Origin of the sequence: Caldimonas sp., from assembly GCF_046291045.1 — a bacterium.
Classification (GTDB): Bacteria; Pseudomonadota; Gammaproteobacteria; order Burkholderiales; family Burkholderiaceae_C; genus Caldimonas.
This window is the reverse complement of the sequence record NZ_JBKBSL010000010.1, coordinates 1-96,351: the sequence shown is the minus strand read 5'-3', so window position 1 is coordinate 96,351 and position 96,351 is coordinate 1. Positions and strand designations below refer to the sequence as shown.

The following is a 96,351-nucleotide window of genomic DNA, read 5'->3' as shown; positions in this document are numbered from 1 at the left end:
GAACATCGCCCCCTGGAAATCTTGACTGCCTCTCATCGTCTGGCTATGGGTTGTTCTTGGACCGCTTCAGATCGTACTGGCATACGCAGACGCCAGTGGGGGATTTTTCAACGGCCTGCTATACGTGTCGCGCGGCCGACATCCCTGAGGCCCATGGTGCGCTAGAGTCCGCTACCAAGGAAAGAATCGAACGATCGTTCGATTTTCTGCGACGAGTCGATAGAATCGAGGCAGTTCGGGGCGGCAGCATCGGCGTCGGCCCCAGGCGATCCCATCCATTCGAAGAGGAAGACACGATGACTGCGCAAGAGATCCTGGAGCAGTACGGCCCGCGCGAATCCATGGAATACGACGTCGTGATCGTCGGCGCCGGCCCGGCCGGGCTGGCCACGGCCATCCGGCTCAAGCAGCTCGCCGCCGAGAAAAACCAGGAGATCTCGGTGGTGGTGTTGGAAAAGGGTTCTGAACCCGGGGCCCACATTCTGTCGGGCGCGGTCATGGACCCGCGCGCGATGAACGAGCTCTTCCCCAACTGGAAGGAACTGGGGGCGCCGCTGAACCAGCCGGTCACCGGGGATGATGTGCTCACGCTCACCGAGACCGGCAGCACACGCATTCCCGACTTCTTCGTGCCGCGCAACTTCCACAACGAAGGGTGCTATGTCATCTCGCTGGGCAACGTGGTCAAGTGGATGGCCGAGCAGGCCGAGGGCCTGGGCGTGGAGATCTTTCCGGGTTTCGCCGCCGCCGAAGTGCTCTACGACGAGCAGGGCCGCGTGCGCGGCGTGGCCACCGGCAACATGGGCGTGGGCAAGGATGGCAAGCCCACGGATCATTTCCAGCTCGGCATGGAGTTGCTGGGCAAGTACACCGTCTTTGCCGAGGGCGCGCGTGGGCACCTGGGCAAGCAGCTCATCGCCCGCTACAAGCTCGACGCGGGCAAGGATCCGCAGACCTATGCGATCGGCATCAAGGAGCTGTGGGAGATCGACCCGGCCAAGGCCAAGCCGGGCCTGGTGGTGCATACCGCCGGCTGGCCGATGGACGATCAGACCTTCGGGGGCGGCTTCCTCTATCACCTCGAGGGCAACAAGGTCACTCTGGGCTTCGTGATCGGCCTGGACTATCAGAATCCCTGGCTCAGCCCCTTCGAGGAGATGCAGCGCTGGAAGACGCACCCGGCCATCCGGGCGCACATCGAGGGCGGCAAGCGTCTGAGTTATGGCGCCCGCGCCATCAACAACGGCACACCCCAGGCCCTGCCCAAGACGGTGTTCCCGGGCGGCGCCCTGGTGGGCTGCGATGCCGGCTACCTCAATGCGGCGCGCATCAAGGGCAGCCACGCCGCCATCAAGAGCGGCATGCTGTGCGCCGAAGCCGTCTTCGACGCCGTGGCGGCCGGACGGTCGGCCGACGAGCTGACCGCCTACCCCGAAGCCTTCGAGAAGAGCTGGCTGTACGAGGAACTGCAGCAGTCGCGCAATTTCAAGCACTGGTTCAAGAAGGGCCCGCTGGTGGGCAAGCTGATGACCGGGGTCGAGCAGTGGCTGCTGCCCAAGATCGGCATCCACAGCCCGCCGTGGACCCTGCACCGCGACCAGCCCGACCACGTCTATCTCAAGCCGGCCGACCAGTGCGAGAAGATCGTCTACCCCAAACCCGACGGGACGCTGACCTTCGACCGCCTGTCCTCGGTGTTCGTGAGCAACACCAATCACGAGGAAAACCAGCCGGCCCACCTGACGCTCAAGGACGCCAGCGTGCCCGTGGCGGTCAACCTGAGCCGGTTTGCCGGGCCCGAGAGCCGCTACTGCCCGGCGGGTGTGTACGAATTCGTCAAGGACGAAGACGGCAGCGACCGCCTGCAGATCAACGCGCAGAACTGCGTGCACTGCAAGACCTGCGACATCAAGGATCCGACGCAGAACATCGTCTGGGTCACGCCCGAAGGCGGCGGCGGGCCCAACTACGCGGGCATGTGACCCCCCCGCCCGGGCAGTGCCTCGGGAGAAATTTGGCGGCCCCGGGGCCGCCATTTTCGTGGCCGGTGAATTACACTGGCACCTGTCAGGAGAGAGCCCCTGCGGGGGCCGCCGAAGGCGCAGGGCGCAAGCCCGAACGCTCAGGCACCCAGGACTGACAAGCGCCTTGTGGACAAGGCGTTCCTCACTGGAGAGAGGCCGGGCGACCACGGTCACCCAGCCCACCGAAGGGGCAAGCCGCTGCGGCTGAAACAGTCAGGCGGCCAATCTCTCAGGTAAAGCGGACAGCGAGGGCAGCACGTGCCGGACCGGCTTTCGGGACGGCACGCTCGCATGACAGCCCCAGGAGAATGCCATGTCCGCCCAAGTCTCGACGTCCGCGCTGTTGCGCACCCCCTTGTACGCCCTGCACCTGGAGCACGGTGCCCGCATGGTGTCCTTTGCCGGCTACGAAATGCCCGTGCAGTACGAAGGAATCATCGCCGAGCACCGGCAGTGCCGCGAGAGCGCGGCCTTGTTCGACGTCTCCCACATGGGCCAGATCCGCCTGGCCGGTGAGGACGCCGCCCGCGCCCTGGAATCACTGGTGCCGGTGGATGTGCTCGACTTGCCCGTGGGCAAGCAGCGCTACGGCTTCTTCACCAATGCCAGCGGCGGCATCCTCGATGACTTGATGATCACGCGTCGGGAGAACGATCTGCTGTTGGTGGTCAATGCAGCCAACAAGCAAGCCGACTTGGCGCACCTGAACACCCACATCGGCCACCGCTGCACGGTGCAGTCTCTGCCCGACCGGGCGCTGCTGGCCCTGCAGGGCCCGCTGGCCGTGCAGGCTCTGGCTCGCGTGAACGCCGACGTGCAGCGTCTGAGCTTCATGACGGGCGATCATTTCACGCTGGCGGGCAAGGCCTGTTTCGTGACCCGCTCGGGCTACACCGGCGAGGACGGATTCGAAATCTCGGTCGCGGCTGAGGACGCCGATGCCCTGGCCCGCGTGCTGCTGATGCAGCCCGAGGTGAAGCTGGCCGGCCTGGGCGCGCGCGACACCTTGCGCCTGGAAGCCGGTCTGTGTCTGCACGGTCACGACATCGACGCCCAGACCACGCCGGTGCAAGCCGCGCTGGCCTGGGCGATCCAGAAGGTGCGCCGCCCCGGTGGCGCCCGTGCCGGCGGTTATCCCGGCGCCCAGACGATCGAACTGCAACTGACCCATGGGGCCCTGGTCAAGCGCGTGGGCCTGGTCGGCCTGGAGCGGGCGCCGGTGCGCGAGGGGGCCAAGCTCCTCGACGCCGCCCGCCACAACGCCGGCCACGTCACCAGCGGCACCGTGAGCCCCGCGCTGGGCGTGCCCATTGCGATGGGCTACCTGCCGGTGAACCATGCGGCCACCGGCTCCATCGTGCACGCCGTGGTGCGCGAGAAGACCCACCCGATGCGCGTGACGGCCCTGCCCTTCGTGCCGCACCGTTATCACCGTTGATCGCCCTGTTTTCTATTTCACCCCATCCAGCCAGGAGTCCTGCATGACCGTCAAGTACACCCCCGACCACGAGTGGATCGAACTCGATGGCGACGAAGGCGTCGCCACCATCGGCATCACGCCTCATGCCCAGGACGCGTTGGGCGACGTGGTTTTCGTCGACCTGCCTGCCGTGGGGGCCGAATTCAGGAAGGGTGACGTGGCCGGCGTGGTCGAATCGGTCAAGGCCGCCGCCGACGTTTATGCGCCGGTCAGTGGGCACGTCCTCGAAGTGAACGAGGCGCTGCGCGCCGACCCCTCGCTGGCCAATTCCGACCCCTTGGGCAAGGGCTGGTTCTTCAAGGTCAAGATGGACGACCTGGCCGAGTTCGATGCCCTGCTCGACGCCCCGGCCTACGACGCACTCGTCAAGAACGCCTGAATCGTGGGCGCCGGCTGCGGCCTGCCTGGGCAGGTGCAGTCGTCGCATGACCTTCTTTGCCCCAACGCCATGCTCATGTCTGCCCTCACCCCCTTGAGCGACCTCGAAGCCCACGATGAATTCGTGGCCCGTCACATCGGCATCGATGCTGCCGATGAACGTGTGATGCTCTCGGCCATCGGCGCGGCCTCCCGCGCCGCCCTGATGGACGCCATCGTGCCGCGCAGCATCGTGCGCAGCGCCCCGATGGAGTTGCCCGCACCGGTGCCTGAGGCCCGTGCCCTCGAGGAACTCAAGGCCATCGCGGCGCGCAACCGGGTGCTGCGCAGTCATATCGGTCAGGGCTACTACGGCACCCACACGCCTGCCGTCATCCTGCGCAATGTGCTGGAAAACCCCGCTTGGTACACCGCCTACACGCCCTACCAAGCCGAGATCTCGCAAGGGCGCATGGAAGCTCTGGTGAACTTCCAGACCATGGTGTGCGACCTCACGGGCATGGCGATCGCCAATGCCTCGATGCTGGACGAGGCGACGGCCGCTGCCGAGGCCATGACCCTGGCCGCCCGAGTCGGCAAGAGCAGGAGCACGACCTTCTTCGTGGCCGACGATGTGCTGCCCCAGACCCTGGAGGTGGTGCGCACCCGCGCGCGGCCCCTCGGGCTGACGGTCGTGACCGGCCCGGCGGAGCAGGCCTCACAGACGGACTGCTTCGCCGCCTTGTTCCAGTATCCCGGCGTCACCGGTCGCATTCTGGACCTGCGGCCGCAGATCGAGGCCGTGCACGCCCGTGGCGCCCTGGCCGTGGTGGCCGCGGACCTGCTGGCGCTGACCCTGCTGGTGCCACCGGGCGAGCAAGGTGCCGACATCGTGGTGGGCACGACCCAGCGCTTCGGCATGCCCATGGGCAACGGCGGGCCGCACGCGGCCTACATGGCCACCCGCGAGGAGTTCAAGCGCTCACTGCCCGGCCGCCTGGTGGGCGTGAGCGTAGACGCCCATGGCGCCCCGGCCTACCGGCTGGCACTGCAAACGCGCGAGCAGCACATCCGCCGCGAGAAGGCCACGTCCAACATCTGCACCGCGCAGGTGCTGCCGGCCGTGGTGGCAAGCATGTACGCCGTCTACCACGGCCCGCAGGGCCTCAAGCGCATCGCGCAGCGTGTGGCCGGCTTCACCGCCGTGCTGGCCCAGGGCCTGGCCAGTCTGGGCTGGGCCCCCACGCACGACACCGCCTTCGACACACTGGAGCTGCGCACTGGCGAGCACACCGAGGCCTTGCTGGCCGCCGCCGTGGCCGCGGGCATGAATCTGCGCCGCGCCAGCGCGACGACCGTGGGCATCTCGCTGGACGAGACGACCACGCGCGAGCATGTGGAAGCGCTGTGGAGGGTGTTCGCCCGGGGCCGCGCCCTGCCCTCGTGGGAGGCAGCCGAGAAGGGCGTCGCACCGCTCATTCCTGAGCGGCTGCGCCGCACCAGCCCCTACCTCACCCACCCGGTCTTCAACTCCCATCACTCTGAAACGGAGATGCTGCGCTACCTGCGCAGCCTGTCGGACAAGGATTTGGCGCTGGACCGCACGATGATCCCGCTGGGCTCGTGCACGATGAAGCTCAACGCCACCAGCGAGATGATCCCCATCACCTGGCCGGAGTTTGCGCACATCCACCCCTTCGCGCCGAAGGACCAGTTGCAGGGCTATGCGCAGCTCAACGAGCAGCTGTGCGACTGGCTGAGCCAGGCCACGGGCTATGCCGGCATCAGCCTGCAGCCCAACGCCGGCTCTCAGGGTGAGTATGCCGGGCTGCTGATCATCCAGGCCTATCATGAGGCGCGCGGTCAGGGGCATCGCAACATCTGCCTGATCCCCGAATCGGCCCACGGCACCAACCCGGCCTCGGCCCAGATGGCGGGCATGCAAGTGGTGGTGACCAAATGCGATGCCGACGGCAATGTGGATCTTGACGACCTGCGCGCCAAGTGCGAGCAGCACAGCGAGCGCCTGGCCTGCGTGATGATCACCTACCCGTCCACCTATGGTGTCTTCGAGACGCGGGTGAAGGAGCTGTGCGAGCTGGTGCATGCCCACGGCGGACGTGTCTATGTGGACGGCGCCAACATGAACGCCCTGGTGGGCGTGGCCGCCCCGGGCGAGTTCGGCGGCGACGTGAGCCATCTGAACCTGCACAAGACCTTCTGCATCCCGCACGGCGGCGGCGGCCCTGGCGTGGGCCCGGTGTGCGTGGTGTCCGACCTGGTGCCCTTCCTGCCGGCGCACCGCAGCGCGGGCCTGGGCCACGAGTCGCAGGTGGGCGCGGTGAGCGCCGCGCCGCTGGGCAACGCCGCCGTGCTGCCGATCTCGTGGATGTACATGCGCATGATGGGTGCGGCAGGCCTGAAGGCCGCCACCGAGACGGCCATCCTGAGCGCCAACTACATCGCCGCACGCCTGGACGGCCCGTACGAGCTGCATTTCAGCAGCAACGTGCCGGGCATCAAGGGCGGTGGCGTCGCCCATGAGTGCATCCTGGACCTGCGCCCGCTGAAAGAGACCAGCGGCATCACGGCCGAGGACGTGGCCAAGCGCCTGATCGACTACGGCTTCCATGCGCCCACGCTGAGCTTCCCGGTGGCCGGCACGCTGATGGTGGAGCCCACCGAGAGTGAGTCACTGGCCGAGCTGGACCGCTTCGTCGAGGCGATGCTCGCGATCCGCGAGGAGATCGCCAAGGTCGAGCGCGGCGAATGGCCGCGCGAGGACAACCCGCTGAAGAATGCACCGCACACGGCTGAGAGCCTGCTCAAGGCCGAGTGGAACCACGCCTACACCCGCGAGGAGGCCGCCTACCCGCTGGCCCGCCTGCGCCGACAGAAGTACTGGTCGCCGGTGGGCCGGGTGGACAACGTCTACGGCGACCGCAACCTGTTCTGCAGTTGCGTGCCCTTGAGCGAGTACCAATAAAGCCGTCATGAAGCAGCATTTCGCCAGCGACAACTACGCGGGGATGTGTCCGGAGGCCACGCATTGGTTCATGCAGGCCAATGCCAGCGGCCACCAGCCCGGCTACGGGGAGGACATCTGGACCCAGCGCTCCACCGACAAGATCCGCGAGCTCTTCCAGACGGATTGCGACGTCTACTTCGTCTTCAACGGCACGGCGGCCAATTCGCTGGCGCTGGCCGCGATGTGCCAGAGCTACCACTCGGTGATCTGCACGCCGGTGGCCCACATCGAGACCGACGAGTGCGGCGGGCCGGAGTTCTTCTCGAACGGTTCCAAGCTGCTCGTGGCCGAAGCCGAAAGCCCGGCCGCCCGGCTGGGCAAGCTCACGCCCGATGCGGTGGAGCAGCTCGTCACCAAGCGCAGCGACATCCACTACCCCAAGCCCAAGGTGGTGAGCCTCACCCAGGCCACCGAACTCGGCACGGTCTACACCGTGGAGGAAGTGCGCGCGATCTCGGCGATTGCCAAGCGGCGCAAGCTCAAGCTGCACATGGACGGCGCACGCTTTGCCAACGCGGTGGCCGCCCTGGGGTGCCACCCCAGCGAGATCACCTGGCGCGCCGGCGTGGACGTGTTGTGCTTCGGTGGGACCAAGAACGGCCTGCCCGTCGGTGAGGCGGTGGTCTTCTTCGACCGGGCGCTGTCGGACGACTTTGCCTACCGCGTGAAACAGGCCGGCCAGCTGGCCTCGAAGATGCGCTTCATCTCGGCGCCCTGGGTGGGCCTGCTGGAGAACGACGTGTGGTTGCGCAACGCCCGCCATGCCAATGCAATGGCGCAGCGCCTGTATGAGGCGATCCGCGACATCCCCGGAGTGCAGGTGCTGCACCCACCGCAGGTGAACTCGGTGTTTGCCCAGCTCCCGGCCCCGATCATCGACGGCCTGTATGCGAAAGGCTGGAAGTTCTACCAGTTCATCGCCGGTGGCGGCTGCCGCCTGATGTGCGCCTGGGACACCACGGCCGAGGCGGTGGATGCCTTTGCCACCGACCTGCGGCAGCTCTGCCAGGCCTGAACCTCACCCCTCCTGGAGCCCGCCCATGGCCGTCTCGGTCTTCGACCTCTTCAAGGTGGGCATCGGCCCGTCGAGCTCGCACACCGTGGGCCCGATGCGGGCTGCACGGATGTTCATCGAACGGCTGCGCCACGAGGGTGGGCTCGATGCCGTGCGGCGCGTGCGCTGCGAGCTGTACGGCTCGCTGGGCGCCACCGGCAAGGGCCACGGCAGCGACAAGGCCGTGCTGCTGGGTCTGGCCGGCCACGAGCCCGACACGGTGGATGTGGACCAGGTGCCGGCGATGCTGGAGGCGATCCGCCAGGAGCGCGCGCTCGTGCTGGGCGGTACCCACCGCATCGCGCTGGACGAGGCCGAGGACCTGGTCTTCCTGCGCCGTCAGAGCCTGCCCTTCCATGCGAACGGCATGCGCTTCCTTGCGTTCGGTGCCGATAGCGCTGAGCTGGCCGCGCGCATCTACTACTCGGTGGGCGGCGGCTTCGTCGTCAGCGAGGAGGTGGCCGCCGATGGGAGCCGGCAACGACGCATCGCGCCCGACACCACCGTGCTGCCCCTGCCCTTCCACAGCGGGGCCGAACTGCTGACGCTCACCCGCCGTGAAGGCTTGTCCATCGCCGGCGTGATGCGCGTGAACGAGCGTCACTGGCGCAGCGACGCCGAGATCGACGCGGGGCTCTTGCACATCTGGCGCGTGATGCAGGAGTGCGTGAACCGCGGCTGCCGTGCCGAGGGCACCCTGCCGGGAGGCTACAAGGTGCGCCGGCGCGCCGCAGCGCTGTACCGCTCGCTCACCGCCCATCCCGAGGCGGCCTTGAAGGACCCGCTGCAGGTGATGGACTGGGTGAATCTCTACGCCCTGGCCGTCAATGAGGAGAACGCCGCCGGGGGCCGCGTGGTGACCGCCCCCACCAATGGGGCCGCCGGCATCGTGCCGGCCGTGCTGCACTACTACACCCGCTTCGTGCCGGGCGCCACCGAGGCCGGCGTGATCGACTTCCTGCTCACGGCCGGGGCGATCGGGATCCTCTACAAGGAGAACGCCTCGATCAGCGGTGCCGAGGTGGGCTGCCAGGGCGAGGTGGGCGTGGCCTGCTCGATGGCCGCCGGCGCCCTGTGTGCCGTGCTGGGCGGTACGCCCGAGCAGGTGGAAAACGCCGCCGAAATCGGCATGGAGCACCACCTGGGCCTGACCTGCGATCCGGTGGGTGGACTGGTGCAGATCCCCTGCATCGAGCGCAACGCGATCGCCTCGGTGAAAGCCATCAACGCCGCGCGCATGGCCCTGCGCGGTGACGGCGTGCACCATGTGAGCCTGGACCAGGTCATCAAGACCATGCGAGAGACCGGGGCCGACATGAAGACCAAGTACAAGGAAACCGCCCGCGGCGGGCTGGCCGTCAACATCGTCGAGTGCTGACGCCCGAGCGATCCTGCTCCAGGGGCAAGCCCCAGTCTCCGGCGATGTAATTTCACGTTAAGCTTTCGGCATGCGACTTCTGCTTGCCGAAGACGACGCCATCCTTGCCGACGCCCTGGTGGCCAACCTCGAACACGCCGGCTTCGAGGTGGAGACCGCCGAGAACGGCGCGGTGGCCGAGTACCTGCTCAACCGCCAGCATTTCGATGCCGCCATCCTCGATATCGGCCTGCCGCTGGTCGATGGGCTGACCGTGCTCAAGCGCGTGCGTGCCAGCAAGCCGGCACAGCCCATCTTGGTGCTGACCGCGCTGTGCGATCTGGAGCACCGCGTGGAGGGGCTCAACGCTGGGGCCGACGACTACCTCACCAAGCCCTTCGAATTCCCCGAGCTCGAAGCCCGCGTGAGGGCGCTGCTGCGACGTGCCCAGCCGGGCAGCAACTCTTTGCTACAAGCCGGCCAACTGCAGATGGACCGTGACGCGCGGCGAGCCACCATCGCGGGTGAACCAGTGGACCTGTCGCCGCGGGAATGGTCGTTGCTGGAGTTGCTGCTGAGCCAGCGCGACAAGGTGGTCACCAAGGAACAGATCACCCAGTCCTGGAGCGGCGAGGCCGGGGCCAAGGGCGAGCCGGCTGGCTCGATCGAGGTCTACATCCATCGCCTGCGTCGCAAGCTGGAGCCGTCCGGCCTGTCGATCCGCACGGTACGCGGGCTGGGCTACCTGCTCGAAGCGGACACGAAGGCGTGAACCCCTCGCGCTGGAGCGCCCTTCAAGCGCGGCTGGGTCTGGCCCCGGGGCGGCGTTCGCTGCATCGCCATCTGATGTGGTGGCTGCTCATCCCGCAGCTCGTGCTGTGGATTGCCGCGGCCTTCGTTACCTACAGCGTGGCGGCGCGCCATGCCAACCTGGCGATCGACCGCAGCCTGTACCAGTCCTCGCGCGCCCTGGCGCAGCAGGTCAAACCCATCGACAACGGGCTGCTGATCGACTTCCCCAAAGCCGCTCAGGCCATCCTGGAAACCGATCCGGACGACCGCGTCTACTACATGGTGAGCACACCGCCAGGGCAGTTCATCCTGGGCAACAACACGCTGCCGCCCCCGCCGCCCATTCCCGACCTGCAGCTCGACCGGCCCTACTTTTACGACGGGCTGGTAGATGGCGTCCCGGTGCGCGTGGCGGCGCTCTACCTGGCCTATGGCGAGACGACCTCGCCTCAGCGCATGCTGGTCCAACTGGCCAAGAGTCGGGCCAGCCGCGAGGAACTGGCCCGGCAGATCCTGATCGACACTGCCTTGCCCCTGTCGGGCTTGATCCTGCTGATGTCGCTGATCGTCTGGGGGGGCATCCGCACCGGCCTGGCCCCACTGGCGCGGCTGCAGGCGGTGGTGGAAGATCGCGCCCCCAACGACCTGGCCCCCATTGAACTGGAGGCCGCGCCCGAAGAAGTGCGCGCGCTGGCCCAGGCCGTCAACAGCCTGCTGGCCCAGGTGCACGAGAACGTGAGCACCCAGCGCCGCTTCATCAGCAACGCCGCCCACCAGTTGCGCACCCCGTTGGCCGGGCTGAAGTCGCAGGTCGAGCTGGCCCTGGCCGAGGCCCAAGACCCGGCGCTGCAGGGGCGGCTGCAGCGTGTCCACGAGAGCGCCACCCGCGCCGCCCACTTGGTGGGGCAGTTGCTGGTGCTGGCGCGGGCCGAGCCCGAATCGGCTGCGACCCTCGGGCGCCGACACTTCGACCTGGCCCGGCTGGTGCGCGAGGTGACGGCCGAACAGGTGCCTCGCGCCCTGCAGGCCGGGGTGGACCTCGGGGTCGAGGACCGTGACGTCGAGCCTCTGCCCATCCTGGGCAACAGCCTGCTGATCCGCGAAGTGCTGCTCAACCTGATCGACAACGCAGTGCGCTACGCCGGGCGCGGCGCCAGCGTCACCGTACACAGCCGCGCGGTGCAGGGGCAGGCCGAGGTGGTGGTCGAAGACGACGGACCGGGCTTGCCCCCCGAGGCCGGCCCCGACGCCCACCGGCGAGTCTTCGAGCGTTTCGTGCGCGCCAGCCGCGACGGCCAAGGATGCGGCCTGGGGCTAGCGATCGTCAAGGAGATCGTCGAGCGCCACGCCGGCCAGGTGCACCTGGAGCCGGTGCAGCCTCATGGCCTGCGGGCCGTGGTGCGCCTACCGTTGGCGACGCCTTGACCCGGCTTTCCACAGCGCAGGCAGCACGAGCAGCAGCGCTGCGATCAGCAGCAGGGTGGCCGAGATCGGCCGGGTCACGAAGGTGCTCCACTGGCCCTGGCTGATCGTGAGCGCCTGGCGCATCGACTGCTCCATCATCGGTCCGAGGATGAGCCCTACCACCAGCGGCGCGACAGGGAAATCGAAGCGCCGCATCGCATAACCGATCACGCCAAAGACGTACAGCAGGGCCACGTCGAACAGCGAGTTACCGGCGCCATAGACCCCGACGGTGGAGATCAGAATGATGCCCGCATAGAGCAGCGGCACCGGAATCGACAGCAGCTTCACCCACAGCCCCACCAGCGGCAGGTTGAGCATCAGCAGGATCACGTTGCCGATGTACAGGCTGGCGATCAAGGTCCACACCAGGCCGGACTGCGAAGTGAAGAGCGTCGGGCCGGGCTGCAGGCCGTAGCTCTCGAAGGCCGACAGGATGACCGCGGCCGTCGCCGAGGTGGGAATGCCCAGCGTCAGCAGCGGCATCAGCACGCCCGCGGCCGAAGCATTGTTGGCCGCTTCCGGGCCCGCCACGCCTTCGATGGCCCCGTGGCCGAACTCCTCCTTGTGCCTGGAGAGCTTCTTCTCGGTGTAATACGACAGCAGCGTGGGCAGCTCGGCGCCGCCGGCGGGCAAGGCACCGATCGGAAACCCGAAGCCTGCCCCCCTCACCCAAGGCCAGAAGCTGCGCCGCCAGTCCTCGCGCGTGAGCCACACCCGCCCCTGCACCTTGAGCACCTCTCCCTTGCCGGCCCGGCCCTGCCAGGCCAGATACAGCGCCTCGCCCACCGCGAACAAGCCCACCGCCACGGCCGTGAACTCCACGCCGTCGAGCAACTCGGCCCGACCGAAGGTGAAACGCGGCTGGCCGGTCTGCAGGTCGATGCCCACCAGGCCGACCAGCAGGCCCAACCCCAGGGCGATCAGGCCGCGCAGCACCGAACGGCCGAGTACGGCCGAGACGGCCACCAGCGACAGCAGCATCAGGCTGAAGTACTCGGCCGGCCCGAAGCGCAAAGCCACCTCCACCACCCAGGGCGCCACGAAGGTCAGTGCCAACGTCGCCAGCGTGCCGGCAACGAAGCTGCCGATGGCCGCCGTGGCCAAGGCCGGCCCGGCGCGACCCCGCTTTGCCATGCGGTAGCCCTCCAGTGCCGTCACCACCGTGGCCGATTCGCCCGGCGTGTTGATCAGGATCGAGGTGGTCGAGCCGCCGTACATGGCCCCGTAGTACACGCCGGCGAACATCACGAACATCGCCGCAGCCGGCACCTTGTAGGTCAGCGGCAGCAGCAGGGCGATCGTCAACGCCGGCCCGATGCCGGGCAGCACGCCCACCATCGTGCCCAGCAGGCAGCCCAGGAAGCCGTAGAGCAGGATCTCGGGCTGCAGGGCAGCGGCAAAGCCGCCCATCAGGGCTGCGAAGGTGTCCATGAGAAGGCAGGAGAGGGGAAAGGCATGGGCACAGGGCGGACGCTCGCGCTCAGGGCCAGGGCAGGAAGCTCGCGAAGCGGCCGAGCTGGACACCCAGCAGCCGGTCGAACAAACCCCACACCGCGAAGGAGACGATCGCCCCGACGAGGAGGTCACGGCCCCAGCGCCCGCTGTCGAAGGCCCGTGCGATGCTCACGAAGGCGATCACCCCTGCCAGCCCGATGCCCAGCACCGGTGTCAGGCCCAGCAGGGCCGCCAGGCCGGTAATCATCCAGGCGACTCGCCCTTGCCGGCCCGGCAGGGGCGATTCGTGCTCGTCCAGCCTCGCATCGCTGCTGCGGCCCAGCACGCTCATGGCGAGGTACAGGACCGACAGCCCCGCCAGCGCCGCCACCAGGATCCGCGGCATCACTGCGGGGCCCACCGCCGCAAACACGGGCGGCTCGGGGATCAACCCGACCTGCCAGGCCGCCAGCGCCACCAGGGCCAACAGCGCCAGGCCCATGCACACCGGGCCGGCACGCCGGCGCAGCGGCCCCGTCATGCCAGGCCCAGGTCCTTCATCACCGCCTCGGTGGCCGCGATGTCCGCTGCCAGCATCTGCGCAAACGCATCACCGGCAAGGAAGACATCGGTCCATTTGCGCTGCTCGAGCACCTCCTTCCAGGCCGGCGAGGCGTGCATGCGTGTGAGCAGGTCGATCAGCGCCTGGCGCTGGGCCGTTGAGATGCCGGGGGCCCCGAACACGCCGCGCCAGTTGGCGGCCGTCACATCCAGGCCCTGCTCCTTCAGCGTGGGCACGTCCACGCCCGGGATGCGGGTGCTGCCCGACACCGCCAGGGCTCGCAGGCGTCCGCTGCGGATGTGCTCGGCGAACTCGGAATAGCCCGAGATCCCGGCCACCACCTGGGCCCCCAGCACCGCCGCCGTGGCCGGGCCGCCGCCGGCGAAGGCCACATAGGCCGCCTCGCGCGGGTTCTTGCCCAGGGCGCGCAGGATGAGCCCCAGCAGCAGGTGGTCCGTCCCGCCCGAGGAACCGCCGGCCACGCTCACGGCCTTCGGGTCCGCGCGCAGGGCGTTTTCCAGATCCTTCCAGGTCCTGTGCGGGCTGCTGGCGGGCACCACGATGACGCCGGCCTCCTCCGTTAGCCTTGCCAACGGCGTGACATCCTTGATCGTGACCGGACTCTTGTTGGCGATGCCCCCTCCCACCATCACCGAGCCACCGACCATCATCGCGTTGCCCTGCCCCCGGCGCTGGTTCACGAAGCGCGGCAAGCCCACCATGCCGGCGGCACCGCCGACGTTCTCGAACTGGAAGCTGCCCACCAGGCCGGCCGCCTTGCAGGCCGCCTCGATGGCCCGGGCCGTGCCGTCCCAGCCGCCCCCGGGCGCGGCCGGCACGAACATCAGGATCGATTCGAAGGCCTGCTGCGCCCAGGCCAGCGGCGCCAACCCCCCCAGGGCCGGCGCCAGACCGGCGGCCAGGATCACTCGACGGCGATTCGGATTCATGGGCATCTCCGGAAGACTGTGGATGAAACGTCACGGCGGCGATCCGCCAGTACCCGCCGAGCGTAAGCGCAGGCCCGCATGGCGGCATCAGCGTTTCTGCGGGGGTGCGATCCGCGGCCAACCCGGGTAATCCCTCATTAATGTTGTATGGATGTTTCTTTAATTTTTTCTTAACATCGCTCTGCCATCCCTCTCCCTGAGCGGAACGTGCAAATCCATCATTTGAGGAGCAAGGACATGACCCTGACCCGTCCCACCCCCCGCCGCCTCGTGCGCCGCCCCTTGCAGGCCCTGGTGGCCAGTGCCGCCCTGGGCCTGGGCGCGACCGCCACCGCGGGCGAAGTGGAAGTGCTGCATTGGTGGACTTCTGGCGGCGAAGCCAAGGCTGCCACCGCCCTGAAAGGCCAGATGCTCAAGCTGGGGCACACCTGGCGCGATTTCGCCGTGGCCGGCGGTGGCGGCGACTCGGCGATGACCGTGCTGAAGTCGCGCGTCGTCTCGGGCAATGCGCCGGCCGCCGCCCAGATCAAAGGCCCGTCCATCCAGGAATGGGCGCGCGAGGGCGTGCTGGCCAACATCGACGACGTGGCCAAGGCCCACAACTGGGACGCCCTGCTGCCCAAGCCCATCGCCGATGGCTTGAAGTACAAGGGCAGCTACGTGGCCGCACCTGTGAACGTGCACCGCGTGAACTGGATCTGGGCCAACCCGGCCGTGCTGGCCAAGGCCGGCGTGAAGCTGCCCAGCACCTGGGACGAGTTCTTCACCGCCGCCGAGGCCCTCAAGAAGGCCGGCGTGATCCCGGTGGCCCATGGCGGTCAGAACTGGCAGGACTTCACCACCTTCGAATCGGTGGCGCTGGGTGTGGGCGGGGTGGACTTCTACAAGAAGGCCCTGGTGCAGCTCGACCAGGCCACGCTCAAGAGCCCGACGATGGAGAAGGTGCTCACCACCTTCAAGCGCATCAAGGACTACACCGATCGCAACGCCCCAGGGCGCGACTGGAACCTGGCCACCGCGATGGTCATCAACGGCCAGGCCGGCATGCAGCTGATGGGCGACTGGGCCAAGGGCGAGTTCATCGCCGCCGGCAAGGTACCGGGCAAGGACTTCGTCTGCGCGGCCGCCCCCGGCACCGCCCAGGCCTTCACCTACAACGTCGACAGCTTCGCGATGTTCAAGATCAAGAACGAAGCCAACGTCAAGGCACAGAAGGATCTGGCCGCCGCCCTCGTTTCCGCCGAGTTCCAGGAGGTGTTCAACCTCAATAAGGGTTCCATCCCGGTGCGCCTGAACATGGACCTCTCCAAGTTCGACGACTGTGCCAAGCTCTCGGCCCGTGACTTCGTCGCCTCGGCCAAGGCCGGCTCCCTGGTGCCGTCCATCGCCCACGGCATGGCCGTGCCCTCGGCCGCCGAAGGCGCGATCAAGGACGCGGTCTCGCAGTTCTGGAACAGCGACCGCATGAGCGCCAAGGACGCAATGGAGCGCATCGCCGCGGCCGCCCGCGCCCAGTGACCCTGCCCCGGCGCCTGGAGCGCCGGCTGCCGCGGCCCCTCAGCCGCGGCAGCCCCCTGATGTTCCCGACGGACCCCGCATGACCTCCTCCCCCACCTTGCGGCCGCGCCAGCCCTGGCTGCCGCGGCTGGTGCTCGCACCGTCCTTCGTGCTGTCGATGGTCTTCATCTACGGCTTCATCGCCTGGAACGGCTACCTCTCGCTGTCGGCCTCGCGGCTGCTGCCCAACTACGAGTTCGTCGGCCTGGAGCAGTACGCCACGCTCTTCGCCAGCGAACGCTGGTGGGTGGCCATGCGCAATCTCGGCATCTTCGGAGTCCTCTTCATTGGACTGTCGATGGCCCTGGGCCTGCTGCTGGCCATCTTGCTCGATCAGAAGGTGCGTGCCGAAGGCGCGTTGCGCACCGTCTTCCTCTACCCGATGGCGCTGAGCTTCATCGTCACCGGCACGGCCTGGAAGTGGATCCTCAACCCGGGCCTGGGCCTGGAACATCTCATGCACCAGTGGGGCTTCGAGGGCTTCCGGTTCGACTGGCTCATCAACCCCGACCGAGCCATCTACACAGTGGTGATCGCCGGCGTGTGGCAGTCGGCCGGCTTCGTGATGGCACTCTTCCTCGCCGGTCTGCGCGGCATCGACGACAGCATCGTCAAGGCCGCCCAGCTCGACGGCGCCAGCCTGCCGCGCATCTACTGGCGTATCCTCATCCCCAGCCTGCGGCCGGTCTTCTTCAGCACGCTGCTGGTGCTCTCGCACATCGCCATCAAGAGCTTCGACCTGGTGATGGCGCTCACCGCCGGCGGCCCCGGCTTCGCCAGCGACGTGCCCGCCACCTTCATGTACACGATGGCCTTCACCCGCGGCCAGATCGGCCTCGGGGCCGCATCGGCCACCATGATGCTGGCCACTGTCGCGGCCATCGTCGTTCCCTATCTCTACAGCGAGCTGCGCACGAGGAAGCCGGCATGAAGCACCTGCACCGTTTCCTCCTCCTGGGCGCGCTGGCCGTTTTCGCCGCCCTCTTCCTCGCGCCGCTGTACGTGATGGTGGTCACCTCGCTGAAGGACATGGACCAGATCCGCGCCGGCGGCCTGCTCGATCTGCCATCCGACCCCAGCCTGGCCGCCTGGTCTAAGGCCTGGTCGAGCGCCTGCACGGGCACCGACTGCGGCGGGCTCCGGCCCTTCTTCATGAACTCCATCGCCATGGTGGTGCCTGCCGTGCTCATCTCCACCGTGCTGGGCGCGCTCAACGGCTACGTGCTGAGCAAGTGGCGCTTCCGCGGCAGCGAGCTCGTCTTCGGGCTGATGCTCTTCGGCGTGTTCATGCCCATGCAGGTGGTGCTGCTGCCGATGTCGCAGGTGCTGGGCTGGCTGGGCCTGTCCACCTCGGTGTGGGGCCTGGTGCTGGTGCATGTGCTGGCCGGCCTGCCCTCCACCACCCTCTTCTTCCGCAACTACTACGTCGGCCTGCCCGACGAGCTGGTAAAGGCCGCCATGATCGACGGGGCCGGCTTCTGGCGCATCTTCTGGCGCATCGTGCTGCCGCTGTCCACGCCCATTCTGGTCGTCACGCTGATTTGGCAGTTCACCCAGATCTGGAACGACTTCCTCTATGGCGTGGTGTTCACCGGCGCCGAAGCCAAGCCCGTCACGGTGGGCCTGAACAATCTGGCCAACACCACCGCCAACGTCAAGGAATACAACGTTGACATGGCTGCGGCCATGATCGCTGCTCTGCCCACGCTGGCCGTCTACATCATTGCCGGCAAGTACTTCGTGCGCGGCCTCACCGCCGGCGCCGTGAAAGGTTGAATCCCATGGGAGCCCTCTCCATCCGTCAGGTCCGCAAGGCTTACCACTCTGTGGAAATCCTCAAAGGCATCGACCTCGAGGTCGATGCCGGCGAATTCCTCATCCTCGTCGGCCCCTCGGGCTGTGGCAAGTCCACGTTGCTGGCCATGATCGCCGGCCTGGACCATCCCACCTTGGGCAGCATCCACATCGGTGACCACGACGTCACGCATGCCCTGCCCAAGGACCGCGACATCGCGATGGTGTTCCAGAGCTATGCGCTCTATCCCAACATGACGGTGGCCGAGAACATCGGCTTTGCGCTGGAAATGCGCAAGGTGCCCAAGGCCGAGCGCGAAGCCGCCATTGCGCGTGTGGCCAAGATGCTGCAGATCGAGCACCTGCTCGAGCGCAAGCCGGCTGCGCTTTCGGGCGGCCAGCGCCAGCGTGTGGCCATGGGCCGGGCCCTGGCGCGCAACCCCAAGCTCTTCCTCTTCGACGAGCCGCTGTCGAACCTGGACGCCAAGCTGCGCGTGGAGATGCGCGCCGAGATCAAGCTGCTGCACCAGCGCACCCGCACCACCACGGTCTACGTCACGCACGACCAGGTCGAGGCCATGACGCTGGGCGACCGCATCGCGGTGATGAAGGACGGACAGGTCCAGCAGTTCGGCACCCCGGACGACATCTACAGCCGCCCGGCCAACCGCTTCGTCGCCGAGTTCATCGGCTCGCCGGCGATGAACTTCATCGAGTGCTCGCGTGAGGGCATCGACCAGCTCCAAGCCCATGGTGTGCGCTTGTCTCTGACGCCCGCACATCGCCAATCCCTTCAGTCTTTCAGCGGTCATGCGTTGGTCTACGGCCTGCGCCCCGAGGCGCTACGGTTTGCCGATCAGGGCCTGCCTGGAGAACTTTGGATGGTCGAGCCCACGGGCCCAGAAACCTATGCCTTGGTCGACACCCCCTTGGGTCGCCTGACCGTCCGCGTGCCTGGTCAGGTTCATCAACGCATCGGCGAGCGTGTCCACCTGGATTGGTCTGCCGAACAATGCCATCTCTTTGACGGGATGACACAGCAGCGCATTGCCTGATACCCTCATTCCATGCATGTCTTCCCGCACTACCGCTCCCCAGCTTTTCTGAAAGAGCACATCTTTCACACCATGGCCTTCTACCACCCGCGCTGCATTGACCGGCGAGGTGGCTTTTTCCATTTCTTCCTCGACGACGGTACGGCTTACGACACCCAACACCGCCACCTCGTCAACAGCACCCGGCTGATCTACAACTATGCCCAGGCTCACCGGCATTTCCGCGCGCCCACTTACCTCGACGCCGTGCGCCATGGTCTGGCCTTTTTGCGCGAAGCCCACCTCGACCCAGCCACCGGCCGCTACGCCTGGATGCTGCGTGTCGAGGACCGCCCCGACGGCAGCCGTGAACACGTGGTGGAAGATGCCGCCCAGTACGCCTACGGCTTGGGCTTCGTGATGCTGGCCTACGCGCACGCACTCAAGGCCGGCGTGACCGAGGCCCGGCAGTGGCTCACCGAAACCTGGCAGACGCTGAACACCCTCTTCTGGGACGAGTCCCAGGGCCTGTATGCCGACGAACTGGCCGAAGGGGGCTGGGGGCCCTATCGCGGCCAGAATGCCAACATGCATGTTTTCGAGGCTCTGCTGGGGGCCTTCGAGGCCACTGGGGAGACCCTTTATCTCGACCGTGCAGAGCGGATCGCGCGCCGCGTCACGGTGGACCTGGCCGACCAAACCGACGGTCACATCTGGGAGCACTACCACGCAGACTGGACGCCCGACTGGACCTACCACCGGGACCGGCCCGACGAGATCTTTCGTCCCTGGGGCTACCAGTTCGGCCACCAGGCCGAGTGGGCCAAGCTGCTGCTCGTCCTCGACCGACTGCGCCCCGCCCCCTGGCTGCTGCCTCGCGCCCAGGCCTTGTTCGACTTCACCGTCGCCCATGGCTGGGACGAAGAGGCCCGCGGCCTCTTCAATCGCATGGCGCCCGATGGCACGGTGTGCGACGACCGCAAGGCCTTTTGGGTGCAGTCCGAGACGGCCACCGCGGCGGCCCTGCTCGGACACCGCACCGGGCTGGAGACCTACTGGCGGTGGTACGACCGGCTATGGTCCTACTGCTGGGACTACTTCATCGACCACGAGCACGGTGCCTGGTACCACACGCTCACCCGCGACAACCGCCGTCTGGGCGAGGAGAAGACCCCCGTGGGCCGGCTGGACTACCACACCCTGGGCAACTGCTACGAGATGCTGCGGGTGGTGACCCCCTGACGGAGTCGCCCCCGCGGCTGCCCGGCTATTGCCAGGGGCCACCGGTGCTCACCGAGCCCCCCCCCGAGGGTGTGGTCACGATGCGATTGCTGCCGCCCTCCCACACCACGTTGCCGGCCCCGTCCTTCTTGATGAACTTGTACTGGTAGATGGTGTTGGCCGGCAGGTTCAGCACCGTGCGCCAGTTGCCGCGCGTGCCCGAGCCGGAGATCCAGGTCATGGGCTTGGCCGCGGCCGGCGACCAACTGCCCAAGGCACTGTGGTGGCCCACGACGAACAGGTTTTGTCCCCACACGGTATCGGCCGTCACGTTGAACGTGACCGAAGCCGTCTGCGGCGGCTGAGCACTGCCTCCCACGCGAGCCCCCACATGGATGGCCGCGGCTCCATTCGGAGCGGCCGTCAGCGTCACGTAGCCACCGGCATCCACCGTCACCACGTTGCCTGAGCACTGACCATTGCTGAAGTCGCCCGAGATGACATCGCAATACTGGCCGGCCGGCAGGCTGGTCTTGAAGTTGCGCGTCAGCGCCGCGCCTTCGCGATTGATGACCACGAAACCCTTGTCGCCGCGGCCGAAGGCGATCTGGTTGTTGCCGTTGTCCCACCAGTCGGTCACGGTCCAGCTCGACAGCGTGGCGTTGCGGAAGGCCACCATGTTGGCGATGCCGCGCCAGCGATGCTCGCACACCCAGCCACCGATGCTCTGGTTGAAGCAGGCCGGCTGGCTCACGCCGCCGTCCCAGGGGCCACGGGTGGCCCCGCCGCTGTAATGCGGCGGGCCGAAGCTCGTGTCGTAGGCCGTGCTGCGGTTGAAGGCATAGCTCGACATCAGCGCCGGGTAGCCATAGGGCCAGGCCAGCATGAAGATGTTGGCCAGGTCGTAGGTCGAGCCATGGTGGTAGGTGAGATAGTTGCCGCCGCCGCCATGACCCCGCTGCTTGTCGTGGTTGTCGATGAAAGCAATCGCTTTGCTGCTGGGCATCAGGCCCCAGGTTTCGCCGAAGCTGCGCAGCTCGGCCAGGCGGCCCCCGCCGGCGAACTTCCCGAAGATCTGCTTACCATAGTTGAACTCGGTCACGGTGACCTGGCCGCCGCCGAGCGAAAAATACTGGTTCGGCTGCACGGCCTCGCCGGCCGCGCCGATCACCTCCAGGAACCAGAAGGGCCGGTTCGTGCCGGTGCGGCTGTTGACCGCATCGATGATCGCGCCCAGATCGGTCGGGCTGATGTGCTTGGCCGCATCCACACGGAAGCCCTTGACCCCCATGTTGACCAGGCCCACCAGGTAGTCGGCGATCTTGCCGCGCACGTAGGTGCTGCCGGTGTTCAGGTCTTGCAGGCCCGAAAGCTCGCAACGCTGCACGTTGTTCGCATCCCCGTAGTTGGTGATGGAGCACACCGGCTGGTGGAAGTCATTGGGACCATAGAGCCCGGGGTAGTTGTGATAGCTCCAGCTGCGCCCAGCGCTCGAGGTGCCACCCGTGCCGCCGGACATGTGGTTGATCACGGCGTCCACATAAATGCTCACGCCCACGGCGTTGCAGCGGTTGACCATGTCCTGGAACTCGGCGCGCGTGCCGCTGCGGCTGCGGTCCAGGCTGTAGCTCACCGGCTGGTAGCGCATCCACCACGGATAGGGCGCACCGTCACCGCTGGTCACCCAGTTGTGCTCGTTCGGGGGCGACACCTGCACCGCCGCGAACCCCTTGGGCCCGAGGAAGGTCTCGCACTCGCGCGCGATGTCGGTCCACTTCCATTCGAACAGATGCACGAAAGCCGTGCGTGGGGTGCTCTGGGCCTGGGCGGTCGAGGGGCCCAGGGCCGTGGCGGCCAACGCCAGGGCGGCCAGGCCCTGCCGGGCCGCGCGCCGCCAGCGCGGCGGCCATGGGAAAAGCTGCAGCATCGATGTCTCCTGCGGTGCTGGATGGGGTGTCGGCCGGTGCCGCCGGCCTCGGTTGGGGAACGGGCCGCAGCATAGGAAGCCCGGCCCGTGTGTGCCAGAGGTCGAGCCCTGGTACGCCAGCGTTACATCGGACTTTTTTGTAAGAACTACGCGCACTACACGGCCGTGCCGTCACCGGCAGCATGTCGTGCGCCGAAGCTTCACGAATTGCCAGCAGTGCCGCGTGCGGCTCAAGCCTCGATCCGTGCCACCCGCCAGGCCGCCAAAGCGGCCAGCAAGGCTGCAAGCGCGGCCGCCCAGAACACCGAGGCCCAGCCCCAGGCACCTCCCAGCGCCCCGCCCGCAACGCCGCCCAGCACGCCCGGCAGCCCGTAGCCCAGCACCGAGTACAGCGCCTGGCCGCGCCCGCGCAGGCGGTCGGCGAAGTGCCGGTTGATGAAGGCGACGCACACCGTGTGATGGGTCGCAAACGTGAGCGCATGGCTGACCTGCGCCAGCACGAGCACGACCAGGCTGGTTCCGAACGCTGCGGTGGCACCGAAGCGCAGCGCCGCCACCACGCACACCAGGACCATCCAGGCCGACAGCGGCCAGCGTGCCAGCCAGCGCCCCTGCAGCAGGAACCAGGCGATCTCCACTGCCACTGACACGGCCCACAGCACCCCCACCACGCGCTTGCTGTGACCCAGGGCGTCCAGGTACAGCGAGAAGAAGGCGTACAGCGCGACGTGCGCCAGGATCATGAAGAAGACCGAGACGAAGAACCAGCGCACCGCCGGCCTCGCCAGCACGGGCGCCAACGCCGGAGCCGGGCTGTCGACCGACGCTGCGTCGTCGCCGGCTGGCAGCCGCCAGCACACGGCCACCAGGGCCGCAAGCAGCGCCACCGTGCCCGCCGCAAACCACGACAGGCCGAAGCGATCGAAGACGACACCGAAGACCAGTACCGTGACGATGAAACCCACCGACCCCCACACCCGCACGCGGCCGTAGCGGTTGACGTCCAGTCCGGCCTGGGACGTCACCCGCTGGGCCAGGGCCGCTTCGGCCATCGGCATCATCGCACTGGTGTTGAAGAACATCAGGAAGAGCACCACCCCGACGACCCCGACGGTGGGCGACACCCATTGGGGCATCAGCAGCAGGCCCAGGCTGCTGGTCAGGCCCAGGCTGGCGGCCCAACGCATCAGCCCGGTGCGTCGGCCGGTGTGGTCGGACAGCCAACCCCAGCTGTAGGGAGCGATCACGCGGGTGAGACTCTGTACTGCAGTGAGCGCGCCGATCGCCAGCGAGCCAAAGCCCAGCTCCTTCAGCCACAGCGGCAGGTAAGGGTTGAAGTAGCCGATGAAGCCGAAATACACCGCCGCCAGTGCGGCAAAGCTCCACAGGCCCTGCGCAGGCGCGGGGACACCGGCGGGAGCCGCCACGGGCGCCCTCAGTCCTGCGGTGCGCGGGCCGGGATCTTCGGCGTGGACACCGCCACGTCGCCGCACTGAGCTCGGTGGCGCAGTGCATGATCCATCACCACCAGGGCCAGCATGGCCTCGGCAATCGGCGTGGCACGGATGCCCACGCAGGGGTCATGCCGGCCGAAGGTTTCCACCGTGGCCGGCTGGCCCGCCAGGTCGATCGATTGGCGCGGCGTGCGGATCGAACTGGTGGGCTTGATCGCGAGATGCACCACCAGATCCTGCCCGGTGCTGATGCCGCCCAGCACGCCGCCGGCATTGTTGCTGCGAAAGCCCTCGGGCGTGAGTTCATCGCCGTGCTCGGTGCCCTTCTGGGCCACGCAGCCAAAGCCCGCACCGATCTCCACGCCCTTGACGGCGTTGATCCCCATCATCGCGTGGGCGATGTCGGCGTCGAGCTTGTCGAACAGCGGCTCGCCCAGCCCCACCGGCACGCCGCTGGCCTCCACGCGCAGGCGGGCGCCCACCGAATCGCCCGCCTTGCGCAACGCATCCATGTACGCCTCCAGCCGCTCGATCACGCTGGCATTGGCGGCGAAGAACGGGTTGCGGGGCACGTGGTCCCAGGATTCGAACGGGATCTCGATCTCGCCGAGCTGGGTCATGCAGCCGCGGAAGGTGGTGCCGTATTGCTGATGCAGCCACTTTTTGGCCACAGCCCCGGCAGCCACCATCGGAGCCGTCAGCCGGGCCGACGAACGCCCACCGCCGCGCGGGTCGCGGATGCCGTACTTGTGCCAGTAGGTGTAGTCGGCATGCCCCGGGCGAAAAGTTTGCAGGAGGTTGCCGTAGTCCTTGCTGCGATGGTCGGTGTTGCGGATGAGCAGGCAGATCGGCGTGCCGGTGGTCCGCCCTTCGTACACACCCGAGAGGATCTCCACCGCATCGGGTTCGTTGCGCTGGGTCACGTGGCGCGAAGTGCCGGGGCGACGGCGATCCAGGTCGGGCTGAATGTCCGCCTCGGACAAGGCCAGCCCCGGTGGGCAACCGTCGATCACACAGCCGATGGCCGGACCATGGGACTCGCCGAAGTTGGTGACGCGAAAGAGCTGGCCGAAAGTGCTGCCGGACATGAAACCCAAGCGTGGAAAGAACCCGAGCCGCGCCGACCTGGCCGGCTCCGGGTGTGGAAGATGGGCGGATTTTACGCGCCGCCTGCGCGAAACACAGGGCCGGCCTGGCCGGCTTCAGGACGCCTGGGCCGGCTCGTCGCCCACTGGCCAGTCGCGGATGTAAGCCTTGAGCATGCGGTTTTCGAAGTCCTGGCTCTCCACCACTGCCTTGGCCACGTCGTAGAAAGAGATCACGCCCATCAGCGTGCGCTGGTTCATCACCGGCATGTAGCGCGCATGCCGGCCCAGCATCATCCGCCGGACCTCGTCGATCTCGGTTTCCAGCGTGCAGGTCAGAGGAGCCGGATCCATCACCGTGCGCACGATCGTGCGGCCCACACTGCCGCCGTTGGCGACCACCGCCTGGATGCATTCGCGGAACGTGAGCATGCCCACCAATTCGCCATGCTCCATCACCACCAGCGAACCGATGTCGTGCTCGGCCATGGTCTTCATCGCCTCGCCCAGGGGTTGGTCCGGCGATACCGTGAACAGCGTGCCCCCCTTGACGCGCAGGATGTCACTGACTTTCATGGCGGGCCTCCTTGAAGCGATGGCTGGGTCGAAGCATGGGGATCGGCCGCCCCACCCCGGAGAACCCGGGCAGGACGAGGCTTCAATATAGCCCACAATCCAGGACCACCGCAGGTCACACCCCCCTGGACAACCCCGGGTGCGCAACGACAACTTTTGGAGAGACCATGCCAGGATATTCCGACCCCGGATTCGACACGCTGGCCTTGCACGCCGGCAGTGCGCCAGACCCGGCCACCGGCGCGCGCGCGGTGCCGATCTACCTCAGCACCTCCTTCGTCTTCGACGACAGCGACCACGCCGCTGCGCTCTTCAACATGGAACGTGCCGGCCATGTGTACTCGCGCATCTCCAACCCCACCACAGCCGTGCTGGAGGAACGCATCGCTGCGCTCGAAGGCGGTGTGGGCGCGATCGCCACGGCCAGTGGGCAGGCCGCCTTGCACCTGGCAGTGGCCACGCTGATGGGGGCCGGTTCGCACATCGTCGCCAGCACGGCTCTGTATGGCGGCTCGCACAACCTGCTGCACTACACACTCGCACGCTTTGGCATCGAGACCACCTTCGTGCCCCCGGGCGACCTGGACGCCTGGCGCGACGCCATCCGCCCCACCACCCGGTTGTTCTTCGGTGAGACCCTGGGCAACCCCGGCCTGGACGTGCTGGACATTCCCGCCGTCAGCGCCCTGGCCCATGACCACGGCATCCCGCTGCTGGTGGACTCCACCTTCACCACCCCGGTGCTGATGCGCCCCATCGACCACGGCGCCGACCTCGTCTACCACTCGGCGACCAAGTTCTTGGGCGGCCACGGCACGGTGATTGGCGGTGTGCTGGTCGACAGCGGCCGTTTCGACTGGGAAGCCTCCGGGCGCTTCCCCGAACTCACCCAGCCCTATGAAGGCTTCCATCAGATGGTGTTCACCGAGGAAAGCAGCGTCGGAGCCTTCCTGCTGCGCGCACGCCGCGAGGGCCTGCGCGACTTCGGCGCCTGCCTGAGCCCGCACTCGGCCTGGCTCATCCTGCAAGGCATCGAGACCTTGTCGATGCGCATGGAGCGCCACGTCGCCAACACCCGCCAGGTGGTGAAGTTCCTGGCCGAGCACCCCATGGTGGAATCGGTGGGCTACCCCGAGTTGCCCGGCCACCCCAGCCATGCACTGGCCCAGCGCCTGCTGCCCAAGGGCTGCGGCGCCGTCTTCAGCTTCAACCTGCGTGGCAGCCGCGAGCAGGGCCGCCGCTTCATCGAAAGCCTGCGCCTGTTCTCGCACCTGGCCAACGTGGGTGACTGCCGCTCGCTGGTCATCCACCCGGCGTCCACCACCCATTTCCGCATGGACGACGCGGCGCTGGCACGCGCTGGCATCACGCCGGGCACCATCCGCCTGTCCATCGGCCTGGAAGACCCGGCCGACCTCATCGACGACCTGAGCCGCGCCCTGAAGGCCGCCGAAAAAGCCGGGAGGGCCGCATGAAACTGCTGGTCCTCGGCCGCGAGGCCTATGCCTACACCGGCGGCAAGCCCTTCGACCCCGCCCTGCCCTGCGTCGTGTTCATTCACGGCGCCCTGCACGACCACAGCGTGTTCGCCTTGCAAACTCGCTACCTCGCTCACCACGGCCATGCCGTGCTCGCGGTGGACCTGCCTGGTCATGGCCGCAGTGCGGGCCCGGCCCTGGACAGCGTCGAGGCGCTCGCCGACTGGCTCGTCGCCCTGCTCGATGCCGCCGGCGTGACGCGCGCGGCCCTGGTCGGCCACAGCATGGGCTCGCTCGTCGCGCTGGAAGCCGCCGCCCGCCTGGGCGAACGCGCCACTCACCTCGCGCTGGTGGCCACCGCCTACCCGATGAAGGTCTCGCCGGCGCTGCTGGAGACCTCGCTCAAGGATCCGCACAAGGCCATGCGCATGGTCAACAGCTTTTCCATCAGCACGATGGCTGCCAAGCCCTCGGCACCTGGTCCCGGCACCTGGCTGCACGGTGGCAACTTGGCGCTGATGCAGCAGTTGCAGGCCCGCCATGCGCGGCAGCATGCCGGTGCCAACCTTTTCCACATCGACTTCTCCATCTGCGACCGCTATGCCGCCGGCCTGGAAGCAGCCCGGCGCATCCGGTGCCCTGCCCTGCTGCTGCTCGGGGCCCAAGACCAGATGACGCCGCCGGCAGCGACGAAAGAGCTGGCTGCGGCGCTGCGCGCGCGCGTCCAGACCCTGCGCGCCGGGCATTCCCTGATGACGGAAAACCCCGATGGGGTGTTGAATGCCCTCAAAGGCTTTCTTTCCTCGCCCGGGATTCCGTCATGAGCACCCCCTTGCCAGCGCAGGGTGTCGACCCGCGCAGCTTCAAGAGCTTCGCCGAGTTCTACCCCTTCTATCTCAGCGAACACAGCAACCGGACCTGCCGCCGGCTGCACTTCGTCGGCTCCACGCTGGCGCTGATCTGCCTGGCAGCGCTGCTGGCCACCGGCCAGCCACAGTACCTGCTCTACGGCCTGCTGGCGGGTTACGGCTTCGCCTGGATCGGCCACTTCGGCTTCGAGAAGAACAAGCCCGCCTCGTTCAAGCGCCCGCTCTACAGCTTCATGGGCGACTGGGTCATGTACAAGGACATCTGGATCGGCAGGATCAAGTTCTGACCGCGCTCATGCCAGCAAGTCCTTGAGCGTCATCCGGCCAAAGCCGGCCTTGTCCCAGAAGCCGCGCAGGTCGGGGGCTGGATCGAGCAGCAGCTCGGCCACCAGGGGTTGAGCGAGGGTGTGTTCGGGCTCGGCCAGCAGCACATGGCGTGCGCCCCCCTCCTCGTCCAGCCGCCCCACCCAGTCCAGCGCGCGCAGCTTTTCCAGCAAAGGCTCGATCTGCAGCGGGTCGGTGCGCAGTCGCTCCGACAACGCTTCCAGGCTCAGCCCATGGGCCGGCTGCAGCCGGCTGGCCTGCAATTCGCGCAGCACCATCAGCGCCAGGTGGAAGCGATGCCCCGGCGTGGCCGGGCGACGCACCACCTTCATCCGCAGGCTGGGCGCATAGGCCGCGATCACCCCCCCCAGCAGCACCACGACCCAGCCCAGGTAAAGCCAGACCAGGAAGATGGGCACCGTGGCGAAGGTGCCATACAAGGCCGAGTAAGTCGGCACGCTGCGCAAGTACCAGGCCAGCAGCGTCTTGGCCAGTTCCAACCCCGTGGCCACGAAGAAGCCGCCTGCCAAGGCATCAGACCAGCGCACATGGGTGTTGGGCACGTAGCGGAAGAGCCCCGCGAAGGCGCCTGCCATCAGGAGAAACTCCAGCGCGTTGAAAAAGAAGGACACCGGTGCGGGCAGCGAGCCCACCAAGCCGCGTGACGCCGTCAGCGCATAAGAAGTGAGCGTCAAGCTCACCCCCAGCAGCAAGGGGCCCAGCGTGGCCGCTGCCCAATACACCAGCACGCGCTGCGCAATGGGCCGCGGCTTGCGCACCCGCCACAGGGCGTTGAGCGTGCGGTCGATCGTGAGCATCAGCGACAGGGCCGTCAGCACCAGCACGACCAGGCCCGCCGTGCCCAGCCGGTTGGCATTCGCGGCAAACCGCGTGAGCGCCCGCAGCACCGGCCTCGCAATCGCCTCGGGCACCAGGCTCTTGACGAAGTAGGCCTCCAAGGCCGCCTGGAAACTGGCGAACATCGGGAATGCCGTGAACACCGCCAGCGTCACAGTGAACAGCGGCACCAGGGCGATCAGGGTGGTGAAGGTCAGGCTGCCGGCGGTCAGACCCAGGCGGTCCTCGCGGAAACGCTGGCCCAAGGTCCGGAGGGTCTCGAGCCAGGGCCAGTCCTGCAGGGTACGGACCAGCGCCGACAGCCGCTCGCGCGCCGACAGCGGCAGCTGCTTGGGAAGGTTCATGCCCGGTATCATGCCACCGATGGATCACAGCAACCGCATCGACCTTACACGCGCCCTGGCCGTGGGCAGCCTCATCGGCCTGATCGTGCTGGGGCTGGCCTGGGAGCTCTGGTTGGCCCCGCTGCGTCCGGGCGGCTCTTGGTTGGTGCTCAAAGTGCTGCCGCTGTTCATCCCACTGGCCGGCCTGCTCAAGCGGCGCATGTACACCTACCGTTGGGTGAGCCTGCTGGTGTGGGTCTACTTCACCGAAGGCGTCGTGCGTGCCACCTCCGACCGCGGCTTCAGCGCGGTGCTGGCCGCCATCGAGGTGGGGCTGTGCCTGCTGCTGTTCACCGCCTGCGCCCTGCATGTGCGCTGGCGCCTGCGCCATGCGCGCACCGCCACCCCCACACCATCCCCCTGAATCCCATGAGTCTGCTCGACGACCTGCGCGCGGCGGTCGGCGCCTCTCAGGTGCTCACCGACGGCGATCTCTCCGCCTACGAACTCGATTGGCGCAAGCGCTACCGGGGCAAGGCCCTGGCGGTGGTGCGCCCCGCCAGCGCGGCCGAAGTCGCCGCGGTGGTGCGGGCCTGCGCCGGCCATGGCGCCAGCCTCGTGCCCCAGGGCGGCAACACCGGCCTGGTGGGGGCCTCGGTGCCCGACGACAGCGGCCGCCAAGTGCTGCTGAGCACCCGGCGGATGCAGCGCATCCGCGAGATCGATACCGCCAACCTCACGATGACGGTCGAGGCCGGCTGCGTGCTCCAGGCTGTCCAGGAGGCTGCTGCCTCGCAGGGTCTCCTGTTCCCCCTGAGCCTGGCCGCCGAGGGCAGTTGCACCATCGGCGGCAACCTGGCCACCAACGCTGGCGGCACCCAGGTGCTGCGCTACGGCAACGCCCGCGAGCTTTGCCTGGGCCTGGAGGTGGTGACGGCCGACGGCGAGATCTGGGACGGCCTGAGCGGCCTGCGCAAGGACAACACCGGCTACGACCTGCGCGACCTCTACATCGGCAGCGAGGGAACCCTGGGTCTCATCACTGCCGCCACGCTGCGCCTGTACCCCCGCCCGGCCGCCCGCATGACCGCACTGGCTGCCCTGCCCTCGATGGACGCCGCCGTGAGCCTGCTGCAGCGGGCACAGGCCCACCTGGCCGCCAGTCTCACCGGCTTCGAGGTGATGAACCAGTTTTCGCTCGACCTGGTGCGCCGGCACTTCCCGCAGCAGCCCCAGCCGCTGCCCCCGTCCCCCTGGACCGTGTTGATGGAAGTCTCCGACCACGAATCCGAGGCTCATGCCCGCGCGCAGTTCGAGAACCTGCTCGAACAGGCCTTCGAGGACGGCCTCATCACCGACGCCGCCGTGGCCGAGAGCCTGGAGCAGTCCAGGGCTCTGTGGCATTTGCGCGAATCCATCCCGCTGGCACAAGCCGAGGAAGGCCTCAACATCAAGCACGACATCTCCCTGCCGGTGTCGCGCATCCCGGCCTTCGTGGCCTCCACCGACGCCGCCCTGGCGGCTCATCTGCCTGGTGTGCGCCTGGTCGATTTCGGTCATCTGGGCGACGGCAACCTGCACTACAACGTGCAGGCGCCGGCCGGCGTGTCGGGCGGGGATTTCCTGGTCGCCCACGAAAAGACCGTCAACCGCATCGTCTACGACGCTGTGACGGCGCATGGCGGGTCCATCTCGGCCGAGCACGGCGTGGGCCTGCTCAAGCGCGAGGAACTGGCAGCACGCAAGTCGCCAGTCGCTCTGGGTCTGATGCGCGCGATCAAGCGGGCACTGGACCCTCAGGGTCTGTTCAATCCGGGCCGGCTGCTGGTCCCGTGAGCACAGGGGCGGCGGCCGGGCCCTACTGCACCGGCCCCTTCAGGCCGGCCGGCAGCGGCAGGGTCAGCACCTCGATACCCTCCTCCCGCAGCGCTTGCGCATCTTCCCGTGTGGTCTGGCCGCGGATGCCGCGCGAGGGCACCTCCCCATAGTGGATGCGCCGGGCCTCCTCGGCAAAGCGCTCGCCGACATCCTCGGTGTGTTCCAGCACATGCCGCACCGCCCGCATCCAGAGCTGCTCCGGCGTCGGCGTCGCTTCGGCCTTCGCCGGCGCCTCCGGCGGGGCCCCGGCCCCAAGATTCAGGCGGGGTGCGCTGGGCAGCTTCTCGATCGTGGCGTGGCCGCACAGGGGGCAGCTCACCAGGCCCCGTGCGAGCTGGGACTGGAAATCTTCCTCCGAGCCGAACCAGCCTTCGAAGCCGTGGCCCTGGGCACAGCGCAGATCGAACACCTTCATGGCGGGGATGATGCCTGATTTGTATCGTCCACGGGGAGCCAGTCGGGACACCAGCGTCCGCACTGCCAGTGCTGCCACCACAGCAGTCCGATCAGGGTTTTGGCATCGGTGACCTCTCCGCTGCGCACCCAGGCGTCGAGTTCCTGGGGGGCGGCCGCGAAGACGTCCACGAACTCGCCTTCGTCCAGACTCGCAGCCCCGGGAGTCAGCCCCCGGGCGAACCACACCTCGATGCCCTCGGTCGAGTAGGCGATCGCATTGTGCAGCACCCCTGCCCGGGCCCATTCACGGGCCATGTAGCCGGTCTCCTCGCGCAGTTCACGCATCGCGCATCGCAGACCCGACTCGCCGGGGTCGAGCTTGCCCGCCGGAAACTCGATCATCACCCGACCGAGCGGGTAGCGAAACTGGCGTTCCAGCACGAAACGGCCGTCATCCAGCAGCGGCACCACCATCACGGCCCCGGGATGCACAATGTACTCGCGCTGTGCGAGCCGCCCATCGGGCAGACGCACCCGGTCTCGACGGACCTTCAGGAAGTCCCCCGCGTAGGCGACACCCGCTTCCACGCAGGCCTCGTGCAGTGCACGACCGTCTTCGTGCTGGCTCATGACCACCTCCGGTCAAGGACGATGGCGCCGCAGGTAGCGCCAGACGAATCCCGGGAAGGCCAGTGTTGCGAACAGGCAGGCGGCCACCGCATAGAACTCCCAGCCTTGCGGGTGGCGCTGTCCCAGGCGGGCCTCCAAGCCCATGCCCAGGCCAAGCACCAGGCCGAACAGCAGCAACCATTCCAGCAAGCGCCATCCCAGCCCCTTCGGATGCCTCGGCGGACCGACGAAGAAAACGCGCTCGCTGAGGAAGGGCAAATTGGCCGCGACGGCTGCCACGATCAGGACCACCCAGATCGACGCAGACTGATCCATGAGCCCCGCGCGCTCCCCGCCCCGCTCAGACCGAGAAGGCCCGCACGATGGCCTGGGCGCACATCGCCATCAATCCCCCGGGCAGGATGCCCAGCACCAGCACCGCCAAGCCGTTGACGGACAGGACGGCACGGGCCTCGGGGCTGGCCTGGATCGGTGCACGATCCAGCGCCTCGTCGAAGTACATCACCTTGACGACCCGCAGGTAGTAGTAGGCCCCCACCAGCGACAGTAGCACCGCAAACACGGCCAGACCGACGTACAGATCGACATTCGTCGACACCAGCGCCTGTAGAACGGCCAGCTTGGCATAGAAACCCACCGTGGGCGGGATGCCCGCCAGTGAGAACATAAAGATCGCCATCACCGCGGCATACCAGGGACTGCGCTGGTTCAAGCCTTTCAGATCCTTGATCTCCTCGGCCTCGAAGCCTTCACGCGATAGCAGCAGGATCAGGCCGAAGGTGCCCAATGTCGTGATGACATACGTGACCACATAGAACATCGCCGAGCTGTAGGCGTTGGCGGCCGACAGAGTGTTGCCGTTGACCACGCCGCTGGCCAGGCCCAGGAGCATGAAACCCATCTGCGCAATGGTGGAGTAAGCCAGCATGCGCTTGAGGTTGGTCTGGGCGATGGCCGCGAGGTTGCCCACCAGCAAGGACACCACCGACAGCACGATCAACATCTGCTGCCACTCCACGGCCAGGGCCAGCATCGCGTCGATGAGCAGCCGCACGGTGATACCGAAGGCGGCCAACTTGGGCGCCCCGGCGATCAGCAGGGTCGCCGCCGTGGGCGCCCCTTGGTAGACATCGGGCACCCACATATGGAACGGTGCTGCGCCCAGTTTGAAGGCCAAGCCAGCGACCACGAAAACCACGCCCAAGACCAGCACCTGGCGGTTGAACTGCCCGGCGGCGATGGCCTTGAAGACCTCGTCGATGTCCAACGACCCGGTCGCACCGTACATCATCGACAGGCCATACAGCAGGAAGCCGCTGGCCAGCGCACCGAGCACGAAATACTTCATGGCCGCCTCGGTGGCCACGAGATCGTCACGGCGTAGCGCCACCAGGGCATACAGCGACAGCGACATGAGCTCCAGGCCCAGGTAGATCACCAGGAAGTTGTTCCCGGAAATCATCACCATGATGCCCAGCAGGGCCAGCAGGCTGAGGGTGAAAAGCTCACCGCCTCGCAGCATGTCGCGCTTGGCGCTGTAGAGGTGACCGTAGACCAGCGTCACGAAGACCGACAGTGTCGCAAAGAACTTCAGCAGGTTGCCCAGGGGGTCGTTGACGACCATGCCCTGCATCGCATAGACGGTCTGGCCATCCAGGTAGTAGCCCAGGAAGTAGGCCATCTGCATCGCGCCCACGACGGCCAAGGTGGCCAGCGTCAAGCCATACGTCAGGCGGCGCAGCGGGTGCGTCACGAAAAGGTCGATCACGAGGATGACGCTGGTCAGCACCAGCAGCGTGATCTCGGGGTAGATGGCGATCCAGTTCATCGTGTTCATTGTCACCGCCCCGTCAGTTCAGCTTGGACACGGCGACGTGCTTGAGCAGATCCACCACCGACTGGTGCATCACGTCGGTGAAGGGCTTGGGGTACACGCCCATCCAGAGCACCGCCAGGGCCAGCAGCGCCAGCATGAAAAACTCGCGCCGGTTCAAGTCTTCCAACGTGCGCACGTTGTCGTTCGCGACGTCGCCGAAGTACACGCGCTTGACCATCCACAGCGTGTAGGCCGCCCCGAAAATCAGTGTCGTGGCCGCCAGCAGACCGATCCAGAAGTTCACCTTCACGGCACCCAGAATCACCATCCACTCCCCCACGAACCCGGCCGTGCCTGGCAGGCCGCAGTTGGCCATCGCGAACAGAACGGCAAACGCCGCGAACTTGGGCATCGTGTTCACCACGCCGCCATAGGCCGCGATCTCCCGCGAATGCACGCGGTCATAGAGCACACCAATGCACAGGAACATCGCTCCGGAGACGAAGCCGTGCGCAATCATCTGCACGATGGCCCCAGAGACCGCCAGCTCGTTGAAGAGGAAGAAGCCCAAGGTCACGAAGCCCATGTGGGCGATCGAGGAATACGCCACCAGCTTCTTCATGTCCTGCTGCACCAAGGCCACCAGGCCGATGTAGAGCACGGCGATCAGCGACAGGCTGATGATGAGCCAGTCCAGTTCGCGGGCTGCATCGGGCACGATGGGCAGCGAAAAGCGCAGGAAACCATAGGCACCGAGCTTGAGCATGATCGCCGCCAGCACCACCGAGCCACCAGTGGGGGCTTCCACGTGGGCGTCGGGCAACCAGGTGTGCACCGGCCACATCGGCACCTTCACCGCAAAGGCCAGGAAGAAAGCCCCGAACAGCAGCAACTGGACATCCAGCGGCAAAGGCAGCTGGTGCCAACTCAAGATGTCGAAGCTGCCGCCCGATTTGAAATACAGGTAAGCCAGGGCCACCAGCATCAGCAGCGAACCCAACAGCGTGTAGAGGAAGAACTTGAACGCCGCGTAGACCCGGCGCGGCCCGCCCCAGATGCCGATGATGATGTACATCGGAATCAGCGTGGCCTCGAAAAAGACGTAGAACAGCAGGCCGTCCAACGCGGAGAAGACCCCCACCATCAGTCCGGAGAGGATGAGGAAGGCCCCCATGTACTGGTTCACGCGCTCGGTGATCACCTCCCAGGCGGAGATCACCACCACGATGGTGATGAAGGCCGTCAACAGCACAAACCACACGGATAGGCCGTCCACGCCCAGGTGGTAGTGGACGTTGAAGCGCTCGATCCAGGGCACATGCTCGACGAACTGCATCGCCGAAGTGCTGGTGTCGAAGCCGGTGATCAGGGGGACCGTGATGAAGAAACTCAGCACGGCTGCGGCAAGGGCGATCCAGCGCACCGCATTGGCGTGCTCGTCGCGCCCCAGGGTCAGCAAGATGACGCCGAAGAGGATGGGCGTCCAGATGGCGAGGCTCAGCAGACTCATGTTCGGACGACCTCGCTCAGCGGACCAGGAAGGACTGTAGATGAGGCCACAGTTGCCAGGTGATCAACGCAAACACGCCGATGATCATTGCCAGCGCGTAGTGGTAGATGTAGCCCGACTGCACCAGACGCACCACGGAAGCCGACCAACCGACCACCTTCGCCGACCCATTGACGATCAAGCCGTCGATCAGCCCCACATCACCCCCTTTCCAGAGGCCGCGGCCCACCAGCCGGGCTCCCGCGGCGAAGACCTTCTCGTTGATCCAGTCCATGTAGTACTTGTTCTCCATGATGCGCACCAGAAAGCCCAGACGCCGGTGCAGCGCCGCCGGGATCTCGGGTTTGACCAGATAGAAGACATAGGCCGTCACCACACCCGCGAGCGCCAGCCAGAACGGCGCCGTCTGCAAACCGTGCAAGGCCATCGCGGCTGCACCGTGGAAGCCTTCGGCCAGAATCTTCATTGCCGGGTGGGCTTCGGCGTTCACGAAGATCGCGTCCTTGAGGAAGTCGCCGAAGAGCATCGGGCCGATGGTCATGAAACCGATCACCACCGAGGGCACGGCCAGCAGCAGCAGCGGCGCCGTGACCACCCAAGGCGACTCGTGCGGCTCATGATGACCGTGCTCGTCCCCATGGTGGCCGTGATCGTCGGGCGAGGGGTGCGGCTTGTCATGAAAACGTTCCTTGCCATGAAAGACGAGGAAGTACATGCGGAAGGAATAGAAGGCCGTGATGAACACGCCCGCCACCACGGCAAAGGTGGCAAAGCCCGCGCCCGGCAGCGAGCTGGCCTGCACGGCCAGAATGATGCTGTCCTTGGAATAGAAGCCCGAGAACAGCGGCGTGCCGATCAGCGCCAGCGAGCCCAGCAGCGAGGTGATCCAGGTGATGGGCATGTACTTGCGCAGCCCACCCATGTTGCGGATGTCCTGATCGTGGTGCATACCGATGATCACCGAGCCGGCAGCCAGGAACAGCAGCGCCTTGAAGAAGGCGTGCGTCATCAGGTGGAACACGGCCACTGAATAAGCCGACGCTCCCAGCGCCACCGTCATGTAGCCGAGCTGCGACAGGGTGGAGTAGGCGACCACGCGCTTGATGTCGTTCTGGATGATGCCCAGCAAGCCCATGAAGAGCGCCGTGATGGCCCCGATCACCAGGACGAAATTCAGCGCGGTGTCCGACAGCTCGAACAGTGGCGACATGCGCGCCACCATGAAGATGCCGGCCGTCACCATCGTGGCCGCGTGAATGAGCGCCGAGATCGGCGTGGGACCCTCCATCGAGTCGGGCAACCACACATGCAGCGGGAACTGCGCCGACTTGCCCATCGCCCCGATGAACAGGCAGACGCAGATCACTGTGATCAGCATCCACTCGGTGCCGGGGAAGCTCAGGCGCGCGAGCTCACTGGCTTTGCCGAAGGCTTCGGTGTAGTTGAGCGTTCCGGCGAAGGCCACGATCAAACCGATGCCGAGGATGAAGCCAAAGTCACCCACCCGGTTGACCAGGAAGGCCTTCAGATTTGCGAAGATGGCCGTGGGCTTCTTGTACCAGAAGCCGATTAGCAGGTAAGACACCAGGCCCACCGCCTCCCACCCGAAAAAGAGTTGGAGGAAGTTGTTGCTCATCACGAGCATCAACATCGAGAAGGTGAAGAGCGAAATGTACGCGAAGAAGCGCTGGTAGCCCGGATCCTCCTCCATGTAGCCGATGGTGTAGATGTGCACCATCAGCGACACGAAGGTGACGACGCACATCATCATGGCCGACAGGCCGTCGATGAGGAAGCCCACCTCCATCTTCAGGTCACCCAGCACCATCCACTCGTAGACCGTCGCGTTGAAGCGCGCACCGTCCACCGCCACGGCCTTGAGCACCATGGCCGACAGGATGAAGGAGATCAGCACGCCAAGGATGGTGAAGAAGTGGGCGCCTCGGCGGCCGACGTAACGGCCAAACAGCCCCGCGATGATGGCCCCGGCCAGCGGGGCCAGAGGCACCGCGACCAGCATGTTTTGTGAGAGTTGCGACATCTTGTGGTGTCCTGTGCTGCGTCAACCCTTGAGGGTGTCGAGTTCATCCACGTTGATGGTCGAGCGGTTGCGGAACAGCACGACCAGGATGGCCAGGCCGATGGCCGACTCGGCCGCGGCCACGGTCAGGATGAAGAAGACGAACACCTGCCCGGCCAAGTCGCCCAGGTAGTGCGAGAAAGCCACGAAATTCAAATTGACGGCCAACAGCATCAGTTCGATGGCCATCAGCAACACGATCAGGTTGCGCCGGTTCATGAAGATGCCGATCACCGACATCGCGAACAGGATGCCCCCCAACGTGAGGTAGTGTCCCAGGGTGATGCTCATGCCTTGCCTCCGGAGGTGGGCTGCTCACCGCCTTGTGCCGCCGCCGCAGGTCTGTCGACGACCGGTTCGATGCTGAGCACGCGCAGCCGCTGCGCCTTCGTCACGCGAATCTGTTCGGCCGGGTTCACGTAGCGGGAATCCTTCCGCCGACGCAGCGTCAGGGCGATCGCAGCCACGATAGCCACCAGCAGCAGCACCGCCGCCACCTGCAGCGGGTAGATGTAGTGGGTGTACATCTCGATACCCAGCAGCTTGGTGTTGCCCATCTGGACCTGCTCGGGCGTGGGCTGAGGCGCCGGGCCTGGGGTGAAGCCGGTCATCAGCACCAGCGCCATCTCTAGCGCGATCAGCACGCCCACGAGGCCGGCGACAGGGAAATGCTTCCAGAAGTTTTGACGCAGTGCGTCGACGTTGATGTCGAGCATCATCACGACGAACAGGAACAGCACCATCACCGCGCCAACGTAGACCAGCACCAGGGCGATCGCCAGGAACTCGGCCTGCAGCAGCATCCACACGCCAGCAGCATTGAAGAAGGCCAGCACGAGGTACAGCGCGGCATGCACCGTGCTGCGCGCCGTGATGACGCGGAAGGACGCGAACAGCAGCACTGCTGAGAACACGTAAAAGAGCGTGCTTAGGGTATCCATGTCTTTGTTCTCGGTTGGCGGGTCGCCCGGCTCCCCCTCGGAGCCGGCTGGAACCGGCTGGCGGGGGCTACCGGTACTTCGCGTCCGCCTCCTTGTTGGCAGCGATTTCCTTCTCGTAGCGGTCACCCACGGCCAGCAGCATGTCCTTGGTGAAGTACAGGTCGCCCCGCTTCTCGCCGTGATACTCGAAAATGTGGGTTTCGACGATCGAGTCGACCGGGCAGCTCTCCTCGCAAAAGCCGCAGAAGATGCATTTGGTCAGGTCGATGTCGTATCGGGTCGTACGACGCGAGCCATCCTCGCGCACTTCGGACTCGATGGTGATCGCCATGGCGGGGCACACCGCCTCGCACAGCTTGCAGGCAATGCAGCGCTCCTCGCCGTTGTCATATCGGCGCAGCGCGTGCAGCCCCCGGAAGCGCGGCGACAAAGGCGTCTTCTCCTCAGGGAACTGCACAGTGATGTGCGGTGACAGGAAATGGCGACCTGTCAACGCCAAGCCCTTGATCAGCTCCGTGAGCATGAAGCTGTTGATGAACCCTTTGAGGGAAGCAACGGCAGACATGGTTGGACCTCGTCAGACTTCCGGTTCAGTGCCAGATGTTCCAGGGCGACTGGATCCAAAGACCCACCACCACCAGCCACACCAGCGTGACGGGGATGAACACCTTCCAACCCAGGCGCATGATCTGGTCGTAGCGGAACCGCGGGAAAGTCGCGCGCACCCACAGGAAGATGGTGACCAGCACGAAGGTCTTCAGGCCCAGCCAGATCCACCCAGGGATCCAGTTGAACAGTGCACTGTCCACAGGCGGCAGCCAGCCGCCGAAGAACATCAGCGCAGCCAGAGCGGACACCAGGATCATGTTGGCGTACTCGGCCAGGAAGAACATCGCGAAGGACATGCCCGAGTACTCGATCATGTGGCCGGCAACGATTTCCGATTCACCTTCCACCACGTCGAAGGGGTGGCGGTTGGTCTCGGCCAGTCCGGAGATGAAGTAGACGACGCAGATGGGCAGCAGCGGCAACCAGTTCCAAGACAGGAAATTCAATCCCAGGTCGGCGAAATAGCCCTTGTCTTGGCTGAGCACGATGTCGGTCATGTTCAGGCTGCCAGCCACCATCAGCACCACGACGAAAGCAAAGCCCATCGCGATCTCGTACGAGACCATCTGTGCCGACGCGCGCATCGCTCCGAGGAAGGCGTACTTCGAGTTCGACGCCCATCCGGCGATGATGACGCCGTAGACCTCCAGCGAGGTGATCGCCATCAGGAACAGCAGGCCGGCGTTGATGTTGGCCAACGCCACCTCAGGTCCGAAGGGGATCACCGCCCAAGCCGCCAACGCGGGCATGATGGTCATGACAGGGGCGAGGTAGTACAAGCCCTTGTTCGCTGCGGTCGGTGTGATGATTTCTTTGAAAATCAGCTTGACCGCATCGGCGATCGGCTGCAGCAAGCCGCCCGGACCGACGCGGTTCGGCCCCGGACGCACTTGCGTCCAACCGATGGCTTTGCGTTCCCACAGCGTGAGATAGGCCACGCAGATCATCAGCGGCAGCACCAGCGCCACGATCTTGACCAGATTCCAGACCACGGGCCAGGCGCCACCGAGCTGGGCTTGGCCGAATTGGGTGAGGGTTTCAAGCATGTGCAGCTTCCTCGATCACGCCTTGCTCAGTTCCACGGCCGCAAACATGGGGCCCAGCTCGGCGGTGTCGGCATGGCCCGCAGCCACGCGCACCACATTGGCCGCCAGGCCGGTATCGCAACGCACCGGCAAGGTGGCCATACCGTCGCCGACCTGCACACGCACGCGGTCCCCCTCTTTCAAGCCCAGACCCACCCAGGTCGCCTCGCTCACACTGACCACCGGAGCTTGGGCATCGCGTGTGCGCTGCAGCGACGCAGCCCGGCGCACCAACATGTCGCTGCTGTAGATCGGCACATCGGCAATGCGCTCCAGGCCGGTCGAGACCGGCGCCTGGTGCACGGCAACCTGCACCTCGTTACTCAGCCGTGCGGCCAGCCCCGCCACATCTCCCAGCGCCTGGGCACGCACGTCTTCGGCCGTCTCGAACCCGAAGCCGCTCAGTTCCAGCATCGTGCCCAGCACGCGCAGTACTTTCCAGGCCGGGCGGGTCTCGCCCAGCGGCTTGACCACACCATAGAAGCTCTGAGCACGACCTTCCGCATTCACGAAAGTGCCAGCCGTCTCGGTAAAGGGAGCGATGGGCAGCATCACGTCCGCGTGGGCCTGCGCGGCCGACTTGAACGGGGTGAGCGCCACCACCATCTCAGCGGACTGCAAGGCGCGGGCCGCACGCAGCGGGTCGGCCAGGTCGAGCGAGGGCTCGACGTGCAGCAGCACATAAGCCTTGAGGGGCCGGGCGAGCATGCCAGCCACGTCCAGACCACCCGGCCCGGGCATGGCACCAACGAGCTGGGCACCCACGCTGTTGGCCGCCTCACCCAACACGCCGGACGTGGCGCCCGTGTGGGCGGCGATCCAGTTCGCCAGCGCCAGCAGCTGCGATGCCTGGGGATGCTGCACTGCAGCGTTGCCCAGCAGCACGGCCTTGTGTTCACCCGAGAGCAGCGATCTCCCGATCGCAGCGGCGGCCTCGTCGAACGTGACCTCCACAGGGGCCGCAATACCCCGCTCAGCGGCCACCGCGGCGGCCACCGACGCCAAGGCCTGCACCCAGGCTGACGGCGCAGCCGTCAGGCCCTGGGCCATGGGTATCAGCCAGTCGTCGTGCAACGCATGCAGGCTGTGGATGCGCCCTCCCCGTCGGGCGGCCTGACGCAGACGCTGGGCGAGCAGCGGGTGATCCTTGCGCAAGAAGGAACCCACGACGAACGCCGCGTCCAGATGCGACAGGGAGGCGATGGACCGCCCCAGCCAACGCGCCCGACCGGAAGGCGGCGCGGTGAAGTCGGCGTGCCGCAATCGGTGATCGATGTTCTCGCTGCCCAGACTGCGCATGAACTGCCCCAGAAGGTACAGCTCTTCGGCCGTGGCATGCGGGCTGCCCAGCGCCCCGATGGCCTGTGCGCCATGCTCTTGACGGATCTGCTTCAGACCGTTGGCCACGTACTCGAGCGCGGTCTGCCAATCAACCTCGCGCCACTGCCCCCCCTGCTTGATCATCGGGGTGCTCAAGCGGTCATCGCCGTGGAGGGCCTCATAAGAAAAGCGGTCACGGTCGGCGATCCAGCATTCGTTGACCTCCTCGTTCTCGAGGGGCACGACACGCATGACCTTGTTGTTCTTGACCTGCACGATCAGGTTCGCACCCGTCGAGTCGTGCGGGCTGACACTCTTGCGGCGCGACAACTCCCAGGTCCGCGCCTTGTAGCGGAAGGGTTTGCTGGTCAGTGCCCCCACCGGGCAGATGTCGATCATGTTGCCCGACAGCTCGGAGTCGACCGTCTGGCCCACGAAGGTCGTGATCTCGGAGTGTTCGCCGCGGTGGAGCATGCCCAGCTCCATGACGCCGGCGATCTCCTGCCCAAAACGCACGCAACGGGTGCAGTGGATGCAGCGGCTCATCTCCTCCATGGAGATCAGGGGACCGACCTCCTTGTGGAAGACTACGCGTTTTTCCTCTTGGTAGCGGGAGGACGAGCCCCCATAGCCCACGGCGAGATCCTGGAGCTGGCATTCACCCCCTTGGTCGCAAATCGGGCAGTCCAGCGGGTGGTTGATGAGCAGAAACTCCATCACCGACTGCTGGGCCTTGATCGCCTTATCGCTTTTGGTGCGCACGATCATGCCCTGGGTCACCGGGGTGGCGCAGGCCGGCATGGGCTTGGGCGCCTTCTCGACGTCGACCAGACACATGCGGCAGTTGGCCGCGATCGACAACTTCTTGTGGTAGCAGAAATGCGGGATGTAGGTACCGGCCTTCTCTGCCGCATGCATCACCATGCTGCCTTCGGGCACCTCGACCTTGCGGCCGTCCAGTTCGATTTCAACCATATGCTGCTAGCCTCAAACGTAGGCCGGGACCTGGCAGGTCTTGTGTTCGACGTGGTAGGCGAACTCGTCACGGAAGTGCTTGATCATCGCCCGCACCGGCATCGCCGCCGCATCGCCCAGCGCGCAAATGGTGCGTCCCTGGATGTTGTCGGCCACTGAGTTCAGCAGATCGAGATCCTCGGGGCGGCCCTTGCCATGCTCGATGCGATGGACCATGCGCCACAGCCAGCCCGTGCCTTCGCGGCAGGGTGTGCACTGTCCGCAAGACTCGTGCATGTAGAAGTAGGACAGGCGCAGCAGCGACTTGACCATGCAGCGCGTGTCGTCCATCACGATGACCGCGCCAGACCCCAGCATCGAGCCGGCCTTGGCGATGGAGTCGTAGTCCATCGTGCAGTCCATCATGATGGATGCCGGCAGCACCGGTGCCGAGGAGCCTCCGGGAATCACAGCCTTGAGCTGGCGCCCCTTGCGCACGCCGCCGGCCAGTTCGAGCAGCGTGGCAAAGGGTGTGCCCATCGGGATCTCGTAGTTGCCCGGGCGCTCGACATCGCCCACCACAGAGAAGATCTTGGTGCCGCCGTTGTTGGGCTTGCCCACCTGGAGGTAAGCGTCGCCGCCGTGACGGATGATCCAGGGTACCGCAGCAAAGGTCTCGGTATTGTTGATCGTGGTGGGTTTGCCGTACAGGCCGAAGCTCGCCGGGAACGGCGGCTTGAAGCGCGGCTGGCCTTTCTTGCCTTCCAGCGACTCCAGCAGCGCGGTTTCCTCGCCGCAGATGTAGGCACCGAAGCCGTGGTGGGCGTGCAGCTGGAAACTGAAGCCACTGCCGAGAATGTTGTGGCCTAGGTAGCCAGCGGCACGCGCCTCTTCGAGGGCCTGCTCGAAGCGCTCGTAGACCTCGAAGATCTCACCGTGGATGTAGTTGTAGCCCACGCTGATGCCCATCGCGTAGGCAGCGATTGCCATGCCCTCGATCACGATGTGCGGGTTGTAGCGCAGGATGTCGCGGTCCTTGCAGGTGCCCGGCTCGCCTTCGTCAGAGTTGCACACGAGGTACTTCTGACCGGGGAACTGACGAGGCATGAAGCTCCACTTCAACCCCGTAGGGAAGCCGGCGCCACCACGGCCGCGCAGGGCCGACGCCTTCACTTCCGCAATCACCTGGTCGGGCGTCATGCCCGCGCCGCCGTCGACGCCCAGCACCTTGCGCAGCGCCTGGTAGCCTCCGCGAGCCTCGTAGTCCTTCAGGCGCCAATTGCTGCCGTCCAGGCCGGCATAGATCTGGGGACTGATGTGACGGTCGTGAAAGCAGGTTTCGCGGCCAGTGGCCTGAAACTTGGACAGGTCGAGGGCCATCACTTCACCCCCTGCTTGGCGGCGGACTCGAGTTCGGCCAGCAGCGCATCGAGTCGATCGTTGCTCATGAAACTGCACATCTGGCGATCATTGACCAGCATCACCGGCGCGTCGGCACAGGCGCCAAGGCACTCGCACTCCTGCAGCGTGATCAGCCCGTCGGGTGTGGTGCCACCGATCTCGATGCCCAGGCGACGGGCCAGATGCTCGGCCGCGGCTTGGCCGCCACGCAACTGACACGGCAGGTTGGTGCAGACGTTGAGCTTGAACCTACCCACCGGCTGCTGGTTGTACATGTTGTAGAAGGTCGTGACCTCGCGCACCGCCACCGCGGGCATGCCCAGGTACTGAGCCACGCCCAGCTCGGCCTCGGCCGATACCCAGCCCTGCTCCTGCTGCACGATGGCCAGGCAGGCCATCACGGCCGACTGCTTCTGCTCGGGCGGGTACTTGGCCACCTCGCGGGCGAAACGCTCCAGCGTGGCCGGTGCGAACTGCATCGGCTGGACCTGCTTGGCTTGGGCGCTCATCGGTCAATCTCTCCGAACACGATGTCCATGGTGCCGATCACGGCCACGGCATCGGCGATCATGTGGCCGCGCGACATCTCGTCCATCGCGGCCAGGTGGGCAAAGCCTGGGGCACGGATCTTCAGGCGGTAGGGTTTGTTGGCACCGTCACTGACCAAATAGATGCCGAACTCGCCCTTGGGATGCTCCACGGCGGCATAGGCCTCCCCTTCGGGAACATGGAAGCCTTCAGTGAAGAGCTTGAAGTGATGGATCAGCTCTTCCATGCTGGACTTCATCTCCACACGTGACGGCGGAGCCACCTTGTGGTTGTCGGTGATGACCGGGCCGGGGTTCTTGCGCAACCAGTCCACGCACTGCTGGATGATGCGGTTGGACTGGCGCATCTCCTCGACGCGCACCAGATAGCGGTCGTAGCAGTCACCGTTGGTGCCCACAGGCACGTCGAACTCCATGCGGTCGTAGACGTCGTAGGGCTGCATCTTGCGCAGATCCCAAGCAATGCCCGAGCCGCGCAGCATGGGTCCGGTGAAGCCGAGGTTGAGGGCGCGTTCCGGGGTGACGACGCCGATGCCCACGGTGCGCTGCTTCCAAATGCGGTTGTCCGTCAGCAGCGTCTCGTACTCATCCACGTGCTTCGGGAAGCGGCGGGTGAAGTCCTCGATGAAGTCGAGCAGCGAGCCCTGGCGGTTCTCGTTGAGCTTGGCAATCGCCTTGGCGTTACGGATCTTCGAAGGCTTGTACTGCGGCATGCTGTCGGGCAGGTCGCGATAGACACCGCCCGGACGGAAGTAGGCCGCGTGCATGCGAGCTCCCGAAACAGCTTCGTACATGTCGAAGAGATCCTCGCGCTCGCGGAAGCAGTAGATGAGCATGTTCATCGCACCGCAGTCCAACCCGTGGGCGCCGAGCCACAGCAGGTGGTTCAGCAGCCGAGTGATCTCGGCGAACATCACGCGGATGTACTGCGCGCGCTCGGGCACCTCGATGCCCAGCAGCTTCTCGATGGCCAGGCAGTAGGCATGCTCGTTGCACATCATGGACACGTAGTCGAGACGGTCCATGTAGGGCAGCGACTGGATGTAGGTCTTGCTCTCGGCCAATTTCTCGGTGGCACGGTGCAGCAGCCCGATGTGGGGATCGGCGCGTTGGATCACCTCGCCGTCGAGTTCCAGCACCAGGCGCAGCACGCCGTGGGCAGCCGGGTGCTGCGGACCGAAGTTGAGCGTGTAGTTCTTGATGTCAGCCATCGTTGCCTCGGGCTCAGTGCAGGCCGCCGTAGTGTTCCTCGCGGATCACGCGCGGCGTGATCTCGCGCGGCTCGATCGTCACGGGCTGGTAGATGACGCGGCGCTGCTCGGGGTCGTAGCGCATCTCGACATGGCCCGTGGTCGGGAAGTCCTTGCGGAACGGATGCCCGATGAAGCCGTAGTCGGTGAGGATGCGGCGCAGGTCCAAGTGGCCCTCGAAAACAATCCCGAACAGGTCGAAGGCTTCGCGCTCGAACCAGTTGGCGGCATTCCAGATCTCATGGACCGAGGCCACCATCGGCAGGTCGTCGTCGGGGCAGAAGGTGCGAACACGCAACCTCCAGTTGTGCGTGACCGACAGCAGGTGGCACACCACCGCGAAGCGCGGCCCGTCATGACGGCCGTCTCCATAGGTGCTGTAGTCCACCCCGCACAGATCGATGAGCTGCTCGAAGCGCAAGGTCTCGTCGTCGCGCAGACGGCGGCATACGTCGAGGTAGTCGGCAGCCGCCACCACCAGGGTGAGCTCGCCGCGATCGCGACGCAGCGAACGGATCTGGCCGCCCAGACGGGCCTCGATCGCGCTTTGCAGGGTGTCGAGTCGGGTCATGGGCTTCTCTTCAGCGTGCGATGGTGTTTTCTCGGCGGATCTTGGACTGCAGCTGCAAAATGCCATAGAGCAGCGCCTCGGCCGTGGGCGGGCAGCCAGGCACGTAGACATCGACCGGCACGATGCGGTCGCAGCCGCGCACGACGGAGTAGCTGTAGTGGTAGTACCCCCCGCCGTTGGCGCACGAACCCATGCTGATCACCCAGCGCGGCTCGGCCATCTGGTCGTAGACTTTGCGCAGGGCCGGGGCCATTTTGTTGCACAGGGTGCCTGCCACGATCATCAAATCGGATTGGCGCGGGCTGGGGCGAAAGAGCATGCCGAAGCGGTCGATGTCGTAGCGCGATGCGCCTGCATGCATCATTTCCACGGCGCAGCACGCCAGCCCGAAAGTCATGGGCCACAGCGACCCGGTCTTGGACCAGTTGATCAGCTTGTCAGCCGTGGTGGTGATAAAACCTTCCTTGAGAACGCCTTCGATACTCATGACTGCACTCCTTGGTCATTCCCAATCCAGGGCGCCCTTCTTCCACTCGTAGACGAAGCCCACCACGAGAATGGCCAGGAAGACCATCATGGCCCAAAAGCCTACAGGCCCGATTTCGCGCAAGGCCACAGCCCAAGGGAAAAGGAAGGCAATCTCGAGGTCGAAGAGGATGAAGAGGATGGCCACGAGGTAGTAGCGCACGTCGAACTTCATGCGCGCATCCTCGAAGGCCTCGAAGCCGCACTCGTAGGGGGAGTTTTTCTCAGGGTCCGGCCGGCGCGGACCGAGGACAAAGCCGAGCACCTGAGGCGCCACGCCTACCGCGACGCCAACCAAGATGAACAGGAGGACGGGAAGGTACTGTTCGAGGATCATAGGCGTTGCGTCGCTTGGCTCATCGTTTCGTGGGTCCTGGCTGCGCCATGTCTGCGTCGTCCGGCCTTGCCGCAAGCGGCAAAAATAAGGCGCGCTGTCTTCAGCGGCCAACCGCTGCTTCAGCACGCCCGATTTCCCTGCGCCAGCCGCTGCCAGCCGGTGTCAGGGTCGACGAAGCACCGGATGAGGACTCCGCCGAAGATGCATTTGGATGGTGCCGACGGCGAGACTCGAACTCGCACAGCTTTCGCCACTACCCCCTCAAGATAGCGTGTCTACCAATTCCACCACGTCGGCCCGGAACACTCTCGCGGATTACGTCCGCGACATGCACCAATCGTTCTGTTGGGTCTCGTGAGCCGCCCGTGAATTCTGAGGGGAGCCGCTCACTGCACAGACATAAATTCTAACTCGAAAAGCAGGGTTTTCTCCAAGCGCCATCACCGACTTTTGAGACCTGTTTGGTCTGGCGCAAGCTCGCACCGCGAGTGGGGCCCGCCCCATCAGCACTGGACGAGGCCCACAGGCCTGGTCGATGCCCCCCGGCCCTGCCTCAGTTGCCGGAGGCCGGAATCTGGGCCGCACCGGCTGCCGAAGCCGGCTGGCTGGCGACGGGCGCGGAGGGCGCATCGGGCGCGCCGGGGATCTGCGCAGCGCCCGGGGCTGCGGGCTGGTCGAGCACGCTCGCGCCGGGTACGGCCGCACCACGGGTGTCGGGGGTGGACAGGTAGGCCAACGCCAGCGTACAGACGAAGAAGACGGTCGCACACACCGCGGTGGTACGCGACAGGAAGTTGGCGCTGCCGGTGGCCCCGAACAAGCTGCCCGAGGCCCCGCTGCCGAACGACGCGCCCATGTCAGCGCCCTTGCCGTGCTGGATCAACACCAGACCGATCATGGCGAGCGCGGCCAGCAACTGCACCACAAGGATCAAGGTCATCATGAACTGCATCAGTGTTCTCCGGTGATTCGAGGAGCCGCGCGCCTCACAGGGCGGCGCGGCAGATGGCGATGAAGTCGGCGGCCTTCAGCGAAGCCCCGCCGATGAGCCCGCCGTCGATGTCGGGCTGCTGGAACAAGGCGGCGGCATTGTCGGGCTTGACGCTGCCGCCGTAGAGGATGCGCATGCCGTCAGCGTGCGGCGTGGCGGCCTTGAGCTGGGCGCGCAGCAGGGCATGCACCGCTTGGGCCTGATCGGGGGTGGCGGTCTTGCCGGTGCCGATGGCCCACACCGGCTCGTAGGCCACCACGATCTGCGGCGTGCAGTGACCCAGCGTGTGGATCACGGCCGAGAGCTGGCGCTTGACGACCGACTCGGTGTGCCCGGACTCGCGCTCGGACAGCGTCTCGCCCACGCACACGACGGGGATGAGGCCCTTGCCGAGCGCCATCTTCGCCTTGTCGGCCACGAGTTGGTCGGTCTCGCCGTGCAGGCTGCGGCGCTCGGAATGCCCAACGATCACGTAGCGGCACCCCAGGTCGGCGAGCATGGCCGCCGAGACCTCGCCGGTGTAGGCCCCCTGCTCGTGCGCCGAGCAGTCCTGGGCGCCCAGGGCGATGTGGCTGCCCTGCAGGGCCAGCACGCAGGCGGCCAGGTAGGGATACGGCGGGCACACCGCCGTCTCGCACACGAAGGGTTCGGCCGCGCGCAGGCCGGCCAGCAGTTCAGCGTTGGACGCCAGGCTGCCGTGCATCTTCCAGTTGCCGATGACGAGTTTGCGTCGCATGGACGGAGCACTCCGCGCAAAAAGCTGCAAATTCTAAGGGGACGTCCGTTGCGCAGGCGGCCACACGAGGACCAACTTGCCGATGTGCTGGTTGGACTCCATCAGCGCATGCGCCTGGGCGGCCTCCTGCGGCCCGAAAGTGCGGAAGACGACCGGCACGATGCGGCGCGAGACCAGCAAGGGCCACACGTGCTCGCGCAGTTCCCGTGCGATCTGCGCCTTGAAGGCCACAGGGCGGGGACGCAGCGTCGAGCCCGTCACCGTGAGGCGGCGGCGCATCAGAGCGCCGAGGTCGAGTTCGGCCTTGGACCCGCGCTGCACGGCGATGATGACCAGGCGGCCGTCATCGGCCAGGCAGCCGATCTCACGCGGCAGGTAATCGCCGGCCACCATGTCGAGGATGACGTCGGCCCCGCGCCCCCCGGTGAGCTCGCGCGTGCGCTCAGCAAAATCCTCGCAGCGGTAATTGATCGCGTGGTCGGCCCCGAGCCTGCGGCAAGCCTCGCACTTCTCTTCGGAGCCGGCGGTGGCGATGACGGTCGCCCCGAAGGCCTTGGCCAGCTGGATGGCCGTCACACCGATGCCGCTGGTGCCCCCTTGCACGAGCAAGGTCTCACCGGGCTGGAGGCGGCCCCGCTGGAAAACGTTGGACCACACGGTGAAGAAGGTCTCGGGCAGCCCCGCGGCCTCGACGTCGGACCAGCCGGACGGCACCGGCAGGCACTGGGCCACCGGAGCGACGCACAGCTCGGCATAGCCCCCGCCTTGCACCAGGGCACAGACGCGGTCGCCCAGCCGAAAGCCAGCTTCGGACAAGGCCTGGGCATCGCCGGCTACGATCTCGCCGGCGACCTCCAGTCCCGGGATGTCCGAGGCGCCTGCAGGCACGGGGTACAGGCCCTTGCGCTGGAGCACGTCAGGACGGTTGACCCCCGAGGCACCGACGCGGATCAGCACCTCCCCCGGCCCGGGCACGGGATCGGGGCGTTCGGCCAGGCGCAGCACTTCGGGTGCACCGTATTCGACGATCTCGACCGCTTTCATGATTTGACGATGGGCCTTCCGACCCGACTCACTGCTGCTGTTGCTGCTCCTGGGCCTCGCGTTCGGACGCGGGAGCCCGCTCGGCCAAAGCCTTCATCGACAGCTTCACGCGGCCCTTGTCGTCGGTCTCGAGCACCTTGACGCGCACGATCTGGCCTTCCTGCAGGTAATCGCTGACCTTGTTCACCCGCTCGTGGGCGATTTGGCTGATGTGCAGCAGACCGTCTTTGCCTGGCAGCAGGTTGACCAGGGCACCAAACTCCAACAGCTTGGTGATGGGGCCCTCGTAGATCTTGCCCACCTCGACCTCGGCGGTGATTTCCTCGATGCGGCGCCGAGCCTCCTCGGCGCGCGCCCCGTCGGTGGAGGCGATGGTGATGGTGCCGTCCTCGGCGATGTCGATCTGGGTGCCGGTCTCCTCGGTCAGCGCGCGGATGGTGGCGCCCCCCTTGCCGATCACGTCGCGGATCTTCTCCGGATTGATTTTCATCGTGTACAGGCGCGGAGCGAACTGGGAGACCTCGGCCTTGGCGCCACCGACGGCCTCGACCATTTTGCCCAGGATGTGCATGCGCGCCTCCTTGGCCTGGGCCAGCGCGACCTGCATGATCTCCTTGGTGATGCCCTGGATCTTGATGTCCATCTGCAAGGCGGTGACGCCTTCGGTCGTGCCGGCCACCTTGAAGTCCATGTCGCCCAGATGGTCCTCGTCCCCCAGGATGTCGGTGAGCACCGCAAAGCGGCTGCCCTCCTTGATCAGCCCCATGGCGATGCCGGCCACGTGCGCCTTCAGCGGCACACCGGCATCCATCAGCGCCAGGCAGCCGCCGCACACGGAAGCCATCGAGGACGAGCCGTTGGATTCGGTGATCTCGGAGACCACGCGCATCGAGTAGGCGAATTCGTCCTTGGAGGGCAGCACTGCGACCAGGGCCCGCTTGGCCAGCCGGCCGTGGCCGATCTCGCGGCGCTTGGGACTGCCCACGCGGCCGGTCTCGCCGGTGGCGAACGGCGGCATGTTGTAGTGCAGCATGAAGCGGTCGGTGAACTCGCCGCCCAGCGCATCGATCTTCTGCGCATCGCGGTCGGTGCCCAGGGTGGCGACGACCAGGGCCTGGGTTTCGCCGCGGGTGAACAGGGCCGAGCCGTGGGTGCGCGGCAGCACGCCGGTGCGGATCTCGATGGGACGCACGGTGCGGGTGTCGCGACCGTCGATGCGCGGCTCCCCGGCCAGGATCTGGCTGCGCACGATGCGCGCCTCGATGTCGAAGAGCAAACTGTCGACCTTCACGTCGTCGAATTCGAGGCCCTCGGCGACCAGCGCCTCCTTGACAGCCGCATAGGCTTCACGGCAGGCCTGGGTGCGAGCCTGCTTGGAGCGGATCTGGTAAGCCGCACGCAGCTTGTCCTCGGCCAGGGCGGTGACCTTGGCGATGAAGGATTCATCCTTCGCGGGGGGCTGCCAGTCCCATTCGGGCTTGCCGCCCTCGCGCACGAGTTCGTGGATGGCCTCGATCGCCACTTTGCCCTGCTCGTGACCAAAGACCACGGCGCCCAACATGACGTCTTCGGGCAACTGATCGGCCTCGGACTCGACCATCAGCACGGCGGCCTCGGTGCCGGCCACCACCAGGTCCAGTCGCGACTGCGCCAACTGGGTCTTGCCGGGGTTGAGCACGTACTCGCCGTTGACGTAGCCCACACGCGCAGCGCCGATCGGGCCGTTGAAGGGAATGCCCGAGACGGCCAGCGCGGCGCTGGTGGCGATCATCGCGGGGATGTCCGGCTCGACCTCGGGATTGAGCGAGAGCACGTGCACGACGACCTGCACCTCGTTGAAGAAGCCCTCAGGGAAGAGCGGCCGGATCGGGCGGTCGATCAGGCGCGAGGTCAGGGTTTCATACTCGCTGGGCCGGCCCTCACGCTTGAAGAAGCTGCCCGGGATCTTCCCGGCGGCGTAGGTCTTCTCGATGTAATCGACGGTCAGGGGGAAGAAGTCTTGGCCAGGCTTGGCGCTCTTGGCCGCCACCACGGTGGCCAGCACCACGGTGTCGTCCATGTTGACCAGCACGGCGCCGGTGGCCTGGCGCGCGATCTCGCCCGTCTCCATCGTGACGGTGTGTTGGCCCCACTGGAAGGTCTTGGTGACTTTGTTGAACATGCTCATGGATGTCTCCGGTGATCGGCGCGCATGCGGCTGCGCGCAAAGCCTGGAGCCTCGTCACCGGAGCGGAGTGCCATTCCAAGGCGCCTGACCCGCAGGCGCCTTGGAATGACACAGCAACTCCATTGCAGTGGCGCGGACTCCGACAAAAAACAAAGAGCCTGTGCTGGGGACGCCAGACAGGCTCTTGGTCATCCTCGGGCGCTTACTTGCGCAGGCCCAGCTTCTGGATCAACGCCGTGTAGCGCTCGGCGTCCTTGTCCTTCAGGTAGGCCAGCAGGCGCTTGCGGCGGTTGACCATCTTCAGCAAACCACGGCGACCGTGATGGTCTTTCTTGTGGAGCTGGAAGTGGGGGGTGAGTTCGTTGATGCGGGCGGTCAGCAAGGCCACCTGCACTTCGGGAGATCCGGTGTCGGCGGCGCCGCGGGCGTGGGCCTTGATGATCTCGGCCTTGTTCAAATCTGCGATCGACATGTCGTTCCTTGGAATCGACCGCCACCCCTGCGGCTCAGGCGCGCGCAGGAGCAGACGGTTTCGTACTCACTTGCGGTCGCGGGTGAAACCTCCCCGCGCCGTGCCTTGTCCTGCAGCGCTTGGCTGCAAAACTTGGTTATTTTACACAAAGATGATCTCGCCTGGCTCAGGGCCGGCGCATCTGGCACTGGTGGGGCTGTTCGGTGCGTGCAGCGCTCAGGTGGCGCACGGTGGCAAATCCGTAGCCAGACCCCTCGTTGTCGAAGCGTACGCCCCCGCTGCCGGCCTTTTGCATCAGGCTGACGTACAGGGGCTGGATGAACTGGTGATCGGCAGCACGCATGACCCCTTGGTGGACGCCGCCCAGGGCCGCGCCGTCGAAGCGAGCGCCTTCCAAGGCACGGGCCACCTGGGTCGGGTCGGTCGCGCCGGCGCGTTCGATGGCAGCCACCAGCATCTCGACCATGGCCTGCATGCGCATGTGCAGGTAGTCGTCGGCCGCCCGGGGGAAGCGTTCGCGGAAGGCCGCGTAGAAGTGATCGGAGGCCACCCCACCGGCATTGGGGTGCCACTCGGCCACCGCCAGCACGCGCCCCACGCCGGCCTCGCCGATCGCGGCCGGTACACCCAGGGCGTTGCCGTAGAAGGTATAGAACTTCGCCTGCAGGCCCACCTCGCGGGCCGCCTTGATCATCAGGGTCAGGTCATTGCCCCAGTTGCCGGTCACCACGGCCTGGGCCCCCGACGCTTTGATCTTGGCCACGTACGGCAGGAAGTCTTTGATGCGGCCCATGGGGTGCAACTCTTCGCCCACGATCTTCAGGTCGGGGCGGCGCTGGGCCAGCATCTCTCGGCTCCTGCGCACCACATGCTGGCCGAAGCTGTAGTCCTGGCCGATGAGGTAGACGCTGTCGACCGAGCGGTCCTCGGCGAGCACATCCATCAGCGCGGCCAGGCGCATGTCCGCATGGGCATCGAAGCGGAAGTGCCAGAAGCTGCAGCGCTCGTTGGTCAGGCTGGGCTCCACGGCGGCATAGTTCAGGAAGAGCACGCGGCGCTGCGGGTCGCGCTCATTGTGCTTGTCGATGGCATCGATCAGCGCCGCCGCCGTGGCCGAGCTGTTGCCCTGGGCGACGAAGGCAATCCGCTGGTCGATCGCCGAGCGCAGCATCGACAGGGCCTCCTCCGTCTGGCCCTTGCTGTCCAGGCGCACGATCTCCAGCGGCCGTGCGCCTGCGGGCAGCTTCACGCCGCCGCGGGCGTTGACCCGCTCGGCCGCCCAGGCAAGGTTGCGGTGCACGGCTTCCCCGGCGTTCGCAAAGGGGCCAGACAAACCTTCGATGAGGCCCAAGCGCACCGGCTCGGGGCGCGGCTGAGCCGCCGCCGGGACGGACAGGCCGATCAGGGCCACGCCCAGGGCGGCGCGCAGGGTGTTCGTGAGGAGGTTCTTCATGGGCCAACAGGGATCGTCACGAGGCCGAGGACGAGGAATCGGGCGCGGCGGATTGTGCCAGCGCGCCGGTTCGCTGACTCAGGCTGCGGCCAGATCCCAGCGGGGCGCGACGTCGAAAGCGTAGTCGCGCCGGGCCCGCCCTGGTTCGCGCTGCAGCCGCATCGCGGCCGCCAGGGCGATCATGGCGCCGTTGTCGGTGCACAGATGCAGTTCGGGATAGTGCACCCGCAGGCCCCGGCGCTGCGCCTGGGCGTCCAGCAGCTCGCGCAGGCGACGATTGGCTCCGACCCCGCCGGCCACCACCAGACGCCTCAGGCCCGTCTGTTTCAGCGCCGCCAGCGACTTCTTCACCAGCACGTCCACGATGGCGGCCTGGGTGGATGCGGCCAGGTGGGCCCGGTCCTGCTCGCACACGGCATCGCCGAGCTTGCGCACCTGGGTCCACACGGCGGTCTTCAGCCCAGCGAAAGAGAAGTCCAGGTTGCCGCTGTGCAGCAGCGGGCGTGGCAGTTCGAAGGCCTGCGGGTCGCCAAACTCCGCCAGCCGGGCCAACGCCGGGCCACCGGGATACCCCAGGCCGAGCAGCTTGGCCGACTTGTCGAAGGCCTCGCCCGCAGCATCGTCGATGGTCTCCCCCAGCAGTTGGTAGCGACCGACGTCGTCCACCCGCATCAACTGGGTGTGGCCCCCGGACACCAGCAGGGCGACAAAGGGAAACTCGGGCGGATCGGCCGACAAGAAGGGCGAGAGCAAGTGCCCTTCGAGGTGGTGCACCCCCACCACCGGACGGTCCAGCGCCGCCCCGAGAGCACAGGCCAGCCCGGCCCCCACCAGCAAGGCCCCAGCCAAGCCCGGGCCACGCGTGTAGGCGATGGTGTCGATCTCTTCCAGGCGGCAGCCCGCCTCGGCCAGCACCTGGCGAGTCAGTGGCAGCACGCGGCGGATGTGGTCCCTGGATGCCAGCTCGGGCACCACCCCGCCATAGGCCTGGTGCATGTCGATCTGGCTGTGCAGCGCGTGGGCCAGCAGCCGGGGCGCAGCCAGGCCGTCATCGGCACGCACCAAAGCCACGCCGGTTTCGTCGCAAGAGGATTCGATGCCCAGTACCAACATCCAGGCAGTGTAGCGCCCTGGGGTTGACCCGGATGGCCAGCGACGTTTTCTCCGTTTCTGTAACAACCTGGCACGATTTGTTGGCGCTTTGTCACAACTTCATCCTAGGGAATGCACCACACTGCGCCGAATTCCCTTCCCAGGGAAACGCACGGGCGGTTAGTCTTGGCACCCGTTTGCGATGCGCACAAGAGCGGCGTTTCGACCGTACAGAGTCGTTTGGGATCATGAAGGAATACAAACTGTCGGGCTGGCCCGAGCTGCCTCCCGCTTACCAACGCACCGCCTACCAGCGGATGTTGCACCAGATGTCCCAGGGCTTCGTCCCGCTGTCCTTGCTGGTGCGTGCCAGCGGTCTGGGCCGCGAGGCGGTCCAGCATTTCCTGGCCCAGCTCAGCACCCGCGGGGTGCTGGTGGAACGCACGCAGCCGCGTGCCCCGCTGGGCGCTAGCATGGCCTCGCGTTCGATGGCCTGGCTGCGACGCACCCTGCGCGTCTGAGCGTCCCGGGCCCGGCATGGCCCGATAGTTGCTCAGTGGCGGGCATGAGCCCGTCCCCTGCCCTGCGCATCCTCATCGTTGCTCCGGAAACGCTCGCCCCGGACCCAAACGATGCCGTCGCGGGCTGGCAGGCCGAGCGCTCGCGCAGCCTGCGTATCGGCCTGCTGGAGGCTGGATGCAACATCGTGGCCGTGCTGCCGGCCGACGTCTACCTGCCCGAGCGGGTGGCGCAGATCCAGCCCGACCTGATCATCGTGGACGCCGAGAGCGAAGCACGCGACACGCTGGAGCATGTGGTGATGGCCACCCGCGATGCGCGCCGGCCCATCGTGCTGTTCACCGACGACGAGGACACCAGCCACGTGCGCGACGCCATCGCCGCAGGAGTCAGTGCCTATGTGGTGGCCGGGCTCGCACCGGAGCGTGTGAAGCCCGTGCTGGAAGTGGCGATGGCCCGCTTCCAGCATGAGGAGGGCTTGCGGCGCGAACTGGCCGATGCGCGCACCCAGTTGCAAGAGCGCAAGCTCGTCGATCGGGCCAAGGGCATTCTGATGGCCCGGCTGGACTGCACGGAGGCGCAAGCCTATGCCCGGCTGCGCAAGATGTCGATGGACAAGGGCCTGCGGCTGGCCGACCTGGCCCAGCGGCTGATCGACGCCAACGAACTCCTGGCTTGAGAGGACGGGGCGCACCGCCATTGTGCGCCGCACAAGCTGCAGGCTCGGCCACCGCGGCCTGCGCACCGCGCCGGGGCGCCGCCGATGGCGCTTTCGCGGCAAAGTCCTGGCACGGTTCATGCGTAAGCTCGTTCGCGCGGGTCAACGGCGACCCGCGTGATCGGCCCGGAGGCGTCAAGGACGATGCCCCGGCCCCAGGACGAAGGCGTCCCCACCGGTCTGTTCGCAGGCTGCGTGAGGACGCCTTTTCTTGTTTGGTGCTTCGATGAACTCAAGGATGCGACGCATGAAAGCCCACGACCTGCTCAAGGCCCGCCTGAACCGCCGGACCCTGCTCAAGACCACGGCCGCCGCCGGTGCCGCCGGCATGGTGCCGGGACTGCACACCGCCGTCTGGGCCCAGGGCTCGGACAAGCCCGAGAAGGAAGAGGTGCGGATCGGCTTCATCCCGTTGACCGACTGCGCCTCGGTGGTGATGGCTTCGGTGCTGGGCTTCGACAGGAAGTACGGCGTGAAGATCATCCCCACGAAGGAGGCGTCGTGGGCGGGCGTGCGCGACAAGCTGGTCAACGGCGAGCTCGACATGGCCCACGTGCTCTACGGGCTGATCTACGGCGTGCACCTCGGCGTGAGCGGCCCCAAGAAGGACATGGCCGTACTCATGACGCTGAACAACAACGGGCAGGGCCTGACGCTGTCGAAGAAGCTGGCCGACCAGGGTGCCACGGACCTGGCCGGTTTGGCCAAGTTGATGCGCACCGACAAACGGGAGTACACCTTTGCGCAAACCTTCCCCACCGGCACCCACGCGATGTGGTTGTACTACTGGCTGGCCAGCGCGGACATCCACCCGTTCAAGGATGCCAAGGTGATCACCGTACCGCCGCCACAGATGGTGGCCAACATGCGCGTGGGCAACATGGACGGCTTCTGTGTGGGTGAGCCCTGGAACCACCGCGCCATCATGGATGGCATCGGAATCTCCGCGGCCACCTCGCAGGACGTCTGGAAGGATCACCCCGAAAAAGTGCTGGGCACCACGGCCGACTTCGTCAAGAAGCATCCCAACACGGCCCGCGCGGTGGTGATGGCCGTGCTCGAAGCCAGCCGCTGGATCGATGCAGGCCTGCAGAACAAGATGAAGATGGCCGAGGTCGTGGCCGACAAGGCCTACATCAACACCAGCATCGACGCCATCAACCAGCGCATTCTGGGCCGCTACCAGAACGGCTTGGGCAAGACCTGGGACGACCCCAACCACATGAAGTTCTTCAATGATGGTGCCGTCAACTTCCCCTACCTGAGCGACGGCATGTGGTTCCTCACCCAGCACAAGCGCTGGGGCCTCATCAAGGAACACCCGAACTATCTGGAAGTGGCCCGGCAGATCAACCAGGTGGACCTGTACAAGCAGGCCGCCTCGGCGCTGAAGGTCAGCATCCCCAAGGATGTGATGCGCACCAGCAAGCTCATCGACGGTGTGGTGTGGGACGGCAAAGACCCCGCCAAGTACGCCGATGGCTTCAAGGTCAAGGTCTGAGTCGCCGCACCCGGGAGCGCATCATGGTCAGTGCCGTATTTCATTCTTCGGTGGCAGACAGCCCGGCCGCAAAGCCCGCCAACGCGCCCATCCGCACCCACGCAGCCGCGGCGGCCACCGTGCGTGTCAAACCCGCTCGGGCACCGATCGACTGGCGAGGCTGGGGGCTCACCCTGCTGGCGCCGGTCTTCGGCGTGGCAATGCTCCTCGGCATCTGGGGCCTGGCCACCGTCAACAGCACGAGCTTTCCCACGCCGGGCGCCACCTGGGAGGCTGCGGTGAAGCTCTTCGCCGACCCGTTTTACCGGAATGGGCCGAACGACCAGGGCATCGGCTGGAACGTGCTCTATTCGCTGGAACGTGTGGGCATGGGCTTCGGTCTGGCCGCAGCGGTGGGCATCCCGGTGGGCTTCCTGATCGGTCGTTTCGCCATCGTCAACCGCATGTTCTCGCCCATCGTGAGCCTGCTGCGCCCGGTCTCGCCACTGGCCTGGCTGCCCATCGGTCTGCTGGTGTTCAAAGCGGCCAACCCGGCGGCCATCTGGACCATTTTCATCTGCTCGATCTGGCCCATGATCATCAACACGGCCGTGGGCGTGCAGCGGGTGCCACAGGACTATCTGAACGTGGCTCGCGTGCTCAACCTGTCGGAGTGGAAGGTGATCACCAAGATTTTGCTGCCTTCGGTGCTGCCCTACATGCTGACTGGCGTGCGCCTGTCGGTGGGCACGGCCTGGCTGGTGATCGTGGCCGCCGAGATGCTGACCGGCGGCGTGGGCATCGGCTTCTGGGTCTGGGACGAGTGGAACAACCTCAATGTGCAGCACATCCTGATCGCGATCTTCGTGATCGGCATCGTGGGCCTGCTGCTTGAACAAGTCCTCATCTTCATTGCCAAGCGCTTCAGCTACGCCGAGTGAAAGGACCGATCATGACTCAGCATTTCATCCAGGTGCAGTCGGCCGAGATGGTCTTCCACACCAAGAAGGGCAGTTTCCACGCGCTGCGCGACATCCACCTCGATGTGGAGCGCGGCGAGTTCGTGACGCTCATCGGGCACTCGGGCTGCGGCAAGTCGACGCTGCTCAACTTGATCGCGGGGCTGCTCAAGCCAACGAGCGGTGTGCTGCTGTGCGACAACCGCGAGATCCGCGAGCCGGGCCCCGAGCGCGCGGTGGTATTCCAGAACCATTCGCTGCTGCCCTGGCTCACCTGCTTCGAGAACGTCTACCTGGCGGTGGACCGTGTGTTCGGCGGCAAGGAGTCGAAAGCGCAACTGAAGGCGCGTACCCAGGCGGCGCTGGAATTGGTGGGGATGGGGCATGCCACCGCCAAGCGCCCTCACGAGATCTCGGGCGGCATGAAGCAGCGCGTGGGCATCGCCCGGGCGCTGGCCATGGAACCCAAGGTGCTGCTGATGGACGAGCCCTTCGGGGCGCTGGATGCCCTCACCCGCGCCCATCTGCAAGACGAGCTGCTGAAGATCGTGGCCCGCACCAAAAGCACGGTCGTGATGGTGACGCACGACGTGGACGAGGCGGTGCTGCTGTCCGACCGCATCGTGATGATGACCAACGGGCCGGCGGCCACCATCGGCGACATCCTGCGCGTGGACCTGCCGCGCCCGCGCGATCGCGTCTCACTGGCAGAGGATGCCCGCTACATCGCCTGCCGCAAGGCGGTGCTGGACTTCCTCTACACCCGCCACGCTCACGTGGACCGGTTGGCCGCCTGACGGCCGGACCACCACCACAGCGCCGCACCGGCGGCGATCATCGGCAGGCACAGCCACTGGCCCATGCTGAGGTTCAGGGCCAACAGGCCCAGGAAGCTGTCGGGCTCGCGGAAGTACTCCGCGATGAAGCGCAACACGCCATAACCCATCAGGAAGGCCGCGGAGACCTGCCCCGTGGCGCGGGGCTTGCGGGCATACCACCACAGCAGCACGAAGAGCAGCAGGCCCTCGAGCGCAAACTGGTACAGCGGCGAGGGATGGCGGGGGACGTCGGTGCCCGACTGCGGGAAGACCATCGCCCAGGGCAGGTTCGGGTCGGCCTCGCGGCCCCAGAGTTCGCCGTTGATGAAGTTGCCGATGCGGCCCGAAGCCAGGCCTGTCGGGACGCACGGCGCAATCAGGTCGGTCACCTCGAAGAAGCGGCGCTTACGCTGCCAGGCGAACAGCGCCACGGCGCCCATCACGCCGAGCAGCCCCCCATGGAAGGCCATGCCGCCCTTCCACACCGCAAAGATCTCCAGAGGATGGGCCATGTAGTAGCCGGGCTTGTAGAAGAGCACATAGCCCAGCCGGCCGCCGATGATCACGCCCAGCACGCCAAAAAACAGCAAGTCCTCGACGTCGCGGCGCGTCCAGCCGGTGTCGGCGTAGGGCGAACGCCCCACGCGGATCGAGGCCAGCCACAGAAAAAGGCCGAAGGCGACGAGGTAGGTCAGGCCATACCAGTGGATGGCCACCGGACCGATTTGCAAGGCCACGGGGTCGAACTGGGGATGCACCAGCATCAGAGAGTTTCCTTGTGTGGAGATGGCGCGGCAGCCATCACGTGGTCGACGAAGCGGCTCACGACCGGAGGCTGCGGCGGCCGCCACACCAGGCTGGTCTCGCAGGCCAGTCCGGCTGCCTCCACCGAGCGGTAAACCACCCCCGGGCGCTGCAGCCGCGTCACCGTCTCGGGCACCCAGGCCACGCCGATGCCGGCGGACACCAGGTTCACGATGGTCTGCATCTGGATGGCTTCCTGGGCGATGCGCGGGGCCACCTGCCGGTCGCGATAGAACGCAAGCATCGCATCATAAAGCGAGGGCCCGATGACCCGCGGGAAGATCACCAACGGCTCGTCCAGCACCTGCTCGGCGCTGAGCCGCGGGTGAACGGTCAGCGGGTGGTCGCCGGGCAGGGCCAGCACCAGCGGCTCGCCCTGCACCCGCACGGCGCCCAACCCCCCCAGTCGTTCGCCCGGTGCATGCAGCACGAAGCCGGCGTCGATCTCGCCGGCTTCGAAAGCCGCCAGTTGCACGTCGAGCGTGGCCTCGCGCAGCGCCAGTTCCACCCCCGGGTGGGCCTCGCGGAAGGTCTTGAGCCAGCTCGGCAGCGGGCCGTAGCCGATAGTGGAAACGAAACCCAGCCGCAGCCGCCCGAGCGTGCCAGCGGCGGCGGCCCGCGTCAGCGGCCCGAGCTGTTCGGCTTGCGCCAGCAGGCGGCGGGCCTGGGGCAGCAGGGCCAGCCCGGCCGGGCTCAAGGCCACCGAGCGTCGCGTGCGATGGAACAGCGGCGCCCCCAGCAGGGATTCGAGCTGGCGAATGCCCATGGTCAGCGGCGGCTGGGTCATGTGCAGGCGTTCGGCCGCTCGGCCGAAGTGCAATTCTTCGGCCACGGCCACGAACTGGCGGAGGTGACGCAGTTCCAGCATTGATCTTTCTGACGAATCAAAATGCTTCAAAAGATATATTGGAGTCGATTTTGCCAGCGCTGCATACTGCGCGCTGGCCGGCAGTGCCTGCCGCCCTTCCCACGATTGCCACGACAAGGACGAGCCATGAGCTACAACCGCCGCTCGAAGCACATCACCGAGGGCGTCGCCCGCGCGCCCAACCGCTCCATGTATTACGGCATGGGCTACAAGGAGGAGGATTTCGGCAAGCCCATGATCGGCGTGGCCAACGGCCACTCGACCATCACGCCGTGCAACTCCGGCCTGCAGCGCCTGGCCGACGCGGCCGTGGAAGGTCTGAAGGCCGCTGGCGCCAACCCGCAGGTCTTCGGCACCCCCACCATCAGCGACGGCATGGCCATGGGGACCGAAGGCATGAAGTACTCGCTGGTGTCACGCGAGGTGATCTCCGATTGCGTGGAGACCTGCGTGGGCGGCCAGTGGATGGACGGCGTGATGGTGATCGGCGGCTGCGACAAGAACATGCCCGGCGGCATGATGGGCATGCTGCGCGCCAACGTGCCCAGCGTGTACATCTACGGAGGCACCATCCTGCCGGGCAAGTACAAGGGTCAGGATCTCAACATCGTCAGTGTCTTCGAGGCCGTGGGCCAATTCACCGCCGGCAAGCTCAGCGAGGAGGACTTCTGCGAGATCGAGCGCCGTGCGATCCCGGGTAGCGGCTCGTGCGGCGGCATGTACACCGCCAACACGATGAGCTCGTCCTTCGAGGCCCTGGGCATGAGCCTGCCCTACTCGTCCACGATGGCCAACGTCGAGGACGAGGTGGTCGAGAATGTGAAAACGGCCGCCGCCGTGCTGGTGGAGGCCGTCAAGAAGGATCTCAAGCCGCGCGACATCGTCACCAAGAAGGCCATCGAGAACGCCGTGGCGGTGATCATGGCCACCGGGGGATCGACCAACGCGGTGCTGCACTACCTGGCCATCGCACACGCGGCCGGGGTGGACTGGACCATCGACGACTTCGAGCGCATGCGCCGGAAGATCCCCGTGCTGTGCGACCTCAAGCCCAGCGGCAAGTACCTGGCCATCGACCTGCACCGCGCCGGTGGCATCCCGGCGGTGATGAAGGAGCTGCTCAAGGCCGGGTTGCTGCACGGCGACTGCCTGACCATCACCGGCAAGACGGTGGCCGAGAACCTGGCCGACGTGCCCGACCTCTCACCGGACCAGGACGTGATCCGCCCGGTCAGCAAGCCCATCTATGCCCAGGGCCACCTGGCCATCCTGAAGGGCAACCTGGCCCCCGAGGGCTGCGTGGCCAAGATCACCGGCCTGAAGAATCCGAAGATCACGGGCCCGGCCCGTGTGTTCGACGATGAACAGTCGGCCCTGGCGGCCATCATGGCCAACCAGATCAAGCCCGGCGACGTGATGGTGCTGCGCTATCTCGGCCCCAAGGGCGGCCCGGGGATGCCCGAGATGCTGGCCCCCACCAGCGCCTTGGTCGGCCAGGGTCTGGGGGAATCGGTGGGCTTGATCACTGACGGGCGCTTCTCCGGCGGCACCTGGGGCATGGTGGTGGGCCACGTCGCGCCCGAGGCGGCCGAGGGAGGCACGATCGCGCTGGTGCGCGAAGGCGACACCATCACCATCGACGCCCACACGCTGACCCTACAGTTGCACGTCAGTGACGAGGAGCTTGCCCGCCGCCGCTCCACCTGGACACCGCCGGCGCCGCGCTACACGCGCGGCGTGCTGGCCAAGTTCGCGAAGCTGGCCAGCAGCGCCAGCTCAGGCGCCGTCCTCGACAAGTTCGAGTAAGCGAGCGCGTCAAATTTTCCTTTTGCGCGGTTCCTGACCCAGGGCGGCCAAGTTCTTCTTGCGCCGCTCTTTCTTTTTCTCCTCGAGCTTGTCCATCTGCCGACGCTTGGTGTAACCCGAGGCATCGGCCCAGGCCCACCAGGCCACTGCCAGCGCAAACGGCGACAGGATGATCCACCAGGACCACTCGGCCGCGGCGCCGAACTCGGCGAGCTTCAGCGCGATCAGCAAGACACCCAGAACAATGAAATACATTCGCACTCCGCTGGCTATTGGCTCGGACGCCCCCAGGACACCGGGCGCAAAGCCTAGAATGCGTGGTCCCGACTGTCAATCAACCCCCACGATCGCCGGAAAGACGTCATGAAGCCTCTTCTCGCCCTCGCCGCCCTCGCCTGCCTGAGCAGCCCCGTCCTGGCCAGCCAGCAACTGGCCCAGCAAAAGGCCTGCATGGCCTGCCATGCCGCCGACAAAAAGGTGCTCGGCCCCTCGTTCAAGGACATCGCCGCCAAGTACGCTGGCCAGAAGGATGCCGTCGACAAGCTGGCCCAGAAGGTCATCAAGGGCGGGGTGGGTGTCTGGGGCCAAGTCCCCATGCCGGCCAACGCCTCGGTCAGCGAGGCCGATGCCAAAACCCTGGTGCAGTGGATCCTGACGCACAAGTGATCCGCGCTGCGCGACAGACCTGAACCCTGAACCGACACCCCGCCCCGGCGGGGTGTCGTCTTTTCAGGGGAGCAGTTCGGCGACCAGCCAGCCGCGCAAGCTGTTGAGGAAGGCCAGCCCTTGCGCCCGGGCCAGCTCGTCGAGGTGCACCACTTGCTCGACCAGGCGGCCCTCGCGCAGGGCCATCGACCGGCCGATGCCACCCAGCAGGCCGCACGACAGCGGCGGCGTGACCCAGCGGCCTTGCAGTTTCACAGCGACATTGCCGCGGGTGAACTCGGTCAGTTCGCCGGCCTCGTTCCACAGCAAGGTGTCGAAGACCGCCGGATCGGTGGGGGCCACAGCGTCGTAGTGCGCGCGCCGCGTGGTCTTGAAGCGCACGAACTCGCTGCCGGCCGCCTCGAAGGGTCGCTCGGCGAGCCGGACCCGCACTGGTTGCACCACATCCGGCAGCGCGAAGGCCTCGGCCCGGCAGGATCCGTCGGCCCCGGCCAGCAGCCTGACGCGCCACAGACCTTCGGGGTGTGCGGCGACCAGCCGGTCCAGGGCCTGGGCGGCCACCTGCGGCTGCCAGGCAAACCCGAAATGCCGCGCGGCGGCGGCCATGCGCGACAGATGCTCGTCCCGATGCGCCAAGCGGCCCGCGTCCAGCCTCATGGTCTCCAGCAGCTCGAAGGGCGACTGTGCCCGCGCGAGGAAGGCCTGCTTGCTGCGCCATTCCGCCCATTCACCGGCCGCCTGCGCATCGGCCGTGATGCCGCTGCCAATGCCGCAACGGGCCTCGCCGCAACGCAGGCTCACGGTGCGGATGGGCACGTTGAAGGTGGCCGAGCCGCCGGGGCGCACCACTCCCACCGCCCCACAGTAGACGCCACGCGGGCCGGCTTCGAGTTGCGAGATCCAGTGCATGGCGCGCAGCTTGGGTGCGCCGGTGACGGAGCCGCAGGGAAAGAGCGCCTGGAAGATGTCGACCAGCCCAACCCCCGCCCGGGTGCGCGCGACCACGTCCGACGTCATCTGCCAGACGGTCGGCAGGGCCTGGGTATGGAACAGACGGGGCACCTGGACGCTGTGCGGCTGGGCCACGCGCGAGAGATCGTTGCGGATCAGGTCGACGATCATCAGGTTCTCGGCGCGTTCCTTCTCGCTGGTGCGCAGATGGTCGGCTCGGCGTGCATCGGCCTGCGGGTCTGCCTCCCGGGGGGCCGTCCCCTTCATCGGTCGCGAGAGGAGACGGCCGTCGCGCCAGTCGAAGAAGAGTTCGGGGGAAACCGACAGCACCTGCTGCGTGCCGGTGTCGAGGTAGGCGGCATAGCCGTCGGGCTGGGCGCGCAGCAAGGCCTGGAACAGCGCCAGGGGCTCGCCCGCGAAGGGGCTGCGCCATGGCGCGGTGAGGTTGATCTGGTAGACCTCGCCCTCGGCGATGGCAGCGTGGATGCGTGCAATCGCCTGGTCGAAGCCGGCGCGATCGATGCCGGCCGTCCAGGACAAAGGCTCGTACCGATGGGGCGGGAGGGCAGGCCAGGGCTGGGCATGGTCGAAGACCCCGAACCAGGCCAGCCGTCCTTCGGGCCGATGGACCTGCATCGCGCGATCGAAGGCCGGCGCCGCCTCGTAAGCGACGAAGCCTACACACCATCGGCCCTGCCGGGCTTCGGCCTCGACCCGTTCCAACATGGGCAGCACCTCGTCCAGCGTGTGCGCCTGGAGCACCGCCAGCGGGTCGAAGAAGGCGAAGCGCTCTCGCGCCGCCCCCTCGACCGGCGCGATGAAGTCGATCAGGGCAGTAGGAGCAGGCACGGGCGCAAGACAGGAAAGGCGGTGGGGCCGCCAGTCTAGCGCCCGCGAAAGGCATCAGTTGGACTGCGCCAACTGATCGAGGATGGCGGGGTTCTGGTGAGCACCTCACGTCGCTGCGCGACATGAGTGCTCCCCGTCCCCACTCAGCGCTGCGCGCTCGCCGCTGCCGCGGCGCCTCGATCAGTTGGACTGCGCCAACTGATCGAGGATGGCGGGGTTCTCCAGGGTGCTGGTGTCCTGGGTGATGGCCTCGCCCTTGGCGATGGAGCGCAGCAGGCGGCGCATGATCTTGCCCGAACGGGTCTTGGGCAGGTTGTCGCCGAAGCGAATGTCCTTGGGCTTGGCGATGGGGCCGATCTCCTTGGCCACCCAATTGCGCAGCTCATTGGCGATCTTTTTGGCTTCCTCGCCGGTGGGACGGGGGCGCTTGAGTACGACGAAGGCGCAGATGGCTTCGCCAGTGGTCTCGTCGGGGCGGCCCACCACCGCGGCCTCGGCCACCAGCTCGGTGCAGCTCACCAGGGCGGATTCGATCTCCATCGTGCCCATGCGGTGGCCCGAGACGTTGAGCACGTCATCGATGCGACCGGTGATGGTGAAGTAGCCGGTCTGAGCGTCGCGACTGGCACCGTCGCCGGCCAGGTAGTAGCCCTTGAGCTCGGCCGGGTAATAGCTTTTCTTGAACCGCTCCGGATCCCCCCAAATGGTGCGGATCATGCTGGGCCAGGGCTTCTTGATGACCAGGATGCCGCCTTGCCCGTTGGGCACATCCTGGCCGGTTTCGTCGACGATGGCTGCAGCGATGCCCGGGAAGGGCAGCGTGCACGACCCCGGGACCAACGGGGTGGCGCCGGGCAGCGGGGTGATCATGTGGCCGCCGGTCTCGGTCTGCCACCAGGTGTCGACGACGGGGCAGCGACCGCCACCCACGTTGGCGTGGTACCACTCCCAGGCTGCAGGATTGATAGGTTCGCCCACCGAACCCAGGATGCGCAAACTGGAGAGGTCGTAGCGCTTCGGGTGCACCGCCTCGTTGCTCTCGGCCGCCTTGATGAGCGAGCGGATGGCCGTGGGGGCGGTGTAGAAGATCGTGACCTTGTGGTCCTGGATCATGCGCCAAAAGCGGCCGGCGTCCGGGAAGGTGGGCACGCCCTCGAAGACGATCTCGGTGCCGCCCAGGGCCAGGGGGCCGTAGGTGATGTAGGTGTGGCCGGTGACCCAGCCGATGTCGGCCGTGCACCAGAAGATGTCGTTGTCCTTGAGGTCGAAGGTCCACTTGGTGGTGAGCGCGGCATGCAGCAGGTAGCCGCCGGTGCTGTGCTGCACGCCCTTGGGCTTGCCGGTGGAGCCCGAGGTGTAGAGCAAGAAGAGCGGGTGCTCGGCTTCGACCCATTCGGGCTCGCAGGTGGCGGGCTGATTCTGTGTGACCTCGTGCAGCCAAAGGTCGCGCGCCGGGTCGAAGGCGACGCTGCCGCCGGTGCGGCGGTAGACGATGACCTTGCGGATGCTCTCGCAGCCACCCAGGCTCAGAGCCTCGTCGACGATGGCCTTGAGCGGCAGGTGCTTGCCGCCGCGCACTTGCTCGTCGGCGGTGAGCACCATCACGGCGCCGGCATCCTGGATGCGGTCGCGCAACGACTGGGCCGAGAAACCACCGAAGACCACCGAGTGGGTGGCGCCGATGCGAGCGCAGGCTTGCATGACCACCACGCCTTCGACCGACATGGGCATGTAGATCACCACCCGGTCGCCCTTTTTCACACCCTGGGCCTTCAACGCATTGGCCAGGCGGCAGGTGCGCTCCAGCAGTTCGCGGTAGGTGACTCGGGTGACCTTGCCGTCATCGGTCTCGAAGATGATGGCCACCTTGTCGCCCAGGCCGCGCTCGACGTTGCGGTCCAGGCAGTTGTACGAGGCGTTGAGCGTGCCGTCCTCGAACCACTTGAAGAACGGGGCGTTGCTGTCGTTCAGCACCTTCGTGAAGGGGCGGTTCCAGCTCACCATCTCACGCGCCAGGCGGGCCCAGTAGCCTTCGTAGTCGGCCTCGGCCTCGGCGCAGAGCTTTTCGTAGGCCGCCATGCCAGACACATGCGCGCCGGCGACGATTTGGGCGGGCGGGGGATAGAGCTTGCTCTGCGGGTCGGACATGGGTGTGTCTCCTGTGGATGAGGGGTCAATCCGCTGGGTACGAAACGTTAGAGAGACGCTCTTACGACGGGCTTACTTTACGGTTGGCAGCGCCTAGGTATCGCCCGGACATGCAATCGACTCAAAGGTTTGAAATACTGCAGGACCGACGGTCGTGCGGGCTCGGATGCAAGTGTCTGCCGGCCCTAGAATCCACGACATTCCGTAGTATCCCTAGGCCATCGATGAGCGCCATTCCCGACCCCCGGGCCACCCGGCTGCGCCCGCTGCCCAAACTGATCTTTGCCAGCCGCTGGCTGCAACTGCCGCTCTATTTGGGCTTGATCGTCGCCCAGGGGGTCTACGTTTTCCATTTCTGGGTGGAGCTGGTTCATCTGCTCGAAGCCGCCTTCGGCAGTCAGGCAGCGCTGGACAAGCTGGTCACCAGCATCGGCTACAAGGCCGACGCCCAGGTGACCGCGCTGAACGAGACCATCATCATGCTCGTGGTGCTGGCGCTGATCGACGTGGTGATGATCTCCAACCTGCTGATCATGGTGATCGTGGGTGGCTATGAGACGTTCGTCTCCCGCCTGCATCTGGAGGGGCACCCGGACCAGCCGGAGTGGCTCAGCCACGTGAATGCCTCGGTACTGAAGGTCAAGCTGGCCACCGCCATCATCGGGATCTCGTCCATCCACCTGCTGAAGACCTTCATCAATGCCGCCAACTATGACGAGAAGGTGCTGATCTGGCAGACCTTGATCCACATCGCCTTCCTGTTCTCGGCCCTGGCGATCGCCCTGGCCGACCGGCTGATGAGTCACAGCTCCCCGTCCGACACGCATTGAGGACAGGCCATGAAGCGCTGGCTGCCCACCCGTGAGCAGTTGCTGGCGTCGCGTTGGTTGCGCCCGGTGGCGCACCGCCTTCAAGACGAACATCTGTGGCACCTGGACCGCAGCAGCGTCGCCCGCGCGGTGGGCATCGGCTTGTTCTTCGGCTTCATGCTGCCATTTGCCCAGTTTCTCTTCGCTGTGGTGACGGCGATCTTCCTGCGGGCCAACGTCGCGGTGGCGGCTGCCTCCACCCTGGTGACGAATCCCTTCACCTTCCCGCCGGTGTATTGGTTGGCTTACCAGATCGGCCGCTGGATCCTGGGAGACGGGCGAGGCGCCGTGGTGGCCCAGGCCCTGGAGGCTCATGTGGAGACCTTGGCTGCCCAGCAGGGGTGGTGGCAGGCGCTGTGGCAGTCGATCCAATCCACCGGGGCCCCGCTGGTGTTGGGCCTGGCCGTGCTGGCCGTGAGCAGCTCGGTGCTGGGCTATTTTGTGGTGTGGCTACTTTGGCGGCCGCGCTCGCACCCCCAGACGCCCCCGCCCGGAACCTGAGCCGATGGCGGGAACTTCCGCGCCGCGGATCGGCTCCATGCCGGGATTGTGCGTCGCGGCAACGCCGCGTCGCGTTCGTCTTTTGCCAAGCCCTGCGCGACGACGCGTTCGCGCGGCCTTGCCGGACGCTCTCGCCTGATGGCCCACATGACGACAAGCGCATCAGCTCGCCCGCACCCGGATTCCAGCGGCCTGGGGCCCGCGGGCAAAGGGATGTTCATCGCCGCTGCCGTGGTGGCCCTTGCATGGGTGCTCTGGCTGCTGAGCACCCAGACCCTGCCCTTGCAGGGACAGATCGACTGGGTTCCCTCCCTGGGCATCGACTTCGCATGGCGCATCGACGGCCTGTCGGCCCTGATGCTGTTGATGATCACCGGCGTGGGGGTCGCCGTCTTCGTCTATGCAGGCGGCTACCTGGACGGGCACCCTCAGCAGACTCGTCTGTATGTGCTGTTGATCGTCTTCATGCTGGCGATGATCGGCTGCGTCACAGCCGACAACCTCGTCGTGCTGTTCGTCTTCTGGGAGCTGACCAGCCTCACCTCCTTCTTGCTGGTGGGGTTCAACCACACCGAGCTGTCCAGCCGCAAGTCGGCCCAGCAGGCCTTCTTGGTGACCGGCACGGGAGGACTCGCCTTGCTCGCCGGCTTGCTGCTGCTCGGGCACGTGATGGGCAGCTATTCGCTGTCCACGCTCATCGAGCGTATCCCCTACGAAGAGGCCACACCGGCTCTGACCACGGCCCTGGTGCTGATCCTCGTCGGGGCGTTCACCAAGAGTGCGCAGTTTCCCTTCCATTTTTGGCTGCCCAATGCCATGTCGGCGCCTACGCCGGTGTCGGCTTACCTGCACTCGGCCACGATGGTGAAGCTGGGGGTCTACCTGCTGGCCCGCCTGGACCCGGCGTTCGGCGAGTGGGATCTGTGGGAAATCGCGCTCAAGTCAGCGGGATCGATCACCGCGGCTTGGGGCATGGCGCTGGCCCTGCGCGAGCGCGACCTCAAGCGCATCCTGGCGTGGTCCACCGTGGCCACGCTGGGCACGCTGGTGGTGTTGATCGGTCTGCGCGGTGAGGGCGCCACGGTGGCGGTGGGCGCTTTGCTGTTGGCCCACGCTCTGTACAAGGCCCCGCTATTCTTCGTCGCGGGCAATATCGACCACGGCACCGGCACGCGGGTGATCGACCGGCTGGGAGGGCTGCGCAACTCCATGCCCTTCACGGCCGCGGCGGCCTTGCTGGCCGGCATGTCGATGGCCGGGATGCCGCTGTCGTTCGGCTACATCGTCAAGGACGTGATCCTGGAGGTGAAGAGCGCCGACGATGTCTTCGCCTTCGCCCGCGCCGCCAATACGGTGTTCGGCGCCATCGCGGTGGCGGTGGCCGGCGTCGCCGCGGTGCGTGTGTTCTGGCGGCACCCCGGAACCAACGAAACCCCCGAAGCCCACGAGGGTGGGCCAGCCCTGGTGCTGCCGCCGCTGATCCTCGCCAGCCTGGGCATCGTGCTGGGCCTGTTCCCTTTCTATGCCGACGACCTCCTTGCACTGGCTGCCGTCGCGATGACGCCCGGGACGCAGGCCACCGTCATCAGCCTATCGCTGGAGATCGGGCCCTCGCTGGGGTCGCTCGCGGTGACTTTGTTGATCGGCGCGGCCGTTTACTTTTTGTGGGATCCGCTGCATCGTCTGTTCGAAACCGTGGGCCGCCGCGTCGGCTCCATCGGCATGGCGTCGCAGTACGAACGGCTGGTGGCGGCCATCCCGACGCTCGCAGCGCGCAGCACGCGCAAGCTGCAGCATGGCCGCCTGCCTGGCTACATGGCACTGACGGCCCTCACCGTCTCGCTTGGCCTGCTTGGGGCGCTGGGGCCAGCGCTCCTCACTTTGCCCGGTCCGCCACCGGGCGAGTGGTCCTGGGGCATTGCTGGCTCGGTGACCCTGATCGCCCTGGGCAGCGCAGCGGCGACCCTGCTGCGCGAGCGCCTGCCCCTGCTGCTGGCCAGCGGACTGGTAGGCTATGGCAGCGCTGCCCTGTTCCTGTTCTCGGGTGCCCCGGACCTGGCTTTCACGCAGTTCACGGTGGAAACCGTCTTTGTGGTCGTGGTGGCTGCCGTGCTGCTCAAGCTCAAGCGCTTGGGGCGTCCGATGTCCCTCGATGAACCGCCATGGCGCCCGGGAGCCGCGTTGGTGTCCGCGGCGTTCGCGACGCTGGTCACCGCCTTGCTGCTGCTGACCCTGGCTGCCCCCTTCGATGCCTCGCTGTCGGAGTTCTTCGCCGAGCGTAGCGTGCCCGAGGCCTTCGGCCGCAATGTGGTCAACGTGATCCTGGTCGACTTCCGCGCGCTGGACACCCTGGGCGAGATCGCCGTGGTGGCGCTGTCCTTCCTGGCGGCGCTACCGCTGCTGCGCAGCCTGCGCGGCGCCCCGGCGGCAGCGCAGGAGGGCCGCCGATGAATCCGCGCATCGTGATCCTCGACGTGGTGGCCCGGCGACTCTACTGGGTCATCCTCGCAGCGTCGCTGTGGGTGCTGCTGCGCGGCCACAACGAGCCCGGCGGCGGCTTCATCGGTGGGCTGGTGGCCGTGAGCGCCTCGGTGCTGTGGGGGCTCGCGCGCTCGCCGGCCGAGGCGGCGCGCCGCCTGCCCACGGGCTCACCGGTGACCCTGGCAGCTCTGGGCGTACTGGTGGCCGGCCTGTCGGGTCTGCCGGCCCTCGGGCAGGGACAGGCTTTCCTGACCCATTGGTGGGGCAGTCTCAACCTCGGGTTCACCGAGCTCAAGATCTCCACGGTGCTGCTGTTCGACATCGGGGTGTACCTGTGCGTGTGGGGTGCATTGGCCGGCTATGCCCTGGCGCTCATCGACATCGATGAGCCTTCATCCAAGAGATCCCGGGAGACCTGACCATGATCTGGCTGCTGGCCGTTGCCGTATGGATGTCCCTGGCTCTGGGCCTGTACCTGGCGCTCTCGCGCGACGTGCTGCGTTGCGTGCTGGGTCTGGCGGTGCTGGGCGCGGGGGCCAACCTCGTGTTGTTCTCCGCGGGCCGCATCGGCCCGACCCAACCTCCTGTGGTGCCCCTGGGTGAGAGCGTGCTGGCGCAGGCGGCCAACCCCCTGCCCCAGGCGCTCGTGCTCACGGCGATCGTGATCGGCTTTGCGCTGGTGTGCTTCTCGCTGGTGCTGGTGTTGCGCCTGATCGAGCGCGCGCGCACCGACGACGCGCTGGCGCTGCGCGAGGCCGAGCCCGAGCCGGCCGACCCCGTCAAGCCGCCACTGCCCACGCGGGAGGCCGACGTCCGCGCCGGAGGGGCCGCATGAGCACGAGTGCATTGGCGGTGGCGCCGGTGCTGGTGCCGCTGGGCACGGCCATGCTCACCACGGTCGCGCAGAGGCGCCCCGGGGTGCAGCAAACCATCAGCTTCGCCGGCGTCGCAGCCCTGACCGTCTGTGCCCTGCTGCTGGTGGCACAGGCCTCTTCCGGCACACCGGCCGTGGCCCAGTTCGGTGGCTGGGCGGCGCCCTATGGCATCGAGTTCGTGGTGGACGGCACCGGCGCTGTGCTGGTGTTGATCACCGCCCTGATGGGCGTGGCCTCGCTGCTTTTCCTGTTGAGCGACGCAGACCCTGGACCGCGCCACCCCTTGTTGCTGCCGCTGGTGCACGGCGTGCTGGCCGGCGTGGGCGGCTCGTTCTGCACGGCCGACCTCTTCAATCTGTATGTGTGGTTCGAAGTGATGCTGATCTGCTCGGTGGGGCTGTTCGCCATCGGCGGGCGAGTCGATCAACTCGACGGCACCTTCAAGTACCTGGCGCTCAATCTCTTCGGCACCATGCTGCTGCTGATGAGCGTGGGCCTGATCTACGGTGCCACCGGCCACCTCAACTTCGCGGCACTGGGCGAGGCCTCGGCGCAGTGGCCGCCAGCCCTGGGCCTGGCCCTGCTGGCTGCGCTCACGCTCGCCTTCCTGATCAAGGCGGGCGCCTTCCCGCTCTTCGCCTGGCTGCCGGCGTCATACCACACTCTGCCCGCACCGGTGCTGGCCCTGTTTGCAGGCCTGCTCACCAAGGTCGGGGTCTACGCCGTGCTGCGCACGCTGGGCGACGTGTTCAGCCCAGCGCCGCAAGTGCTCTACGAGGCTCTGGGCTGGATCGCTGCGGCGACGATGATCACCGGCGTGCTAGGGGCCGCCTACCACTGGGACATCCGTCGCATCCTGGCCTTCCACATCATCAGCCAGATCGGCTACATCCTGCTGGGCATTGCGCTGGCGACACCCGAGGGTCATGCAGCCACGCTCTTCTACACCGTGCACCACATCGTAGTGAAGGCCAACCTTTTTCTGATCGGCGCCATCGTCTGGGCGCTCACCGGCAGCTACGACCTGCGCCGCATCGGCGGGCTGTATGCGCTCAAGCCGCTGCTGGCCGTGCTGTTCCTGATTCCCGCACTGTCTCTGGTGGGCATCCCGCCACTGTCGGGCTTCTGGGCCAAGCTGCTGATCCTGCGCGAGGCCATCGCGCAGGAACGCATCGTCTGGACCGTGGCCGCCCTGCTGGTGAGCGTGCTCACGCTGTATTCGATGATGAAGATCTGGATGGAGGCCTTCTGGAAGGCCCATCCCGAGGAGACCTGGCGGCCGGCACGCGTTCGGCTCAAGGCCGCCTACCTGGCCACGGCCTGCCTGGCCGCCGTGACGCTGTGGATCAGTCTGTCGCCCCAGAACCTGCTGGGCTACGCCCAGGCTGCGGTGGCCAGCTTCGGTCGCTGAAGGCCCCGAGGAGGAAGATCGATGGCCATCCTACGCCACCCCCTGGTCAGCTTGACGCTGCTACTGCGCTTCGTGCGCGCCGTGGTCGTCTCGGGCTGGCAGACCGTGCGCGTGATCCTGCGCGCCAGCGGCCCTGCCGGCGAACGCCCGCCGGTGGGCTTCATCCGCATGCGCTTTGCCCCGATGAGTGAGGAAGGCGCTGCCTTGCTGGGCTGCATGATCTCGCTCACGCCGGGCACCACCACCATCGACATCGACATGGAGCGCCACGAGATGTTGCTGCACATGCTCGACACCTCCGACGCCGCGGGTGCCGTCGCCAGCATCCGGCATGACTTCGAGCGTTCCCTCGTCATCCTGTTCGGAAAGGCCTCGGCATGATCGTCCACCTGCTCGTCCTCAGTGCCTTGGCCGCCTCGGCGCTGGCCGCCGTGCGCATCGTCAAGGGGCCCACGCACGCGGACCGTGTCGTGGCGCTGGACATCTTGCTGGCCGCCGGCGTGGCCCTGTGCGTGGCCGCGTCGCTGGCCACTTCACGCACCGTCTTTTTGGACGTGGGGATCGGCCTGGCCTTGGTCGGCTTCGTCGCCACGATCGGCTGGGCTCGCCTGATCGACCGCGCTGCCCGCGACGATGCCAGGGAGGCACCGCGATGAACGGGCTGCTGCAGATCCTGGCAGCGTTGCTGCTGCTGGCCGGCGGCGCCTTGTTGTTGGTGGCCGCATGGGGAGTCGTGCGCCTGCCCGATGCCCTGGCACGCCAGCACGCCGCCACCAAGGCGGGCACGCTGGCGCTGGCCTGCGTGTGTCTGGGAGCAGCAGGATGGGCGCAGGATGCGGCTTGGACTTGGCGGTTGCTGGCGATCCTGGTGTTTCTGGTCGTCACGCTGCCGGTGGCCTCGCATTTGCTGGCCCGCGCAGCAGTGCGCGAAGGACACCCCCAGACCGATATCGATGCCGCCCCCCGCATCGATGGCCTGCCCGACCGGGGTTGATCAGGGGCGAGGCTGGTCGTCGGGCACCGGCGCCTTGGACGGGCTGCGCAGGTGCATCGCCGCCTTGGCCAGAAGATTGGCCGACACCGGGGCGGTAACGAAGAGGAACAGCGTGATCAGCAGCTCATGCAGGCTGTAGCGACCCTCGGCCCAGTTGCTGGCCATGCTGGCCACGAGCACACCACCCACCCCCAGGGTCGTGGCTTTGGTCGGCGCATGCAGTCGCATGTAAAAGTCGGGAAAGCGCAGCATCCCGACGGCGCCCACCAAAGCGAACACACCGCCGACCACCAGCATCAGCGCGATCACCGCCTGCACGGCCCAATGAAGTTCGTTCCACATCGTCCACCTCACTCGATCACGTCGCCGCGGGACAGGTAGCGCGCCAGCGCCACCGTGGAGGCGAATCCCAACAAAGCGATGATCAGCGCGGCTTCGAAGAACAGCTCCGTGCCGAAGCGCATGCCGAAGAGAATCACCAGGGCCACCACGTTGATGTACATCGTGTCCAGGGCCAGCACCCGGTCGGGTTTCTCCGGTCCGCGCAGCAGCTGCCATGCACACAGCACCAGGGCCAAACCCACCGCCGCGAAAGCGAAGTTGAGCGCCCAGTCGATCAGGGGCCATCCGTTCATCCGAAGATCTCCATCAGCGGTTGCTCGTAGCGCTGCTTGATCTGCTCGGCAAGCGCCTGAGGGTCGGCGCAGTCGAGCGCGTGCACCAGGATCTCATGCCGCTCGTCGTCGACGATGCACGATACCGTGCCCGGCGTGGTGGTGATGATCGTGGCCAGCAGTGTGATAGCCCCCGGCTGCTGCAGCTCCAGCGGCACGCGCACCCAGGCCGGGCGGGGGGTTGACGAAGGCGACAGCACGATGCGCGCAACGATGAAGTTGGACACCACGATGTCCCACAACACGATGAACACGAAGCGCAGGGCCAGCATCGGCTTGTGCAGGTGCGTCGCAGGCCCGAGGAGACCATGCACGAGCCGCGGCACCACCAGCCCCAGTACGAGGGCCGCGACGATATGCGCCGGTGCCAGGCTTTCCTGCAGCAGCAACCACACGGCAGCCAACAACAGGGACAGCACGGGGTGAGCTGCCCAACGCCCGGGGCCGATCGTCTCCCGAGGGGGGCGGGCCGCGCGTGGAGCGGAAGATGTGGGACGGTTCATCGTGGGGTCTCCGGCCGCGAACGGTAGGGGCGGGTCGTCTCGGCCCGTTCGCCACCGTATTCGCTCAAGGCGGCGCGGGCATAGGCAGCCCGGTCGGTGAGCTGCTCAGCCGCGGCTTGGGTGTAGCGTTGCACGGGGGCAGCCAGCACGCTCAACGCCACGCTGGCAGCCAGCAAAGCAAGCGTGGCCAGAACCAGCTTGGCACTGGCGCCAGCGGCGGCGCCAGCGGGCAGGTCGTCCCGCACGTGCCAAAACAGAATGCTGCCAGCACGCGCCAGCCCCACCAACGTGAGGAAGCCCACCCCCAGCACCACGCTCCACACGGTGGCGTGCCAGGCATGGTGACTGGCCGCCTCGAGAATCATCAGCTTGCCGATGAAACCCGGCAGAGGCGGCAAGCCCGCCGTGGAAGCGGCCGCCAGCAGCAGCATCAAGCCCAGCAGCGCCGGTTGCGCCACCGGCGAGGCCGGAACGAGTCGCGTGGCCGCTTCGCCGCGCTGAGCGCCGACGAGTTCGGCCAGCAGGAACAGCCCGGCCGTGACCAGTGTGCTGTTGAGCATGTAGTACAGCGCCGCAGACCAAGCCTGTGCCGAGAACAGGCCCAGGCCGGCCAGTACGGTACCGACCGAAGCCACCGTGAGCCAGGCCACCAGGCGCGGCAGCGTGCGCGCCGCCAGCGCCCCAGCCACCCCCAACGCACTCGTGATCAGGGCCAGCGGCAGCAAGACCGGCTCCACGGTGAGGGCGGCATCGCCGGCCCCTGCACCAAAAACCACACCGTGAACCCGGACGATGGCATACACGCCGACCTTGGTCATGAGGGCAAACAGCGCCGCCACCGGTGCACTGGACGCGGCGTAGGTTGCCGGCAGCCACATCGCCAGCGGCATCAAGGCCGCCTTGAAGCCGAACACCACCAGCAGCACCAGCGCCGCAGCCTGCAGGACCACCGACTCCGGCGCCGTCACTTTGGGCACGCGCAGTGCCAGATCTGCCAGGTTGAGGGTGCCTGTCTTGGCATAAATCAGTGCCACACCGATCAAAAAGAGGGCAGAAGCCGCGAGATTGAGCACCACATAGTGCACGCCCACGCGAAAGCGTTCCCTGCCCTGGCCGTGCACCATCAGCACGTAAGAAGCGATGAGCAAGACCTCGAAAAACACGAAAAGGTTGAACAGGTCGCCGGTGACGAAGGCCCCATTCAGGCCCATGAGCTGGAACTGGAAAATGGCGTGGAAGTACCGCCCACGGGCATCCCAGCCCCCAGTGGCGTACCACAACACCGGCAGTGCGACGCAGGCGGTGAGCAGCAGCATCAGCGCGCCCAGACGGTCGATCAGCACCAGGATCCCGAACGGTGCCGGCCAGTCGCCGACCTTGTAGACGCGCAGCTCACCATGACCGGCCTCGATGGCCAGGCGTGCGGCGATGACCAGCCCAAGCACCGTCGACGCCAGCGCGATGCGTCGCGCCCACAGCAGTTTGTGATGCCCATGGCTGCCGTGGGCGTCGCCCCCGTGGTCTCCGATCAGCAGCAAGACGATGGCGGTGATGGAAGGCAACAGCACCGGCAGGATGGGCAGGTGTTCGCTGAACCAGTTCATGCCCGCCCCGACTCGTCAGAATGACCATCGACGTGGTCACTGCCGGACTCGTGATGGCTGCGCAGGGCCATTTCGATCACGAAACCCGTGGTGGCAAAGCCGATCACGATGGCGGTGAGCACCAAGGCTTGAGGCAGCGGGTCGGCCACCTGTGCGCCTGGCGTGAGGATCGGCGGCGCGGCGCTCCACAACCGGCCCATCGCGAAGATGAAAACGTTGACCGCATATCCCAGCAGGGTCAGGCCGATCACCACCGGGAAGGTGCGCCCACGCAGCATCAGATAGATGCCGCAGGCCGTCACCCAGCCGATGCCGGTGGCCACGAGGAATTCCATCGTCATGCGCTCACTCCCTTGTCCTTGGACGTTTCCTTGCTGGCCGCCCCCAGCACCGACAACATCAGCATCGTGGCACCGACCACCGTGATGTAGACCCCGAGATCGAACAGGGCCGCGGTCGCCAGCGGCAACTCACCCAGCACGGGCACCACTGGATGGCCATGAGCGCTGGTGAGGAAGGGTTCACCGAAGAAGAAGGCGCCCACCCCCGTGAGCCACGCAATGCCCAGCCCCAGGCCGATCCAGCGCACGAAGCGGCGGCCGGCGGCGGCTCGAAGTAAAGCCTCGGCGCGGGCTTGGCCCAGGGCCATGTACTGCAGCACCAGGGCCACAGCGGTGATCAGGCCGGCGATGAAGCCGCCGCCGGGCAGGTTGTGCCCGCGCCAGAAGATGTAGGCACTGACCACGAGGGCCAGCGGCAACACCAGACGGGCCACCACGCGCAGCATCAAGGGTTCCTGGCTGTAGCTCCAGGGTCGTCCCTGCGGGTCGAGCGCCGGGCGATGCACGCGCAAGCCCTCGAGCAAGGCCAGCACACCGACAGCGGCGATGCCCAGTACGGTGATCTCACCGAAGGTGTCGTAGCCGCGGAAGTCCACGAGGATGACGTTCACCGCGTTAGTGCCGCCTCCTTCGGGCAGGGACTTCTCGAGGAAGTACCAGGAGATGGACTCATGGTCTCGGGTGAGCATGAGCCAGGCCACCCATGCCACACCGCCGCCGCCGGCGGCGGCCAGCACGGCATCACGCCATCGGCGTCGCGCACTCGACTCCGCTGGCGTGGTCTGCGGCAACAGCGCCAAGCCCATCAGCAGCAGCACCGTGCTGACCACATCGACCGACAGTTGCGTCATGGCCAGGTCGGGTGCCGACAAGGCCACGAAAGCCAGAGAGCTCACCAGGCCCACCGCGCCAGCCAGGATGACCGCCGTGAACCGTTGGCGGTGAGCCCTCAGCAACGCCACCCCGACCACCAGCAGGATGAGCCACACCGCCACCGCCACGGCAGGGGCTGGCAGCAGTTCACGTCCCTGGGCTCCCAGCGTATCGGCCGCCGGCAGCCAGAACGGCCAGGCGGCCAGCGCGATCGCCAGGCCGATCATCCAGGCCAGGTAACGCTGCAGAGAACCGTTCTCGATGGCGGCCGTGATCCGGCCGGCCAAGCCGAACAGCCCATCGATGAAGCCCGTGAACACGGCCTTGCCGCTGAAGGCGCGCGGCTCATGGCGATGCAGCCGCCCGCCGGACTGCCAGGCGACGTAGTAGATCGCGCCGCCGCCCACGGCGATCACGCTCATCAGCAGCGGCAGGTTCAGGCCATGCCACAGCGCGGGATGGAACTGCGGCGCCGGCGCGCCCAGCACCGCAGTGGCCGCCGCCACCACCAGCGGCCCGGTGATCAGTGCCGGCATCAGGCCCACCGCGATGCAGATCGCCACCAGCAAGGCCACCGGCGCCTTCATGCCCCAGGGAGGTTCATGCGGATGGGCCGGCAGCTCGCGGGCCGGGCCGTTGAAGAACACGTCATGCACCAGGCGCAGCGAGTAGGCCATCGAGAACAGCCCACCGACGGTGGCCAGCACCGGCACGAGCCAGCTCAGCGAGCCCCAGAACTGCGCATGCACGGCCTGCTCGAACATCATCTCTTTCGAAAGGAAGCCGTTGAACGGTGGCAAGCCAGCCATCGAGGCCGAGGCCAGCAACGCAAAGCTGCCCATCCACGGCATGGCCTTCATCAGCCCGCCCAGGCGGCGCAGGTCGCGCGTGCCGGTTTCGTGGTCGACGATGCCGGCAGTCATGAACAGCGCCGCCTTGAAACTGGCGTGGTTGAGGATGTGGAAGATGGCCACCACCGCCGACATCGGCGAGGACAGGCCGATCAGGAAGGCGATGAAGCCCAGGTGGCTGACGGTGGAGTAGGCCAGCAGCCCCTTCAGGTCGTGCTTGAACAGGGCCACGAAGGCGGCGAACACCATCGTGACGAGGCCCACGGTGGCGACGATGCCCTCGAACAGGGCGTTGCCGCCGATCACCGGGTACAGCCGCGCCAGCAGGAAGAGCCCTGCCTTCACCATCGTGGCCGAGTGCAGGTAGGCCGACACCGGCGTGGGTGCGGCCATGGCCTCGGGCAGCCAGAAGTGGAAGGGGAACTGCGCGCTCTTGGTGAAGCAACCCAGCAGGATGAGGACGAGCGCCACCGGGAACATCGGGTGGGCCTGGATCTCGGCGCCACGACCGAGCATCTGCGAGAGTTCGTAGGTTCCGGCGATCTGCCCCAGCACGACAAAGCCGGCCAGCAAGGCCAGCCCCCCGCCGCCGGTCACCGCCAGCGCCATGCGGGCGCCGGCGCGCGACTCCTCCTTGTGGCCCCAGTAACCGATGAGCAGGAAGGACGAGATGCTGGTGAGTTCCCAGAACACCACCAGCAGCAGCAGGTTGTCCGACAGCACGATGCCCAGCATGGCCGCCATGAAGAGCATGAGCGTGCTGAAGAACTTGCCGGCCGGATCGTCGGGGTGCAGGTAGTAGGCGGCATACAGCACGATGAGGATGCCGATGCCGCTGATCAGTGCGGCGAACATCCAGGCCAGGCCGTCCAGCCGCAGACCGAGGTTCAGGCCGATGGCGGGCACCCAGGGCCAGTGGGCGAGCAGGGTCTGACCTGCAAAGACCGGCGCGGCCCCTTCGAGCAGCCCCCCCAGCGCGGCGGCAGCCACCAGGCCAGCCGCCCAGGCGGTCGCGCGGCGGCGCGCCGGCGTCTGGACGCGGCCCAGCCAGAAGCACAGGGCGGTGCCCAGCACCAGGGGGAGCAAGACGACCGTGGCGAGCAGGTTCATCGTGTCAGGCAGATCGGTGTGGCAAAAACGCGCCTGCCATCGCAGCCGACGGCGGCACGCAAAAAACGACTGATTTTAGAAACATGTGCCGCAGCACCTGCTTGTGGCAATCACTCAGGCGCTCGACGCCGTCTTGTCATGTCCGTGCAAGCTCCATCGGTTTTGATCCCCGCGCTCGACGGGTGGGCCCGCTAAAATTGCAGGCTCGCTCGGGCCCTGCCCCTTCGCCCCACTACCCCAGCCAGCCCCATGACCACCACGATCCAGCACGACGACCTCGTCGAAAGCGTGGCTGCCGCCCTGCAGTACATCAGCTACTACCACCCGGCCGACTACATCGCCCATCTGGCGCGCGCCTACGAGCGCGAGGAGTCGCCGGCGGCCAAGGATGCGATCGCCCAGATCCTCACCAACTCGCGCATGAGCGCCGAAGGCCGCCGCCCGATCTGCCAGGACACCGGTATCGTCAACGTCTTCCTCAAGATCGGGATGGACGTGCGGTTCGCCAACTTCCCCGGCTCCATCGCCGACGCCATCAACGAAGGCGTGCGCCGCGGGTACCTGAACCCGGACAACAAGCTGCGCGCCTCGGTGCTCGACGATCCGCACTTCGAGCGCAAGAACACCAAGGACAACACGCCCGCCGTCATCCACATGGAGCTGGTGCCTGGCAACACCGTGGACGTGACGGTGGCGGCCAAGGGCGGCGGCTCCGAGAACAAGACCAAGTTCGTGATGATGAACCCCAGCGACTCGCTGGTGGACTGGGTTCTCAAGACCGTGCCCACCATGGGCGCCGGCTGGTGCCCGCCGGGCATGCTGGGCATCGGCATCGGCGGCACGGCCGAGAAGGCCATGCTGCTGGCCAAGGAAGCCCTGATGGAGGACATCGATATGTATGAACTCCAGCAGCGCGGCCCGCGCAACAAGCTCGAGGAGCTGCGCCTGGAGCTGTACGAGAAGGTCAACGCCCTGGGCATCGGCGCACAGGGCCTGGGCGGCCTGACCACGGTGCTCGACATCAAGATCAAGACCTACCCCACGCACGCCGCCTCCAAGCCGGTGGCGATGATCCCCAACTGCGCCGCCACGCGCCATGCGCACTTCGTGCTCGATGGCTCGGGCCCGGCCTATCTGGAGCCGCCGAGTCTGGACCTGTGGCCCGACGTCCACTGGGCCCCCGACTACAACAAGAGCCGCCGGGTGGACTTGAACACGCTCACGCGCGAGGAGGTGGCAAGCTGGAAGCCCGGAGAGACGCTGCTGCTGTCCGGCCGGATGCTCACCGGCCGTGATGCCGCCCACAAGCGCATCCAGGACATGCTCTCGCGCGGCGAGAAGCTGCCGGTGGACTTCACCAACCGGGTGATCTACTACGTCGGCCCGGTCGATCCGGTGCGCGATGAGGTGGTGGGCCCGGCCGGCCCGACCACGGCCACGCGCATGGACAAGTTCACCGAGATGATGCTCAGCCAAACCGGCCTGATCGCGATGATCGGCAAGGCCGAACGCGGCCCAGCGGCCATCGAGGCGATCAAGAAGCACAAGAGCGCCTATCTGATGGCCGTGGGCGGAGCGGCCTACCTGGTCAGCAAGGCCATCAAGGGCGCCAAGGTCGTCGGCTTCGAAGACCTGGGCATGGAGGCCATCTACGAGTTCGACGTGGTCGACATGCCGGTAACAGTGGCCGTGGACGCCGGCGGCACCAGCGCCCACATCACCGGCCCGCGCGAGTGGCAGGCCCGTATCGGCAAGATCCCCGTGGCCGCCGCCTGAACCTGCGCAAGTCCCACCCGACCGGGTCGATCGACGCCCCGCGGCGAACACTGAGGGCCTGACCCGGCGCGAGCCGCCGCGAGTCGACGCCCCCCTGCGGGGTGGGCGGAGGGCTGCTGTTACGCTTGAGGTTCTCCGCCTGTCCGCGCATGGATTTCAATTTCATCAATGTTCCGCTCCTCATCGCATCGGCCCTGCTGCTCAGCAGCGTGCTGGCCGGCATGCTGTCGGCACGGGCCGGCTTCTCGTTCCTGCTGATCTTTCTGATCGCCGGCGGCCTGGCCGGCGAAGATGGTCCCGGCGGGCTGAAGTTTTCCGACTTCACGCTCAGCTTTTGGGTGGGCAACGTGGCGCTGGCCGTGATCCTGCTCGACGGCGGCTTGCGCACTTCGCTGTCGACCTTCCGCACCGGACTGAAACCTTCGTTGCTGCTGGCCACCGTGGGGGTGCTGATCACGGCCATGCTGACCGGCTTGGGAGCGATGCTGTTGCTGGATCTGCCCTGGCAACAGGGGCTGCTGCTGGGCGCCATCGTCGGCTCGACCGATGCGGCCGCCGTGTTCGCCCTGCTCAAGACCTCGGGCGTTCAGCTCAACGAGCGCGTGGCCGCCACGTTGGAGATCGAGTCGGGCATGAACGACCCCATGGCGGTCTTCCTGACGATGGCCTTCATCAGCTTGATCACGGCCGCCCCCGAAGCCGGATCGGGATGGGCCATGATGCTGTGGTCCTTCGTACAGCAGTTCGGCCTGGGCACGCTGATCGGCGTGGGCGCCGGGTTCCTCATGAGCGAGGTCGTGCATCGCCTGCCCCGCCAGCATGCCGGCGGGGGCATCATGGGCTTGCTGCTGGCGGCATCGGGCTTGCTGGTGTTCTCGCTGACCGGCATGGGCGGGGGCTCGGGCTTCCTGGCGATCTACCTGTTCGGCATGGTGCTGGGCAACCGGGGCGGCCGCCGGGTGCGTGCGGCCTTCTCGGCGATGGACGGCTATGCCTGGCTGTCGCAGGCCATCATGTTTTTGCTGCTGGGGCTGCTGGTCACCCCCTCGGGTCTGCTCGACAGCGCGTGGCCGGCCCTGGGAGTGTCAGCCATCCTGATGCTGGTCGCCCGTCCCATGGCGGTGTGGCTGTGCCTGGCACCATTCCGCTTCGCCGCCCGGGAGGTGTGGTTCATCTCTTGGGTGGGCCTGCGCGGGGCCGTGCCGATCGTGCTGGCCATCTTCCCGCTGATGGCCGGCGTGAGCCACGCGATGCTGCTGTTCCAGGTGGCTTTCGTGGTCGTGCTGGTGTCGCTGGTGCTGCAAGGCACGACGATCGGTTGGGCCGGCCGGCGCTTCGGGGTGGCCCTGCCCGACCGCGACGACGAGGAGCTCACCCGCGCCGTATTCGGCGACTTCGTGCTCGACGGCCACCAGCCCACCGGGCTGCTGTGCGAGTTCTACGGGCTACCGGCGGTGCCTGATGCGCACCTGCCTCTGTCGGAGTGGGTGGCGCGTCGACTGGGCCGCCCCGCCGTGGTGGGCGACCGCGTGCCGCTGGGCGAGGCGGTGCTGAGCGTGCGAGAAATGGACGGCCCGCGCATCCGCCGGCTGGGGCTGTCGATTCCGCTGCGCCCCGCCGGGGACGAGGACGACGCCGGCCCGCAGCAATAGCAAGGCTTCAGTCGGTGGAACCGGCCTCCCCCTCGCCAGCCGACGGGGCACGCAGATGGACCACGCGCTGGGGGTAGGGGATCTCCACGCCCCGTTCCTGGAACAGGGCCAGGATCGCGAGGTTGACGCCGGAGCGCACGTTGGCCTGGCCGTTCTCCGGGTCGGCGATCCAGAAGAAGACCGTCAGCTCCAGCCCGTCGCTGGCAAAAGCGGTCAGGTGGGCCGAGGGGCCGGGCTCGGGCAGCACCCGGGGCACCTGCCTCACACGCTCCACGATGTGTTCGCGCAGGGTCTGCACATCGGTGCCATAGGCCACTTGCACGACGGTGGACAGCAGCACGTTGCGGTCGGCCAGCGAGAGATTTTCTACCCGCGTGGTGATGAGCGTCTCGTTGGGCACGATGGACTCGCGACCATTGGGAGCACGAATCACTGTATAGCGCGTGGTGATGTCGGTCACGTGGCCTTCGAAGTTGTCCACGCGCACGAAGTCGCCGATCCGCAAAGACCTCTCGGCCAGGATCACGAAACCGCTGACGTAGTTGGCCGCCAGCTTCTGCAGGCCAAAGCCGATGCCCACCCCCAGCGCCCCGCCAAGCACCGACAGGGCCGTCAGGTCGATGCCCACCGAGGACAAGGCCACCAGCAGCCCGACGAACAGCAGCAGTGCGCGCACTGCATTGGAGGCTGCCTTGCGCAGCGACAGGCGCTCACCCACCGCCCCCTTGAGCAGCCGGGCTTCGATGGCAGCGGAGATCCACAAGGCCACCATCATCACGAAGCCGGCCGACAACGTGCCTTCGAGGATCTGGCGCAGCGTCAGGGTGGAGCCGCCAAGCTTCCACTGGATGCCCTCGAGCTCGTCCAGCAAGACCGGCAGGGCCCCCGTGATCCACAGCACCACCGCGATCCAGGCCAGCCAGGAGATCGTGCGCTCGGCCGCGCGCATGAGGGCCGAGCCCGGAAAGGCCGCCGACAACACGCGCACGCTCATGCGGATGATCACCAGCGACATCAGCACCGGCACGGCCACGCGGAACACGGCGATCGGCACCAGGCCCTCGGCCGCCAGACGCGCACCGTACACCAGGGCCAGGGCCACGACGGGGAACAACACGCCATCGACGATGCGCCGGCCGAACCAGATCGAGGCCTCGGGGATGCGCGGGCCGCGCACAAGCCGCACCAAGGCCCAGGCCAGCCCCAGGCAAGCCACGATCACGCCGGTTTCGATCAGCGAGGAGGGCTGGACGATCGCCGCCAGCAGGTCTTGGAGATCTTTGGGAGCAGCAGGGGAAGATGCCATCGCGCAGTGCCGGTAGTGGACGCGGCGCGAAGCATAGCGCCCCGCGCCACGGCGGCGCCGTTCACACCCCGGCCAGCACGCGCAGATGGGCCGCGACGCTGCGCGCCAGCGCACCGAGGTGATAGCCGCCCTCCAGGCAGGACACCACGCGTCCCTTGGCGTGGCGCTCGGCGACGTCCATCACCCGCCGGGTGATCCATTCGTAGTCGGCCTCGACCAGGCCGAGCTGGCCCAGGTCGTCGTCGCGGTGGGCGTCGAAGCCGGCGGAGACGAAGATCATCTGCGGCCGGAAGCGCTCCAGGCGCGGCATCCAGATCATCTCGATCAGTTCGCGCACGTCCATGCCCTTGGTGTAGGCCGGCACCGGCAGGTTGCACATGTTGCCTGCCGAGGGCTGGTCCCCACTGTAGGGGTACAGCGGATGCTGGAAGAAGCTGACCATCAGCACACGGTCGTCGCCGGCCAGGATGTCCTCGGTGCCGTTGCCATGGTGCACATCGAAGTCGACCACCGCCACGCGCTGCAGGCCGCGCACGTCCAGTGCGTGGCGTGCGGCCACCGCGACGTTGTTGAAGAAACAAAAGCCCATGGCCTGGCTGCGCGTGGCGTGGTGGCCGGGCGGACGCACGGCGCAAAAGGCGTTCTCCAGCTCACCGTCGATCACCGCGTCGGTGGCGGCCACCGCTGCGCCGGCGGCCCGCAGCGCGGCCGTCCAGGTGTGCGGCCCCACCACCGTGTCCATGTCGACGGCACGCCGTTCCCCCGAGGCGGCCACCTGTTCCATGAAATCCTTGAGGTTGGCAACGTAGGCCGCATGGTGGGCCCGTTCGAGATCACGCAGGTCGGCCAGCGGCGCCTCGCGGCGCTGCAAGGCCACGTCCAGTCCGGTGGCGATCAGGTGGTCTTCGATGGCGGCGAGCCGCTCGGGGCATTCGGGGTGACCGGGCCCCATGTCGTGGCGCCTGCAGTCGGGGTGACTGAAATAGCCGGTGGCCATCGTGAACTTGTCCCCTTGGGGTCTTTGCGTTTTCGGGTAAGGTCCGCGCCATGAATGCGCCGGCCTTCCCCGACTTGCACAGCCAGCTTCAGCGGCTGCGCGACCAGATTAACACGATCATCGTGGGCAAACCGGCCCAGGTGGACGATTGCCTGGCCTGCCTGCTGGCCGGCGGCCACTTGCTGATCGAGGACGTGCCCGGCGTGGGCAAGACCACCCTGGCGCATGCCCTGGCGGTGTCGCTGGGGCTGCGCTTGTCCCGCGTGCAGTTCACCGCCGACCTGATGCCCACCGACCTGGTGGGCGTGAGCGTCTACGAGCGCGGCAAGGAAGCCTTCGTCTTCCACCCCGGCCCGGTGTTCGCCCAGGTGCTGCTGGCCGACGAGATCAACCGCGCCGGCCCCAAGACCCAAAGCGCGTTGCTCGAAGCGATGGAGGAGCACCAGGTCAGCGTCGAAGGCGAGACCCGCCCCCTGCCCTCGCCCTTCTTCGTGATCGCCACGCAAAACCCCAACGACCAGCTCGGCACCTATGCCTTGCCCGAGTCCCAGCTCGACCGCTTCATGATGTGCATCACCCTGGGCTACCCGGACCGTGCGGCCGAGCGCGAGCTGCTGGCCGGGCAGGATCGCCGCGATGTGCTGACCCGCCTGCAGCCGGTGATGAGTCCGGCCGAGCTGCTAGCCGCCCAGCAGGCGGTGGGAGCGGTGCATGCGGCCGCCGCGCTGCTGGACTACCTGCAAGACCTGATCGCCGCCACACGCGATGGCCGATGGTTCGTCGAGGGCCTGAGCCCGCGCGCCGGGCTGGCCGTACTGCGCGCCGCACGTGCTCGTGCCCTGCTGGCGCGGCGCGACTACGTGGCCCCCGACGACATCCAGGCCGTCCTGCCGCAGACCATCGCGCACCGCCTGCAGCCCCTGCCGGGCAGCGGACGCGGGCGCGTGGAGCAGGTGCGCGCCCTGCTCGAGGCCGTGCCCCTGCCCTGAGCCGATGAGCGCCTCGATCCCGATGGCGCGCGGGCGGCCCTGGCGCGAACGATGGCAACGCTGGTGGGCCCTGCGCCATCCGCGCAGCGACAACCTGCAACTCACCCAGCGCAACGTCTACATCCTGCCCACCCGCCCCGGGGCCCTGTTCGCCCTGACCTTGCTGGTGTTGCTGCTGGCCTCGATCAACTACCAGCTCAACCTCGGCTACCTGCTGACCTTTCTGCTCGCCGGCGCGGCGGTGGTGGGCATGCACATGACCCATGGCACTCTGCGCGGCCTGGGCCTGTCGCTGCGCCCCCCGGCCCCCTGCTTCGCCGGCGAGGATGCGCAGATCGAGGTCACGCTGCAGCACACCCGGCCGCGTGCTCGCCATGGCATCGGGCTGCGGGTGGCAGCGCCCGGGCCGCAGTCGGCTGCCTGGGCCTGGACGGACGTGCCCGCCGCCGGCAGGGCCCAGGTGCATCTGAGCTTCCGGACACCCCGGCGCGGCTGGCAGGACGTCCCACCGCTGCGCATCGAGACCCGCTTCCCGCTGGGCGTCTTCAAGGTCTGGACATTGTGGCGACCCGCCGCCCGGGTGCTGGTCTATCCCCGTCCCGAGCCCCGCCCTCCAGGACTGCCGCCGCCCCAGGCCCGTCCCGGTGGCCCGGCCGCCAGCGCGGACCCGTCGGGGCTGGACACCGAAGGCGTGCGCGTCTATCGCCGTGGCGACCCTCCCCGGCGCGTGGCGTGGAAGAAGGTGGCCAAGACCGACCAGCTGGTCAGCCGTGAGGGCGCCGCCACCGCCCAGCTCGAACTCTGGCTGGACTGGCAACTCGCTGGCGGGTCCGATGCCGAGCAACGCCTGTCCCGCTTGTGCGCCTGGGTGCTGGCGGCCGAGCAGCGCGGCCTGCGCTATGGCCTGCGCCTGCCCGGCCTGGAACTGCCGCCCGGGCGCGGCCAGGCGCATCAGCGTGCCTGCCTGGAAGGCTTGGCCTTGTGGTCATGACACCCCAGCGCTCGCTGCCCCGCCCCGTCGCAACCTGGTCGCGACTGCGCACCTTGCCGCGCGAGGCGCGCGACACCCTGTTCCTGCTGGCCGTGATCGCCTGGGTGGTGGCCCCCCACGCGGGTCACCTGCCTCTGTGGTGCACCGGCCTGACGGCGGCCATGCTCGCCTGGCGTGCCCGCCTGGCGCTCCTGGGCCGCGCGCTGCCCTCTCGCTGGGTGATGGTGGGATGGCTGCTGCTGGCCGTGGCTGCCACGGCCTGGACCCATCGCACCCTGCTGGGCAAGGACGCCGGCGTGACCCTGCTGGTCGTGCTGGTGGCCCTGAAGACGCTCGAACTGCGTGCGCGGCGCGATGCCTTCGTGGTCTTCTTCCTGGGCTTCTTCCTGGTCCTGACCCACTTCCTGTACTCCCAAGCCCTGCCGGTGGCGGTGGCGATGGTGGTCGCCGTCTGGGGTCTGCTCACCGCCTTGGTCCTGGCCCACATGCCGGTGGGCCTGCCCAGCCTGCGCCAGGCGGCGGGGCTGGCCGCGCGCATGTGCCTGCTGGGCGCGCCGATCATGGTGGTGCTCTTTCTGCTGTTCCCCCGCATCGCCCCGCTGTGGGGCGTGCCCGGCGACGGCCTGGACGCCCGCACCGGCCTGTCCAACCGCCTGAGCCTGGGCAGCGTGGCCGAGCTGGCCCTGGACGATAGCGTGGCGATGACCTTGCGCTTCTTCGGTCCGGCCCCACCGCCCGAAAGCCTGTACTTCCGCGGGCCGGTGCTCAGCGAGTTCGACGGCCGGGAATGGCGCCCCCTGTCGCCCGGCCTCTTCCTGCCCGGCCTGCTGCGCCCCGACACGCGCCCGGATGCCGCCAGCGGCATCGACTACGAGATCACGCTGGAGCCCACCAAGGTGGCCGTGCTGCCCCTGCCGGAGCTCACGCCCGGGTTGCCGCCCGGCCTGCCCGAGGATCTGCGGCTGCGCCTGCGCGCCGACCTGCAGTGGACCGCCAGCCGCCCCCTGGACGACCGGCTGCGCCTGCGCTCCACGGCCTATCCGCGCTTCGAGCACGGCCCTGTGGAGCCAGTGGCCGGGCTGCGACACTATGTCGAGCTGCCGCCGGGCTACAACCCGCGCACCCTGGCCTGGGCCGCCGAGATGCGCCGCGACCCGCGCCTGGCCCAGGCCGATGCCGACACCCTGGCGCAGGCCCTGCTGCGCCACATCCGCAGCGCCGGCTACACCTACACGCTGACCCCGGGTGTCTACGGAGACGCGCAAGGCCGTCATGCGATCGACGAATTCTGGCTCGACCGCCGCGAAGGCTTTTGCGAACATTTCGCCGCGGCCGTCACCGTGGTGCTGCGCGCCCTGGACGTGCCCGCACGCATCGTGACCGGCTACCAGGGGGCCGAACGCAACCCAGTAGACGGCTACTACCTGGTGCGCAACAGCTTCGCCCACGCCTGGGTGGAGTACTGGCAGCCCGGACGGGGCTGGGTGCGGCTGGATCCCACCGCCGCCGTCGCCCCCGACCGCATCGTGCGACACACCCCGCTGCGCCCGGCCCCCGGCCTGCTGGCCGCGGCCTTGGGCAACGTCACCCCCGGCCTGGTGGCGCAGCTGCGCCACCAGTGGCAGGCCCTGAACACCGCCTGGAATCAGTGGGTGCTGAACCACTCGCGCGGCCGCCAGCTCGAACTGCTGCGCCATCTGGGCCTGCGTTCGCCGAGCTGGCACGACCTGGTGCTCGTGCTGCTGGGCCTGCTGGTCGCGGCCAGTCTGGCCGGTGCGGGCTGGGCCTGGTGGGAAAGACGCCACGTGGACCCCTGGCTGGCCACCCTGCGCCGCATGCGCGCCGAGCTGGCCCGGCACGGGTTGGCCAGCGACGACACCACCGCCCCGCGGGAGCTGGCCCGGCGGGCCCGCAAGCGCTGGGGCCCTGCAGCCCAGGCCGTGGAGGCCGTGCTGCTGGAGCTGGAGACCCTGCGCTACGCCCCCAGGGCCTCGCCACCGCTGCGCGGGCCCACTACACTGAGCCGCAGCACGCTGCGTGCCCTGCTGCGCCGCCTGCGCCAGCAGGCCCGACACTTGCCCCATGCCTGACACCTCGTACCGCCTGCCCCGCCTGTCCTGGACTCTCGCCCTCGGGAGTCTGGCCTGCATCCTGGCCTGGGCCGCCCCCGCCCCGGCCCAACCCCCGTCCAAGCGGCCGGCTGCCGAAAGCACCGCACCCACCTATGCTGGCCGCGCCGACGCCATGGCCTTGGCCGACGAAATCGCCCAACGCCATGGGCTGGACGCCACATGGGTGCGTGGCCATCTGGCCCAGGCCCGAGTGCTCGCCGCGGTGCAGCGCCTGATCATGCCCCCTGCGGCCGGCACGGCCAAGGACTGGGCGGCCTACCGTACCCGCTTCATCGAGCCGCAGCGGGTGCGCCGCGGCGCCGAGTTCTGGCGCGAGCACGCCGCCTGGCTGCGCAAGGCCGAGGCCTTGTACGGTGTGCCTGCGGAGGTCGTCGTCGGCATCATCGGCGTGGAGACGCTTTACGGGCGCCACATGGGCGGCTTCCGGGCGCTGGACGCCCTGGCCACGCTGAGCCTGGACTTCCCCCCCGGTCGGCGCGACCGCAGCGCCTTCTTCCGCGAGGAACTGGCCCAACTCTTCGTGCTGGCTGCCAGCGAGGGACTCGACCCGGCGTCGCTGCGCGGCTCCTACGCGGGTGCCTTGGGCATGCCGCAGTTCATGCCCAGCAGTTGGAACCGCTATGCCGTGGATTTCGACGGCGACGGCCGGGTGGACCTGCACGGCAGCGTGCCCGACGTGATCGGCAGCGTCGCGCACTACCTGGCCGAGTTCGGCTGGACACCGGGACTGCCGACCCATTTCGAGGTGCGCGCGCCCGTGGACACGGCCCAGCGGGCCGAGCTGCTGGCCCCCGACATCGTGCCCAGCTTCACCGCCCAGGAATTCCTCGACCGCCAGGCCTGGCTGCCCGAGGCCGCCTTGGGGCATGCGGGCCTGCTCGCGCTCGTGGAACTGCAAAATGGCGCGGCCGCGCCCAGCTATGTGGCGGGCACGTCGAACTTCTACGCGATCACGCGCTACAACTGGTCGAGCTACTACGCGATGGCCGTCATCGAACTCGGTTCGGCGGTGGCGCAGGCCGTGCAGGCCCAGGCCCCGGTGCGCCAGGTCAGCGCGGGCCGGCCGGACTGAACAGATCGTCGGGCAGGTCGGTGATTTCGGTCACCTCCAAGCCCTTTTCGAGCTCGTGGGCCGAATCCATCCACCAGGTTTTCTCGGCGGCTCCCTCGATGCGCCGCGTCGGCAGCGCGTCCCCGGAGGCGCTCACACCGGAGTCGTCAGACGCCGCGGCGTTTCCTCGAGCGGCCCGAGGGGTGCGCGGGCTGGACTTGCTGGTGAAGGAAAACATGGGCGACCCCTGACTGCTGATCTGGCACCCATGATGCGTTGCCTGGACGCGCCCGGCAATCCCCGCATTCATGTGGGAAGCCCACCCAGCCGTTGCAGGGCGAGCACAGCATCACGTCCTGGCCGTGTTCGTTAGACGAGCACGGCCTGGCGATCAAGGCGTCGAGCCGCCCGGCTCGGGGCGGCCGGGCGCCAGGCTCTCAGGCCATGGGAACCAGGAAATCGCGGCTGATCCCACGGCCCAGATCTCCGATGCGGTCGAGGAACTGGGTCAGGTAGGCGTGCAGTCCGGTGGACAGTATCTCGTCGATGCGGGCGTACTGCAGGTCGGCATGCAGTCGTCCGGCGCGTCGCCGGGTCTCGGCGGACTGCTCGTTGGCCACGTGCGTGAGGTTGGACACCACCTCGGCCACGCAAGCCGCCAGCGAACGCGGCATGTCCGGGCGCAGGATCAGCAGCTCGGCCACCTTCTCGGGCCGGATCACGTCGCGGTAGACCTTGCGGTAGACCTCGAAGCCCGACACCGACCGCAGGATCGCCGACCAGTGGTAGAAGTCGTACTCCTGCTCCCGGGCGGCCTGGCTGCCGAAGAAGTCGCCGTCCATGCCCTGGAACTTGACATCCAGCAACCGCGCCGTGTTGTCCGCGCGCTCCAGGAAGGTGCCCAAGCGCAGGAAGTGGAAGGCTTCGTCCTGAAGCATCGTGCCCAGGGTCACGCCGCGCGAGAGGTGCGAGCGGAACTTCACCCATTCGAACACCTCGCCCGGCTCGCGCTCGAAGCGCCCCTCGGCGATCAGCCGCCGGAACTCCAGCCAGGTCTGGTTCTGCGTCTCCCAGACCTCGGTGGTGAGCGTGCCGCGCACCGCGCGCGCGTTCTCGCGGGCCGCGCGCAGGCACGACAGGATGCTCGAGGGGTTGCACTCGTCGCAGACCATGTAGTGCATCACCTGGCGGGAGTGGATCGCACCGTAGCGCCCGGTGTAGTCGCCCACCAGCTCGCAGATGCCCAGCAGCCCGCGCCACAGCAGCTCGGCCGAAGCCGCGCCGCGCGGCATCAGCAGCGTCTGGTAGTTCACGTCGAGCATGCGGGCGGTGTTCTCCGCCCTCTCCATGTACCGCGCCATCCAGAAGAGGTGGTCCGCCGTTCGGGAAAGCATGGTCAGTCCTCCAGTACCCAGGTGTCCTTGGTGCCCCCGCCCTGCGAGGAATTGACGACGAGCGAGCCCTCGGCGAGCGCCACGCGCGTGAGGCCGCCGGGCACCATCTGCACGGTCCGGCCGGTCAGCACGAAGGGGCGCAGGTCGATGTGGCGCGGCGCGATGCCGCTGTCGACGAAGGTCGGGCAGGTCGACAGGCTCAGCGTGGGCTGGGCGATGTAGCCGGCCGGATCGGCCAGCAGCCGCGTCCGGAAGGCCTCGATCTCGGCCTTGGTGGCCGCCGGCCCCACCAGCATGCCGTAGCCGCCGGCGCCGTGCACTTCCTTGACCACCAGGTCGGCCAGGTGGTCGAGCACGTACTTCAGGTCCTGCGGCTCGCGGCACAGATAGGTGGGCACGTTGTCCAGCAGGGGCTTCTCGCCCAGGTAGAACTCCACCATCTTCGGTACATAGGGATAGATCGACTTGTCATCGGCGATCCCGGTGCCGATGGCGTTGGCCACCGTCACGTTGCCGGCACGGTAGACGTCGAGCAGGCCCGCGCAGCCCAGGACCGAGTCGGGCCGGAACGCCAGCGGGTCGAGGAAGTCGTCGTCCACGCGGCGGTAGATCACATCCACGCGCCGCGGGCCGCGCGTCGTGCGCATGTAGAGGAAGCGGTCCTTCACGAACAGGTCCTGGCCTTCGACCAGTTCCACGCCCATCTGCTGCGCCAGGAAGGCATGCTCGAAGTAGGCCGAGTTGTACATGCCCGGCGTGAGCACCACCACGGTGGGCTCGCTCACGCCGGCCGGCGCGACGGCACGCAGCGACTCGAGCAGCAGGTCGGGGTAATGAGCCACGGGGGCCACGGCATGCTCGCTGAACAACTCGGGAAACAGCCGCATCATCATCTTGCGGTTCTCGAGCATGTAGCTCACGCCGCTGGGCACGCGCAGATTGTCTTCCAGCACATAGTAGCGACCGCTCCCGTCAGGCTGGGCGGCACGCACGATGTCGATGCCGGCGATGTGCGCATACACCCCGCCGCTGACATCCACGCCCTGCATCTCGGGGCGGTACTGGCTGTTGCGCAGCACCTGCTCGGCCGGCACGACGCCGGCGCGCAGGATCTCCTGGTCGTGGTAGACGTCGTGGATGAAGCGGTTGAGCGCGGTGGCCCGCTGCACCAGCCCCCGCTCCAGCGCACGCCATTCGGCCGCCGGGATGATGCGCGGGATCAGGTCGAAGGGGATGAGCCGCTCGGTGCCTGAACCGTCTTCGTCCTTGTCGCCATAGACGGCAAAGGTGATGCCCACGCGGCGAAAGATCATCTCCGCCTCCCGGCGCCGCGCCTGCATCAGGTCGCGGGGCTGACGGGCGAGCCAACGGTCGTAGATCCTGTAATGGTCACGCACCGTCGCGCTGGTGGCGTGCATCTCGTCGAAGCTGGGTCTCATCGCTCGGTTCCCCTGGCCTGGATTGAAGCAAGTTCCGGGCCCAGGGTAGATCCATGCCCTGCGGCCTCAGTGCCCCATGGTGCCAGTAACGTCGGCGCAGGTCACGCTCGCACCGCCCGCGCCCGGCCGACCAGCGGTAAGCCCCGCAGCTGGGGGTGGCGATGCGCTCGATGCCGTGTTCACCATAGCGTGCCCACACCTGCGCAGCCGGATGACCGAAGCGGCTGCGGTAGGCCACCTGGAACACCGCCACACGCGGCTGCACGGCCTGCAGGAAGTCCTCGGTGCTCGAGGTGCGGCTGCCATGGTGCGGAACGAGCAGCCAGTCGGCGGCGAGCCGGTCGCCCTGGGTCTGGACCAGGCGCGCCTCCTCCCGGCGCTCGATGTCGCCGGCGAGCAGCGCCCGGTGCTGCGGGGTCGAGACCTTCAGCACGCACGACACCTGGTTGGGCTTGAGCGGCGGGGCCTGGTCCTCGGGCGCCGGGTGCAGCATCTCGAAGTCCACCCCGTCCCACCGCCAAGCCTGGCCGGCCGTGCAGGGCGTGTGCGACACCATCCAGCGACGCAGTTCGTGGTCCGGTTCCAGCGAACTCATCACCGGCGTGTCCGGGTAGGCCGTCAGCAAGGCCCGCGCCCCGCCCACGTGATCGGCGTCACGGTGCGAGAGCACCAGGCGGTCCACCCGCCGCTCGCCCAGCGACTGCAGCACCGGCAGCAGCACGCGCTGGCCCGCATCGTCGTCGGCCGAGTAGAGCGGGCCAGTGTCATACACCAGCGTGTGATGCGCGGTGCGCACCAGCACCGCTGTGCCCTGCCCCACGTCCAGCGCGATCAGCTCGAACTGCCCCGGCGCCGGGCGCGACACGGTGGGCCACAGCAGCGGCAACAACAGGGCCAGCGCGAGCAGACGCAGGACCGGCGGCAAGGGCAGCACGGCCAACGCCCCGCCGACCAGGCCGGCAGCCATCGCCCAGGCCGGCGCCGCCGCCGTCACCCACTGTGCCAGGGGCCAGGCCGCCAGCCAGGCCAAGCCGCCGGTGAGCAGCCCGAGGACCGCCGCCGCCAGATCCCACAGCGGCGCCAGAATCACCCCGAGCAGAGCCAGCGGAGTCACCAGCAGGGTCACGAGCGGCACGGCCACCAGGTTGGCGAGGAAGCCCACGACCGAGACCTGCCGGAAGCACACCAGCGTCAGCGGGGCCAGCCCCACGGTGGCGATGGCCTGGGAGCGCAGGCCAGCGCCCACCGAGCGGCGCAACCAGTCCCGCCAGCGGGCTCGGCCGCCTGGGTCAGGCTCCAAAGTGGCCTGCACCCATTCGCGGTCGCTGCCGGCCAACAGCAGCGCCACCGCGACGAAGGACAGCCAGAAGCCCGGTTGCAGCAAGGCCCAGGGATCGACGACGGCCACCACCGTGGCCACGACCAGCAGCATCCGGCCCCAGGGCCAGCGCCGCCCCAGCTGCGCCAGCACCGTCGCCGTGGCCAGCATCCACACGGTGCGCTGAGCCGGCACGCCCCAACCGGAGAACACCGCGTAGGCCACGGCCAGCACCAGACCGCCCCAGCGGGCTGCCACCGGCGCGGGCACGGCCAGCATCCAGGCCGGGTGAGCCCGCCACAGCCGGCGCAGCACCGCCGCCGCAACCCAGGCAAACATCGTGATGTGCAGGCCGCTGATGGCCATCAGATGGGCCACCCCGGTGATGCGAAACAGATCCCAGTCGGCCCGGTCGATCGCCGACTGCTCGCCCACCACCAGCGCCGCCAGCACCCCGGCCTGACGCGGATCGGTCACCCGCTCGGCGATGCGCTCGGTCACGGCCTGACGCCAGCGGTCCACGACATGCCCGTCGGCCTCGTCGAGCTTGCGATGGCGCAGGCTGCGCAGCGCGCGCACGTGACCAGTGGCACCGAAGCCGTTCTCGAAAAGCCACAGCTCCGCATCGAAACCATGAGGATTGAAGCTGCCGTGCACCTGTCGCAGGCGCACCACGAGCTGCCAGCGCTGGCCCGCCTTCAGGTCCTGCGGCGGCCGCCGCTGCAACTGGCCCTCGCGCAGTCCCCCGTGCCAGGTCAGCAAGACGCGCCGCGGCACCCCGACCTCCCGCGGGCGACGTGCACCCTGTGCATCGTCTGCCCA

89 protein-coding genes, 1 tRNA gene and 2 riboswitches are annotated in these 96,351 nt (G+C 67.2%); of the genes, 40 read left to right on the top strand and 50 right to left on the bottom strand.

Annotated elements, in window-relative coordinates; genetic code table 11:
• Positions 1–296: 296 nt before the first annotated feature.
• The 8 genes from ACK4ZD_RS05640 to ACK4ZD_RS05605 all read left to right on the top strand — a co-directional run bounded on the left by ACK4ZD_RS05640 (position 297) and on the right by ACK4ZD_RS05605 (position 11,517).
• On the top strand, positions 297–1,982 hold the full coding sequence (locus tag ACK4ZD_RS05640; protein WP_409659547.1) for a 4Fe-4S dicluster domain-containing protein: 1,686 nt from the start codon (positions 297–299) through the stop codon (positions 1,980–1,982).
• Positions 1,983–2,058: 76 nt separating this feature from the next.
• Positions 2,059–2,149, top strand: a riboswitch (glycine riboswitch).
• A 10-nt stretch (positions 2,150–2,159) separates the two neighbouring features.
• Positions 2,160–2,280, top strand: a riboswitch (glycine riboswitch).
• 57 nt (positions 2,281–2,337) lie between these two features.
• Positions 2,338–3,462, top strand: coding sequence for a glycine cleavage system aminomethyltransferase GcvT (gene gcvT / locus ACK4ZD_RS05635; protein WP_409659546.1), 1,125 nt, complete (start codon positions 2,338–2,340; stop codon positions 3,460–3,462).
• Positions 3,463–3,505: 43 nt separating this feature from the next.
• The gene (gene gcvH / locus ACK4ZD_RS05630) at positions 3,506–3,883 is read left to right on the top strand and encodes a glycine cleavage system protein GcvH (RefSeq protein WP_409659545.1); all 378 of its coding nucleotides are present in this window, start codon (positions 3,506–3,508) and stop codon (positions 3,881–3,883) included.
• A 69-nt stretch (positions 3,884–3,952) separates the two neighbouring features.
• A complete protein-coding gene (gene gcvP / locus ACK4ZD_RS05625) occupies positions 3,953–6,847 on the top strand; it encodes an aminomethyl-transferring glycine dehydrogenase (protein WP_409659544.1) in 2,895 nt (964 codons plus the stop codon).
• Positions 6,848–6,854: 7 nt separating this feature from the next.
• Positions 6,855–7,904, top strand: a complete 1,050-nt coding sequence (locus tag ACK4ZD_RS05620; protein WP_409659543.1) for a threonine aldolase family protein — start codon at positions 6,855–6,857, stop codon at positions 7,902–7,904.
• A gap of 25 nt (positions 7,905–7,929) precedes the next feature.
• On the top strand, positions 7,930–9,321 hold the full coding sequence (locus ACK4ZD_RS05615) for an L-serine ammonia-lyase (protein ID WP_409659542.1): 1,392 nt from the start codon (positions 7,930–7,932) through the stop codon (positions 9,319–9,321).
• Positions 9,322–9,391: 70 nt separating this feature from the next.
• Positions 9,392–10,072: a response regulator transcription factor gene (locus ACK4ZD_RS05610; RefSeq protein WP_409659541.1), complete on the top strand. Its 681-nt coding sequence runs from the start codon at positions 9,392–9,394 to the stop codon at positions 10,070–10,072.
• Positions 10,069–11,517: a sensor histidine kinase gene (locus tag ACK4ZD_RS05605; RefSeq protein ID WP_409659540.1), complete on the top strand. Its 1,449-nt coding sequence runs from the start codon at positions 10,069–10,071 to the stop codon at positions 11,515–11,517. Before ACK4ZD_RS05610 ends, ACK4ZD_RS05605 begins: the two co-directional genes overlap by 4 nt.
• Here the strand turns inward: ACK4ZD_RS05605 and ACK4ZD_RS05600 are convergent.
• Genes ACK4ZD_RS05600 through ACK4ZD_RS05590 form a run of 3 tightly spaced genes read right to left on the bottom strand, consistent with a single transcriptional unit; the run spans position 11,497 to position 14,505 of the window.
• Positions 11,497–12,990: a tripartite tricarboxylate transporter permease gene (locus ACK4ZD_RS05600; protein ID WP_409659539.1), complete on the bottom strand. Its 1,494-nt coding sequence runs from the start codon at positions 12,988–12,990 to the stop codon at positions 11,497–11,499. The two genes, ACK4ZD_RS05605 and ACK4ZD_RS05600, sit on opposite strands and share 21 nt — an antisense overlap.
• Before the next feature lie 49 nt (positions 12,991–13,039).
• A complete protein-coding gene (locus ACK4ZD_RS05595) occupies positions 13,040–13,534 on the bottom strand; it encodes a tripartite tricarboxylate transporter TctB family protein (RefSeq protein WP_409659538.1) in 495 nt (164 codons plus the stop codon).
• The gene (locus ACK4ZD_RS05590) at positions 13,531–14,505 is read right to left on the bottom strand and encodes a Bug family tripartite tricarboxylate transporter substrate binding protein (RefSeq protein WP_409659537.1); all 975 of its coding nucleotides are present in this window, start codon (positions 14,503–14,505) and stop codon (positions 13,531–13,533) included. Before ACK4ZD_RS05590 ends, ACK4ZD_RS05595 begins: the two co-directional genes overlap by 4 nt.
• A gap of 237 nt (positions 14,506–14,742) precedes the next feature.
• Between ACK4ZD_RS05590 and ACK4ZD_RS05585 the strand changes: the two genes are divergently transcribed.
• The 5 genes from ACK4ZD_RS05585 (at position 14,743) to ACK4ZD_RS05565 (ending at position 20,132) form a co-directional block, all read left to right on the top strand.
• The gene (locus tag ACK4ZD_RS05585) at positions 14,743–16,023 is read left to right on the top strand and encodes an ABC transporter substrate-binding protein (RefSeq protein ID WP_409659536.1); all 1,281 of its coding nucleotides are present in this window, start codon (positions 14,743–14,745) and stop codon (positions 16,021–16,023) included.
• A gap of 79 nt (positions 16,024–16,102) precedes the next feature.
• Entirely contained in the window at positions 16,103–16,993 is an 891-nt protein-coding gene (locus ACK4ZD_RS05580) for a carbohydrate ABC transporter permease (RefSeq protein WP_409659535.1), read from the top strand.
• Positions 16,990–17,838 (top strand): carbohydrate ABC transporter permease, encoded by an 849-nt coding sequence (locus ACK4ZD_RS05575; RefSeq protein ID WP_409659534.1) that lies wholly within the window; start codon positions 16,990–16,992, stop codon positions 17,836–17,838. The genes ACK4ZD_RS05580 and ACK4ZD_RS05575 overlap by 4 nt, the downstream gene beginning before the upstream one ends.
• Before the next feature lie 5 nt (positions 17,839–17,843).
• Positions 17,844–18,911 (top strand): ABC transporter ATP-binding protein, encoded by a 1,068-nt coding sequence (locus tag ACK4ZD_RS05570; RefSeq protein WP_409659533.1) that lies wholly within the window; start codon positions 17,844–17,846, stop codon positions 18,909–18,911.
• A 12-nt stretch (positions 18,912–18,923) separates the two neighbouring features.
• Positions 18,924–20,132 (top strand): AGE family epimerase/isomerase, encoded by a 1,209-nt coding sequence (locus ACK4ZD_RS05565; protein ID WP_409659532.1) that lies wholly within the window; start codon positions 18,924–18,926, stop codon positions 20,130–20,132.
• 25 nt (positions 20,133–20,157) lie between these two features.
• Here ACK4ZD_RS05565 and ACK4ZD_RS05560 read toward each other — a convergent pair whose 3' ends face one another.
• The 4 genes from ACK4ZD_RS05560 to ACK4ZD_RS05545 form a co-directional block, all read right to left on the bottom strand.
• Positions 20,158–22,038, bottom strand: coding sequence for a carbohydrate-binding module family 20 domain-containing protein (locus ACK4ZD_RS05560; protein ID WP_409659531.1), 1,881 nt, complete (start codon positions 22,036–22,038; stop codon positions 20,158–20,160).
• 230 nt (positions 22,039–22,268) lie between these two features.
• Positions 22,269–23,465: an MFS transporter gene (locus ACK4ZD_RS05555; protein ID WP_409659530.1), complete on the bottom strand. Its 1,197-nt coding sequence runs from the start codon at positions 23,463–23,465 to the stop codon at positions 22,269–22,271.
• An 8-nt stretch (positions 23,466–23,473) separates the two neighbouring features.
• Positions 23,474–24,580, bottom strand: coding sequence for a chorismate synthase (gene aroC / locus ACK4ZD_RS05550; protein WP_409659529.1), 1,107 nt, complete (start codon positions 24,578–24,580; stop codon positions 23,474–23,476).
• 114 nt (positions 24,581–24,694) lie between these two features.
• The gene (locus tag ACK4ZD_RS05545) at positions 24,695–25,153 is read right to left on the bottom strand and encodes a CBS domain-containing protein (protein WP_409659528.1); all 459 of its coding nucleotides are present in this window, start codon (positions 25,151–25,153) and stop codon (positions 24,695–24,697) included.
• A 167-nt stretch (positions 25,154–25,320) separates the two neighbouring features.
• On the opposite strand from ACK4ZD_RS05545, the gene ACK4ZD_RS05540 reads away from it, so the two are divergent.
• From ACK4ZD_RS05540 to ACK4ZD_RS05530, 3 genes are read left to right on the top strand one after another with little or no spacing between them, the layout of a single operon-like run.
• A complete protein-coding gene (locus ACK4ZD_RS05540) occupies positions 25,321–26,628 on the top strand; it encodes an O-acetylhomoserine aminocarboxypropyltransferase (RefSeq protein WP_409659527.1) in 1,308 nt (435 codons plus the stop codon).
• On the top strand, positions 26,625–27,455 hold the full coding sequence (locus ACK4ZD_RS05535; protein WP_409659526.1) for an alpha/beta fold hydrolase: 831 nt from the start codon (positions 26,625–26,627) through the stop codon (positions 27,453–27,455). The genes ACK4ZD_RS05540 and ACK4ZD_RS05535 overlap by 4 nt, the downstream gene beginning before the upstream one ends.
• Positions 27,452–27,787: an Mpo1-like protein gene (locus ACK4ZD_RS05530; RefSeq protein WP_409659525.1), complete on the top strand. Its 336-nt coding sequence runs from the start codon at positions 27,452–27,454 to the stop codon at positions 27,785–27,787. Before ACK4ZD_RS05535 ends, ACK4ZD_RS05530 begins: the two co-directional genes overlap by 4 nt.
• Positions 27,788–27,793: 6 nt before the next feature.
• Here the strand turns inward: ACK4ZD_RS05530 and ACK4ZD_RS05525 are convergent, their stop codons facing one another.
• Positions 27,794–29,026 (bottom strand): YihY family inner membrane protein, encoded by a 1,233-nt coding sequence (locus ACK4ZD_RS05525; RefSeq protein ID WP_409659524.1) that lies wholly within the window; start codon positions 29,024–29,026, stop codon positions 27,794–27,796.
• 19 nt (positions 29,027–29,045) lie between these two features.
• On the opposite strand from ACK4ZD_RS05525, the gene ACK4ZD_RS05520 reads away from it, so the two are divergent.
• Both ACK4ZD_RS05520 and ACK4ZD_RS05515 read left to right on the top strand, forming a co-directional pair.
• On the top strand, positions 29,046–29,429 hold the full coding sequence (locus ACK4ZD_RS05520; RefSeq protein ID WP_409659523.1) for a DUF2069 domain-containing protein: 384 nt from the start codon (positions 29,046–29,048) through the stop codon (positions 29,427–29,429).
• Between the two features lie 5 nt (positions 29,430–29,434).
• Positions 29,435–30,841, top strand: coding sequence for an FAD-binding oxidoreductase (locus ACK4ZD_RS05515; RefSeq protein ID WP_409659522.1), 1,407 nt, complete (start codon positions 29,435–29,437; stop codon positions 30,839–30,841).
• 22 nt (positions 30,842–30,863) lie between these two features.
• On the opposite strand, the gene ACK4ZD_RS05510 is transcribed toward ACK4ZD_RS05515, so the two are convergent.
• The 25 genes from ACK4ZD_RS05510 to tsaD all read right to left on the bottom strand — a co-directional run bounded on the left by ACK4ZD_RS05510 (position 30,864) and on the right by tsaD (position 54,832).
• The gene (locus tag ACK4ZD_RS05510; RefSeq protein WP_409659521.1) at positions 30,864–31,298 is read right to left on the bottom strand and encodes a DUF1178 family protein; all 435 of its coding nucleotides are present in this window, start codon (positions 31,296–31,298) and stop codon (positions 30,864–30,866) included.
• Entirely contained in the window at positions 31,295–31,909 is a 615-nt protein-coding gene (locus ACK4ZD_RS05505) for an NUDIX domain-containing protein (protein ID WP_409659520.1), read from the bottom strand. Before ACK4ZD_RS05505 ends, ACK4ZD_RS05510 begins: the two co-directional genes overlap by 4 nt.
• A gap of 12 nt (positions 31,910–31,921) precedes the next feature.
• Positions 31,922–32,224 carry a DUF2818 family protein gene (locus tag ACK4ZD_RS05500; protein WP_409659519.1) on the bottom strand — a complete coding sequence of 101 codons (303 nt, stop codon included), beginning with the start codon at positions 32,222–32,224 and terminating at the stop codon, positions 31,922–31,924.
• 25 nt (positions 32,225–32,249) lie between these two features.
• Positions 32,250–33,746, bottom strand: a complete 1,497-nt coding sequence (gene nuoN / locus ACK4ZD_RS05495; protein WP_409659518.1) for an NADH-quinone oxidoreductase subunit NuoN — start codon at positions 33,744–33,746, stop codon at positions 32,250–32,252.
• Between the two features lie 13 nt (positions 33,747–33,759).
• Complete coding sequence (locus tag ACK4ZD_RS05490; RefSeq protein ID WP_409659517.1) at positions 33,760–35,235, bottom strand: NADH-quinone oxidoreductase subunit M; 1,476 nt, start codon at positions 35,233–35,235, stop codon at positions 33,760–33,762.
• 16 nt (positions 35,236–35,251) lie between these two features.
• Positions 35,252–37,276, bottom strand: a complete 2,025-nt coding sequence (gene nuoL / locus ACK4ZD_RS05485) for an NADH-quinone oxidoreductase subunit L (RefSeq protein ID WP_409659516.1) — start codon at positions 37,274–37,276, stop codon at positions 35,252–35,254.
• A gap of 21 nt (positions 37,277–37,297) precedes the next feature.
• On the bottom strand, positions 37,298–37,606 hold the full coding sequence (nuoK, locus tag ACK4ZD_RS05480; RefSeq protein ID WP_409659515.1) for an NADH-quinone oxidoreductase subunit NuoK: 309 nt from the start codon (positions 37,604–37,606) through the stop codon (positions 37,298–37,300).
• A complete protein-coding gene (locus ACK4ZD_RS05475) occupies positions 37,603–38,256 on the bottom strand; it encodes an NADH-quinone oxidoreductase subunit J (protein ID WP_409659514.1) in 654 nt (217 codons plus the stop codon). Before ACK4ZD_RS05475 ends, nuoK begins: the two co-directional genes overlap by 4 nt.
• A 67-nt stretch (positions 38,257–38,323) precedes the next feature.
• Positions 38,324–38,821 (bottom strand): NADH-quinone oxidoreductase subunit NuoI, encoded by a 498-nt coding sequence (nuoI, locus tag ACK4ZD_RS05470; protein WP_409659513.1) that lies wholly within the window; start codon positions 38,819–38,821, stop codon positions 38,324–38,326.
• Between the two features lie 25 nt (positions 38,822–38,846).
• Positions 38,847–39,911, bottom strand: coding sequence for an NADH-quinone oxidoreductase subunit NuoH (gene nuoH, locus ACK4ZD_RS05465; protein ID WP_409659512.1), 1,065 nt, complete (start codon positions 39,909–39,911; stop codon positions 38,847–38,849).
• Between the two features lie 15 nt (positions 39,912–39,926).
• The gene (gene nuoG / locus ACK4ZD_RS05460; protein WP_409659511.1) at positions 39,927–42,245 is read right to left on the bottom strand and encodes an NADH-quinone oxidoreductase subunit NuoG; all 2,319 of its coding nucleotides are present in this window, start codon (positions 42,243–42,245) and stop codon (positions 39,927–39,929) included.
• A gap of 12 nt (positions 42,246–42,257) precedes the next feature.
• Positions 42,258–43,604 (bottom strand): NADH-quinone oxidoreductase subunit NuoF, encoded by a 1,347-nt coding sequence (gene nuoF / locus ACK4ZD_RS05455; protein WP_409659510.1) that lies wholly within the window; start codon positions 43,602–43,604, stop codon positions 42,258–42,260.
• Positions 43,604–44,134 carry an NADH-quinone oxidoreductase subunit NuoE gene (gene nuoE, locus ACK4ZD_RS05450; RefSeq protein WP_409659509.1) on the bottom strand — a complete coding sequence of 177 codons (531 nt, stop codon included), beginning with the start codon at positions 44,132–44,134 and terminating at the stop codon, positions 43,604–43,606. Before nuoE ends, nuoF begins: the two co-directional genes overlap by 1 nt.
• Positions 44,131–45,384: an NADH-quinone oxidoreductase subunit D gene (locus ACK4ZD_RS05445; RefSeq protein WP_409659508.1), complete on the bottom strand. Its 1,254-nt coding sequence runs from the start codon at positions 45,382–45,384 to the stop codon at positions 44,131–44,133. The genes nuoE and ACK4ZD_RS05445 overlap by 4 nt, the downstream gene beginning before the upstream one ends.
• Positions 45,385–45,397: 13 nt before the next feature.
• Positions 45,398–45,994, bottom strand: a complete 597-nt coding sequence (locus tag ACK4ZD_RS05440; protein ID WP_409659507.1) for an NADH-quinone oxidoreductase subunit C — start codon at positions 45,992–45,994, stop codon at positions 45,398–45,400.
• Between the two features lie 10 nt (positions 45,995–46,004).
• Positions 46,005–46,481, bottom strand: coding sequence for a NuoB/complex I 20 kDa subunit family protein (locus ACK4ZD_RS05435; RefSeq protein WP_104302711.1), 477 nt, complete (start codon positions 46,479–46,481; stop codon positions 46,005–46,007).
• 15 nt (positions 46,482–46,496) lie between these two features.
• Positions 46,497–46,856 carry an NADH-quinone oxidoreductase subunit A gene (locus ACK4ZD_RS05430; protein WP_409659506.1) on the bottom strand — a complete coding sequence of 120 codons (360 nt, stop codon included), beginning with the start codon at positions 46,854–46,856 and terminating at the stop codon, positions 46,497–46,499.
• Positions 46,857–47,068: 212 nt separating this feature from the next.
• Positions 47,069–47,153: transfer RNA gene (locus ACK4ZD_RS05425), tRNA-Leu, on the bottom strand.
• A 256-nt stretch (positions 47,154–47,409) separates the two neighbouring features.
• Positions 47,410–47,808 carry a preprotein translocase subunit SecG gene (gene secG, locus ACK4ZD_RS05420; RefSeq protein WP_409659505.1) on the bottom strand — a complete coding sequence of 133 codons (399 nt, stop codon included), beginning with the start codon at positions 47,806–47,808 and terminating at the stop codon, positions 47,410–47,412.
• 34 nt (positions 47,809–47,842) lie between these two features.
• On the bottom strand, positions 47,843–48,583 hold the full coding sequence (gene tpiA, locus ACK4ZD_RS05415; RefSeq protein WP_409659504.1) for a triose-phosphate isomerase: 741 nt from the start codon (positions 48,581–48,583) through the stop codon (positions 47,843–47,845).
• 33 nt (positions 48,584–48,616) lie between these two features.
• The gene (locus ACK4ZD_RS05410) at positions 48,617–49,627 is read right to left on the bottom strand and encodes an NAD(P)H-quinone oxidoreductase (RefSeq protein WP_409659503.1); all 1,011 of its coding nucleotides are present in this window, start codon (positions 49,625–49,627) and stop codon (positions 48,617–48,619) included.
• A 28-nt stretch (positions 49,628–49,655) separates the two neighbouring features.
• Complete coding sequence (pnp, locus tag ACK4ZD_RS05405; protein WP_409659502.1) at positions 49,656–51,794, bottom strand: polyribonucleotide nucleotidyltransferase; 2,139 nt, start codon at positions 51,792–51,794, stop codon at positions 49,656–49,658.
• Between the two features lie 202 nt (positions 51,795–51,996).
• A complete protein-coding gene (gene rpsO, locus ACK4ZD_RS05400) occupies positions 51,997–52,266 on the bottom strand; it encodes a 30S ribosomal protein S15 (RefSeq protein ID WP_062196133.1) in 270 nt (89 codons plus the stop codon).
• A 166-nt stretch (positions 52,267–52,432) separates the two neighbouring features.
• Positions 52,433–53,719: a branched-chain amino acid ABC transporter substrate-binding protein gene (locus ACK4ZD_RS05395; protein ID WP_409659501.1), complete on the bottom strand. Its 1,287-nt coding sequence runs from the start codon at positions 53,717–53,719 to the stop codon at positions 52,433–52,435.
• A gap of 78 nt (positions 53,720–53,797) precedes the next feature.
• On the bottom strand, positions 53,798–54,832 hold the full coding sequence (gene tsaD / locus ACK4ZD_RS05390) for a tRNA (adenosine(37)-N6)-threonylcarbamoyltransferase complex transferase subunit TsaD (protein WP_409659500.1): 1,035 nt from the start codon (positions 54,830–54,832) through the stop codon (positions 53,798–53,800).
• Positions 54,833–55,059: 227 nt separating this feature from the next.
• Between tsaD and ACK4ZD_RS05385 the strand changes: the two genes are divergently transcribed.
• The 5 genes from ACK4ZD_RS05385 to ACK4ZD_RS05365 all read left to right on the top strand — a co-directional run bounded on the left by ACK4ZD_RS05385 (position 55,060) and on the right by ACK4ZD_RS05365 (position 59,284).
• Positions 55,060–55,332: a hypothetical protein gene (locus tag ACK4ZD_RS05385; protein WP_409659499.1), complete on the top strand. Its 273-nt coding sequence runs from the start codon at positions 55,060–55,062 to the stop codon at positions 55,330–55,332.
• A 44-nt stretch (positions 55,333–55,376) separates the two neighbouring features.
• On the top strand, positions 55,377–56,009 hold the full coding sequence (locus ACK4ZD_RS05380) for an ANTAR domain-containing response regulator (RefSeq protein WP_409659498.1): 633 nt from the start codon (positions 55,377–55,379) through the stop codon (positions 56,007–56,009).
• A 286-nt stretch (positions 56,010–56,295) separates the two neighbouring features.
• A complete protein-coding gene (locus tag ACK4ZD_RS05375; protein ID WP_409659497.1) occupies positions 56,296–57,549 on the top strand; it encodes a CmpA/NrtA family ABC transporter substrate-binding protein in 1,254 nt (417 codons plus the stop codon).
• Between the two features lie 23 nt (positions 57,550–57,572).
• On the top strand, positions 57,573–58,469 hold the full coding sequence (ntrB, locus tag ACK4ZD_RS05370; RefSeq protein ID WP_409659496.1) for a nitrate ABC transporter permease: 897 nt from the start codon (positions 57,573–57,575) through the stop codon (positions 58,467–58,469).
• 11 nt (positions 58,470–58,480) lie between these two features.
• Positions 58,481–59,284 carry an ABC transporter ATP-binding protein gene (locus ACK4ZD_RS05365; protein WP_409659495.1) on the top strand — a complete coding sequence of 268 codons (804 nt, stop codon included), beginning with the start codon at positions 58,481–58,483 and terminating at the stop codon, positions 59,282–59,284.
• Here the strand turns inward: ACK4ZD_RS05365 and lgt are convergent.
• The gene (gene lgt / locus ACK4ZD_RS05360) at positions 59,260–60,069 is read right to left on the bottom strand and encodes a prolipoprotein diacylglyceryl transferase (RefSeq protein ID WP_409659494.1); all 810 of its coding nucleotides are present in this window, start codon (positions 60,067–60,069) and stop codon (positions 59,260–59,262) included. The genes ACK4ZD_RS05365 and lgt overlap by 25 nt on opposite strands.
• Positions 60,069–60,977, bottom strand: a complete 909-nt coding sequence (locus tag ACK4ZD_RS05355) for a LysR family transcriptional regulator (RefSeq protein WP_409659493.1) — start codon at positions 60,975–60,977, stop codon at positions 60,069–60,071. Before ACK4ZD_RS05355 ends, lgt begins: the two co-directional genes overlap by 1 nt.
• A 126-nt stretch (positions 60,978–61,103) precedes the next feature.
• Between ACK4ZD_RS05355 and ilvD the strand changes: the two genes are divergently transcribed.
• Entirely contained in the window at positions 61,104–62,783 is a 1,680-nt protein-coding gene (ilvD, locus tag ACK4ZD_RS05350) for a dihydroxy-acid dehydratase (RefSeq protein WP_409659492.1), read from the top strand.
• Between the two features lie 9 nt (positions 62,784–62,792).
• Here ilvD and ACK4ZD_RS05345 read toward each other — a convergent pair whose 3' ends face one another.
• Positions 62,793–63,038, bottom strand: a complete 246-nt coding sequence (locus tag ACK4ZD_RS05345; RefSeq protein ID WP_409659491.1) for a TIGR04438 family Trp-rich protein — start codon at positions 63,036–63,038, stop codon at positions 62,793–62,795.
• 108 nt (positions 63,039–63,146) lie between these two features.
• Here ACK4ZD_RS05345 and ACK4ZD_RS05340 point away from each other — a divergent pair, with 108 nt between their 5' ends.
• Positions 63,147–63,449: a c-type cytochrome gene (locus ACK4ZD_RS05340; RefSeq protein WP_409659490.1), complete on the top strand. Its 303-nt coding sequence runs from the start codon at positions 63,147–63,149 to the stop codon at positions 63,447–63,449.
• A gap of 63 nt (positions 63,450–63,512) precedes the next feature.
• Here the strand turns inward: ACK4ZD_RS05340 and pabB are convergent, their stop codons facing one another.
• Complete coding sequence (gene pabB / locus ACK4ZD_RS05335) at positions 63,513–65,249, bottom strand: aminodeoxychorismate synthase component I (protein ID WP_409659489.1); 1,737 nt, start codon at positions 65,247–65,249, stop codon at positions 63,513–63,515.
• Positions 65,250–65,429: 180 nt separating this feature from the next.
• Entirely contained in the window at positions 65,430–67,397 is a 1,968-nt protein-coding gene (acs, locus tag ACK4ZD_RS05330; RefSeq protein WP_409659488.1) for an acetate--CoA ligase, read from the bottom strand.
• Positions 67,398–67,621: 224 nt separating this feature from the next.
• Between acs and ACK4ZD_RS05325 the strand changes: the two genes are divergently transcribed.
• The 9 genes from ACK4ZD_RS05325 to mnhG all read left to right on the top strand — a co-directional run bounded on the left by ACK4ZD_RS05325 (position 67,622) and on the right by mnhG (position 74,528).
• Entirely contained in the window at positions 67,622–68,227 is a 606-nt protein-coding gene (locus ACK4ZD_RS05325) for a YqhA family protein (protein WP_409659487.1), read from the top strand.
• A gap of 9 nt (positions 68,228–68,236) precedes the next feature.
• Positions 68,237–68,767, top strand: coding sequence for a DUF2062 domain-containing protein (locus ACK4ZD_RS05320; protein ID WP_409659486.1), 531 nt, complete (start codon positions 68,237–68,239; stop codon positions 68,765–68,767).
• A gap of 213 nt (positions 68,768–68,980) precedes the next feature.
• On the top strand, positions 68,981–71,218 hold the full coding sequence (gene mbhE / locus ACK4ZD_RS05315; protein ID WP_409659485.1) for a hydrogen gas-evolving membrane-bound hydrogenase subunit E: 2,238 nt from the start codon (positions 68,981–68,983) through the stop codon (positions 71,216–71,218).
• Entirely contained in the window at positions 71,215–71,667 is a 453-nt protein-coding gene (locus tag ACK4ZD_RS05310; RefSeq protein ID WP_409659484.1) for an MnhB domain-containing protein, read from the top strand. The genes mbhE and ACK4ZD_RS05310 overlap by 4 nt, the downstream gene beginning before the upstream one ends.
• 2 nt (positions 71,668–71,669) lie before the next feature.
• Positions 71,670–72,083, top strand: a complete 414-nt coding sequence (locus ACK4ZD_RS05305; protein ID WP_409659483.1) for a sodium:proton antiporter — start codon at positions 71,670–71,672, stop codon at positions 72,081–72,083.
• Positions 72,080–73,534, top strand: coding sequence for a proton-conducting transporter membrane subunit (locus ACK4ZD_RS05300; protein WP_409659482.1), 1,455 nt, complete (start codon positions 72,080–72,082; stop codon positions 73,532–73,534). The genes ACK4ZD_RS05305 and ACK4ZD_RS05300 overlap by 4 nt, the downstream gene beginning before the upstream one ends.
• Before the next feature lie 21 nt (positions 73,535–73,555).
• Positions 73,556–73,915: a Na+/H+ antiporter subunit E gene (locus tag ACK4ZD_RS05295; protein ID WP_409659481.1), complete on the top strand. Its 360-nt coding sequence runs from the start codon at positions 73,556–73,558 to the stop codon at positions 73,913–73,915.
• Positions 73,912–74,190 carry a monovalent cation/H+ antiporter complex subunit F gene (locus ACK4ZD_RS05290; RefSeq protein ID WP_409659480.1) on the top strand — a complete coding sequence of 93 codons (279 nt, stop codon included), beginning with the start codon at positions 73,912–73,914 and terminating at the stop codon, positions 74,188–74,190. The genes ACK4ZD_RS05295 and ACK4ZD_RS05290 overlap by 4 nt, the downstream gene beginning before the upstream one ends.
• Positions 74,187–74,528 (top strand): monovalent cation/H(+) antiporter subunit G, encoded by a 342-nt coding sequence (gene mnhG, locus ACK4ZD_RS05285; RefSeq protein ID WP_409659479.1) that lies wholly within the window; start codon positions 74,187–74,189, stop codon positions 74,526–74,528. The genes ACK4ZD_RS05290 and mnhG overlap by 4 nt, the downstream gene beginning before the upstream one ends.
• Here mnhG and ACK4ZD_RS05280 read toward each other — a convergent pair whose 3' ends face one another.
• From ACK4ZD_RS05280 to ACK4ZD_RS05255, 6 genes are read right to left on the bottom strand one after another with little or no spacing between them, the layout of a single operon-like run.
• A complete protein-coding gene (locus ACK4ZD_RS05280; RefSeq protein WP_409659478.1) occupies positions 74,529–74,870 on the bottom strand; it encodes a Na+/H+ antiporter subunit G in 342 nt (113 codons plus the stop codon).
• An 8-nt stretch (positions 74,871–74,878) separates the two neighbouring features.
• The gene (locus ACK4ZD_RS05275) at positions 74,879–75,163 is read right to left on the bottom strand and encodes a K+/H+ antiporter subunit F (protein WP_409659477.1); all 285 of its coding nucleotides are present in this window, start codon (positions 75,161–75,163) and stop codon (positions 74,879–74,881) included.
• Positions 75,160–75,705: a Na+/H+ antiporter subunit E gene (locus ACK4ZD_RS05270; RefSeq protein ID WP_409659476.1), complete on the bottom strand. Its 546-nt coding sequence runs from the start codon at positions 75,703–75,705 to the stop codon at positions 75,160–75,162. Before ACK4ZD_RS05270 ends, ACK4ZD_RS05275 begins: the two co-directional genes overlap by 4 nt.
• The gene (locus tag ACK4ZD_RS05265; protein WP_409659475.1) at positions 75,702–77,309 is read right to left on the bottom strand and encodes a monovalent cation/H+ antiporter subunit D; all 1,608 of its coding nucleotides are present in this window, start codon (positions 77,307–77,309) and stop codon (positions 75,702–75,704) included. The genes ACK4ZD_RS05270 and ACK4ZD_RS05265 overlap by 4 nt, the downstream gene beginning before the upstream one ends.
• Entirely contained in the window at positions 77,306–77,650 is a 345-nt protein-coding gene (locus ACK4ZD_RS05260; RefSeq protein WP_409659474.1) for a Na+/H+ antiporter subunit C, read from the bottom strand. The genes ACK4ZD_RS05265 and ACK4ZD_RS05260 overlap by 4 nt, the downstream gene beginning before the upstream one ends.
• Entirely contained in the window at positions 77,647–80,484 is a 2,838-nt protein-coding gene (locus ACK4ZD_RS05255; protein WP_409659473.1) for a monovalent cation/H+ antiporter subunit A, read from the bottom strand. The genes ACK4ZD_RS05260 and ACK4ZD_RS05255 overlap by 4 nt, the downstream gene beginning before the upstream one ends.
• Before the next feature lie 249 nt (positions 80,485–80,733).
• Between ACK4ZD_RS05255 and ACK4ZD_RS05250 the strand changes: the two genes are divergently transcribed.
• Together ACK4ZD_RS05250 and ACK4ZD_RS05245 are read left to right on the top strand one after the other, a co-directional pair.
• Positions 80,734–82,260 (top strand): fumarate hydratase, encoded by a 1,527-nt coding sequence (locus ACK4ZD_RS05250; protein WP_409659472.1) that lies wholly within the window; start codon positions 80,734–80,736, stop codon positions 82,258–82,260.
• Between the two features lie 149 nt (positions 82,261–82,409).
• A complete protein-coding gene (locus tag ACK4ZD_RS05245) occupies positions 82,410–83,912 on the top strand; it encodes a potassium/proton antiporter (protein WP_409659471.1) in 1,503 nt (500 codons plus the stop codon).
• 7 nt (positions 83,913–83,919) lie between these two features.
• Here ACK4ZD_RS05245 and ACK4ZD_RS05240 read toward each other — a convergent pair whose 3' ends face one another.
• Both ACK4ZD_RS05240 and ACK4ZD_RS05235 read right to left on the bottom strand, forming a co-directional pair.
• A complete protein-coding gene (locus ACK4ZD_RS05240; RefSeq protein ID WP_409659470.1) occupies positions 83,920–85,218 on the bottom strand; it encodes a mechanosensitive ion channel family protein in 1,299 nt (432 codons plus the stop codon).
• Between the two features lie 61 nt (positions 85,219–85,279).
• Positions 85,280–86,215 (bottom strand): histone deacetylase family protein, encoded by a 936-nt coding sequence (locus ACK4ZD_RS05235; protein ID WP_409659469.1) that lies wholly within the window; start codon positions 86,213–86,215, stop codon positions 85,280–85,282.
• Between the two features lie 50 nt (positions 86,216–86,265).
• Here ACK4ZD_RS05235 and ACK4ZD_RS05230 point away from each other — a divergent pair, with 50 nt between their 5' ends.
• Genes ACK4ZD_RS05230 through mltB form a run of 4 tightly spaced genes read left to right on the top strand, consistent with a single transcriptional unit; the run spans position 86,266 to position 91,399 of the window.
• The gene (locus tag ACK4ZD_RS05230; protein ID WP_409659468.1) at positions 86,266–87,204 is read left to right on the top strand and encodes an AAA family ATPase; all 939 of its coding nucleotides are present in this window, start codon (positions 86,266–86,268) and stop codon (positions 87,202–87,204) included.
• Between the two features lie 4 nt (positions 87,205–87,208).
• Positions 87,209–88,195: a DUF58 domain-containing protein gene (locus ACK4ZD_RS05225; protein ID WP_409659467.1), complete on the top strand. Its 987-nt coding sequence runs from the start codon at positions 87,209–87,211 to the stop codon at positions 88,193–88,195.
• A complete protein-coding gene (locus ACK4ZD_RS05220; RefSeq protein WP_409659466.1) occupies positions 88,192–90,285 on the top strand; it encodes a transglutaminaseTgpA domain-containing protein in 2,094 nt (697 codons plus the stop codon). Before ACK4ZD_RS05225 ends, ACK4ZD_RS05220 begins: the two co-directional genes overlap by 4 nt.
• Entirely contained in the window at positions 90,278–91,399 is a 1,122-nt protein-coding gene (gene mltB, locus ACK4ZD_RS05215) for a lytic murein transglycosylase B (RefSeq protein WP_409659465.1), read from the top strand. Before ACK4ZD_RS05220 ends, mltB begins: the two co-directional genes overlap by 8 nt.
• Here mltB and ACK4ZD_RS05210 read toward each other — a convergent pair.
• The 4 genes from ACK4ZD_RS05210 to ACK4ZD_RS05195 all read right to left on the bottom strand — a co-directional run.
• On the bottom strand, positions 91,377–91,616 hold the full coding sequence (locus ACK4ZD_RS05210; RefSeq protein WP_409659464.1) for a hypothetical protein: 240 nt from the start codon (positions 91,614–91,616) through the stop codon (positions 91,377–91,379). The two genes, mltB and ACK4ZD_RS05210, sit on opposite strands and share 23 nt — an antisense overlap.
• Before the next feature lie 199 nt (positions 91,617–91,815).
• Positions 91,816–92,772 (bottom strand): alpha-E domain-containing protein, encoded by a 957-nt coding sequence (locus ACK4ZD_RS05205; protein ID WP_409659463.1) that lies wholly within the window; start codon positions 92,770–92,772, stop codon positions 91,816–91,818.
• A gap of 2 nt (positions 92,773–92,774) precedes the next feature.
• Complete coding sequence (locus ACK4ZD_RS05200) at positions 92,775–94,211, bottom strand: circularly permuted type 2 ATP-grasp protein (RefSeq protein ID WP_409659462.1); 1,437 nt, start codon at positions 94,209–94,211, stop codon at positions 92,775–92,777.
• The coding region (locus tag ACK4ZD_RS05195; protein ID WP_409659461.1) for a DNA internalization-related competence protein ComEC/Rec2 at positions 94,162–96,351 on the bottom strand (2,190 nt) is incomplete at its 5' end. The genes ACK4ZD_RS05195 and ACK4ZD_RS05200, both read right to left, overlap by 50 nt.

Bases quoted from the DNA above. Each gene is read 5' to 3' on its own strand.
- ACK4ZD_RS05365 (WP_409659495.1), top strand. From the start codon at position 58,481: ATGACTCAGCATTTCATCCAGGTGCAGTCGGCCGAGATGGTCTTCCAC.
- ACK4ZD_RS05435 (WP_104302711.1), bottom strand. From the start codon at position 46,481: ATGAGTATCGAAGGCGTTCTCAAGGAAGGTTTTATCACCACCACGGCT.
- nuoE (WP_409659509.1), bottom strand. From the start codon at position 44,134: ATGAGCGCCCAAGCCAAGCAGGTCCAGCCGATGCAGTTCGCACCGGCC.
- ACK4ZD_RS05225 (WP_409659467.1), top strand. From the start codon at position 87,209: ATGAGCGCCTCGATCCCGATGGCGCGCGGGCGGCCCTGGCGCGAACGA.
- ACK4ZD_RS05565 (WP_409659532.1), top strand. From the start codon at position 18,924: ATGCATGTCTTCCCGCACTACCGCTCCCCAGCTTTTCTGAAAGAGCAC.
- ACK4ZD_RS05520 (WP_409659523.1), top strand. From the start codon at position 29,046: ATGGATCACAGCAACCGCATCGACCTTACACGCGCCCTGGCCGTGGGC.
- ACK4ZD_RS05580 (WP_409659535.1), top strand. From the start codon at position 16,103: ATGACCTCCTCCCCCACCTTGCGGCCGCGCCAGCCCTGGCTGCCGCGG.
- aroC (WP_409659529.1), bottom strand. From the start codon at position 24,580: ATGTCCGGCAGCACTTTCGGCCAGCTCTTTCGCGTCACCAACTTCGGC.
- ACK4ZD_RS05210 (WP_409659464.1), bottom strand. From the start codon at position 91,616: ATGTTTTCCTTCACCAGCAAGTCCAGCCCGCGCACCCCTCGGGCCGCT.
- ACK4ZD_RS05590 (WP_409659537.1), bottom strand. From the start codon at position 14,505: ATGAATCCGAATCGCCGTCGAGTGATCCTGGCCGCCGGTCTGGCGCCG.
- ACK4ZD_RS05545 (WP_409659528.1), bottom strand. From the start codon at position 25,153: ATGAAAGTCAGTGACATCCTGCGCGTCAAGGGGGGCACGCTGTTCACG.
- nuoH (WP_409659512.1), bottom strand. From the start codon at position 39,911: ATGCTTGAAACCCTCACCCAATTCGGCCAAGCCCAGCTCGGTGGCGCC.
- ACK4ZD_RS05500 (WP_409659519.1), bottom strand. From the start codon at position 32,224: ATGGATCAGTCTGCGTCGATCTGGGTGGTCCTGATCGTGGCAGCCGTC.
- ACK4ZD_RS05345 (WP_409659491.1), bottom strand. From the start codon at position 63,038: ATGTATTTCATTGTTCTGGGTGTCTTGCTGATCGCGCTGAAGCTCGCC.
- ACK4ZD_RS05200 (WP_409659462.1), bottom strand. From the start codon at position 94,211: ATGAGACCCAGCTTCGACGAGATGCACGCCACCAGCGCGACGGTGCGT.
- ACK4ZD_RS05505 (WP_409659520.1), bottom strand. From the start codon at position 31,909: ATGAGCCAGCACGAAGACGGTCGTGCACTGCACGAGGCCTGCGTGGAA.
- nuoF (WP_409659510.1), bottom strand. From the start codon at position 43,604: ATGGCCCTCGACCTGTCCAAGTTTCAGGCCACTGGCCGCGAAACCTGC.
- gcvT (WP_409659546.1), top strand. From the start codon at position 2,338: ATGTCCGCCCAAGTCTCGACGTCCGCGCTGTTGCGCACCCCCTTGTAC.
- nuoK (WP_409659515.1), bottom strand. From the start codon at position 37,606: ATGAGCATCACCCTGGGACACTACCTCACGTTGGGGGGCATCCTGTTC.
- gcvH (WP_409659545.1), top strand. From the start codon at position 3,506: ATGACCGTCAAGTACACCCCCGACCACGAGTGGATCGAACTCGATGGC.
- ACK4ZD_RS05615 (WP_409659542.1), top strand. From the start codon at position 7,930: ATGGCCGTCTCGGTCTTCGACCTCTTCAAGGTGGGCATCGGCCCGTCG.
- ACK4ZD_RS05255 (WP_409659473.1), bottom strand. From the start codon at position 80,484: ATGAACCTGCTCGCCACGGTCGTCTTGCTCCCCCTGGTGCTGGGCACC.
- ACK4ZD_RS05440 (WP_409659507.1), bottom strand. From the start codon at position 45,994: ATGACCCGACTCGACACCCTGCAAAGCGCGATCGAGGCCCGTCTGGGC.
- ACK4ZD_RS05235 (WP_409659469.1), bottom strand. From the start codon at position 86,215: ATGGCCACCGGCTATTTCAGTCACCCCGACTGCAGGCGCCACGACATG.
- ACK4ZD_RS05280 (WP_409659478.1), bottom strand. From the start codon at position 74,870: ATGTGGAACGAACTTCATTGGGCCGTGCAGGCGGTGATCGCGCTGATG.
- ACK4ZD_RS05300 (WP_409659482.1), top strand. From the start codon at position 72,080: ATGAGCACGAGTGCATTGGCGGTGGCGCCGGTGCTGGTGCCGCTGGGC.
- ACK4ZD_RS05430 (WP_409659506.1), bottom strand. From the start codon at position 46,856: ATGATCCTCGAACAGTACCTTCCCGTCCTCCTGTTCATCTTGGTTGGC.
- ACK4ZD_RS05510 (WP_409659521.1), bottom strand. From the start codon at position 31,298: ATGAAGGTGTTCGATCTGCGCTGTGCCCAGGGCCACGGCTTCGAAGGC.
- ACK4ZD_RS05490 (WP_409659517.1), bottom strand. From the start codon at position 35,235: ATGAGTCTGCTGAGCCTCGCCATCTGGACGCCCATCCTCTTCGGCGTC.
- ACK4ZD_RS05355 (WP_409659493.1), bottom strand. From the start codon at position 60,977: ATGCTGGAACTGCGTCACCTCCGCCAGTTCGTGGCCGTGGCCGAAGAA.
- acs (WP_409659488.1), bottom strand. From the start codon at position 67,397: ATGTCCGACCCGCAGAGCAAGCTCTATCCCCCGCCCGCCCAAATCGTC.
- ACK4ZD_RS05540 (WP_409659527.1), top strand. From the start codon at position 25,321: ATGCCAGGATATTCCGACCCCGGATTCGACACGCTGGCCTTGCACGCC.
- ACK4ZD_RS05290 (WP_409659480.1), top strand. From the start codon at position 73,912: ATGATCGTCCACCTGCTCGTCCTCAGTGCCTTGGCCGCCTCGGCGCTG.
- ACK4ZD_RS05320 (WP_409659486.1), top strand. From the start codon at position 68,237: ATGAAGCGCTGGCTGCCCACCCGTGAGCAGTTGCTGGCGTCGCGTTGG.
- ACK4ZD_RS05570 (WP_409659533.1), top strand. From the start codon at position 17,844: ATGGGAGCCCTCTCCATCCGTCAGGTCCGCAAGGCTTACCACTCTGTG.
- ACK4ZD_RS05260 (WP_409659474.1), bottom strand. From the start codon at position 77,650: ATGACGATGGAATTCCTCGTGGCCACCGGCATCGGCTGGGTGACGGCC.
- ACK4ZD_RS05305 (WP_409659483.1), top strand. From the start codon at position 71,670: ATGATCTGGCTGCTGGCCGTTGCCGTATGGATGTCCCTGGCTCTGGGC.
- ACK4ZD_RS05575 (WP_409659534.1), top strand. From the start codon at position 16,990: ATGAAGCACCTGCACCGTTTCCTCCTCCTGGGCGCGCTGGCCGTTTTC.
- ACK4ZD_RS05295 (WP_409659481.1), top strand. From the start codon at position 73,556: ATGGCCATCCTACGCCACCCCCTGGTCAGCTTGACGCTGCTACTGCGC.
- ACK4ZD_RS05410 (WP_409659503.1), bottom strand. From the start codon at position 49,627: ATGAAAGCGGTCGAGATCGTCGAATACGGTGCACCCGAAGTGCTGCGC.
- ACK4ZD_RS05515 (WP_409659522.1), top strand. From the start codon at position 29,435: ATGAGTCTGCTCGACGACCTGCGCGCGGCGGTCGGCGCCTCTCAGGTG.
- ACK4ZD_RS05535 (WP_409659526.1), top strand. From the start codon at position 26,625: ATGAAACTGCTGGTCCTCGGCCGCGAGGCCTATGCCTACACCGGCGGC.
- mltB (WP_409659465.1), top strand. From the start codon at position 90,278: ATGCCTGACACCTCGTACCGCCTGCCCCGCCTGTCCTGGACTCTCGCC.
- ACK4ZD_RS05620 (WP_409659543.1), top strand. From the start codon at position 6,855: ATGAAGCAGCATTTCGCCAGCGACAACTACGCGGGGATGTGTCCGGAG.
- ACK4ZD_RS05600 (WP_409659539.1), bottom strand. From the start codon at position 12,990: ATGGACACCTTCGCAGCCCTGATGGGCGGCTTTGCCGCTGCCCTGCAG.
- nuoI (WP_409659513.1), bottom strand. From the start codon at position 38,821: ATGTCTGCCGTTGCTTCCCTCAAAGGGTTCATCAACAGCTTCATGCTC.
- lgt (WP_409659494.1), bottom strand. From the start codon at position 60,069: ATGCTGGTGCATCCCCAGTTCGACCCCGTGGCCTTGCAAATCGGTCCG.
- ACK4ZD_RS05340 (WP_409659490.1), top strand. From the start codon at position 63,147: ATGAAGCCTCTTCTCGCCCTCGCCGCCCTCGCCTGCCTGAGCAGCCCC.
- ACK4ZD_RS05525 (WP_409659524.1), bottom strand. From the start codon at position 29,026: ATGAACCTTCCCAAGCAGCTGCCGCTGTCGGCGCGCGAGCGGCTGTCG.
- mbhE (WP_409659485.1), top strand. From the start codon at position 68,981: ATGTTCATCGCCGCTGCCGTGGTGGCCCTTGCATGGGTGCTCTGGCTG.
- nuoG (WP_409659511.1), bottom strand. From the start codon at position 42,245: ATGGTTGAAATCGAACTGGACGGCCGCAAGGTCGAGGTGCCCGAAGGC.
- ACK4ZD_RS05245 (WP_409659471.1), top strand. From the start codon at position 82,410: ATGGATTTCAATTTCATCAATGTTCCGCTCCTCATCGCATCGGCCCTG.
- ACK4ZD_RS05595 (WP_409659538.1), bottom strand. From the start codon at position 13,534: ATGACGGGGCCGCTGCGCCGGCGTGCCGGCCCGGTGTGCATGGGCCTG.
- ACK4ZD_RS05240 (WP_409659470.1), bottom strand. From the start codon at position 85,218: ATGGCATCTTCCCCTGCTGCTCCCAAAGATCTCCAAGACCTGCTGGCG.
- ACK4ZD_RS05325 (WP_409659487.1), top strand. From the start codon at position 67,622: ATGAGCGCCATTCCCGACCCCCGGGCCACCCGGCTGCGCCCGCTGCCC.
- ntrB (WP_409659496.1), top strand. From the start codon at position 57,573: ATGGTCAGTGCCGTATTTCATTCTTCGGTGGCAGACAGCCCGGCCGCA.
- ACK4ZD_RS05380 (WP_409659498.1), top strand. From the start codon at position 55,377: ATGAGCCCGTCCCCTGCCCTGCGCATCCTCATCGTTGCTCCGGAAACG.
- ACK4ZD_RS05265 (WP_409659475.1), bottom strand. From the start codon at position 77,309: ATGAACTGGTTCAGCGAACACCTGCCCATCCTGCCGGTGCTGTTGCCT.
- tpiA (WP_409659504.1), bottom strand. From the start codon at position 48,583: ATGCGACGCAAACTCGTCATCGGCAACTGGAAGATGCACGGCAGCCTG.
- nuoN (WP_409659518.1), bottom strand. From the start codon at position 33,746: ATGAACACGATGAACTGGATCGCCATCTACCCCGAGATCACGCTGCTG.
- ACK4ZD_RS05640 (WP_409659547.1), top strand. From the start codon at position 297: ATGACTGCGCAAGAGATCCTGGAGCAGTACGGCCCGCGCGAATCCATG.
- pnp (WP_409659502.1), bottom strand. From the start codon at position 51,794: ATGAGCATGTTCAACAAAGTCACCAAGACCTTCCAGTGGGGCCAACAC.
- ACK4ZD_RS05475 (WP_409659514.1), bottom strand. From the start codon at position 38,256: ATGGATACCCTAAGCACGCTCTTTTACGTGTTCTCAGCAGTGCTGCTG.
- ACK4ZD_RS05275 (WP_409659477.1), bottom strand. From the start codon at position 75,163: ATGAACGGATGGCCCCTGATCGACTGGGCGCTCAACTTCGCTTTCGCG.
- ACK4ZD_RS05560 (WP_409659531.1), bottom strand. From the start codon at position 22,038: ATGCTGCAGCTTTTCCCATGGCCGCCGCGCTGGCGGCGCGCGGCCCGG.
- ACK4ZD_RS05270 (WP_409659476.1), bottom strand. From the start codon at position 75,705: ATGAACCGTCCCACATCTTCCGCTCCACGCGCGGCCCGCCCCCCTCGG.
- ACK4ZD_RS05205 (WP_409659463.1), bottom strand. From the start codon at position 92,772: ATGCTTTCCCGAACGGCGGACCACCTCTTCTGGATGGCGCGGTACATG.
- gcvP (WP_409659544.1), top strand. From the start codon at position 3,953: ATGCTCATGTCTGCCCTCACCCCCTTGAGCGACCTCGAAGCCCACGAT.
- ACK4ZD_RS05375 (WP_409659497.1), top strand. From the start codon at position 56,296: ATGAAAGCCCACGACCTGCTCAAGGCCCGCCTGAACCGCCGGACCCTG.
- nuoL (WP_409659516.1), bottom strand. From the start codon at position 37,276: ATGTCGCAACTCTCACAAAACATGCTGGTCGCGGTGCCTCTGGCCCCG.
- ACK4ZD_RS05395 (WP_409659501.1), bottom strand. From the start codon at position 53,719: ATGAAGAACCTCCTCACGAACACCCTGCGCGCCGCCCTGGGCGTGGCC.
- ACK4ZD_RS05445 (WP_409659508.1), bottom strand. From the start codon at position 45,384: ATGGCTGACATCAAGAACTACACGCTCAACTTCGGTCCGCAGCACCCG.
- ACK4ZD_RS05310 (WP_409659484.1), top strand. From the start codon at position 71,215: ATGAATCCGCGCATCGTGATCCTCGACGTGGTGGCCCGGCGACTCTAC.
- ACK4ZD_RS05585 (WP_409659536.1), top strand. From the start codon at position 14,743: ATGACCCTGACCCGTCCCACCCCCCGCCGCCTCGTGCGCCGCCCCTTG.
- rpsO (WP_062196133.1), bottom strand. From the start codon at position 52,266: ATGTCGATCGCAGATTTGAACAAGGCCGAGATCATCAAGGCCCACGCC.
- mnhG (WP_409659479.1), top strand. From the start codon at position 74,187: ATGAACGGGCTGCTGCAGATCCTGGCAGCGTTGCTGCTGCTGGCCGGC.
- ACK4ZD_RS05230 (WP_409659468.1), top strand. From the start codon at position 86,266: ATGAATGCGCCGGCCTTCCCCGACTTGCACAGCCAGCTTCAGCGGCTG.
- ACK4ZD_RS05385 (WP_409659499.1), top strand. From the start codon at position 55,060: ATGAAGGAATACAAACTGTCGGGCTGGCCCGAGCTGCCTCCCGCTTAC.
- ACK4ZD_RS05220 (WP_409659466.1), top strand. From the start codon at position 88,192: ATGACACCCCAGCGCTCGCTGCCCCGCCCCGTCGCAACCTGGTCGCGA.
- secG (WP_409659505.1), bottom strand. From the start codon at position 47,808: ATGCAGTTCATGATGACCTTGATCCTTGTGGTGCAGTTGCTGGCCGCG.
- ACK4ZD_RS05610 (WP_409659541.1), top strand. From the start codon at position 9,392: ATGCGACTTCTGCTTGCCGAAGACGACGCCATCCTTGCCGACGCCCTG.
- tsaD (WP_409659500.1), bottom strand. From the start codon at position 54,832: ATGTTGGTACTGGGCATCGAATCCTCTTGCGACGAAACCGGCGTGGCT.
- ilvD (WP_409659492.1), top strand. From the start codon at position 61,104: ATGAGCTACAACCGCCGCTCGAAGCACATCACCGAGGGCGTCGCCCGC.
- ACK4ZD_RS05530 (WP_409659525.1), top strand. From the start codon at position 27,452: ATGAGCACCCCCTTGCCAGCGCAGGGTGTCGACCCGCGCAGCTTCAAG.
- ACK4ZD_RS05250 (WP_409659472.1), top strand. From the start codon at position 80,734: ATGACCACCACGATCCAGCACGACGACCTCGTCGAAAGCGTGGCTGCC.